75 protein-coding genes are annotated in these 95,306 nt (G+C 56.8%); 35 read left to right on the plus strand and 40 right to left on the minus strand.

Annotated elements, in window-relative coordinates:
• Window positions 1–90: 90 nt before the first annotated feature.
• The 4 genes from IEW12_RS24760 to IEW12_RS24775 all read right to left on the minus strand — a co-directional run bounded on the left by IEW12_RS24760 (window position 91) and on the right by IEW12_RS24775 (window position 4,323).
• Window positions 91–1,344 carry a hypothetical protein gene (locus tag IEW12_RS24760; RefSeq protein ID WP_188568799.1) on the minus strand — a complete coding sequence of 418 codons (1,254 nt, stop codon included), beginning with the start codon at window positions 1,342–1,344 and terminating at the stop codon, window positions 91–93.
• Window positions 1,345–1,580: 236 nt separating this feature from the next.
• The gene (locus IEW12_RS24765) at window positions 1,581–2,411 is read right to left on the minus strand and encodes a substrate-binding periplasmic protein (RefSeq protein WP_229751331.1); all 831 of its coding nucleotides are present in this window, start codon (window positions 2,409–2,411) and stop codon (window positions 1,581–1,583) included.
• A gap of 185 nt (window positions 2,412–2,596) precedes the next feature.
• Entirely contained in the window at window positions 2,597–2,962 is a 366-nt protein-coding gene (locus tag IEW12_RS24770; RefSeq protein ID WP_188568800.1) for a hypothetical protein, read from the minus strand.
• Between the two features lie 95 nt (window positions 2,963–3,057).
• Window positions 3,058–4,323: a beta/gamma crystallin-related protein gene (locus IEW12_RS24775; RefSeq protein ID WP_188568801.1), complete on the minus strand. Its 1,266-nt coding sequence runs from the start codon at window positions 4,321–4,323 to the stop codon at window positions 3,058–3,060.
• Window positions 4,324–4,656: 333 nt separating this feature from the next.
• On the opposite strand from IEW12_RS24775, the gene IEW12_RS24780 reads away from it, so the two are divergent.
• The 4 genes from IEW12_RS24780 (at window position 4,657) to IEW12_RS24795 (ending at window position 8,752) form a co-directional block, all read left to right on the plus strand.
• A complete protein-coding gene (locus IEW12_RS24780) occupies window positions 4,657–6,105 on the plus strand; it encodes a sensor histidine kinase (protein WP_188568802.1) in 1,449 nt (482 codons plus the stop codon).
• Window positions 6,086–6,730 (plus strand): hypothetical protein, encoded by a 645-nt coding sequence (locus IEW12_RS24785; protein ID WP_188568803.1) that lies wholly within the window; start codon window positions 6,086–6,088, stop codon window positions 6,728–6,730. Before IEW12_RS24780 ends, IEW12_RS24785 begins: the two co-directional genes overlap by 20 nt.
• Before the next feature lie 16 nt (window positions 6,731–6,746).
• A complete protein-coding gene (locus IEW12_RS24790) occupies window positions 6,747–8,168 on the plus strand; it encodes a sigma 54-interacting transcriptional regulator (protein WP_308789157.1) in 1,422 nt (473 codons plus the stop codon).
• A 233-nt stretch (window positions 8,169–8,401) separates the two neighbouring features.
• Window positions 8,402–8,752, plus strand: a complete 351-nt coding sequence (locus tag IEW12_RS24795) for a BON domain-containing protein (RefSeq protein WP_188568804.1) — start codon at window positions 8,402–8,404, stop codon at window positions 8,750–8,752.
• Window positions 8,753–8,856: 104 nt separating this feature from the next.
• Here the strand turns inward: IEW12_RS24795 and mrdA are convergent, their stop codons facing one another.
• The 3 genes from mrdA to IEW12_RS24810 all read right to left on the minus strand — a co-directional run bounded on the left by mrdA (window position 8,857) and on the right by IEW12_RS24810 (window position 12,926).
• Window positions 8,857–10,776: a penicillin-binding protein 2 gene (gene mrdA / locus IEW12_RS24800; RefSeq protein WP_188568805.1), complete on the minus strand. Its 1,920-nt coding sequence runs from the start codon at window positions 10,774–10,776 to the stop codon at window positions 8,857–8,859.
• Between the two features lie 549 nt (window positions 10,777–11,325).
• A complete protein-coding gene (locus IEW12_RS24805; RefSeq protein ID WP_188568806.1) occupies window positions 11,326–12,291 on the minus strand; it encodes a pyridoxamine 5'-phosphate oxidase family protein in 966 nt (321 codons plus the stop codon).
• Window positions 12,288–12,926, minus strand: coding sequence for a glutathione S-transferase family protein (locus IEW12_RS24810; protein ID WP_188568807.1), 639 nt, complete (start codon window positions 12,924–12,926; stop codon window positions 12,288–12,290). The genes IEW12_RS24805 and IEW12_RS24810 overlap by 4 nt, the downstream gene beginning before the upstream one ends.
• 116 nt (window positions 12,927–13,042) lie before the next feature.
• Between IEW12_RS24810 and IEW12_RS24815 the strand changes: the two genes are divergently transcribed.
• Both IEW12_RS24815 and IEW12_RS24820 read left to right on the plus strand, forming a co-directional pair.
• Window positions 13,043–13,948 (plus strand): LysR family transcriptional regulator, encoded by a 906-nt coding sequence (locus IEW12_RS24815; RefSeq protein ID WP_188568808.1) that lies wholly within the window; start codon window positions 13,043–13,045, stop codon window positions 13,946–13,948.
• Between the two features lie 185 nt (window positions 13,949–14,133).
• Entirely contained in the window at window positions 14,134–15,774 is a 1,641-nt protein-coding gene (locus IEW12_RS24820) for an inorganic phosphate transporter (protein WP_188568809.1), read from the plus strand.
• Between the two features lie 222 nt (window positions 15,775–15,996).
• Here IEW12_RS24820 and IEW12_RS24825 read toward each other — a convergent pair whose 3' ends face one another.
• The 5 genes from IEW12_RS24825 to IEW12_RS24845 form a co-directional block, all read right to left on the minus strand.
• Window positions 15,997–16,815 (minus strand): MipA/OmpV family protein, encoded by an 819-nt coding sequence (locus IEW12_RS24825; protein ID WP_188568810.1) that lies wholly within the window; start codon window positions 16,813–16,815, stop codon window positions 15,997–15,999.
• A 419-nt stretch (window positions 16,816–17,234) separates the two neighbouring features.
• A complete protein-coding gene (locus IEW12_RS24830) occupies window positions 17,235–17,966 on the minus strand; it encodes a LytR/AlgR family response regulator transcription factor (protein ID WP_229751332.1) in 732 nt (243 codons plus the stop codon).
• A gap of 13 nt (window positions 17,967–17,979) precedes the next feature.
• Window positions 17,980–19,044: a sensor histidine kinase gene (locus IEW12_RS24835; protein ID WP_188568811.1), complete on the minus strand. Its 1,065-nt coding sequence runs from the start codon at window positions 19,042–19,044 to the stop codon at window positions 17,980–17,982.
• A gap of 36 nt (window positions 19,045–19,080) precedes the next feature.
• Entirely contained in the window at window positions 19,081–19,779 is a 699-nt protein-coding gene (locus IEW12_RS24840; RefSeq protein WP_188568812.1) for a LiaI-LiaF-like domain-containing protein, read from the minus strand.
• On the minus strand, window positions 19,776–20,222 hold the full coding sequence (locus IEW12_RS24845) for a LiaI-LiaF-like domain-containing protein (protein ID WP_188568813.1): 447 nt from the start codon (window positions 20,220–20,222) through the stop codon (window positions 19,776–19,778). Before IEW12_RS24845 ends, IEW12_RS24840 begins: the two co-directional genes overlap by 4 nt.
• Before the next feature lie 286 nt (window positions 20,223–20,508).
• On the opposite strand from IEW12_RS24845, the gene IEW12_RS24850 reads away from it, so the two are divergent.
• Both IEW12_RS24850 and IEW12_RS24855 read left to right on the plus strand, forming a co-directional pair.
• Entirely contained in the window at window positions 20,509–20,739 is a 231-nt protein-coding gene (locus IEW12_RS24850) for a helix-turn-helix domain-containing protein (protein WP_188568814.1), read from the plus strand.
• On the plus strand, window positions 20,732–22,693 hold the full coding sequence (locus tag IEW12_RS24855; protein ID WP_188568815.1) for a DUF2075 domain-containing protein: 1,962 nt from the start codon (window positions 20,732–20,734) through the stop codon (window positions 22,691–22,693). Before IEW12_RS24850 ends, IEW12_RS24855 begins: the two co-directional genes overlap by 8 nt.
• Window positions 22,694–22,782: 89 nt before the next feature.
• Here IEW12_RS24855 and IEW12_RS24860 read toward each other — a convergent pair whose 3' ends face one another.
• From IEW12_RS24860 to dnaA, 5 genes are all read right to left on the minus strand, one after another.
• On the minus strand, window positions 22,783–23,709 hold the full coding sequence (locus IEW12_RS24860; protein WP_188568816.1) for a peptidylprolyl isomerase: 927 nt from the start codon (window positions 23,707–23,709) through the stop codon (window positions 22,783–22,785).
• A 264-nt stretch (window positions 23,710–23,973) separates the two neighbouring features.
• Window positions 23,974–26,211, minus strand: coding sequence for a TonB C-terminal domain-containing protein (locus IEW12_RS24865; RefSeq protein ID WP_188568817.1), 2,238 nt, complete (start codon window positions 26,209–26,211; stop codon window positions 23,974–23,976).
• A gap of 371 nt (window positions 26,212–26,582) precedes the next feature.
• Entirely contained in the window at window positions 26,583–29,078 is a 2,496-nt protein-coding gene (gene gyrB / locus IEW12_RS24870; protein ID WP_188568818.1) for a DNA topoisomerase (ATP-hydrolyzing) subunit B, read from the minus strand.
• A 243-nt stretch (window positions 29,079–29,321) separates the two neighbouring features.
• Window positions 29,322–30,428: a DNA polymerase III subunit beta gene (gene dnaN / locus IEW12_RS24875; RefSeq protein ID WP_188568819.1), complete on the minus strand. Its 1,107-nt coding sequence runs from the start codon at window positions 30,426–30,428 to the stop codon at window positions 29,322–29,324.
• Window positions 30,429–30,650: 222 nt separating this feature from the next.
• Window positions 30,651–32,066: a chromosomal replication initiator protein DnaA gene (gene dnaA, locus IEW12_RS24880; RefSeq protein ID WP_188568820.1), complete on the minus strand. Its 1,416-nt coding sequence runs from the start codon at window positions 32,064–32,066 to the stop codon at window positions 30,651–30,653.
• A 616-nt stretch (window positions 32,067–32,682) separates the two neighbouring features.
• Between dnaA and rpmH the strand changes: the two genes are divergently transcribed.
• The 5 genes from rpmH (at window position 32,683) to mnmE (ending at window position 37,043) form a co-directional block, all read left to right on the plus strand.
• Window positions 32,683–32,817, plus strand: coding sequence for a 50S ribosomal protein L34 (gene rpmH, locus IEW12_RS24885; RefSeq protein ID WP_061535510.1), 135 nt, complete (start codon window positions 32,683–32,685; stop codon window positions 32,815–32,817).
• 49 nt (window positions 32,818–32,866) lie between these two features.
• Window positions 32,867–33,316, plus strand: coding sequence for a ribonuclease P protein component (gene rnpA / locus IEW12_RS24890; protein WP_188568821.1), 450 nt, complete (start codon window positions 32,867–32,869; stop codon window positions 33,314–33,316).
• Window positions 33,313–33,699 carry a membrane protein insertion efficiency factor YidD gene (gene yidD / locus IEW12_RS29165; RefSeq protein WP_188568822.1) on the plus strand — a complete coding sequence of 129 codons (387 nt, stop codon included), beginning with the start codon at window positions 33,313–33,315 and terminating at the stop codon, window positions 33,697–33,699. Before rnpA ends, yidD begins: the two co-directional genes overlap by 4 nt.
• 8 nt (window positions 33,700–33,707) lie before the next feature.
• On the plus strand, window positions 33,708–35,381 hold the full coding sequence (gene yidC, locus IEW12_RS24900; protein ID WP_188568823.1) for a membrane protein insertase YidC: 1,674 nt from the start codon (window positions 33,708–33,710) through the stop codon (window positions 35,379–35,381).
• Between the two features lie 261 nt (window positions 35,382–35,642).
• Complete coding sequence (gene mnmE, locus IEW12_RS24905) at window positions 35,643–37,043, plus strand: tRNA uridine-5-carboxymethylaminomethyl(34) synthesis GTPase MnmE (protein WP_188568824.1); 1,401 nt, start codon at window positions 35,643–35,645, stop codon at window positions 37,041–37,043.
• A gap of 68 nt (window positions 37,044–37,111) precedes the next feature.
• On the opposite strand, the gene IEW12_RS24910 is transcribed toward mnmE, so the two are convergent.
• Both IEW12_RS24910 and IEW12_RS24915 read right to left on the minus strand, forming a co-directional pair.
• On the minus strand, window positions 37,112–39,031 hold the full coding sequence (locus IEW12_RS24910; protein ID WP_188568825.1) for a M64 family metallopeptidase: 1,920 nt from the start codon (window positions 39,029–39,031) through the stop codon (window positions 37,112–37,114).
• Window positions 39,024–39,284, minus strand: coding sequence for a hypothetical protein (locus IEW12_RS24915; protein WP_188568826.1), 261 nt, complete (start codon window positions 39,282–39,284; stop codon window positions 39,024–39,026). Before IEW12_RS24915 ends, IEW12_RS24910 begins: the two co-directional genes overlap by 8 nt.
• 433 nt (window positions 39,285–39,717) lie before the next feature.
• Here IEW12_RS24915 and IEW12_RS24920 point away from each other — a divergent pair, with 433 nt between their 5' ends.
• Window positions 39,718–40,344 carry a DNA adenine methylase gene (locus IEW12_RS24920; RefSeq protein ID WP_188568827.1) on the plus strand — a complete coding sequence of 209 codons (627 nt, stop codon included), beginning with the start codon at window positions 39,718–39,720 and terminating at the stop codon, window positions 40,342–40,344.
• A gap of 272 nt (window positions 40,345–40,616) precedes the next feature.
• On the opposite strand, the gene IEW12_RS24925 is transcribed toward IEW12_RS24920, so the two are convergent.
• Window positions 40,617–41,132, minus strand: coding sequence for a GNAT family N-acetyltransferase (locus IEW12_RS24925; protein WP_188568828.1), 516 nt, complete (start codon window positions 41,130–41,132; stop codon window positions 40,617–40,619).
• 37 nt (window positions 41,133–41,169) lie between these two features.
• Window positions 41,170–42,084: a DUF2785 domain-containing protein gene (locus IEW12_RS24930; RefSeq protein WP_188568829.1), complete on the minus strand. Its 915-nt coding sequence runs from the start codon at window positions 42,082–42,084 to the stop codon at window positions 41,170–41,172.
• A 183-nt stretch (window positions 42,085–42,267) separates the two neighbouring features.
• Between IEW12_RS24930 and IEW12_RS24935 the strand changes: the two genes are divergently transcribed.
• Complete coding sequence (locus tag IEW12_RS24935) at window positions 42,268–43,098, plus strand: isocitrate lyase/PEP mutase family protein (protein ID WP_188568830.1); 831 nt, start codon at window positions 42,268–42,270, stop codon at window positions 43,096–43,098.
• 32 nt (window positions 43,099–43,130) lie between these two features.
• Here the strand turns inward: IEW12_RS24935 and IEW12_RS24940 are convergent, their stop codons facing one another.
• From IEW12_RS24940 to IEW12_RS29035, 5 genes are all read right to left on the minus strand, one after another.
• On the minus strand, window positions 43,131–44,114 hold the full coding sequence (locus IEW12_RS24940; protein WP_308789158.1) for an FHA domain-containing protein: 984 nt from the start codon (window positions 44,112–44,114) through the stop codon (window positions 43,131–43,133).
• Window positions 44,111–45,439: a S1 family peptidase gene (locus IEW12_RS24945; protein ID WP_188568831.1), complete on the minus strand. Its 1,329-nt coding sequence runs from the start codon at window positions 45,437–45,439 to the stop codon at window positions 44,111–44,113. The genes IEW12_RS24940 and IEW12_RS24945 overlap by 4 nt, the downstream gene beginning before the upstream one ends.
• Before the next feature lie 209 nt (window positions 45,440–45,648).
• Window positions 45,649–47,835 (minus strand): M3 family metallopeptidase, encoded by a 2,187-nt coding sequence (locus IEW12_RS24950; RefSeq protein ID WP_371874579.1) that lies wholly within the window; start codon window positions 47,833–47,835, stop codon window positions 45,649–45,651.
• Between the two features lie 327 nt (window positions 47,836–48,162).
• Entirely contained in the window at window positions 48,163–49,323 is a 1,161-nt protein-coding gene (locus IEW12_RS24955) for a pyridoxal phosphate-dependent aminotransferase (RefSeq protein ID WP_188568832.1), read from the minus strand.
• Window positions 49,324–49,341: 18 nt separating this feature from the next.
• Window positions 49,342–49,470 (minus strand): hypothetical protein, encoded by a 129-nt coding sequence (locus tag IEW12_RS29035; RefSeq protein WP_268237271.1) that lies wholly within the window; start codon window positions 49,468–49,470, stop codon window positions 49,342–49,344.
• Between the two features lie 228 nt (window positions 49,471–49,698).
• On the opposite strand from IEW12_RS29035, the gene IEW12_RS24960 reads away from it, so the two are divergent.
• The 13 genes from IEW12_RS24960 to IEW12_RS25020 all read left to right on the plus strand — a co-directional run bounded on the left by IEW12_RS24960 (window position 49,699) and on the right by IEW12_RS25020 (window position 64,915).
• Entirely contained in the window at window positions 49,699–50,019 is a 321-nt protein-coding gene (locus tag IEW12_RS24960; protein WP_188568833.1) for a hypothetical protein, read from the plus strand.
• A 32-nt stretch (window positions 50,020–50,051) separates the two neighbouring features.
• Complete coding sequence (locus IEW12_RS24965; protein ID WP_188568834.1) at window positions 50,052–51,566, plus strand: DNA-3-methyladenine glycosylase 2; 1,515 nt, start codon at window positions 50,052–50,054, stop codon at window positions 51,564–51,566.
• A gap of 4 nt (window positions 51,567–51,570) precedes the next feature.
• Window positions 51,571–52,056 carry a methylated-DNA--[protein]-cysteine S-methyltransferase gene (locus IEW12_RS24970; RefSeq protein ID WP_188568835.1) on the plus strand — a complete coding sequence of 162 codons (486 nt, stop codon included), beginning with the start codon at window positions 51,571–51,573 and terminating at the stop codon, window positions 52,054–52,056.
• A 192-nt stretch (window positions 52,057–52,248) separates the two neighbouring features.
• Window positions 52,249–52,812, plus strand: a complete 564-nt coding sequence (locus tag IEW12_RS24975) for a phasin family protein (protein ID WP_188568836.1) — start codon at window positions 52,249–52,251, stop codon at window positions 52,810–52,812.
• Window positions 52,813–53,060: 248 nt separating this feature from the next.
• The gene (locus IEW12_RS24980) at window positions 53,061–54,236 is read left to right on the plus strand and encodes an acetyl-CoA C-acetyltransferase (RefSeq protein ID WP_188568837.1); all 1,176 of its coding nucleotides are present in this window, start codon (window positions 53,061–53,063) and stop codon (window positions 54,234–54,236) included.
• Window positions 54,237–54,444: 208 nt separating this feature from the next.
• The gene (locus IEW12_RS24985; RefSeq protein WP_188568838.1) at window positions 54,445–55,764 is read left to right on the plus strand and encodes a M16 family metallopeptidase; all 1,320 of its coding nucleotides are present in this window, start codon (window positions 54,445–54,447) and stop codon (window positions 55,762–55,764) included.
• The gene (locus IEW12_RS24990) at window positions 55,764–57,167 is read left to right on the plus strand and encodes a M16 family metallopeptidase (RefSeq protein WP_188568839.1); all 1,404 of its coding nucleotides are present in this window, start codon (window positions 55,764–55,766) and stop codon (window positions 57,165–57,167) included. The genes IEW12_RS24985 and IEW12_RS24990 overlap by 1 nt, the downstream gene beginning before the upstream one ends.
• An 80-nt stretch (window positions 57,168–57,247) precedes the next feature.
• Window positions 57,248–59,737 (plus strand): alpha/beta hydrolase family protein, encoded by a 2,490-nt coding sequence (locus IEW12_RS24995; RefSeq protein WP_188568840.1) that lies wholly within the window; start codon window positions 57,248–57,250, stop codon window positions 59,735–59,737.
• A gap of 112 nt (window positions 59,738–59,849) precedes the next feature.
• Window positions 59,850–60,425 carry a TMEM175 family protein gene (locus IEW12_RS25000; protein ID WP_188568841.1) on the plus strand — a complete coding sequence of 192 codons (576 nt, stop codon included), beginning with the start codon at window positions 59,850–59,852 and terminating at the stop codon, window positions 60,423–60,425.
• A 251-nt stretch (window positions 60,426–60,676) separates the two neighbouring features.
• A complete protein-coding gene (locus IEW12_RS25005) occupies window positions 60,677–61,093 on the plus strand; it encodes an ANTAR domain-containing response regulator (RefSeq protein WP_188568842.1) in 417 nt (138 codons plus the stop codon).
• Window positions 61,094–61,106: 13 nt separating this feature from the next.
• Complete coding sequence (locus IEW12_RS25010; RefSeq protein WP_188568843.1) at window positions 61,107–62,426, plus strand: M1 family aminopeptidase; 1,320 nt, start codon at window positions 61,107–61,109, stop codon at window positions 62,424–62,426.
• Between the two features lie 191 nt (window positions 62,427–62,617).
• Window positions 62,618–64,111, plus strand: coding sequence for a sensor histidine kinase (locus IEW12_RS25015; protein ID WP_229751333.1), 1,494 nt, complete (start codon window positions 62,618–62,620; stop codon window positions 64,109–64,111).
• 45 nt (window positions 64,112–64,156) lie between these two features.
• Window positions 64,157–64,915, plus strand: coding sequence for a LytR/AlgR family response regulator transcription factor (locus IEW12_RS25020; protein ID WP_188568844.1), 759 nt, complete (start codon window positions 64,157–64,159; stop codon window positions 64,913–64,915).
• Window positions 64,916–64,940: 25 nt separating this feature from the next.
• Here IEW12_RS25020 and IEW12_RS25025 read toward each other — a convergent pair whose 3' ends face one another.
• The 5 genes from IEW12_RS25025 to IEW12_RS25045 form a co-directional block, all read right to left on the minus strand.
• A complete protein-coding gene (locus tag IEW12_RS25025) occupies window positions 64,941–67,364 on the minus strand; it encodes a sensor domain-containing protein (protein WP_188568845.1) in 2,424 nt (807 codons plus the stop codon).
• On the minus strand, window positions 67,361–68,662 hold the full coding sequence (locus IEW12_RS25030) for a cyclic di-GMP phosphodiesterase (protein ID WP_188568846.1): 1,302 nt from the start codon (window positions 68,660–68,662) through the stop codon (window positions 67,361–67,363). Before IEW12_RS25030 ends, IEW12_RS25025 begins: the two co-directional genes overlap by 4 nt.
• A 391-nt stretch (window positions 68,663–69,053) precedes the next feature.
• The gene (gene metH, locus IEW12_RS25035) at window positions 69,054–72,800 is read right to left on the minus strand and encodes a methionine synthase (protein ID WP_371874580.1); all 3,747 of its coding nucleotides are present in this window, start codon (window positions 72,798–72,800) and stop codon (window positions 69,054–69,056) included.
• 405 nt (window positions 72,801–73,205) lie between these two features.
• Window positions 73,206–74,168 carry a TerC family protein gene (locus IEW12_RS25040; protein WP_229751334.1) on the minus strand — a complete coding sequence of 321 codons (963 nt, stop codon included), beginning with the start codon at window positions 74,166–74,168 and terminating at the stop codon, window positions 73,206–73,208.
• 106 nt (window positions 74,169–74,274) lie between these two features.
• Window positions 74,275–74,967, minus strand: a complete 693-nt coding sequence (locus IEW12_RS25045) for a Bax inhibitor-1/YccA family protein (RefSeq protein ID WP_229751335.1) — start codon at window positions 74,965–74,967, stop codon at window positions 74,275–74,277.
• A gap of 169 nt (window positions 74,968–75,136) precedes the next feature.
• Between IEW12_RS25045 and nhaR the strand changes: the two genes are divergently transcribed.
• Entirely contained in the window at window positions 75,137–76,069 is a 933-nt protein-coding gene (gene nhaR / locus IEW12_RS25050) for a transcriptional activator NhaR (RefSeq protein WP_188568847.1), read from the plus strand.
• Here nhaR and IEW12_RS25055 read toward each other — a convergent pair.
• The 8 genes from IEW12_RS25055 to def all read right to left on the minus strand — a co-directional run bounded on the left by IEW12_RS25055 (window position 76,041) and on the right by def (window position 83,913).
• On the minus strand, window positions 76,041–76,874 hold the full coding sequence (locus IEW12_RS25055; RefSeq protein ID WP_188568848.1) for an alpha/beta fold hydrolase: 834 nt from the start codon (window positions 76,872–76,874) through the stop codon (window positions 76,041–76,043). The genes nhaR and IEW12_RS25055 overlap by 29 nt on opposite strands.
• 325 nt (window positions 76,875–77,199) lie before the next feature.
• Window positions 77,200–78,261: a branched-chain amino acid ABC transporter permease gene (locus tag IEW12_RS25060; RefSeq protein ID WP_188568849.1), complete on the minus strand. Its 1,062-nt coding sequence runs from the start codon at window positions 78,259–78,261 to the stop codon at window positions 77,200–77,202.
• Window positions 78,258–79,250, minus strand: coding sequence for a branched-chain amino acid ABC transporter permease (locus IEW12_RS25065; RefSeq protein WP_188568850.1), 993 nt, complete (start codon window positions 79,248–79,250; stop codon window positions 78,258–78,260). Before IEW12_RS25065 ends, IEW12_RS25060 begins: the two co-directional genes overlap by 4 nt.
• A complete protein-coding gene (locus tag IEW12_RS25070) occupies window positions 79,250–79,984 on the minus strand; it encodes an ABC transporter ATP-binding protein (protein WP_188568851.1) in 735 nt (244 codons plus the stop codon). The genes IEW12_RS25065 and IEW12_RS25070 overlap by 1 nt, the downstream gene beginning before the upstream one ends.
• A complete protein-coding gene (locus IEW12_RS25075) occupies window positions 79,981–80,751 on the minus strand; it encodes an ABC transporter ATP-binding protein (protein ID WP_229751336.1) in 771 nt (256 codons plus the stop codon). Before IEW12_RS25075 ends, IEW12_RS25070 begins: the two co-directional genes overlap by 4 nt.
• Window positions 80,752–80,821: 70 nt before the next feature.
• Window positions 80,822–82,006, minus strand: a complete 1,185-nt coding sequence (locus IEW12_RS25080; protein ID WP_188568853.1) for a substrate-binding domain-containing protein — start codon at window positions 82,004–82,006, stop codon at window positions 80,822–80,824.
• Window positions 82,007–82,408: 402 nt separating this feature from the next.
• Window positions 82,409–83,371 (minus strand): methionyl-tRNA formyltransferase, encoded by a 963-nt coding sequence (gene fmt, locus IEW12_RS25085; protein ID WP_188568903.1) that lies wholly within the window; start codon window positions 83,369–83,371, stop codon window positions 82,409–82,411.
• Window positions 83,372–83,385: 14 nt separating this feature from the next.
• The gene (gene def, locus IEW12_RS25090) at window positions 83,386–83,913 is read right to left on the minus strand and encodes a peptide deformylase (RefSeq protein WP_188568854.1); all 528 of its coding nucleotides are present in this window, start codon (window positions 83,911–83,913) and stop codon (window positions 83,386–83,388) included.
• 295 nt (window positions 83,914–84,208) lie between these two features.
• On the opposite strand from def, the gene IEW12_RS25095 reads away from it, so the two are divergent.
• From IEW12_RS25095 to IEW12_RS25120, 6 genes are all read left to right on the plus strand, one after another.
• Window positions 84,209–85,309, plus strand: coding sequence for a LysM peptidoglycan-binding domain-containing protein (locus IEW12_RS25095; protein WP_188568855.1), 1,101 nt, complete (start codon window positions 84,209–84,211; stop codon window positions 85,307–85,309).
• Window positions 85,310–85,335: 26 nt separating this feature from the next.
• Entirely contained in the window at window positions 85,336–86,424 is a 1,089-nt protein-coding gene (gene dprA / locus IEW12_RS25100; RefSeq protein WP_229751337.1) for a DNA-processing protein DprA, read from the plus strand.
• A 90-nt stretch (window positions 86,425–86,514) separates the two neighbouring features.
• The gene (locus IEW12_RS25105) at window positions 86,515–86,991 is read left to right on the plus strand and encodes a Smg family protein (RefSeq protein WP_188568856.1); all 477 of its coding nucleotides are present in this window, start codon (window positions 86,515–86,517) and stop codon (window positions 86,989–86,991) included.
• A 428-nt stretch (window positions 86,992–87,419) separates the two neighbouring features.
• Window positions 87,420–90,053, plus strand: a complete 2,634-nt coding sequence (locus tag IEW12_RS25110) for a DNA topoisomerase III (RefSeq protein WP_188568857.1) — start codon at window positions 87,420–87,422, stop codon at window positions 90,051–90,053.
• A 225-nt stretch (window positions 90,054–90,278) separates the two neighbouring features.
• Window positions 90,279–93,056: a DUF1631 family protein gene (locus tag IEW12_RS25115; protein WP_188568858.1), complete on the plus strand. Its 2,778-nt coding sequence runs from the start codon at window positions 90,279–90,281 to the stop codon at window positions 93,054–93,056.
• Window positions 93,057–93,181: 125 nt separating this feature from the next.
• Window positions 93,182–93,790 (plus strand): DUF7482 domain-containing protein, encoded by a 609-nt coding sequence (locus IEW12_RS25120; RefSeq protein WP_188568859.1) that lies wholly within the window; start codon window positions 93,182–93,184, stop codon window positions 93,788–93,790.
• A gap of 71 nt (window positions 93,791–93,861) precedes the next feature.
• Here the strand turns inward: IEW12_RS25120 and IEW12_RS25125 are convergent, their stop codons facing one another.
• The gene (locus IEW12_RS25125) at window positions 93,862–94,782 is read right to left on the minus strand and encodes a cation diffusion facilitator family transporter (protein WP_188568860.1); all 921 of its coding nucleotides are present in this window, start codon (window positions 94,780–94,782) and stop codon (window positions 93,862–93,864) included.
• Window positions 94,783–95,306 lie beyond the last annotated feature (524 nt).

The following is a 95,306-nucleotide window of genomic DNA, read 5'->3' on the forward strand; positions in this document are numbered from 1 at the left end:
TGCACTTTTGCTCAAAAAGACACAGCACCGCAGTACCGGAAAAAAGGCACAGGCGATACCATGCCGGGCCAGGCCGATCAGGGCCAGCCCTCAGGGTTTGTCGCTGGAGTGCTTGATATACTTGGCAGTGATGGAATTGCGCAGCACGAATTTTCTGAGCGCCATGCCGGCACGCCACAAGCCGGGCAGTTGCATCAGCCATTCGCTGGTCTTCAGTGCCGGCGACGCTGTGCGGGAGCGTATGCCTGCGCTTTCCAGTTCGCTCACCAGGTCTGCGCGCTTGGCTGCGCGCGCCGCATCCAGGATCTCGCCGTAAAAGACCTTGTCGCCCTTGCTGCCTATCTTGATTTTCCGCACCGCCTCGACATGGTATTTGGACCAGTCGAATACTTTGGACATCCTCTCCTTATGGCCGAGTATGTCCAGCGTGATCATGGTGCGGTAGCATTTTTCGCATTCCGAGCAGTTATCATCCCCTATCGCATGGCAGACATGCAGCGCCGATTGCGCCGGTGGAAATTGCGCGGCGAGGTCGGTCTTTTGTACTCGCGTGACGCTGGGGCCGTCATGCACGATCTGGGTTGCGGAGGTTGAAAACAGATGGTCCACCAGCGGATGCGAACCCCAGTCCACATAGGTGTAGTTGGGGAAGGAAGAGCCCAGCACCACCTGACGATAGCGCTTTTCCAGCACCAGCGAGATGAAGGCCAAGCCGGCGCCGTTGGTCAATGGGCCCCAGCGGGTAAACCACGGCGTGCGGTTGTCGCGCAAGTTGGTGCGGATGATGGCGTGCTTGCGCCTGATCTGTTTTGCTGCGGAGATCAGCCCCTTGGCCATGGGGCTGAAGCTGGCCTCGTCATTGGCTGACACATCGAAGCCCCATACGCTGAGCAGATCGTCGATATGGCCGACCACGGGAAGTCCGGTGCCGCTGTCCGGCAGGCGCCGGGCAATGGTGTAATAGGAGTCTATGCCGCCGGAAAAAAACGCAGCGCATTTTTCCGGTTTTAGGGTTTCTATGCTGGAGAAAGTACTGCAATCTATCGCCACTTCCGATAGTTCGGGATACCAGCCTGACCAGATTTTCGATATGCCGCGCAGGTTTTCCAGCAGCAGCGCATCTACCGGTAGCGAAAGCTGGATATTTTCATGTCTGGCGGCGGCAATAGGCAGCATGGCGATGACCCAGGGGTTGCCGGAATCGGAGATGCCGTCTTTTAATTCATCGGGCACGTCGACCCACAGCGACATTTCTTCCTCGATGTCCATCACGATACGCGCAGTAATGCGCGTGAAGCCGTCGGTGAGTGCCGATGGGCCTACAACTGTGTTCAGCAAACGCATTGCCATTCCCCCAGAGATAAGCTCTCAGGCCGCGCCGGCTGCTTCAACCATCGATGAATTGCGCACGCGGACCTGTTGTTTTAATTGTTCTAATAAATTCAGATACCCGTGCCAATAAGTAAAGTAGGAGAAAAGCTGCATGCAGGCATGCCTTTCCTTGGCCCAATTTTGCACCTCAAAGGCAATTTGGTACAGCGGAATTTCACTAAAATGAGACAGGCAAGGAGGTTTACCGGCTAGCGTGGTCGTATGCTACCGCTCAGCACCCCTGCAGGGTAATAGCGCTGGAAGGCATTCCAGATCGCGCCGGATTTTGCGCTGCGTTCCAGCAACTCGCGTAGCGCATTGCGGTCGGTTTCATTGAGTGAAGTACGGGAGATATAGGCGCCGCTGTCGCTCCACGGCAATTCATCGATAGGCTCATAGCGCAGTTTTTCCAGCAGCCCGGGCGTGCGCGGTTCTGCCTGTATTGCGCCAGCAAGGATGGATGGTGCCATGATGGTCACATCGGCATTGCCGGATTGCATCAACCTGGCTACGGAGACAACGTCGGTGTCTAAAAATACACGGCCCTGGCTGCTGAGTTCCTTGACCAGTTTCTGGTAAGCATCGCCAAAATCAAAGCCGCGTACCAGCGCTACTTTCAAATCTCGCCTGTCCAGCAAATCCTGCGCGCTGCGTATAGGTGCCCGGTCGGAGGCAAGCGAGATTACCATCGCGCGGCCAAAGATCAGCGGTACGAAGATACCGTGCTCGTCGCGGCGGGCGGATTTGGAGGCAGGTATCAGCAGATCTGCCTTACCGGCATCAAACATCGCGCTCAAGCGTGCGCGTGGCACGACTGAAAATTCAAAATTGCAGCCTTCCCTTGTGCCGGCGGTGCGCAGTACATCAGGATAGACACCGCTGACCGTATCCCCATTCGCGATGACACTGAGGCCTATAGGCGATAGCGGCACATTCATGGGGCGGGTGCAGGATGCGTGAGCGCTCAGAGCCGCGCCCGCCAGCAGGCTTGCTAGCATGCTGCGGCGGATGGCACGGAAATAAGATGTCACTTTCTGCATGAGGAATTCAGGGGAGCTGGCACGGCTTGAGTATGCCATAAGCGGGGAGCGCTAATACCACTTAATGCATTAAAACAAGCTTAGAAGCCGCTGTGAAATTGCGCTGGCGTTGTTGCTCCTCCTCGCCGTACTACTCGTACTGTCTTCGTCGTCGCGCCTAGCCAGCCCAATTTCACAACAGCTTCTCAATAGCGGTGTTCGTCGACTAAATGCTTGTTAAAACTGTACTTTGTGCCGCCTTGCAGGATGTCTACCAGCTTTTTGGGATTGGCAGCGGAGATGAAAATATCTGCGACACCGTCCTTGACCCGGAACTTGGTCGCCGGACTGAGGATGTTGTTCGCTTTAATCGTCAGATGGCGGATGATCTTGGCTTTTTCGCTACAGATCAGGAAATGGTTTTCTTTCCTGAAGTTGGCCAAAGGAATATTCAGCCACCAGCCCTCGTCGTTCACATAGCGAACCACATTGGAAAATTGCGTGTTGCCGTCATTGAGCAGATTGGCGCGCAGGGATTCATTGGCGATCTGTATGGCTTCGGATTTGTTCATTATTGCCTTTTGATAAATTCAGGCCGGCGTTCATGGTGAACGCCGGCAGGCAGTATTGTAAACCGTCGCAGCGATAGTCCTCCGAAAACCGGGTATTAACGTACCCTGCGCATCGAAGACAACTGGTTTTCCAGCCCGCCCAGGCCAGGATAACGTCCCGGACCGAACACGGTGCAGCGGCCGCGGAAATCGGCGTCGGTGCAGAATTCCCACTGGCCTTCATGGATCACCAGCGACTGTATCCTGTCATTGAAGCCGCCGTTACGGAAGGTGGACAGATTCTGCGCCACTTCATAACGGTCGCCGCCGAAGTTGTTGGCGCTGAACAGTTCAACCGCGGCACGGCTCGCTGGCGGCGGATTATTCGCCTGCGGCGCAGCGGCACGCACCGACGAAATCCTGCGATAAAACACAGGCTCCAGACGTGGATACTGGCCTGGGCCCAAGACCCGGCATTCGCCGCGGAAGTAGGCATCGGAACAGAATTCCCAATAACCGCTCTCGATCACCATCGATGCAGCCCTGTCATTGAAGTCTGCACTGCTGAAGTCGACTACATTGCCGGAGACCGCCATGCTGCGGCCGCGCAGGCCGTCTTCGGAGAACAGCACCAGGCGCGCATTATTATTGCTGTAGTCGGGGCGGCCGTCATGGTCGTCATCCCGGCGCGGCCTGTCCCAGCCGCCGCCATGCACGGGACGGTTGTCATAACGATCTTCCAGCACGCGGGCAGAAGAGACCGCCCTCGCCATGCCATAGCCCAGGTCAGGATAGCGTCCAGGGCCATAGGTGCGGCAGTCGCCGCCATAGTTGGCATCGCTGCACAATACCCAGTTTCCTTCCTGCACATTGATGCTGATGGCGGTATCGTTGAAGCCCTGCTGCCTCAGGTTGGGTGCATCTTCGCTGAGACTGATCGATTGCCCGCCGAAGTTGGGGGCGGAGAACATGTCGATGACAGCGCGCCTGCGAGGCCGGTCCGGGCCATTGCCGGGATTGCCGCCGCCGGAATAGCCCACTTCGCGCACCGAGGAGATGTGGTCGTTCAGGCGCGGATCCAGGGCGCGGTATTCGCCACGGTCCAGCACTGCGCAGCTACCACGGAAGTCGTCGTCGCTACAGACTTCCCAGCGTCCGGAGCGCACCACCATGCTGGAGGCGCGGTCATTAAAGCCGATATTGCGCAGGCTGGGCGTGGCATCGCGCAGCTCAACCTGGCGGCCGTTAAAACCGGGATGTTCATACAAAGTGATTTCTCCGGCCTGCGCGGCCGAGCCGCACAAAGAGGCGAGTGCGGCGATTGCCAGCAAGCCGGCCTTGGCCGGGGTATTAAATGTCAGAGCCTGTATCCAGCGCTTCATGATTGTTCCTTCATAGATTATCGTTTTTGTTTTCCGCGAGGGTAGGCAAGTTTGCCGTGTTTCAACAACGCTCGCTTGCAATGTGCCGTTGACCGCTTTTGTATTACAAGACGTAACACGGATTTTCATCTGTGCGCAAACACACGGAGCGGTTGGCCGCCGACTGCTACAGTCATTACTGGACAATGCTGGTTGGCGGCCTATTTGCGCCCAGCAGAAGAGTAACAAATTTGCTTACAAAATAAAGATAAATTTCCTTACCGACCGGCAATCGAGCATGTAGGCTGGCTGCCGATCTCATTTAAGCCTCAGTAAGGCCCTGCTCGGGATACCATGCTTGCAAAACTCTCCTTCCGTCAACTGCTGTTTGCGGGTTTCCTGTTCATCGCATTATTGCTGAGCGGGACTTCGGTGCACGCGCTGCTGACGCTGGAACGGCTGACCAAGCAAAGCCGAGCGGTAGCGCATCAGGCGGTACAACTGACCGAGGATGCGCAAAAGCTGGCCGAGCGCACGGTGGCGATGGAGCGCAGCGCGCGCCAATACCTGGTGCTGGACGATACAGCCTTTCGCGATATCTTCTTTGATGCCTGGCAGGAAGCGCGCAACGCATTGCAGGCATTGACGCAGGCGATTCCCGATCTGCCGCAGCAGCAAGTAACAGACTGGAACACGCAAAGCGAGCTGGCGTGGCAGGTGCTGCAGGAGGGACGGCAAGGCGGTAAAAACAAGCTGCACCATAATCAACAGGAATTGTCGCAGGCATTTGTGCGGCTGCCGGAGATCAATGACCAATTGGCTCTGGCCGGCAAGCGCGAGATAGAACGCCGCAACGATCAATCGCTGAGCGAGCTGGAACGCCAGCGGCGCTTATTGAGCGGGCTAGTCGCTGGTGCCATGATCATCGCCATTTTGCTGGCTCTGTCTTTCGGCCTGTGGCTGTCGCGCCCGCTGGCGCAGGTAGAAGTCGCGATTGAAAGGTTGGGTGAAAACCGCTTTGACCAGGCGATAGCTGTCAGCGGCCCGGCCGACATCCGCAAGCTGGGCCGGCAACTGGATTGGCTGCGGCAAAGGCTGGCAGACCTTGAGGCTGACAAGGCGCGCTTCCTGCGGCATATCTCGCATGAGCTGAAAACACCGCTGGCCGCACTGCGCGAAGGCGTGGCCTTGCTGGAAGATGAGGTGGCGGGAAGCTTGTCCGACAACCAGCGAGAAATTGCCCGCATCCTGCGGCAAAACACCGCATCGCTGCAGACGCAGATAGAAGACCTGCTGCGTTATAACGCGGCCGAGTTTGATGCACAGCATCTGCAGCGCACACCGGTCAACCTGGTGCAGTTGCTGCACACGGTGATCGATGACCAGCGGCTGCAATGGCAGGCGCGCAGCCTGCAAGTGGATGTTGATGAAAAAGGTGAGGCAAGAAACATCGTTGCCGACGCTGAAAAACTGGGGGTAGTGCTGGCCAACCTGTTGTCGAATGCGGTGCGCTTCAGCCCTAGCGGTGGGGCCATACACTTTGCACTGTTGTATGCAGATACCGGCGTACGCATTGACTGCATGGACCAGGGACCGGGTGTCGCCGCTGCCGATGCTGCGCGCATCTTTGAACCTTTTTACCAGGGCGCCCGCCAGCCTTCTGGCGCCCGTAGCGGTAATGGCATAGGTTTGTCCATCGTCCAAGAATACATCGCCGCCCACGGCGGCCAAGTGCAACTGCTGCCTGCGAACGCGGGTGCCCATTTCCGGATAGATCTGCCTTATGAATTCCACTTGCGCTAAATATTACTCTTCCCTGTTCTCGCGTGGCATGCGCTCGCTGGCGCTGCGCGTGCTACCTGTATTACTTGTGCTGCTGGCGACAACGCTAACAGCCTGCAAGACGCCGCCGCAGGTGTCCGAGCCGGCACCCGTCGTAGCTGCAAGCTTACCGGCACCGGCGCCGCTTGCCGTCAACGAAACCGAAGACCTGCTGGCCTACTACCAGCGTACCCGGCTGCTACCGCAGACCGATCTGCCCCGGATGCTGGCTGACCTGAATGTGTTGGCGCGTAATCCTCACCGCGATGTGCAGCGCGCCATCATTCTAGGTTTCATGCGCGGCAATGGCGACTTGGCGCGCGCGCAGGCGGTGCTGGACGGCGTCGTCAAATCCAGCGATGCCGATGCCGAGCATATCAAGCCGCTGGCTTACTTTTTATATACCAACTATGCCGAGTGGCGGCGGCTGGACGAAGCGGCCGACAAGCAGGGCCAGCAATTGAAGGACGCGCAACGCCGCGCGGACCAGCTCAGCCAGAAACTGGAAGACCTGAAGGCGATAGAACGGCAATTGCCGGCCCGCAGCAAGGGCGCCCCGACCAGCCCCCCGTCTTCCCCTGCGCCCGCCGGCGAAAACAAACAGTGACAGGCATGCAAGCATCATGATGAATAAATTCGACAAACTCGACAAACCCGGCAAGCCGAAAAATGAACAGGCCAAGCTCCTGCTGGTGGACGATGACCCGGACCTGCTGACCCTGATCTCCATGCGCCTCAGTGCCGCCGGTTACCGGGTGACCGCGGTAGAAAGTGCCGAGGCCGCGGTTGCCAGGCTGGCGATAGACTTGCCGGCGCTGGTGATCACCGATGTGCGCCTGCCGGGGCGGGACGGCATGGCCTTGTTTGACGATATACGCAGCCAGTATCCGGCGCTGCCGGTGATACTGTTGACCGCGCACGGCACGATACCGGATGCCGTGGAAGCTACTGCGCGCGGTGCCTATGCCTACCTGACCAAACCCTTTGACGGCAATGTGCTGCTGGAAAAGGTCGCGCATGCGCTCAGCCTGAGCGGCCCCGCTTCCGGCCCGGCCAGCAAGGATGAAGCCTGGCGTGCCGAACTGATCAGCCGCAGCCAGCGCATGGCCGAGCTGCTGGCAGAAGCGAAGCTGGTTGCAGGCACCGACGCCAGCGTGCTGATACAGGGAGAGAGCGGAAGCGGCAAGGAATTGCTGGCGCGCGCGATCCACCGCGCCAGCCACAGGAGCAAGGCGCCCTTCATCGCCGTCAATTGCGGTGCCATCCCCGAGCAATTGCTGGAGTCGGAACTGTTCGGCCATGTCAAAGGTTCTTTCACCGGCGCGGTGGCGCACCGCAACGGCCTGTTCCAGGCGGCGCACGGCGGCACGCTGTTCCTGGATGAGATAGGCGACATGCCCCTGCCCTTGCAAGTCAAGCTGCTGCGTGTATTGCAGGAACGCACGGTGCGGCAAGTGGGCTCGGATGCCGCGATTGCAGTGGATGTGCGCGTGCTGTCCGCTACCCACCGCGATCTGGACGTGGCAATGAAAGAGGGTCAGTTCCGCGAGGATTTGTATTACCGCCTGAATGTGGTCACGCTGGCGCTGCCCTCGCTGGCGGAACGGCGTGAAGACATCGCATTGCTGGCCAATCATTTCCGCCAGGCGCTGGCGGAAAAATACGGCAAGCATATCAATGGCTTTGCACCCGACGCGCTGGCCGCATTGATGGCGGCACCGTGGCCCGGCAATGTACGCCAGTTGCATAATGTGGTGGAGCAGGTCTGTGCATTGGCGACAGCGCCGCTGATACCGCTGTCGCTGGTGCAGCGCGCGCTGCGTGTGCCGTCGCTGGAAGTGCTCAGCTATACCGAGGCCAGGCAGAAATTTGAACGCGACTACCTGATACAACTGCTGAAGCTGACCGACGGCAATGTTTCCGATGCCGCCAGGCTGGCCGATCGCAACCGTACCGAGTTCTACCGTCTGCTGCAAAAACATGAGCTGACACCTAGCCTGTTCAGGGCAGACGGAGAGGCTGTCGCTGATGAGCGACAGGATTAAATCCTTTTAAATCAAAGACTTAGTTATTTGCTCTTTTTGCATGTCGCCATATCCCGACACAAATAGCGTTAAAACGACTGTTTGTTGCCTGGACTGCAGGTAATAAATGCTCTAAGTGGTTGAATGCATGGGGTTTTTTCAGGCTGGCACGGCCTGTGCTGTATGGCTAGGGAGTAGCGCTGCAATCCACACTTCCGCAGCGTTGCCTTAAACCCGATTTGAAAGGATTTACCATGCAAAACCGTAAACTGATCGCTCCCCTGTTCGCCGCTGCCCTGTTGTCTGTTACTGCAGCATCTTCCTTCGCAGCCGATACCGTAACTGCCCAGGCTGATAAGCCAAGCATGACGCAAAAAGCCGCTGTCGCCGTGGATGATTCCGTGATCACTGCTAAAGTGAAGAGCGCTCTGGTATCCGATAAAGAAGTGTCCGCATTGAAAATCAATGTGACCACCAAGCAAGGCGTTGTAATACTGACCGGTGCCGTGCCGACTGCAGAAGCCGGTGACCGCGTGATCAAGATGGTCGCTGCGATTGAAGGTGTGAAAGACATCCAGAACCAGCTGCAAGTCAAAGCCAGCTAATTGTTGCTAGCGCTGTAAAAGGTTTGCCACCTTAAAGAGCCGGCCCTCCCCATTCAAGGCCATGGCTCGGACTGGGACTGTTGCAAAGCAGTCCCGGTTTTCTTTTAGTCTTCTTCACTTTCATCAACTACCGGCGCCGCCGGGATTTTCGGTACGTTTTTGTCCGTAGCTGCGGGCCGCTTGCCCAGCAGGTAGTAGTCCAGCGCCTTCTTCACAATAGGTGCAGCCGCTTCGGCCCCCTTGCCCGCATTCTCGACAATGATGGCAACAGCGATACGCGGATGGTCGGCAGGCGCAAAAGCGGTGTACCACGCATGGTCATGCAGGCGTTCCGCCAGGCGGCTGGCATTGTATTTCTCGTTGCGCTTCAGCGTGAACACCTGCGCCGTTCCGGTTTTACCGCCAGACACGTATTCTGCGTTGGCAAATACGCCGCGCGAGGTGCCTTCCCTGGTGACGCCCACCATCGCCTGCTTGATCGCTTCCACATTTTCCGGCTTGAGCGGGATGTGGCCGCTTTCCTTGTTCACCGTCAGCGTTCTTGCATGGGTTTGCGGGTTTTCCAGTATCTTCACCAGATGCGGCTGCATGACCTTGCCGCCATTGACCAGGGTTGCCACCGCATGCGCCATCTGCAAGGGCGTGAAGGTGTTGTAGCCCTGGCCGTTGCCCAATGAGATGGTGTCGCCGGCATTCCATTTTTGCTGTGCCACGTTCTTGGACGATTTGCGCTTCCACGCGGTGGACGGCAGCAGGCCGGCTTTTTCATTATCCAGGTCTATGCCGGTCTTCTGGCCGAAGCCGAAAGGCTGCATGAAATCATGGATCGCATCCACGCCCAGGTCGTTGGCCAGCATGAAGTAATACGTGTTGCAGGAAACCACGATGGATTTATACAGGTCCACCGTGCCGTGCCCGCCTACCTTGTCGTCATTGAAGCGATGATTGCCCAGGTTGAAGAAACCCGCATCGAAGATCGCTGACGACGGCATGCGTTTGCCCAGCTCCAGCCCGGCCAGGCCCATGAAGGGCTTATAGGTCGAGCCGGGTGGGTAGGCGCCGGTCAGCGGGCGGTTCAGCAGCGGCCGGTCTGGCGAAGTATTCAATTCATTCCAGCTCTGCTGGTCTATGCCTTCCACAAACAGGTTGGGGTCATAGGTCGGCTTGGACACAAAGGCCAGCACATCGCCGGATTCCGGTTCTATCGCCACCAGCGCGCCGCGCCTGTCGCCAAAGGCTTCTTCAACGATCTTTTGCAGCTCTATATCCACCGACAGGATCAGGTTGGTGCCGGATGCCGGCGCAGTACGCGACAGCGTGCGCACTGCGCGGCCGGCAGCCGTGGTTTCCACTTTCTCAAAGCCGGTAGTGCCGTGCAAGACCTTCTCATAACTCTTTTCCAGACCTTCCTTGCCGATATAGCTGGCGCCCTTGTAGTTGGCCTCGTCTTCCGAGTCGGCGATATTCTGTGCATCCTTGGTGCTGATGCGGCCTATATAGCCGAGCACGTGCGACGCCGTTTCGCCCAGCGGATAGCGGCGGAAGGCGCGCGCCTGTATCTCCACGCCGGGGAAGCGGAAACGCTGTGCGGTGAAACGGGCAATCTCTTCATCGGTCAGCCGGGTGCGGATAGGGATGCTCTCGAAATTTTTCGATTCCTCCAGCAGCTTGACGAATTGTTTGCGGTTCTTGGGCTGGATGTCTACCAGCCGCGCCAGTTTGTCCAGCAGCGTGTCCATGTCTTCGGTAATCTTGGACGGCGTAATCTCCAGCGTATAGGCGGAGTAGTTCTGCGCCAGCAGCACGCCGTTCCTGTCCATGATCAGGCCGCGGTTCGGCACCACCGGCACCGTCAGGATGCGGTTTTCATCGGACAGCAGCGCGTACTGGTCATGCTTGATGATTTGCAGCCAGGCGAAGCGCACTATCAGCGTACAGAAGCACAGGAAGATGGCGATGCCGACGAAGAGCAGGCGCATCCTGAACAGATGGAGCTCGCGCTCGGTGTTTCGGAGTTCGGTCATACCGGGGAGGAGGTGGTTTTGCTGCTTGCGGCGGCTGGGGTTGTTGGGTGGTGTTGGGGAAAAAATTGGTTTCGCAAGTATAGCGATGGGGGATGTGTTTGTGGCTGAATTATCAGCCGTGTGCGCTATTTATTTTGTATGGAATTGTTGATGGAAAAATTTTCTTCGTGTGAGTATAGGCGATTGCCTCTCTCTTCTATAGTTAGGGCTGGTTGAGATCGCTGGCCGGGGGTAGCCCGGCATGCTACTCACTTTTTTTGTTTCGCACCTCGGCGGCCCCCAAGAAAAAGTAAGCAAAAAAAGGCGACCGCAGACTTGCCCTACGGGTGATGGGGCTGTGCCCCATCACATTTTGCTGCATTACAAAAAATGGGAAATGAACGAAACTCGCCTTCGGCTCAAACAACGTTCATTTCTGATCCATTTTCTGTAACGCACAAAATGCCGCATCCCCAGCGGGGTGGGTCAAAAGCAAGGTCAAAAGCAACTTCAACTTCCACACCAGTTCGGCCTGGTTTTGGCGAATCTATTTTCGCAGGATTTCGGTTTCTACCAGACGCCAGTCGCCAGCGTAGTCGGTGCATATTCGCGCAAGGTCCAGCGTAGCGGCAAGGCGGCTGTCTTGCGCCAGATGCGTTTTACCTTCAGTTGCCACAGCCTTTGCGCACCGGCGAAGCCGGCGGTTTCTTCTGAGTTCCACAGTACTTCTACCGTGCCCTGTACATGCAGCAGGTCGCCGGTAGAAAAATCGACGAACAGCAGCGCCGCTCTCGGGTCCATCAGCATATTGCCCAGGGTATTGAAGAAGCGGTTGCCGGTGAAGTCAGGGATGGTGAGCGTGTCGCCGTCTTTGTCGGAAGCGATGCGGACAAAGCCGGGGCGGCCGCCGCGATGCGAGATGTCTGTACCCTCGCCCTCTCCACCGCTGGTGGCGACGAACAGCGTGTCGGCCTGGCGGATCAGCTCGCCGGCTTGCTGGTCCAGCCGAGTAAAGTGCGTGATTTCCGGTTCGGCACGGGGACCGGAGATGAACTCCACATCGCGTAGCTGTATGTATTTGGGGCAGTTGCCGAAGGATTCCTCAATTGCAACCAGCATGCCTTGTCCGTCGCTATTGGCGATGAAGCCGTTGGCGCGGTTGCGGCGGCGGGTGGACAGGTCCAGGCCCAGCAGGCCTATCGCTTTGCCGATGGCGAATTGTTCGGTGTACGGTGCAAAGGCTTCCGGCTGTACCGCCAGGTGCAGGCTGCGGGCGTCCGGGCTGCTGACGAATCCGGGCTGGCCTGCCAGCATGATGGCGCTGGGCCAGCCTTCTGCATCGGTGGTGCTGGCCAGCAGATAGGGAAGCAGCGGGAAGAAGCTGCGGTGCTGCTCCGGCATATAGTCGCGGATGGCGGCACCATTGGAGCCGCCGCCAGCCAACTGGTGCGCGCGTAATTCGCCGGCGTGGAAGGGCGTATGCTCAAAGTCGGCATGCTCTGCCGCTTCAGCCGCTATGACTGGTACGGGGCTCATGCTGCCGCCGGTACAGGCAATTTGGGCATGGCCTTGAAGTTCGGCAGTGCTTCTATCCTTGCCAGCCAGGCACGCAGATTCGGATAGGGTTCCAGCGGGATGCGGCCTTCAGGGGCGTGCGCGATATAGGAGTAGCAGGCGAGGTCGGCCAGAGTTGGGTATTCTGCTGCCAGATAGCTGCGCTCCGCCAGGTACTGCTCCATAAACTGGAACAGCCTGTTGGCGATTCCCGCGGCCACGACCGGATCTCCCGGCGCATTCCATTGCAGAGCCATGCGTGCAGTGCAAGGTCCGAATTTCACTTCGCCCGCTGCAATCGAAAACCAGCGCTGTATCTGTGCCGCGGTGACGGGATCATCCGACAACCATTGGCTGTTTGGCGCATAGCGTTTCACCAGATACACCAGGATCGCATTGCTGTCGGTCAGCGTTAGCTCACCATCCTGCAGCACTGGTATCTGGCCGAGCGGATTCAATTGCAAAAATTCCGGCGTCGCCCGCTTGCTCGCCGCTGCCTCCACAAAACGGTAAGGAATCTGCAGCATGGTGAGCAAAAGCTCCACGCGGTGGCAGTGGCCGGAATAGATGGTGCCGTGCAAGGTGATGTCGGCAGGCTGTCTGGATGTGCTGGTCATGGCGCTTACCTCGGTGTGTGGACTATGCCGATGATGATAACTCTTCCGGTATATGACGTAAATAATGCTATAGTGGAAATCAGCTTTCCACAAATAGGAAGAATAAAGGGGCTTCTATGGATAGATTGGATGAATTAGTCGTTTTTCTTGCCATCCTGGAAACTGCCAGCCTCAGCGGCGCCGGGCGCAAGCTGCGACGCTCTCCGCCTGCCGTCACGCGTACACTGGCGGCTCTGGAAGAGCGGGTAGGCACGCGGCTGGTAGAGCGCACTACCCGCAGGCTGGCCGCCACCGAAGCCGGCCTGCGGCTGGCCGAGCTGGCGCGGCGGGTATTGGCAGACTATGAAGATGCGGTGCGTGAAGACGCCGATGCACCCTTGCGCGGCAAGCTGAGAGTCACCGCGCCGCAGGTATTCGGCCGCCGCCATGTAGCGCCGGTCGTGCTCAGCTTCATGGACAAGTATCCGTCCATGCAGGTGGAGCTGATGCTGGGCGACCGCAATCTGGACCTGATAGAAGAAGGTCTGGACCTAGCCGTGCGCATAGGCCGGCTGGCGGATGCCGGCATCGTGGCGCGCAAAGTGGGCGAGGTAAAGCGCCTGCTGGTCGCCAGCCCCGACTATATTGCCAAGCGCGGCGCACCGCAGACACCGGATGACCTGGCCGCGCATGACACCATCCACAATACCGGTGTACCCGCACCGCCGGAATGGCGCTTCCGCCACGCGGGCAGCGATCACACAGTGCGCGTCACGCCGCGCCTGACCGTCAATGATGTAGACGCGATGCTGTTTGCGGTGCGCTCCGGCCGGGGCCTGGGGCGGCCGCTGTCTTACCAGGCGGCAGACGATATTGCCAAAGGCACGCTGGTACGGCTGATGCCCGACTGGGAAAACGATGCTGTTCCAGTGAGCCTGGTGGTGTCCAGCGCGCGCCATATGGCACCCAAGCTGCGCGCCTTCATGGATCATGCGGTGGAATGCCTCAGCAAGCTGGAAGTGCTGCAGCCTTTGCCCAAATAAAACTTATTGTCCATATTGACGCATCAATTTCCATTCAGAAAATGCCTGATAGCAAGAGCTGAACAGAACCAGGGAGCTTAGGCAAAACAAGACCGCAGGTCATATGCCAGTCACATTCAAAAGGTAGATTTGACAAGCAAATTCAGGCTCAAATCCCATCCCCCTTTTCTTGTGAAGGCATCGCCATGAGTTCCAGCGTAGACACCCTGCATGCAGCTGCATCCTCGCACACCCACCCACCTCGGCACCCGTCGCGCCCGCATATAGACCAGAAGAACGGCCCGCTGGCAGGCCTGATCTTTATCTGCCTGCTGGCAACGGGCCTGCTGTTCACCGGCTATAGCCTGACGACCGACGTGACCGAAGCCGGCGGTGGCGCCGGGAGCTGGGTGCCCTATCTGTTGCTGGGCGTGGCCTTGCTGATTGCTTTGGGCTTTGAATTCGTCAACGGCTTTCACGATACCGCCAATGCGGTAGCGACGGTGATCTACACGCACTCGTTGCCGCCCAATTTTGCGGTGATGTGGTCAGGCTTCTTTAATTTCCTCGGTGTGCTGCTGTCTAGCGGTGCAGTGGCCTTTGGCATTATTTCGCTGCTGCCGGTGGAGCTGATCTTGCAGGTAGGCTCCGGCTCAGGCTTTGCGATGGTGTTTGCCTTGCTGATCGCCGCCATCATGTGGAACCTGGGCACCTGGTGGCTGGGTTTGCCTGCCTCTTCCTCGCATACGATGATAGGCTCCATCCTCGGCGTCGGCGTTGCCAATGCACTCATGCATGGCCGCGACGGCACCAGCGGTGTCGATTGGGAACAGGCTGCCAAGGTCGGCTACTCATTGCTGCTGTCGCCGCTGGTAGGTTTTGTCTGCGCGGCACTGTTGCTGCTGGCAATGCGTGCGCTGGTGAAGAGCAAGGAATTGTATGAAGCCCCGGCCGGCAAGACGCCGCCGCCATGGTGGATACGCGGCCTGCTGATTCTGACCTGCACCGGCGTTTCCTTCGCGCATGGCTCCAATGACGGCCAAAAAGGCATGGGCCTGATCATGCTGATACTGGTGGGCACCGTGCCTATGGCCTATGCGCTGAACCGCGCGATGCCGGTAGACCATGTGACGCAGTTCGTCGCGGTATCGCAAGTGACGCAGCAATCGCTGCAAAAATACCTGGAACCTACAGTCGCCCTTCCTGCCGATTCGCGCAAAACTTTGTCTGAATATGTGCGCACCCGCGAGCTGAAGCCGGATGTAGTACCGGCTCTGGCCGTGATGGTAGGCTCCATCGGCCTGCAGGTGAAAGAACACGGCTCCCTGGCCAAGGTGCCGCAACAGTCGGTGGCCAACGTGCGTAATGACATGTATTTGGCCGCAGAAGCGATACGCTTCCTGGACAAGAACGGTGCCACCGGTTTTGATGACGACACCAAGGCCAACCTGAAAGCCTTCAAGAAACAGATAGATGACGCGACCAAGTTCATCCCGCTGTGGGTAAAGGTGGCAGTAGCGATTGCGCTGGGCCTGGGCACCATGGTCGGCTGGAAGCGCATCGTGGTGACCGTCGGCGAAAAAATAGGCAAGACCCACCTGACCTATGCGCAGGGCGCTTCCGCAGAGCTGGTAGCGATGCTGACGATAGGCGCAGCCGATATATACGGCTTGCCGGTATCCACCACACATGTCTTGTCATCCGGCGTGGCGGGTACGATGGCGGCTAACCGCTCGGGCCTGCAACTGTCCACCATCCGCAACCTGGCAGCGGCCTGGGTGCTGACCTTGCCGGTAGCGATCCTGCTGTCCGGCTCGCTGTACTGGTTGTTCTCTCACTTGTTCTGACGGTCTCTTAAAGACTGGCAGCAAAAAAGCAGAAAGCCCGGCTTTATTGGCCGGGCTTCTTACTTGATGAGACTGAATAGAAAAATAGGGTGGACGTCTGTTCCACACACCGGGAAGAGAGGGAGGGATGCCCTAACCGGTTAATGCTTATGTGGGCAGAGCAGTCCACCCTACAAGGGGACTGCGCTTCCCAAGCCTAAAAGCAAGCTCAGGAAAAAGACCTTAAAAACTGTAGCCTATCGATGCACCAACAGAAGCATTGGTGCGGCGGGCCACCAGCGGGCTGTCGCGTGCTTCATCACCCAGGCGTGTCACTTCTGCGCCGACTGTGCTTACCCAGTTCTGCGTCAATGCATGGCGCCACATCACACCCACGCTGCTGCCTGCCACGCCGGCTGTCGGCGTATATACCGCATTGCTGCTGGCCACAGATTGCGACGGCGTGACGCCGAAGTAAGTTTGCATCAGCGACTTGTTACCGTAAGCAAAACCGGCCGATGCCTGCACCAGATCCTGCTTGGTGGAATAGACATCGTAGCGGCCGATGACATCCAGCTCGGTGCCGCGACGTTCACCCAGTGTCTGGCGCAAGGCGGTGTTCACGTGGAAAGGGCCGTTGTCATAGTTACCGAACAAATTGACCTGGGCGCGGGTATCGATGTCACCCATGCCGCGCAGGCGGTTGCGGGCGCCGTTATCGTTGTCGCCGGCAGATTCCTTGCGGGAACCGCTAGCGCCCAGGCTGGCGGCAAACGAGAAGCCGTTGTAGTTATTGACGAAGCGGTAACCGATACCGTCCGACGTGCTGACAAATACGCCGTTGGAAAAATTGGCCTCGCCAAATAGGCCGGCACGCCATTGAGATTTGTCGCCGAATAAACGGTCGCCGTAAGTGATGCCGGCACCGATGGTTTGTTCTGCCTGCTCGTTGGAACGTGCGCTTGCCACAGGCGACGCCAGCGTGGAATTATCCGCGGCGAGAACAGGCAGGGCCGGCAGAGCGGCAGCGATGGTCAACAGAGCGAGTAGCTTGCGCTTCATGGTTATATCCTTTTCTAAAACGATGGAGTGAAGCGTGGATGCCGTTCAACTAGGCATGCCGCCGCTTCGGAACGAAGATTAGCAAAGGGAAAGGATGGGTACTACCAGGATGTGCGAAGAGCCGCTATTCAGGCTATTTGGTACTGCGAATTAGTACCTTTGAGGTAAATTGAACTTTATGGAACCGTAAAACTGGGGTAGGCACCAATGTTCTTGCGTTCGCAGTAGATGACACGGTAGGGTGTGTTAGCGAAGCGTAACGCACCGAATTCGTCGCAATCCTTTGCCGTCTTTATTAATCAACGAGGTCGCTGCCAACGATGAAGTTTGATTCAATAGCCGGTGAATCATTCGGTGCGTTACGCTTCGCTAACACACCCTACATTCTGTGTTCTACGTTCATCTGGAGAAGGTTCCGACTACATCATCGCCCTGATACGCTCATACCCCGCCTTGCTGATAGGGATCTGTTTACCGTCCCGCATCAGCGCCACATGGCTGTCCTTGGTCTGGCGTTCTATGCTCTGCAGTTTTTCTATATTGATGATGTAGGAGCGGTGTATGCGTACAAACTTCTTCGGGTCCAGCTGCGTCTCCAGCTCGGACAGCCTCTGCGTCTTCAGGTAGCACTTCCCTTCAGACTGTATGCTGATGTAGTCATCCTGCGCCTCGGCATAATCCATCTTCTCTACAGGTATCACATGCACCTGGTTGCGGTCGCGGATCAGGATGCGTTCCAGCTTTTCGCCGGTTTGCGTCAGCAGGTTTTCCAGTGCGGGCAGGGTCTGGCCGAGCGCCTTGCGTGCCTGTGCCAGAGCCTCGTCAAAGCGGGTTTGCGAGAAAGGTTTCAGCAAATAATCCACCGCATGCAGGTCGAAGGCCTTCAGCGCGTACTGGTCGTATGCAGTGGTAAAGATCACGCCGCTGTTGCGGCCTGTCAGCTCCAGCACTTCCAGCCCGGTCAGCTTGGGCATTTGTATGTCCAGGAAGACCAGGTCCGGGTTCAGGCCGGTGATGTCCTTCACCGCCTGCAGGCCGTTGTCGCATTCGCCGATGATTTCCATGTCTGCATGCTGGCCCAGATACTCGCGCACCAGGCGGCGGGCCAGGTCTTCATCATCCACGATTAGTACTTTGATGGTTTCGCTCATGTCTTTTTTATATTCAGGCTTCGTTATAGCTCAGCGGCAGCGCCATCTCCACCACAAACTGCCCTTCAGCCAAGGTCCAGTCTACCCGTGCCCTGTCACCGTAGATGCTGGCAAAGCGCTGGCGGATATTCTTCAGGCCGGTGCCATTACCGGCGGTTGTGGTGGGGTTGCTGTCCACCGGGTTGCTGACTGAAACGTGCAGCCACTGCTCGCGGGCAAAGGCTTGCAGCGTGACCGTGCCGCCGTCCACCAGATCGCGTATGCCGTGCTTGATGGCGTTTTCTATCAGGGGCTGCAATATCATCGGTGGTATCAGCGCGCGCTGCGCATTGTCTGCAACATCCATTTCTGATCCAAGTTTTTTGCCGAAGCGTATTTTCTCTATCGCCAGAAAGCTGCTGCACAGTGCAATCTCGTCTGCCAGCGGTATCACCTGCTTTTCCGACAGTGCCAGGGTTTGCCGGAAAAACTGCGCCAGTTCTATCGTCATGCTGCGTGCGGCGGGGCCGTCCATCGTCGTCAGCGCACTGATGGAATTGAGGCTGTTAAACAAGAAATGCGGATTGATCTGCGTGCGCAAAACCTGCAGCTCTGCATCCCGCGCCAGTACCTTGGATTCTGCCGCCCTGCGCTCTGCCAGCCGCATGGTGTCAAATGCGATCAGCACATCATGCGCGAGGATGGACAGCAGATAAAAGCCGCAACCGGCAGCAAACAGCACCACCGCCACATGCTGAGATATATTCACCGCCGCATAATCGCCGGCCAGCGTTTGCGCCAACTGATTCCACACCTGGCAAATGGCCAGCCATGCAAAACCCGCAATCAGCGAAGAGCCGCCGAACACTGCCACTGCAAAAATGAAATGCCGCTTCGACAAAGGCAGCGAGCGACATACGTAATAGGCGGAAGAAGCGACAAAGCTGTACAGCAGCGCTGCCGGCAGTGCAAACAGCAGCGCACTGCCCCAGCTGGCCAGCTCCGCGGTCACCATCAGCAGTGCGACAAACAGCCCGGTCAGCATCCATGCGGATAGGTACCACAGCAGCTTGCGGGCGTTAGTGAGGATGGGGTGCATGGGCAGGGGCTAGTGGGTGGCGGGAAATGATAAAAATCAGTTTTTCACTTCCACGCCGCCCATGATGGCCTCACCCTCTATCACCAGGCGCTTGAGCGAGTTCATCGGCGGTACGGTCTTGTCATCCATGCCGGCCAGGATGGGCGTGCCGTTCATCACCACAGACCAGTCGGTAGGCACCTTGATGACAATGCCGCCCCACATCGCAAACACACTGATCACCGCCTCATCCACGATGGAGGCCTGGCGCAGATCCAGCTCCACCCCGCCCATCACCGCCAGGATATCGCCACCCTTGAAGGCCTGCGAATCGCTTTTCAGGTTATGCCCGCTCATCACGGCCACCACGTCTACGCTGCTGGTGTCGCCCGGCTGCAGCGTGATGCCGTCGCGGTGCGCACGCCATTGCTTGCCATACAGCCCGCGGGACAAGACCATGGCGCCGGCAAAGATCAGGAAAGCCGGCCACCAGTCGCGCCAGCGGAAATACACCAGGCCCAGATGCTGCAATATCATGCCGGTGCCTACCGCCACCAGCACGCCGCCGAGGATGTAGGCGCTGGTATGCCGCGCCTGGTGCAGCTTCATCACGCCGAAACCGACGAACACCAGCGGCCAAAAAGGCAGAAAATCGCTGGTATCAAAGATATGCAGATTGTTCAACAGGGCCAGCGCGCCGATCACGATGATGAAAGCACCGAAGAAGACCCGGCTTTGGTTGCGGTCGCGGTTCATTTGGAAGACTCCTTATTCTTGTTATCGATATCGTGAGACAGGTTGAAGGCGCCGCGCAGCAAGATGCTGGCACCCCAGGCGATAAGGATCATCGGCCAAGTATTGCCAAATGTCCATCCCCACAGATGTTCCATGCAGGCATACAGCCACCCTGCCGCCAGGATATGGTAGATGCCGCTCACCACATGCGCAGGCTTCTTCGCAAACACGATATTGGCCAGGCCAGAGATCGCCACTATCAGCGGCCACAGGTGCCAGAAAGTGAGGATATCCACATCCATGAAACCCAGCTTGTAGCCCAACACGATAACGCCCACCGCAATCAGCGACAGCCCCCACACCAGATTGGAGCGCGCATCGCCGTCATCGCCGTAATACCACCGGCGCCGTTTTTTCTCATTGGGAGCACTATCCGCCCCGCCTTGCTGTAATTGATCAGACATTGCTTTCCTTTCCGAGGATAACCAGGCACTAGGGCCGTTTTGCCGCGTCCGGCACCGTTTTTAAAGGCCGGAAGGCGGTTTTGTTGTCAGCAAGGTCAAGATAAGGGATGGCGCGGCGCTTGTCGCGCGGTTTTCGGTGAATGGCGGAGGGAGGTCGGTGAGTGGCGAACCTCGTAGATTTTACTGAGTTGAATGGCGGCTCAGTGAAAAATTGTGACTTATAGTCCGTAGACCTATAAGTCACATGACTTCATGATTTGCACATATATCAACATGGGCGCAATCAATGGCAAATCCTTTGCTGGTCGGCTTTGGTCTTCATCTCAAAAAACTACGTTTAGAAAAAGGTTTGAGCCAAGAACAATTGGGGCTTATTGCAGAATTGGATCGCACCTATATCAGCGGTATAGAGCGTGGCGTTCGCAATGTCAGTCTCACCAATATTTTTCGTATTGCTAAAGCCTTAGATGTGCAAGCTTCTGAACTATTTCAGTCGGAAGCAATTAGCCATGACTGAGAGAGCCTACTATTCAGCGGAAATTTCTAATTTTCTAAATGAGTCTGTTGACTCGATTATTGGAAAGATTACGCAAAAACATCCACAAAGCCTAGAGCATTTACAAACCGGAGCATGGTCCAGGCAAATTGAGATATTGCAAAAACAATTGTCCGCTATTGCAGAAGGGCACATTCTTTTTGAGGTACAAATTCCCAGAATGGGAAAGCGTGCGGACGTAGTATTAATCCACAGAGACATTATTTTCGTCTTGGAGTTTAAGGTCGGCGCTGACAATTATCTTGCGCAAGATATTAGACAAGCGCATGGCTATGCTCTTGACTTGAGCTCTTTTCACGAAGGCAGTCACGCAAAGACTATAGTGCCCATCTTGATTGCCACGAAAGCACTGGCATCGGAAGTGCATTTAATATTTAGACCCGATCATGTGTATGAGCCGCTCACTATAAATGAGCTAAATATTTACCAGGCCATCCGACATTGCATAGAGAATATTCGGGCTAACGAGCCTATCAATTATGAGGAATGGATAAGCTCAGCCTACAAACCGACCCCTAATATTATTGAAGCCGCGCAGGCACTATATTCAAATCATGACGTGAAAAATATTGCGCGTCATGACGCAAGTGCACAGAACTTGAGAGTTACATCGAAAAGCATCCAAGATATTGTTCACTCGGCCCGACTTAACAACAATAAAACGATCTGTTTCGTCACGGGCGTGCCAGGTGCCGGGAAAACCTTGGTTGGTCTTAATATTGCGACAGCACAGGCAAGCAAAACAAATGATGAGCACGCGGTTTTCCTCTCCGGAAATGGGCCATTAGTTGAAGTTTTGCGCGAGGCGCTTGTACGTGATCAAGTAGATCGTTGCCCAGGCACCACGAAAGAAAAAGCTTCGAGAGAGGTGGAGTCAATGATCCAAAATATTCATCACTTTAGGGATGAGGCACTCAAGGACCTACGCAAAGCTCCACCTGAGCGAGTTGTGATATTTGACGAAGCGCAACGCGCTTGGAATCTTGCAAGCACATCGAAATTCATGACGCAAAAACGCGGCCAGGAAAATTTTAATCAATCCGAGCCAGAGTTTCTGATTAGCGTGATGGATAGGCATGAAGACTGGTGTGTCATCGTCGCACTCATTGGAGGTGGGCAAGAAATAAATACTGGTGAGGCTGGCCTGCAAGGTTGGTTTGATGCGCTCGCGACGAAATTCCCAAATTGGCACGTGCACTATTCGTCCAAGTTATCTCAAATTGAATACGCTGGAGGCGACCTTAATTTCTCAGATCTACCGAATGTTAAGGCAGAGCCAAGCCTACATCTAGCAACTTCAATGCGGTCGTTTCGTGCTGAAAAATTGTCGCACATGGTCCATTATGTAATCCACAATCAGGCCGAAGCCGCGGCTGATTGCTATAAAAAATTTAAGCATAAATTTCCTATTAAAATTACTAGAGACTTAAGTAAGGCGAAAGCCTGGATTAAAGCGCAAGCACGAGCAAATGAAACAAAGGGCGTTGTTGCTTCGTCAGGTGCTACTAGGCTTAAGCCAGAGGGCATTTTTGTTAAGAACCGTTTGTCTGCAGCAGATTGGTTTTTAAATGATGTGGATGATGTTCGGTCTTGCCACTTTTTGGAAGACGTTGCAACTGAATTCGATATCCAAGGGCTGGAATTGGATTGGTGCCTTGTGGGTTGGGATGCGGATTATCGGTATGGAGATAGGCAATTTGAGCATTGGAAATTTACCGGTACGACTTGGAAGCAACGCCATCAAGAGGCACAAAAGCGTTATTTGGAAAACGCATACAGGGTGCTGCTAACTCGCGCACGTCACGGTATGGTGATATTTGTACCTAGCGGAGATGATGCAGATCAAACGCGCTATTCGACATTCTACGACTGCACTTTTTCCTATTTGTTAAGCTGTGGACTAGATTCTTTGTGATCGTTCGAAGCAGGCTTGGTATGTAAAAAAGGCTCCAACCGGAGCCTTTTTAGTCTTTAACTTAATAGCCTATAGTGTTGGCTATATGCTTATTTCTTTGCAGCGTCGCCAGTAGCGGCTGGTGCGCTAGCGGCAGCCGATGCAGCTCCGGCAGCAGCAGCCGGTGCTCCGGTGATTTCAATCTTCGCTTTTGCCTTCATGTCATCCAGCAGCTTTTTCAAGTTTTGCTGTTGCAGTTGCTGAGCGATTTTCGGTTTTACTTCTTCCAGACTAGGTACTGGTTCTGGACGGGAATCTTCCAGCATGATTACGTGGTAGCCGAACTGTGATTTGACTGGCTCTTCAGTGAACTTGCCTTTTTCCAGCTTGGCTACCGCTGCGCCAAATTCAGGCACCATGCCGCGTGGGTCAAACCAGCCCAGATCGCCGCCTTTGTCTTTGGAGCCTGGGTCCATCGATTTGGCTTTTGCCAGCGCTTCAAACTGTTTTGGATCTTTCTTCAGCTTGGCGATGATGTCCTTGGCTTCTTCTTCTGTCTTCACCAGGATGTGGCGCGCTTCGTATTGCTTGCCGGATTGGGCTGCAACCTTGTCGTATTCAGCCTTGATTGCTTCATCGGTCGGCTTGCTGTTCTTGATGTAGTCCTGCACAAAAGCCTGTGCCAGGATGGACTGTTTAGTCATCTCTATCTGCTCAGCCACTTCAGGGGACTTGTCCAGGCCCTTGGTAGTTGCTTCCTGGGCTACCAGCAGCTGCATCGCCAGGTTATCAATCACCAGTTTGCGGGTTTCTGCATTGTCAGGCATGCCTTGTTGCAGCGCTTGCTGCTGCATGATCTGGTCCAGGCGCTTTTGGGTGATAGGTGTGCCGTTGACAGTAGCGGCGATTGCGCCTTTGTCAGCCGTGGCTGTAGTGGATGCAGCGGCTTTGTCGCCTTCTTTTGGAGTACAGGCGCTCAGGGCCAGCAAAGCAACGGCGGCGCTTACAGCGATGGCTACACGGGATTTGATCAACACAGGGTATTCCTTTATTCGGTAGTTAAATTGTGCATGCTTGCCCAGTTCCGGCACTTTGCCAGGGCTGTCTAGCCTTCAGGTAATAACATGCGATTTTTATGAAACGACGGAGCATTCTACTTGGGAAATGTGACAGCTTGCTAGCAAATTACCTTTGCTTGCTTTATTTTTACTTAGGGCAAGAAAAATTATCTTCTTTGCAATCAATTGAGGGGCCGCGCCCTGCCGTATCAAGCTTAGGTGGCGTTTTTTTGCCCCTTCTAATCACTGCAAACGAATAGCCGTATCAAACACCCAAGTACGGCGAATCTCAATCACGTCATACTGGCGCACCAGGCCGGGTGGGAACGGGCCATAGGGTGCCTGGCTGGCGATGACTTTGCGTATCGCATCATCAATGGCGGGTACGCCGCTGGAGACTACGAAAGTCACCTTCTCTACCGAGCCGTCGGCGCGGATTGCCACTGTGACCATCGGTTGGGTGTGGGGCTGCTTGACCACGTCGCGCACCATGTCGAAGGTCATGTTTCTTTCTATCTTGCGGCTTATGGCTTCTGCGTAGGCAACCAGATCGGCATTCGGGTCGGCGCGGCCGAGTAGCCAGCCGCGGCGCAGGCTGCTTACGCCGGGCAGCAGCGAGCGTGAAGGGCGGTTTTGCGCTGCATCACGCTGGGCCGCTTCTTCGTTGAGCTGTTTGCCGATGGCGCGCAGCCGCTCTTCATGTATTGCGTCCTGCTCGGCCCGTTCTTTTTGCGCCTGTTCTTTTTTTGCCTGCTCCTGTCGTGCTGCTTCTTGCTTGATGGCGTCTTGTCGCCCGGCTTCGCTCCTGGCGGCCTGCTCGGCGCGGGCAGCCTCCTGCTTTGAGGCGTCTTGCCGTGCCTGTTCCTGCCGCGCTGCCTCTTGCCTTGCTGCTTCTTGTCGGGCCTGTTCCTGTCTTGATGCTTCTTGCCTCGATGCTTCCTTGCGTTCGGCTTCCTGGCGTGCAGCTTCATTCCTGGCTGCTTCAGCGCGGGCGGCTTCCTGTTTTATGGCGTCTCGCTGTAGTTGCTCCTGCCTTGCCGCCTCTTGCCTGATGGCGTCCTGGCGTGCCTGTTCGCGGCGTGCTGCTTCTTGCTGCGATGCTTCCTTACGCGCAGCTTCCAGTCTTGCAGCCTCCGCCCTCTCCTGCTCCTTGCGGGCTGTATCTTGCCGTATCTTTTCCTCTTGTTTTGCGCGTTCTTGCCGCAGAGCGTTCTGGCGAAGTTCTTCCTGGCGGGCAAGCTCCCTGCGTTCTGCCTCTTTGCGCGCAACCTCGTTCTTGGCGGCCTGTTCGGCGCGGGCGGCTTCCTGCTTTATTGCTTCCTGTTTTGTGGCCAACAGCTGTGCCGCTTCCAACTGTGCCTGCCGTGCGGCCTCAAGCTGGGCTTGCTTCGCTTGTTCCCGGCGTGTTGCTTCCTGTTGCGAGGCTTCCCTGCGCTCGGCTTCCAGTTTTGCAGCCTCAGCCGCCTCGGCCCTCTGCTGTTCTTTGCGGGCGCTATCTTGCCGAGTTTTTTCTTCTTGTCTTGTGCGCTCTTGCTGCAGCGCGATACGGCGAAGATCTTCCTGGCGGGCCAGCTCCCTGCGTTCGGTTTCCACTCGCGCAGCTTCGCTCCTAGCTGCTTGCTCAGCGCGGGCGGCTTCTTGCTTGCTTGCTTCCTGTTTTGCGGCTAACAACTGTGAGGCTTCCAATTGCGCTTGCCGCGCCGTTTCAAGCTGTGCCTGTTTTTCCTGTTTGGCCTGCTCTTGCCGTATGGCCTCCCTGCGCTCGGCCTCCAGTTGCACCGTCGCGATCAGTTCCTGTTCCTGCCTGGCGGCCTCCCGCTGCGCCGCCTCTTTCTGCGCGGCCGCCTTCAACTCCGCCTGCCTCTGGCCTTCTGCGTTCTGTTTTTCACGTTCTACCCTAGCCAGTTCAAGTGCCGGGTCGGCCGGCTCTTGTTCGACCTGCTTCTGCGCTACGTCGGCCGCATTGGCCGTATTGCTGGGGGCTGGGGCCTCATTTTCCGAAACAGGAGTGGTTTGCGCTGCCGTATTCGTGGGTATTTCCGCCGCCGGCTTATCTGCCTCGGCTGGCCGCTTCATGCGTGGGCGCTTTCGCGCCGCCGGTGCGGGGGGAGTTACCGGCGTTGGCGGGGCCGCTTCGGCGCTCTCGCTGGGCTCGGCGGAGAGCGCTGAGCTGGGCAACAGGATCAGTCCGCTCGCCATTGCGGGTTTGTCTGTTGCAGCAGGCGCCGGATTGGCCATGTCTGCGGACGGGGCATCTGTCGGCGTTGTTGCCGGTGCTGATCCTGATTGCGCCGGTAAAAGGAGGATGTGCAGATCATCGGCAGCCAGGCGCTTTTCTTTCCACGGAAAATCCAGGCCGGGAAGTCCGAACACCTGGCCGCCCAGTGCAATGCTCAGCAGCAGCGCATGCACCAACAGGGAGATCAGCACCGCAGTGCTTAGACGCCAGGGTTCGCGCTCGATGAGGGCCGCTGTTCTCAAATCAGAAACCCTTTGCGCAGGCGCAGAGCCGGTTGTTCAAAACCGCTTTTCTTTTTGCCTGCGAAAATTGGATAGCTTTGGAAGCCATTAAAGTGCCTGATACAGAATATGAGAATTCAGTGCAGCCTATCACAAGTGCAGGGCCTATAGTTCAGTCGGTAAGCGGCAAGTGCGATATGCAAGGCCGCAAGCGTGGAGCGAATGCTACTGGGGAATTCAGCTTATCCACGGGATTCCATGGCTTCCTCCATTTCGCCATTGTGCCCGGTTCGACGGACATGCTCGCAGACTGATTTTTCTGGAGTCTTAAATGAAAAAAACCAACCCGAAGGCTGGTTTTTTTCATGTTTACGGGATTCGACAACACAAAATCAAACGTCGATATTGCCTGCCCTCAGCGCATTGCTTTCAATGAAGGCCCGGCGTGGTTCTACGTCATCGCCCATCAGCGTAGTAAAGATCTGGTCGGCGGCGATGGCGTCTTCTATCTGTACTTTCAGCAGGCGGCGTACGGTAGGGTCCATTGTGGTTTCCCACAGCTGGCTTGGGTTCATCTCGCCCAGACCTTTGTAGCGCTGCTTGGAGACGCCGCGTTCTGCTTCATCGCGCAGCCACAGCATGGCGTGGTGGAAGTCTGCTACGGCGGATTCCTTGGCTTTTTCGCCTTCGCCGCGGCGGATGAATGCGCCTTCCGTCAGCAGGCCCTTGAAGGTGAGTGCGGCGTTTTCCAGTACCTGGTAGTCGGCGCTTTCCACGAAGTCTGCATCGATGCTGCTGACCTTGATATTGCCGTGGTACATGCGTTCTATGCGCAGCGTGAACTTCTCGGACAGTTCATCGGTGGTGACAGTGGCTTTGACGGCCGGGTCGTTGATGGTGTCCGTCAGGGATTTGGCGGAGATAGCGGCGTTTTCTGCATTGTCCAGCTTCAGCGTTACGCCTGTCATGATGGCTGTCAGGGCCGCGCGGTCTATCACACGGGTCAGGCGCATCATGATGGCGTTGGCCAGGTTGTACTTGCGCACCAGTTCTTCCAGCACTTCGCCGGCGATAGGGTCTTTGCCTGTGCCGGGGATGAGTGCGGCGCCGGTCAGGGCGACGGTCATCATGTAGCTGGCTTCTTCGGCATCGTCTTTCAGATAGCGCTCATCGCGGCCGGCTTTTACTTTGTACAGCGGCGGCTGGGCGATGTAGATGTGGCCGCGCTCTACCAGTTGCGGCATCTGGCGGTAGAACAGGGTCAGCAGCAGCGTGCGGATGTGGGCGCCGTCAACGTCCGCATCGGTCATGATGATGATGCGGTGATAGCGGAGCTTTTCTACATTGAACTCGTCCGGGCCTATGCTGGTGCCCAGTGTGGCGATCAGTGTAGTGATCTGCTCTGAGGACAGCATTTTTTCAAAGCGGGCTTTTTCTACGTTCAGCACTTTACCGCGCAAAGGCAGGATAGCCTGGAACTTACGGTCGCGGCCTTGTTTGGCCGAGCCGCCCGCGGAGTCACCTTCGACGATGTACAGTTCGCACAGGGCAGGGTCTTTTTCCTGGCAATCTGCCAGCTTGGCAGACAGGCCCAGGCCGTCCATCACGCCTTTGCGGCGAGTCAGTTCGCGGGCTTTGCGGGCCGCTTCACGGGCGCGCGAGGCTTCCACGATCTTGCCGCAGATGATCTTGGCATCGTTCGGTTTTTCCATCAGGTAGTCGGTCAGCGTCTTGGCGACGATCTCTTCCACCGGGCCGCGCACTTCGCTGGAAACCAGCTTGTCCTTGGTCTGCGAGCTGAACTTCGGCTCAGGCACCTTCACGGACAAGACGCAGGTCAGGCCTTCGCGCATATCGTCGCCGGTGACTTCTACCTTGGCCTTCTTGGCGTAGTCGTGTTCTTCTATGTATTTGTTGATGACGCGGGTCATCGCGGCGCGCAGGCCGGTCAGATGGGTGCCGCCGTCGCGCTGCGGGATGTTATTGGTAAAGCACAATACCTGTTCATTGTAGGCATCGTTCCACTGCATGGACACGTCCACGGTGATATTGGTGCCCTGGTCCGAAAGGCGTTCGCCGGTGGCCTGGAAAATGGTCGGGTGCAGTACGCTCTTGCTCTTGTTGATGTATTCAACAAAGCCGCGGGTGCCGCCTTCAAACGCAAACAATTCTTCCTTGCCGGTGCGCTGGTCGGTCAGCTTGATGCGCACGCCGTTGTTCAGGAAAGACAGTTCGCGGATACGCTTGGCCAGGATTTCGTAGTGGAATTCTACGTGCGTGAAGATTTCTTCATCGGCCCAGAAATGCACTTCAGTGCCGCGCTTGTCGGTATCGCCTATCACCTTGATCGGGGAAGTGATGATGCCGTCCACGGTTTCCAGCTCGCGGTTTTGCGGTACGCCGCGCACGAATTCCATCGCGTGCACTTTGCCGTCGCGGCGAATGGTCAGACGCAGCAGCTTGGACAAGCCGTTCACGCAGGATACGCCCACGCCGTGCAAGCCGCCGGATACCTTATAGGAGTTCTGGTCAAACTTGCCGCCGGCGTGCAGCTCGGTCATGACGATTTCTGCCGCGCTGCGTTTAGGATCGTGCTTGTCATCCCATTTGATGCCGGTGGGGATGCCGCGGCCGTTATCGGTGATGGAGATGGAATTGTCGCTGTGTATAGTGACGTGGATCTCGGTACAGTGGCCGGCCAGCGATTCATCGATGGAGTTGTCCAGCACTTCGAATACGAGGTGATGCAAACCGGTGCCGTCCGATGTGTCGCCAATATACATGCCGGGGCGTTTACGCACGGCTTCCAGACCTTCCAGGATCTGGATAGAGGATGCGCCGTACTGATTTGGCTGTGATGGAGTGTTGTCTTGGGAAATCTCGGACATGGCTACCTTCTGAAAAATTTACTGCTTGTTCACATGAACCTGAGAGCGGAGCTCTCATTGCTACAAACTACCGATAAAAGTAAGTCACTTGTGACTCATCTTATTAAGTCTAAAACCAGGTTTTTCAGTCTGGTCGCGCTTCCAAATTCAAACCAGGCATCTCATGCATCCTTACTGCACGTTGTGCAGTAAGGACATGCTAGCTACGCTGAAGGAGGAACCACAGCAGACTGTTGTGCCCGATTAAATGCGCATAGGCATGACGACGTATTTGAAGTCGGTCTTCTCTGGGATCGTGATCAGTGCGGAAGAATTGGAATCGCCCAGTGCGACATTGATCTGGTCGCATTTCAGGTTGTTCAATACATCCAGCAGGTAGGTCACGTTGAAGCCGATGTCCACGCTGTCTCCGCCGTAGTCGATTTCGATTTCTTCGACGGCTTCTTCCTGGTCGGCATTGGTGGAGCTGATCTTCATGCTGCCTGGGCTGATCACGCAGCGCACGCCCTTGAACTTGTCACTGGTCATGATCGCGGCGCGTTGCAGCGAGCGCAGCAGTTGTTCACGGCCGATAGTGAAGTTGTTCTTGTAACCTTTAGGGATCACGCGGTTGAAGTCCGGGAACTTGCCTTCCACCAGCTTGGAGATCAGTTCTATATCGGCAAACGTCAGCTTGACCTGGTTGTTGGCGATATCCAGTTGTACCGGATCTTCCTTGTCTTCCAGCAGGCGTTGCAGTTCCAGGATGGTCTTGCGCGGGATGATCACTTCCTGGCGCGGGAACTCTTGTTCCACTTCCACCTGGCAGAAAGCCAGACGATGTCCGTCGGTAGCGACTGCGATCACGTTCTTGCCATCCACGACCAGCAGCAGGCCGTTCAGGTAGTAACGGATGTCCTGTTGCGCCATCGAGAAATGCACCATGTTGAACAGGTGCTTCAGGGTTTTTTGCGGCAGGCTGACGCTGGCATTGAAATGCTCGGCCTGGGCCACGGTAGGAAATTCTTCCGCCGCCAGGGTTTGCAGTGCAAAGCGCGATTTGCCGGATTGCACGGTCATGCGTTTGTTGGACAGTGTCAGCGACACGTCATTGTCATCCGGCAGTGCGCGCAGGATGTCCAGCAGTTTGCGCGCGGCGACGGTGGTGGCAGTAACTTCGCCGCCAGAGCCGATCTCTGCATGCGTGGTGATCTGCACTTCGATGTCGGTAGACAGGAAAGAGACTTTTTCACCATCCTTGCGTATGAGGATATTGGCCAGAATCGGCAATGTGTGCCGACGCTCGACAATACCACTCACAATTTGCAGAGGCCGGAGAAGGGTATCCCGGTGGGTTTTAACCAATTGCATGTGTATATCCCTCGCGTGTTGTAAATTGATAAAGGATGCTTTTATTCTGAACTGCATCGGGTGGATGCAGCCTGTATCTTGGCCTGCTGTTACTGGTATTTCTCTAATAATTCTTTATTGATTCTTTGTTGATACTTGCTGTCTGAAGCGGTGCTCAACTACGGATGAAACCGGTGTTCGACTGCTAATTTCTTGCCGTGCCAATCGATTGCGAAGCCGCGCTTAGCCTTTCAGCGTTTGTTCCAGCACGTGCAGCTCGTGATTGCATTCTGGGTTCTTGCTGCGGTCTGCCGCGATCTTGCGCACTGCGTGCAAGACCGTGGTGTGATCGCGGCCGCCGAACAGTTCGCCGATTTCCGGCAAGCTCTTCTGCGTCAGTTCCTTGGCCAGGTACATCGCAATCTGGCGTGGCCGGGCAATATTGGCCGGGCGTTTCTTGGAATACATGTCCGCGACTTTGATATTGAAAAAGTCGGCCACGGTCTTCTGGATGTTTTCTACAGAGATCTGGCGGTTCTGTACCGACAGCAAATCCTTCAGCGCTTCCTTGGTGACGTCGATCGTGATTTCTTTGCCGTGGAAACGGGAGTAGGCCAGGATCTTGCGCAAGGCGCCTTCCAGCTCGCGCACGTTGGAGCGCAGATGCTTGGCAACAAAGAAAGCCACGTCGTCGGAGAAATGCACGCCTTCGGAAGTTGCTTTTTTCAGCAGAATCGCCACGCGCATTTCCAGCTCCGGCGGTTCAATCGCGACGGTCAGGCCGGAATCGAAACGCGAGATCAGGCGGTCATCCATGCCGCTGATTTCTTTCGGGTAGGTATCGCTGGTGATGATGATCTGTTTCTTGGCTGCGATCAGTGCTTCAAACGCATAGAAAAATTCTTCCTGCGTACGGCTCTTGCCGCCGAAGAACTGGATATCATCGATCAGCAGCAAATCCAGCGAGTGGTAGTAGCGCTTGAATTCATCAAAGCCCTTGCGCTGGTAAGCGGTCACTACGTCGCGCACATACTGTTCTGCGTGGATGTAGCGTATCTTGGCGCCGGGATTGTCGACCAGGATCTGGTTGCCTATCGCATGGATCAAGTGAGTCTTACCCAGGCCTACGCCGCCATACAGGAACAGCGGATTGTAGGAGCCGCCAGGGTTGTTGGCGACCTGGATCGCAGCGGCGCGTGCCAATTGGTTGGCCTTACCGGTCACCAGGCTGTCAAAGGTCAGTGCGGAATTGATGCGGCTTTGCTCGCGGCGCGGCGATACTTCAGGTTGCGCGGCGGACAGTTCCAGCAGTTCGCTGCTGGCGTCATTGCCGCCGTCTTCACCACGTTGCTCGCGGGCTTCGCGGTTGGCGTTTTGCATGGAGCTGGCAGCCGCCGACGGCGCAGGCTTTTTATTCGTGCGCGGGTCGAGGATGAACTGAACGTCCACGGCCTCATCCCAGAACTGCACAGCGAGTTCTGTGATGCGGCTGGCGAACTGGGTCTTGACCCAGTCCAGCTTGAAACGATTAGGCGCGCCAATGCGCAGCTTACCGTCTTCAAAATCGATCGGAGCTAGCGGTTTAATCCACGCGCTGTACTGCTGCGGCGTTAGCTCCTGCTCTAATTGAGAAGAACAGGCCTGCCAGAAATTTTCCATGAATACTCTATCTATCAATACTTGCACATGGCTTGCAGTACCGTGTTCCGGGCGCATACGGTGCGACGGAAACGCGGGGCTGCATGGCTTTTTGTTGTTTACAACCTACACTATCGTCGGCACCGTATTTGTACTCGGACATATACTAGTGGGCACTTTGCAGGATTGTGAAATTGGCAAAATAAACCAGCCACATTAATCCTCTATTCTACCCTTGCTCGCACGAGTTATCCACAGGCGCGTGCGGAAATTTCTTTGCTGCAGAGCAGTGTTGCCCGCCATAGGGAGGGGCTTGACGAAAGCACCATAATGGTGCCACGGCGACATCTTGAGGCAGATTAAATCGCGCTAAGTGATTGACAGGTAAGCAGAAACTAGTGAATAATTCAGGGTTCCCTACCCTCTTTTATTGAGTGGTGCGCTAATTTGCTGGAAATTGCGGCGTTTGAATGTTCTTTTTGTGCATTTAAATTCATCAGTCTCCGGTGCTGAATACCTTAGTGCAGCACACCATGAGCAGCGGTTTTGGGGCAGTAGTGGTTAGTTAGTGGAAACAGTTTTACTCGACCGCTACCCGTAATTCCGATTTTTTATTTGCTCAAATAGCGAGACCAACATGAAACGTACTTACCAACCTTCCGTCGTTCGCCGCAAGCGCACTCACGGTTTCCGCGCACGTATGGCAACCCGCGGTGGCCGCGCTGTTCTGAACGCACGTCGCGCCAAAGGCCGTAAACGCCTGGCAGCCTGATACACGCAGGCCATGGTGAGCAGCATCAGCGGCAGCCCGGGCTAATTGCATGACCGACACTATGAGTGGCGATTTTGCACGCGTAAGGCGCATCGTTAAAACGGATGAATTTTCATCCGTTTTTCGTTTGCGCCCCGTGCAAAAAACACCACACTTCGTGCTGTATGCAAGGCCCAACGCCCTGACGCATGCGCGCCTTGGCGTCGTTGCAGCAAAGCGGTTTGCGCCGCGTGCTGTCACGCGCAACACGATCAAACGTGTCACGCGTGAAATCTTTAGACGGTCTGCACTAATCAACGTGGATTGCATTGTGCGCTTGTCCAAGCCAGTCAACAGCAAGGCAGGTCCTGCCACTACCGCGCAGCTCAAGCGCGAGTTGCGGGGCGAGATCGTGCGCCTGTTTGCTTCGCAGGTTTTGCCCGCCGGCATGAACGCTGCGCCGGCGGATATTGCCGGGCCTCCGGCAACTCCGGCGATCCTCAGCGGCAATGCGACATGAAATCCCCGGTGCAATCCCTGCTGACGATTTTATTGCGCGGATATCAACTGGGCATCAGCCCCATGCTGGGACAAAACTGCCGTTTTTATCCGACCTGCTCCAATTACGCGATAGAAGCCATCAGGGTGCACGGCGCTGCCAGGGGAAGCTTGCTGGCAGGCAAACGCTTGTGTAAATGCCATCCCTGGCATCCGGGCGGCATCGATATGGTGCCTGGCTCACCTGGAGCGGAAGCGGCCGGCGAGCAGAAAAAAGCTGAAAATCAGCAAGTAGTCCCCACATCCGACGATGGTTCTATACAATCCGCCGGTGCGCCTGCAGAAGCAGGCAGGCAGCGCCCGGTCTTTTTAGAGCCTTCCGGTCATTCTTCACCATTCTCCTGACAATACAAATGGATATCAAACGTACCGTCCTGTGGGTTGTTCTTACGGTGTCAATGTTGCTCCTCTGGGACAACTGGCAGCGTTTTAACGGCAAACCATCGATGTTTACCCCGACGCACGCGACGCAGAGCAAGGATCTGGCTTCGGCCAAGGCTGCCGTTGCGCCAACCAGCACTACCGTGACCAGTACGCCAGGCACGGCCAGCGGCGATACGCCGGCGGTCAAGAGCGAGCGCATCACCATCACTACCGATGTGCTGAAGGCTGACATCGATACGATAGGCGGCGAGCTGAAGCGCCTGGAACTGTTGCAGCATAAAGATGCGCATGACAGCGCGCACAACATCGTGCTGTTCGACGATAGCGCAAAGCGCGTCTATCTGGCGCAGACCGGCCTGCTGGGCGGTGCCTTCCCCAACCATAAATCCGGTTTCGTCGCCAAGCCTGGTCCGCGTACGCTGGACGGCAGCAACGAAGTGCAACTGGTGCTGGAATCCGAACAGAACGGCGTCAAGCTGACCAAGACCTTCACTTTCAGGAAGGGCGATTATGTGATCGACGTGAAGCATAGCGTCACCAACAACACCGGCGCACCGATCACGCCTTCGCTGTACCTGCAACTGGCGCATGACGGTACCAAGCCGGAAGGCGGCTCCATCTTCAGCGGCCCTAGCGAATTCTATGCGCCGGCTGTGTATACCGATGCAGACAAGTTCCAGAAGCTGGATTTTGAAAAGATCCACAAGGCAGAAGCCGAGAAGAACGGCAAGAGCAATGATTCCCACGCCACCAAGGCCGACAACGGCTGGGTAGCGGTGATCCAGCATTTCTTCGTTTCTGCTTTCATTCCGCAAGAAAAAGTACAGCGCGAGATCTACACCAAGCAAGTGGATACCAATCTGTACGCAGTCGGCAGCATTTTACCGCTGGGCACGATTGCTCCAGGCGCAACGGCAACGATGGATGCCAAGCTGTACTCCGGTCCGCAAAACACCTCTTCGCTGGAAAAAATTGCTCCCGGCCTGGAACTGGTCAAGGACTACGGTTTCCTGGCGATCATCGCCAAGCCTTTGTTCTGGCTGATGGAACATATCCACGCCTTGCTGGGCAACTGGGGCTGGACTATCGTGCTGTTCACCATCGTGATCAAACTGGCGCTGTTCCCATTGTCCGCTGCCGGCTATCGCAGCATGGCAAAAATGAAAGTGGTAACGCCGAAGATGACGGCCATCCGCGAGCGCTTCAAAGGCGATCCGCAAAAGATGAACCAGGCGATGATGGAATTGTATAAAACCGAGAAGATCAATCCTCTCGGCGGCTGCTTCCCTATCTTGATCCAGATGCCGGTGTTCCTGGCGCTGTACTGGGTATTGCAAGCCAGCGTGGAAATGCGCGGCGCGCCGTGGATGGGCTGGATTCATGATCTGACCGCACCTGATCCGCTGTACATCTTGCCCGTGGTGTATGCAGTATCGATGTTCATCCAGACCAAGCTGAACCCGGCTCCTGCCGATCCAGTGCAAGCGAAGATGATGATGTTCATGCCGCTGGCTTTCTCGGTGATGTTCTTCTTCTTCCCATCCGGCCTGGTACTGTACTGGGTAGTGAATAACGTGTTGTCGATTGCACAGCAATGGGTGATCAACAACAAGCTGATCCCGCAGGCACCTGCGGCAGCATAAAACGCTGCGCTCCAAACGCTCCACACTAAAAAAGCCCGTGCCTAGCGCGGGCTTTTTTGTTGCTGGGTTACACTAGCGGCTATGCGTAGAAATGATGTTGTTCAGGTATTGCTGATCCTTGGATCTCTAGTCGCGCCGGTCCGGCATTTCCTGCCGTCTATCGCATCCATGGGTTTCATAGCGCCTTTACTGTGTCATTTGCGTCACACCTGCAAAGATAATTACTCACAGCCTGCGTGCAAGCGCAGCTAGAATTTCAACATGACTTACGATTCATCCCCGATTACCGCAATTGCCACGGCGCCCGGCCGCGGCGGCATAGGCGTGGTCCGCATCTCCGGCAAGGACCTTCACGCAGTAGTACAGGCGCTGTTTGGCGAACAGGTTTTCAAACCGCGCCATGCGACTTACATCCCTTTTACGCAGGCAGACGGCAGCGTGATTGACCAGGGCATCGCGATCTACTTCAAGGCCCCGCATTCCTACACCGGTGAAGACGTGCTGGAACTGCAAGGCCATGGCGGCCCTGTCGTCATGCAGATGCTGTTGAACCGTTGCCTGGAAGCAGGCAGGGACCTGGGCCTGCGCCTGGCCGAACCCGGCGAATTCACTCAGCGCGCCTTCATGAACGACAAGCTGGACCTGGCCCAGGCCGAGGCCGTGTCCGATCTGATCGAGGCGTCCACCGAGGCTGCTGCCAAATCGGCTTCGCAGTCCCTGTCCGGCGTGTTTTCCAACGTGATTCACAATCTGGTGGAAAAGGTGGTACACCTGCGCATGCTGGTAGAGGCCACGCTGGATTTTCCTGAAGAAGAAATCGATTTCCTGGAAAAATCCGACGCCCGCGGACAGTTGGCGACCATCCAGGCTGCGCTGAAGCAGGTCTTCGAACAGGCAGCGCAAGGCGCGCTATTGCGCGAAGGCCTGAACGTGGTGCTGGCAGGCCAGCCGAATGTGGGCAAGTCTTCGCTGCTGAATGCGCTGGCCGGTGACGACATCGCGATTGTGACGCCTATCGCCGGCACCACGCGCGACAAGGTTACCGAGACCATCCATATCGAAGGCATACCGCTGAACATCATCGACACGGCCGGCATACGCCATCACGCCGATGAGCATTTTGAGGCAGGCGGCGAGATTGACCTGGTGGAAGCGATAGGCATAGAGCGCACCTGGGCCGAGGTCGACAAGGCCGACGTCATCCTGCACTTGCTAGATGCCAGCCGTGGCCCTACCCGCGCCGATGAAACCATCATAGAACGCTTCCCGGACAGTGTGCCGGTGATACGCATCTGGAACAAGATAGACCTGTCCGGCCACCACGCCAGCGTGGACGTGATGGATGATGCGACGCATGTGTATGTGTCGGCGCAAGACCATATAGGCATAGACCTGCTGCGCAAGGAATTGCTGCGCATCGCCGGCTGGCAGCAGACCGGTGAATCGCTCTACCTGGCGCGCGAACGCCACCTGATCGCTTTGAAGCATGCGCATGAACATCTGGAAAACGCAGCAGAGTATGCCGCGCAGAATGATCAATCGCTGGATTTATTTGCTGAAGAACTGCGATTGACGCAAGACCGTTTGAACAGCATCACCGGGGAATTTACTTCCGATGATTTGCTGGGTGTGATTTTTTCACGCTTCTGCATAGGCAAGTAGCACGGGTCTGCATAAGAAAAAGGCTGGCGCAATGCCAGCCTTTTTTATGAAGCGGAAGAAAACAGCTGCTAGGCCAAATGAATCTGGCCGTCGGCGATTCCTATCAGTTTGATGGCGGCCTGGATATCGGTCGCGGTCACTGCGCCGGCGATCGCCATGCCGTTGACGATGGAAGCTTCCGGCGTCAGGTAGCCCAGGCCCCATTCCACCGCAAACTTGTCGGCCACCGTGACCTTGTTGTCCAGCAGGTTTGCCACCCAGCCCCAGGTCGCGTCACCCTTATAGGTATGCGCGCCGGACAGGATCGCGGCTACCAGCGAGCCGTGCGTATACGCGCCGCTCACCAGATTGCCTACCCAGTAGTCCAGCCCGGTCTGGTCCGCGCCTTGCGGGCGGCCCAGGGTATTCTTGTAGATCAGGTTGACGAAGTCGGCATTGCTCAGGCTGTCGGTGAAACCGGTCTGGGCCGGGAATTGCGTCGCCGCAGAATAAAAAGCATCGCCTATCTGCTTGATAGACATGCCGCCCTTGAGCTGGGTGATCCAGTAGTCAAGGCCGTCCGCATCCGGCATGCGGTTGAAATAGGCCACATACAATTCTTCCAGCGAATGCAGTTGTGCGGTGCTGATGCTGTGCGCATCGGCCTGCACGCCCAGGTTCACCGTGTAATCGCTGAATTGCAATTTCTCTACATTGGTCGCGGCCCAGTGCGGCGTATCTTTTCCGCCTATCAGCACGGTGCCGCTGGCCAGCTTGCCGAGATAGGCAGTAGCAGAGGCCAGGTCGCCCAGCTTGGCATTGAATTGCAGGGTGTCGCTGCCGGCACCGCCGTCTACATAGATACCCATCGCGCTTTGCGGTGCGTCTATGCTGATCAGGTTATTGCTGCCGTCCATGCGCAGCATGCTGTTGCTCGCGGCGACACTGTAGTTGGCGCCGGCCGGTGTCAGGGTCTGGGCGCTGAGGCTGGATTGCTCGGATTGCTGGGTATCGGCCAGATGCTGCCGTATGTAACCGGTAATGTCGCTGGTGGTCAGGCTGACCGTTGCGCCGCTGGTGCCGCCGGCAGCATAGGCATCAAAATAATCGCCGTTGGTATTCTTGACCGAGTTGCCGTTGATTTTCCAGTCGAAGGAAAACAGGCTGTCATCCGGCGTGCTGATCTTGTACAGGCCGGGTATGTCGCTGCTCATGGTCAGGTAATCGCCGATCGCGTGGTAATAGGCCAGCGCAAAGGCTTCCTTCTCTGGCGCGCTGAAGGCCACTCCCAGATGGTTCATCTTGGAATCCAGCGTGGCGCGCCAGACCCCGGTGGCACGGTAATAGCCGCCTTCATAGGCGCCCACCGTGCCCAGTCCATCCTTGTAGCCGAGCCAGGCCGACCATGGAACATTGGTCGGTGAAGCCGACACGTGCGGGCTATGGGTGAAGCCGTAATCGCTCATGCTGAACTGGCTGGCGACGCTGGCGTCCACGTATTCATCCTGCAGGCCGGCAAAGCTGTGACCTATCTCGTGCAATACTATTTCCGATGCCTGGCTATTGCCGGCTGCGGCCCAGGCCACCGAACCGCCGGCGCCGCCATACAGCTTGGTATTCACCAGCACAATGGTCAGCTCATGTGCATTGGCAGAGGTCGATTGCGCGACATAATCCTGCACCTTGCGCTCATCGCCATACAGCAGACGGCCGTCGCTACCGTGCTGGGTGGCATTGAAATAGGTATTCACCGCCACGTTGTTGTTAGGCTGGTCGGTGCCCGATTGTTCGGACGCGACGAACAGCGCACTGGCATTGAAAAAATTCTTGTAGTTGGAAAACGGTGCATTCAGCACGCCATTGGCCGAACCGAGAATGGAGTTCAGGTAGCTGTTGGCGTCGGCCAGGAATTTGGCCTTTTCCGCCGCGGTATACCCTTCAGCGACAAAAACAATGTCTACTCTCTGTGCGCTGGAGCCGGTGTTTAACAGCGTGGTCAGGTCAGCCATAAATTCTGGAATCTTTCTTTTGTTGCACAAAAAAAGTGCCCTCGGCGAGAGTGCACAATAAGACGGGCACGCCGACTCTTGGAGCAAGAATTATATTGCCATTTTGCAAGTATTTGTAGAAAATCCAGCATTTCTGAAACGCTAGGCCTTTGCCCAAGAACTCGGGCGGCAGGCGATAACCAAGCTCCACTTCGGCAAACGGCGGCTTATACTTCAGGCCGCCGAAACAATCAGTGCTGGAATCCTCTGACATGCGTTCTCGCCGCTGCGCCCAAGAGCCTCGATATTCAGCAAGTCTCTATACGAAGTGATTAAAGGTGACTGGTGAGTGATAGATCATTGACCTGGAAATTTCAGAATACTCTAGCTCAAAAAAAGTTCGCGGGTATTCGGAAAGCGGGACTACTCCACGCGTTCGAATGAGCCTCATCTTCGTACCGAGAGCGAAAACGTTTGTAAGGTTTAGGGCACTTGGCCACGGTGGCTCTTTATGGAAGTTTCGAGCGACGACGATAATTTTTCGTTGGGCCATCTTTCGAGAAGCCACACGCTACGCGACAGCGACAGATTATTGAGAGGGGTATCTCGAGTTCACCACGTTCATTGGGGCCAATGAGCTGCGTTTATGTGGTTCAACATTGATTGGCATGGCGTATCATGTAGTCTTTGAAAATCGGATACCTAAAGTGCAAAAAAATAGCATTCTTCGCTGGTCGGGTAGCAAAGCGAAGCTGATACCTGCCTTGATGAATCTCGCACCTCCCAAGTATGAGCGGTATATTGAGCCATTTGCTGGCTCGGCGTCGCTATATTTCGAACTGATGCCAATCCAGGCAATTGTGGCCGATGTCAATCCTTGCGTTATCGACGTCTATCAGGCTATCAAGTCCGATGCTGATGCCGTTTCAGATATGCTTGATAGTATTCCGAGGACGCGGGAGGCATACTATTCTTTGCGGGCGTTATCACCTATTTCTCTGACAATCGAACAACGTGCGGCCCGACTTATTTTCCTGATGAAAGCATGCTTCAATGGTGTCTATCGCACTAATCGACGTGGGCAATTTAATGTCCCGATGGGAGATAAAATCTACGCATTGCCAAGTCGTGATGAACTGTTATTCGGTCGACGAACCGGTTCGGACAATTGCATTATTAGATGCTACCCTGCGGGGACTTTCCTTAGACTACAATGTCGTGATGCTGCCAAGTGGGCCAAAAATATTCGTCCTTTGCTCGCTGTTGACCCAGACTATGTACCCGTCTTCTGCGGTCTGGAGAATAAGTTCAGGAGGGTCAATTACAGCGCGTGAAGTGAAGCCAAGTCGTCACTTCGTCGGGTTGCGATGGATGCCTGAAGTAGGGTAATAGAGTTGCTATTAGTTTTTGGTTTTACTTTCAGTCGGCATTTCGGCCTTAGTTTGCACCAACAATTATAAGGACTACGTTTGCCAAAGATTGAGTAGTTATTGGACTACTCCCGACGTGCGCATCTGTGAGATGTAGTCCAATTGTTTGCCTCAAAACTTCTGCTAAAAACCAGTCGCTGCGATCTACCAACAGGAGTCGGTAGGGTTGGTGAGTGTTACAAATCCCGTGCAAACATATTCATATCCACGCCCGGAACTAGCTCCATCCTGACTTGCTTCTCCACTTCAAATCCCAGCTTGCGCGCGACATTCGCCGAACCCTCATTCTCCGGGTGCACCAGTGCGATCAGCTTGGTCAGGTTCAAGGATTCCTTGCCAAATTTGATGGAGGCTTTTCCGGCTTCCTGCGCCAGGCCTTTGCCCCAGAACTCCGGCAGCAGGCGGTAACCCAGCTCCACTTCGGCAAATGGCGGCATATACTTCAGGCCGCTGAAACCTATCAGTTGCCCGCTTTCTTTCCACACCACGGCAAAGCGGCCGAAGCCGTATTTTTTGTAATCGGTGACTGGCCCTTCCAGCAGGCTGGCGCGCACTTCTTCCACCGATGCCATCGGTTTGTTGCCGACATAGCGTATTACCTCGGGGATCACGCACAGCGGGAAGTAGGCCTCCGCATCGTCAGTCGTAAAGGGGCGCAGCAGCAGGCGTTCGGTTTCTATGATGGTTTTCATCGGCTTCTGATTTTCCTTGGTATTCTATGAATGTTGTTTATAGCAAAGTGTCCAGTGCTGTTTTTATCTTCGGCGCCAGCTTCGCCAGTTGATCATACTTGCTGCCGCTGGTTTCCACGTACAGCGCAGACAGGAAGGCACGGGTATTGTGGCGTTTTGCCAGGCCGGCCTGGCTCTGGAAAACTTCGTTCCATGAAGTGAAGGGCGCCGGTGAGGATACTTGCTGCAGCCACGCATCCCATTCTGCTTCAGTATGCAGCTTGCGGCCCATGATATACAGCGCGGGCCGCGCCAAGCGTTCCGCTTCGCCGTACAGGTAGAAATGCCCGCTGGACGGTGCGACCTGGCTCGCTATCGCTGCCAGTATCTGATCCAGTTGCGGCTTGCCCAGCGCCGGATTCAGGCCCAGTTGCATCAGCAGGTCGGCATCATGCGCGATACCGTGCCGCCAGCCTTGCTGCTGGTCAAAGCCGCGGTAATCCCGCTGGGTTTGCAGATAGGCGGTGGCGTGATCCAGCAGGTCTTGCCGCTGAACGATGCTCAGGTAGGGCTCGATGCGATCCACCCTTGCCAGTTCGGATAGCACCAGTGCGGAGAACGGCGCGCGAAAGCCGTCGCTGTCCGCGTGTGCGGGTTCCAGCGCCGGCAACAGGCTGGCGTACAGCGTCTCGCGCGTGGCTTTATCCAGCTTGCTGCCGCGCAGCCAGGTGCTATAGGCCTCAAAAGCGACGTCGTCGCGCAATACCGGATTGGGCGACGCCAGGCAGGGAACCAAGGCCAGTGCCAGTTGCTGGCGCTGCGCATCATCGCTCACTTCAAATTGCTTTGCCTTCAGCGCAGTCAGTTGCTCTACGCTCCAGCCTGGCGGCGGGCAAGGGGCTGCAAACGCCATTGTCTGTGCAGTGGCCGCCAGCGCGAGGGCCAGTAATGCCGCAGTACGGTAATTTTTCATCACTCCTCCGGCGGCCAAAAAAGTTGAGTTTTAGCTTGTTCACCCATGATGCAGACAATTCCAACGCGAGGCAAGTTCCCGCAATATGAGGGCTATAGTAAAGATGGATGTCCGAAACCAGCCAGTCCGATGCAAAAGATGATGCGATGATGTACGCTATATTCTTCAATGAAAGGAAAATTCATGGAAACTCACGCCGAAGCCGCCAGCCAGGCCAACCTCGCCCATCAGTTTCACGCCTTGCATGCGCATGAAGGTAGTGCGTTGGTATTACCGAACGTATGGGATGCAGTCAGCGCCAGGCTGATGCAGCAATGCGGCGCGAAGGCGATCGCTACGACTAGCGGCGGGGTCTCCTGGGCGCATGGCTATGCGGATGGTGGCGCGCTGCCTATGGCCGCTCATCTGGCGACAGTGCGCGAGATCGTGCGCGTGGTGCAACTACCGCTGACGGTGGATCTGGAGAACGGCTATTCCGACGATCCGGCAATAGTCGCTGCCAACGTCGGTGAATTTATCGCTGCAGGCGTGGTCGGCATCAATATCGAAGATGGTGCCGCAGCGCCGGAATTGCTGATGGCGAAAATAGTTGCCATCCGCGAAAAAGCCGCCGCGATGGGCCTGGACCTGTTCGTCAATATCCGCACCGATGTGTATTTGCGCAAGCTGGTGGAAAACGACAAGCTGGCAGCCGAGACGATACGCCGTGCGGAGTTTTACAAACGTGCCGGTGCTGACGGCTTGTTCGTGCCGGGACTCGCGGATTTGAATGCTTTGCGCAGTATTGCCGAGGTGGTCGGCATGCCGGTGAATGTGATGGCAGTGCCAGGGCTTGCCAATGTGCAGCAACTGGCCGCACATGGCGCACGCCGTGTCAGCGCCGGCACTGCACTGATGCAGGCCGCGCTGGGCACGACTGTCAAGCTGGCCAAGGATATGCTGGACGGCGGCAGTGTAGAGGGCATGTTCGCCGGCAGCCTGGGCTACGGCGAAGTGAACGCCTTATTCCCCTAAAAGCTGTCGCGAAATTAGCCGGGCTGGTGCCTTTACTCTGAACTATCCGTATCCAGGTCGTCATGGCTGACGGCCTTGCTGCGGTCCGCATCCACCTTCTCTTTCAGGTTCTTTGCTTCATTGATGAACTGATCGACCGGCTTGTCCTGACTGAGGCGCAAGGACGGCGGCAGGATTTGCGCCATGTACAGTTCATCGGCTGCCTGCCCATAGCGCTGGAAATTCATCATCAGCATCAGGCCGGAGCCGATCAGGCCGAGTATCAGGGCGGTGGTCGCAATGCGGCGCGGATGGCGTGGGTTGATGGTAATCAGATGGAAGTACACCATCGCCGCTGTAATCGCGATGACGACGTGGCTGCCGTAGCGGCTCAGTATTTCCAGTGACAATGCATACGCCGTAGTCGCGCTGAACAGGCTCCAGACTTCCATCGCCGCCATGCCGCAGCCGGCGATAAACAGATGCCGGCCAAAGCGCGCGTGGCCGCCGAACAGGCGATTGGCAAAGGCCCAGACGCCGCTCCAGATCAGGCCGCCGCTGAGCACATAGGCAATCGCCATCAGATAGCGTATCGCCTCAAACTTGCTGACATCGCCCAGCCAGGTACCCAGCGCGCTGAGCATGGCCATGATGGCCAGGCCGCTCAGGGCCGGTGGCCAGCCTTCCCAGCCGTGTATCGTGGTATCGGCCAGCTCATCGTCCACCTGAAAATCGGCGGCGCGCACGCGCAGGTTGGTATGACCCAGCCTGACCACGGTATTGCCGTTGATACTGATCAGCGGCAGGCGCTTGCCCTTGTGGACGATGCCGTTATGGCTGCCCAGGTCGCGTATATGCAGGCTGCCGTCTTCGCCCTGCTCCACCACTGCGTGATGGGCGGCGGTGTGCGGATCATCCAGGATGAAATCGTTGTCATAGCCGCGCCCTATGCGTATCGGCAGCGCGTTGACCTGGTGCCTGTGCCTGACTTCATCGTTGGAGGCCAGCACTTCGACAAAATAGGAGCCGCTCATCATTTGCCTCCCTTGCTCAGGGATTCAAGGAAGATGCGCGACACCCGCAGGCCGTTATCGTAAGACACGCCCTTGGTTTCTATGCGGCTTTGCAGGCTCATCATCGCCTGGTCGGTGCTTGCAGTCAGTAGAATGAAGTCATACAGGCCGGTGAACTTGCGGTAGGCGCGCACGCAAAGCACGGCACGCACCGGTAGTTTCTTATTGCTGACAAACTGCTCATTGCAGGCCGGCGCAGTCACTTGCGTACTCTTGTAACTGCCGCTAACCTGGTTCTTGAAGGCATTGGAGACCAGCTCGGAAAAGCGCAGCGCATTCAGTTCTATGCTGCGGGTGTAGGCATGCTGTATCGATACCTGCCCGGTTTGCAACTGGCCGGATACATAGATTGCGGATTCGGTCTGGCAGCGCATTTCATCCACGGTATAGGGAATGTCCGGCTTGGCATTGGACTGGCCCCAGCAGCGCACCTGGTCCGATTCCCTGACGGGCACGCGGTAAGGGCCCAGGGTCTTCAGCGTCAGCGGGCTTTCCAGCAGCTTGTCCACGATCACGCCCTGATGGGCCATCAGTTGCTGGCCGACGATCAGGCTGAAGTCCTTGGCCGGCTTGGCCTGCAATTTCACTTTGGCCAGCAGTTCCTGCACATAGCGCACCGGCACCAGAAAGCTGACCAGCTCGCCGTCCAGCCGTTTGGACACGTTCACACCGGCGACTTTGCCGTCCACCGTCACATTCGGACCGCCGCTCATGCCGGCATTGATAGGGCCGGTAAACATCAATTGGTCGTAAAAGCCGCGCCGTATGATGCCGTTGTAGGAACCTTCAGAAATCGCAAAGCCCAGATCCAGCGGGTTACCCAGCGAATACAGGTACTGGCCTTGGGTCAGCTCCGGCAACTGCTGTATTTGTTCCGGCACCTTGAAGTAGCCGGTGCCGGTGCGCCCTACCCTGACGACTGCCAGATCGTGCAAGGCATCTACCGCCAGCAACTCCACCGCGCCGCGCTGGTTGGCGGTATCGACGTATTCGCCGACATAGGTTTCAGGCTCCAGCGCAATTTGCGATACGACGTGGTAATTGGTGACGACCAGATTGCTATTGTCGATCAGAAAGCCCGAGCCTACCGAGGCTTGCGTACGCCCGTTTTTCAACAGCACGCGTATCTGCAGCAGATCGTTTTGCGCGGAAGAGTACAGTTTTTGGGCGGAGGAGGAAGGCGCGGGCAAGGGCACTTGCTCCTGCGGCGATGCGGCGGCAAAAACGGTATTTGCTATCAGCGCGCCCATAAACAGGACGGGCAGGGCGGCCAGACTCAATTTTCTCATCGTGTTTATCTAGGAAAGCGTTTCCCGCTGTGGACAGGTTTGTTCAAGAAAATTGTCAAAGTATAAATATGCTGCTTGGAGCTGTCTATCACAATTTAAGCATAGTCCCATACATTACGGCCCACCATCGCTGTTGATGGCCGGCAGTAAATGAAAAAGCCACGAAATCATCGTGGCTTTTGTGGTTTTGCAGTGTGCTTGCGTGCCGTTTATTTGCTGCCGCTGGCCGCTGTTGAGGTCAAACCGCGGCGTTCCAGCAAAGGCTGCAGCTTGGCGTCGCGCCCGCGGAAGTTACGGAAGGCTTCCATCGCATCCATGCTGCCGCCCTTGGACAATAGCTGCTGGCGGAACCAGTCACCGTTCTTGCGGGACAGGCCGCCGTTTTCCTTGAACCATTCTACGGTGTCCGCATCCAGCACTTCTGCCCAGATATAAGAGTAGTAGCCTGCCGAGTAGCCGCCGGAGAATACGTGCGAGAAGTAAGTGCTGCGGTAGCGCGGCGGCACCGGCGCATAGTCCACGCCGGCTTGCTTCAGTGCGTTGGCTTCAAATTCCAGTGCATCTTCCGGGATCTGGCTGGTGCTCAGTTGATGCCAGCGTTGGTCCAGCAAGGTCGCGGCCAAATATTCGGTAGTGGTAAAGCCCTGGTTGAACTTGCCTGTAGCGGTCAGCTTGTCGGCCAGCGCCTGCGGCATCGGTTCGCCGGTTTGATAATGCTTCGCATAGTTTTGCAGCACTTCAGGCCAGACCGACCACATTTCATTGACCTGTGAAGGGTATTCGACAAAGTCGCGCGGCACGCTGGTGCCGGAGAAGCGTGGATAGCGCACATTGGAGAACATGCCGTGCAGCGCGTGGCCAAATTCGTGGAAGGCGGTACGCACTTCGTCATAGGTCAGCAGGGTAGGCTGCCCTTCAGGCGGCTTTGGAATATTCAGATGGTTGGCCACCACGGGACGGGTGCCGAACAGGAAAGACTGATCCACATACTCATTCATCCAGGCGCCGCCGCGCTTGTTGTCGCGCGCATACATGTCGGCCAGGAACAGTGCCAGCGGCTTGCCGTCCGCATCGAATACCTCAAACACGCGCACCGTAGGGTTGTATACCGGCAGGTCCTTGCGTTCCTTGAAGGTGATGCCGTACAGCTTGGTCGCCGCATAGAACACACCGTTTTGCAGCACATTGTTCAGTTCAAAGTAAGGGCGCAGCTGCGATTCGTCAAAGCTGTACTTGGCTTTGCGCACCTGTTCTGCGTAGAAGGCCCAGTCCCAGGCTGCCAGCTTGAAGCCGCCCTTCTTCGCATCAATCAGCTTTTGCATTTCTGCAGCTTCTTTTTTTGCATTGGCGACGGCGGCCGGTGCCAGCTCAGCCAGCATCTTGTTGACTGCAGTCGTGGTTTTGGCAGTGCCGTCTTCCAGTGAATAGGCCGCATAGGTTGGGTAGCCGAGCAACTGGGCTTTTTCCGCGCGCAGCTTGGCCAGGCCGATGGCGATTTCGCGGTTGTCGAACTCGCCGCCATGGTTGCCGCGCTCTACCGACGCGTCATACAGGCGCTTGCGCAGTGCGCGGTTGGTCAGCGTGGTTTCATACGGCTGGCCGGTGGTGTTCATCAGCGCGATCACGTATTTACCCTGCAGGCCGCGCGCCTTGGCGGCATCGGCTGCTGCTGCAATTTCACTGTCGCTGAGGCCCTTCAGCTCGGCCTTGGTATCGACAATGACTGCAGAGACATTGGTTTCTTTCAATACGTTCTGGCTGAAATTGGTGCCCAGGCTGGCCAATTGCCCATTGATGGCTTTCAGCTTGGTCTTGTCGGCGTCGGACAATTTGGCGCCGGCGCGTACGAAGTCGGTGTAGTAGCGGTTCAGCAACTGGCGCGATTCAGCGTCCAGCGCCAGGTTGGCACGCTGCTCGTACACGCTGCTGATGCGTTTGAACAGCTTGGCATTAAGCTTGATTGCGTCATTGTGCGCGGCCAGCTTGGGCGCGAGGTCGCGAGATATCGCTTCCAGCGTGGGATTGGTATTGGCGCCTGTCAGGTTGAAGAACACGGCAGAAACGCGGTTCAGCATCTGGCCGCCCTTTTCCATTGCGACGATGGTGTTGTCGAAGGTAGGCGCGGCTGGGTTGTCCGCAATGGCATTGATCTCGGAGGCTTGCTGGCGCATCGCTTCGGTGAAGGCAGGCGCATAGTGCTCGTCCTTGATCCTGTCGAAGGCGGGCATGCCGTAAGGCAGAGTACTCGGTGTCATGAATGGGTTGCCGGCCGGCACAGGTGCCGGAGTGGCCGCACTGGCGCCGCTACCATTGGTGTTTGCTTGCGGAGCATCTGCTGCGATGCTGGAATTCAGTGCAAGGCTGGAGCAAAGCATCATGAACAGGAGACGTGACATAGTGGTTCCCAAAAAAATGGATAGAAAAGAGATGGATAATTCCTGATTACTTTTGCTTGCCTGCAGCAGGGGCGTTTTTATATTTCTGGCCGGTAATATGCAAAACAGGCATTCAATACAGGATTTCAATGCAGGATGTAAATAGTGTTACCTGACTATGACAGGATATTCTGCCATTTGATTCCTGGAAACTGGCAAATAGCGAAAATTCGATACAGAATTGTTGAATTTTCTTAAAAACCGCAACTTTGTATAGCAAAAATGAAGAAAGCCGGGATTTGATTCCGTGGCGGAATCATGCCGGCTTTCAAGGGTCTTTCTAACGTTCTATCGCTGCAGGAATTTCTCCAGCCGGCTGGCGCCCAGTTCCAGCTTGTCCAGTGAACTGGCGAAGCACCAGCGCACATAGCCCTCGCCCTCGGGGCCGAAGGCGCTGCCGGGTGCCAGTCCCAGTCCGGCTTCCCGCACCAGGCGCTTGCAGAGATCCAGCGTATCGGTCTGGCCGTCCACCCGGAAAAACAGGTACATCGCTCCCTTGGGGTTCGGGGTGGTGATGCCCGGCATCGCGTTCAGGCGCTGGTACAGGAAATCCCGTGCGGCCTGATAGCGTTCCAGCGTATGGCGCACGATCTCATCGCCGCGCTCTATCGCCGCGATACCGGCGCGCTGGATGAAGCCCGGCGCGCACGAAGTATTGTATTCAATTAATTTGCCCAGATCGGCCATGATTGCTTCCGGCGCGACAATCCAGCCCAGGCGCCAGCCTGTCATCAGCCAGGCCTTGGAAAAGCTGTTGGCCGAGATCAGCCGGTCTTCCGGCACGCTGATGTCCAGAAAGGACGGCGCGCACTGCTGGCCATACACCAGGCGCTCATACACGTCGTCGGCGAGGATCCAGATGCCGTGCCGGCGGCAATGCTCCAGCACGATTTGCTGTTGCTCGCGCGGCATGACCCAGCCGGTTGGATTATTCGGTGAATTGATGAACACCGCCTTGGTGCCCGGCGTCAGCGCATCCAGCAATTGCTGCAAGTCCAGCTCCCAGGTCAGGCCGAACTGCAGCGGCACCTTGACGATTTCCGCGCCGAGTATCTTGGGAATCTCCACCAGATTTGGCCAGATCGGGGTAACCGCCACCACGCGGTCGCCCGGGTTCAGGATGGTTTGGGCGATCAGCATCAGTGCCGATACACCGGCAGACGTAACCGCCACCCTCTCCGGTCCTATGGACTGGTGCAGGCCGGACAGGTAGTTGGCGATCGCTGCGCGCAGCGGCGGAATGCCGTAGTTATGGGTATAAAAGGTATCCCCGGCATCCAGCCCCTGCTTGGCCGCATCGCGGATGAACTGCGGCGTGACTTCGTCCGGCTCGCCGAACCAGAAAGGCAGTACGCCTTCCAGGCCTATGCCGGCATTGGCGACTTCGCGGATTTGGGATGCGCCCAGTTGCTGGACGATGGATCTTGCGTGAGGGAGGTGCTGGGTCATTGTCGGGTTTTGTGTGGCTTAGCAGAGGGACAGGTTTTGGGCGAGGCTCAGCAGCAGCGAGGGTTGCAGCCAGGCAGCGGCGCTGGCTGCTGCGATGAGCGCCATTGCCAGGGCCAGTAGCAGTTTTTGGAGTTTGCTTGCTTGCATGATGAGCGGTAGGGAGTGTTGTGGGATTTAGTTTAACGCAAAGTGGGTGGGGTGGTGGGCTGGTGGGTTGACCGGGCCAGTTTTGGGTTTGTGGTTTTATAAGTCGATTGCACTTTGTGGATATAAGCCGGGGGTGGCCCGGCGGCCACTCACTTTTCTTTGCTTCGCCAAAGAAAAGTAAGCAAAAGAAAGGCGACCGCAAGCCTCGCCCCTTCGGGGTTCCCGATTGTGCAGTACAAAAAATGGGAAACGGGCGAAACTCGCTGCGCTCAGACACCCCCGTTTCTGATCCATTTTCTGTACCGCACAATCGGCGAGGCTCCGAGCGGTTTAACATCAAAAGCAACTGCAACTGCAACTGCAACTGCAACTGCAACTGCAACTGCAACTGCAACTGCAACTGCAACTGCAACTGCAACTGCAACTGCAACTGCAACTGCAACTGCAACTGCAACTGCAACTGCAACTGCAAAAGCAGGGCAACGGGAGAATCAGCTTGCCCCTGGTGTGTGCGCAGCGGTTCTAATTGCAATGTCCGAAAACGGCTAGACGCTGGATTTGGGTGCGCGTATAACGTCGTCATGGCTACTTTACTTTCTGAATCTCCTGCTTCCGCATCTCCGGTATCGCTGCTGGACCCGGAGCATTGCTATCGGGCGCTGGTGGCGCGGGATAGCCGGTTTGACGGGGTGTTTTTTATCGGCGTGAAGACGACTGGTGTGTACTGCCGGCCGGTTTGTGCGGTGAAGACGGCGCGGGCTTCTTCATGTACTTATTATTCCAGCGCCGCGGCGGCGGAGGCGGCGGGGTTTCGGCCTTGCTTGCGCTGCCGGCCTGAGCTTGCGCCTTATGCCTTGCAGCAGAACCTGGCGTATGCGGTGTGGCAAAGGATTGCTGCCGGGGCCTTGAATGATGGCGATGTGGAGCGGCTGGCGGAAGAGATAGGCTTGTCTTCGCGGCAACTGCGGCGGGTCTTGCTGCAGCATTTTGGGGTGACGCCGGTGGAGCTGGCGCAGACGCAGCGGTTGCTGTTTGCCAAAAAGCTGCTGCAGGAAACCGGCCTGCCGATGACCGATGTGGCCTATGCGGCGGGATTTGGCAGTGTGCGGCGTTTCAATGCGCTGTTCGCGGAACGCTACAAGATGGCGCCGGGGTCGATACGCCGCGCTTCGGCCACCGATAGCGAGGGCATTATCCTGCGCCTCGCTTACCGGCCGCCGTATGCGTGGGATGAGGCTTTGCAATATCTGGCGGCGCGGGCCATGCCCGGGTTGGAGGCAGTGCTGGAGGATAAATCCGGCAAGTCCTATGTACGCAGTGTCAGCATAGGCGACAGGCAGGGCTGGTTGCAGGTCAGGCATGTGGCGGACAAACAGCAACTGAGCTTGCAGGTGGCCCCTGCACTGGCGCCGGTGCTGATGCCGCTGCTGGCCAAGGTACGTAACCTGTTCGATCTGGATGCAAATCCTTTGGTGATGGAGTCTTATCTGCAGACCGATACGTTGCTGGCGGCGCAGATACAGCGCACGCCGGGTTTGCGGGTGCCGGGGGCATTTGATGCGTTTGAGTTGGCGATACGCGCGATACTCGGCCAGCAGATCAGCGTGGCCGGGGCTTCGACGGTGGCCGGGCGGCTGGTGCGCCGCTTCGGTATGCCTATAGAAACGCCGTTCGCTGAAGTTAGCCATCACTTTCCAGCAGCAGATTTGCTGGCGGGGATGCCGGTGGAAGAGATCGCGCAGATAGGGCTGACCAAAAGCCGCGCGGCGACTATCCGCAATCTGGCGGTGTTTGCGGTGGAGGGCGGTTTGCAGATGCCGGCCGGTATCTCGCTGGAAGATGCGGTGGCGAGGCTGAAGACTGTCGGCGGAGTCGGTGAATGGACTGCGCAATACATTGCGCTACGCGCCTTGCGCTTTGCCGATGCCTTCCCGGCCGGCGACCTGGCGCTGCAGAAGGCGGCCGCCGTAGCACCGGAAACCCGTATCACTGAAAAGCAATTGCTGGCGCGCGCGCATCCATGGTCGCCGTGGCGCTCCTATGCCGCATTGCTGCTATGGCAATCTTTGTCTTACCCTAAACAGAGCAAGGACTAGTACCATGTATTACACCAATTACGACAGCCCGGTGGGCAAGCTGTTACTGGCGGCAAGCGACAAGGGGCTGGCAGGCATCTATTTTGAGCAGCACAGACATTTCAAGGGCAGTGCAGGCTGGCAACAGGATGACGGCCACGCAGTACTATTGCAGGTCAGGCAGCAATTGCAGGAGTACTTTGCAGGGCAGCGCCGGCAGTTTGATTTGCCGCTGGATTTATCTGCCGGTACCCCCTTCCAGCAATCGGTGTGGCAGGCCTTGCTGGATATCCCGTTTGGTGCAACCGCCAGCTATGGCGAGCTGGCAAAACGCATAGGCAAGCCGAGTGCGGTACGCGCGGTGGGGGCAGCCAACGGTCGTAATCCGGTTTCCATTATCGTGCCCTGCCACCGCGTCATTGCAGGCTCCGGCGCGCTCACCGGCTACGCCGGCGGCTTGGCGAATAAGCAAGCCTTACTGGAGATGGAGGCGCCTAAGGGCTTGATTTAGCAAGGAAAATTGTACCTGGAGTAATTTTAATTTCTTGGTGGAATGTAAAATAACTATTTTATGTTGCGATGCACAAAAAACGCTTGACGCAGATTTCGAAGCGGGTAGAATAGTAAATGTTGCAGTGCACCATAAGCAGTTTCCAGATGGACGTCGCTGCCATATTTATCTTTTCACTCTAAAGGAAATACCATGTACACGACTCCAGAACAATTCATCGCCGCGACTAAAACCAACCTGGAAAACCAGTTTGCTTCCCTGACAGCAATGAACAAGAAAGCCTTTGAAGGCCTGGAACAAATCTTCGCATTGAACGTTAGCGCTGCCAAAGCGACTATCGAAGAATCCACAGCAACGGCAAAACAACTGATGGGCGCTAAAGACCCACAGGAATTCCTGTCCCTGACAGCAGCTCAAGCCAAACCTAGCGCAGAAAAAGCACTGGCCTACGGCCGTCACCTGGCAAGCATCACTACTGCAACCCAGGCAGAATTCACCAAGGCTGTTGAAGCGCACATCGCTGAAACCAACACCAAGGTTGTCGCACTGATCGACGAAGTGACTAAAAATGCACCTGCTGGTTCCGAACAAGCTGTTGCCGCTCTGAAAACAGTTATCGGCAACATCAATGCCGGTTACGAACAACTGAGCAAAACCAGCAAGCAAGCTGTACAGACTCTGGAAGAAAACCTGGCTGCTGCAACTCAACAGTTCACACAAGCTGCTGAAAAAGCAACTCCACGCAGCAAGAAGTAATTTGCCTGCCTGAGCTGAGTGCCGGTGCCTGAGGTAATACCTGGGTTGGCACGCAGAGCTGGAAATAGAATGGACCGCAATCGCGGTCCATTTTTTTTGCGCGGCGTTTTGGCACGCCGCTGCACAAGTTACGGCGGCGAGTATAATCAGTATGCGACTTACTAAAATGACAGCGGCTCTGCTAAAGATAGCCGCGCTCATTCGCCACACCGGCTTGGCTCAGACTAAGCCCTAACCAGGAGAATCCTATGCAAGACGTAGTTATCGTGGCCGCTGGCCGTACAGCGGTAGGTAAATTTGGCGGTTCCTTGTCTAAAATCGCCGCATCCGACCTGGGCGCGCATGTGATCAAGGCTTTGCTGGCCAAATCCGGCCTGAGCGGTGACCAGATCAATGAAGTGATACTCGGCCAGGTGCTGACCGCCGGCGTAGGCCAGAATGCAGCGCGCCAGGCGTCGATACGCGCCGGCTTGCCGAACATGGTGCCGGCCTTCACGATCAATAAGGTATGCGGCAGCGGTTTGAAAGCCACGCACCTGGCGACTCAATCCATCCGTTGCGGCGACGCCGACATCATCATCGCTGGCGGCCAGGAAAACATGAGCGCATCGCCGCATGTGCTGAACGGTTCGCGCGAAGGTTTCCGCATGGGCGACACCAAGCTGGTGGACACAATGATCGTGGATGGCCTGTGGGATGCGTTCAACCAGTACCACATGGGCACTACCGCTGAAAACGTCGCGAAGAAATATGATGTGTCGCGCCAGGAGCAGGATGAGTTTGCAATGGCTTCGCAAAACAAGGCAGAGGCAGCGCAAAAAGCCGGCAAGTTCAAGGATGAAATCATTCCTCTGGAAATCCCGCAGAAAAAAGGCACGATCGTTTTTGACAGCGATGAATTCATCAAGCACGGCACCACGCTGGAATCCCTGTCCGGCTTGCGCCCTGCTTTTGCCAAGGACGGCACGGTTACAGCCGGTAATGCATCCGGTCTGAATGACGGCGCAGCGGCAGTAATCATGATGTCGGCCCGTAAGGCGGAAGAACTGGGCCTGAAACCATTGGTCAGGATCAAGGCATATTCGTCAGCCGGCGTGGACCCCAGCATCATGGGCATGGGACCGGTACCTGCCGCCCAGTTGTGCCTGAAAAAAGCCGGCTGGACACACCAGGACCTGGACCTGATGGAAATCAATGAAGCCTTTGCTGCGCAGGCGATAGGCGTCAACAAGGAGATGGGCTGGGATACCAGCAAGATCAACGTCAATGGCGGCGCGATCGCGATCGGCCATCCTATCGGCGCATCAGGTGCCCGTATCCTGGTGACATTGATCCATGAAATGATACGCCGCGATGCCAAGCGCGGCCTGGCCAGCCTGTGCATAGGCGGCGGCATGGGCGTAGCGCTGGCGATAGAGCGCTAAGCAAGAGCCTCCGCATCAATCTGAAAATCCCGGTGGAACTACCGGGATTTTTTTTACTCCAATGGCGGCAAGAATGTTGTAGACAGGGAAAATTAGTAAAAATATACTCCTTGTCACTGTTGATCGCCTGTCAAAGCCATGAGCTGCCCCACAGAGGGTAAAGGCGACACTCCGTCGATCCCGAATCTGTCCAATAAAAGGAAATGCCATGAAGTGGAAAACCCTCCTTGCATCCGGTTGCCTGCTGTATGGCATGGCGGCTGCGGCCCAGGCTGTCACTGCAGACCAGGTGAAAAGCTTCACGCTGCCCAATGGCATGAAGTTCCTGGTGCTGGAAAACACCGCGATACCGAATGCGAACATGTATACCTTCTGGAAAGTCGGTTCGCGCAACGAGGTACCCGGCATCACGGGTTTGTCCCATTTCTTTGAACACATGATGTTCAACGGCTCCAAAAAATACGGTCCCAAGCAGTTCGACCGCACGATGGAAGCCAGCGGCGGTTCGAACAACGCGTATACCAGCAATGACGTGACCGTGTACCAGGACTGGTTTCCTGCGACTTCGCTGCCGGTGATTTTCGATCTGGAGAGCGATCGCATCGCCAACCTGGCGATTGATCCCAAGATGGTGGAAAGCGAACGCGGCGTGGTGCTGTCCGAGCGCAGCACCGGGCTGGAGAATTCCAATTTCCGCGCCTTGTCGGAACAGGTGGAAGCCGCCGCATTCAGCGCGCATCCCTATTCATGGCCGGTGATAGGCCATGAATCCGATATCAAGGCCTGGACCCAAGATGATCTGCGCCGCTATTTTGATGTCTACTATGCGCCGAACAATGCAGTGGCCGTCATCGTCGGCGATGTCAAAGCGGACGAAGTGAAGCGTCTGGCGGAGCAGTATTTTTCTGCCATCCCCAAGCGCCCGCTGCCGCCGGTAGTGCGTACCGTGGAGCCGGAACAAAAAGGCGAGCGCCGCGTTTTCGTGCGCAAGGAATCCGCTACCAGCGTGAACCTGATGGTGGCCTTCAAGACGCCTGCCACCAATAGCGACGATTATTACGCGCTGGATGTCTTGCAAAGCATACTGGGCACCGGCAAGACTTCGCGCTTGTACAAGGCGCTGGTGGATACGCGGCTGGCGACCGATGCCGGCGCCTTCCGCAGCAAGAATTTTGATCCCGGCGTGCTGAGTATCTACGCGGTGGCCGCCCGCGACGTGCCTGCAGCCAAGCTGGAACAGGCATTGCTGGCGGAACTGGACAGGGTCGCACAGGAAGGTGTCAGCGCGGATGAGCTGCAAAAGGTCAAGAATCAAAAGCTGCTGAATTTCTATCGCGCACAGGAAACGATCAACGGCAAGGCTTCCCAGCTGGGTGAGTACGAAGTGTTCTTCGGCGACTATAAAAAACTGTTCGACGCGCCGGAGGCATACCGCAAATTAAGCGTCGCGGATATCCAGGCCGTTGCCGCAAAATATTTCAAGAAGTCGCAGCGCACCGTCGGTGTACTCGCGTCCAAGGAGGATTGATGATGAAGCGTTTCTTTATATTGGCATTTGCCGGGCTGAGCAGTTTCGCCACGCTGGCTGCGGCGGGCGACTTCCGTCTGCCCGCGTTTGAAACCGCAAAATTGTCGAACGGGCTGACCGTTTATTTGATGGAGCGTCATGACGTTCCTTTGATCGCGGTACGCGCTGTATTGAAGGCAGGCGCGGTCAGTGATGGACAGCAGGCGGGCCTCGCCAACCTGACCGGCGACGGCCTGCTGCTGGGTAGCGAGAAGTACGATAAAAAAACCGTAGACCAGACTTTCGATTTCCTCGGCGCGCGCATCAGCAGCGTCACGGGAGCTGAGCAAAGTGGACTGGTGGCCGATTTTGCGCGCGATGATGCAGCCAAACTGCTGCCCATCTTTGCCGACATGCTGCAGCACCCGGTGTTTGAAGAAAATGAATTCGGCAAACTGCGCGCGCGCACCGTGGATGAATTAAGGCAAGCCAAGGAAAGCCCGCGTAATGTGGTGCAGACTTATTACCGCAGCATGCTGTTCGGTGATGGCGCCTATGCCAACCCGGTCTCCGGTTCGCTGACCAGCGTTGCTGCCCTGCAGCGTAGTGACTTGCAGGCTTTTCACCGTGCCTACTACCGGCCTGACAATGCAGCGCTGGTCGTGGTGGGTGACTTTAAGCCGACAGCGATGCGCCAGCAACTGGAAGGCCTGTTCGGGAAATGGCGTGCCAACGGCGAGTTGCCCAAGCCGCGGGCCAATGGCACGGTAACAGCGCCGAAGTCTCGCGTGTGGCTGGTGAATAAATCCGATGCGGTGGAAACTACCTTCCTGTTCGGCGGCGCCGGCATTGCCCGCAACGACCCCGACTATGTGCAACTGCAAGTGCTGAATACGATACTGGGCGGGCGCTTTACTTCCTGGCTCAACGATGAGCTGCGGGTCAATTCCGGCCTGACCTATGGTGCCCGCAGCGAATTCTCGCCACTGTCACAGACCGGCACGTTTGCCGTTTCCAGCTTTACTGCAACGCCGAAGACCGAAGCCGCGCTGGCGCTGGCCGCTTCCACCTACCAGCGCTTGTGGGACAAGGGCATCGACGCGGCAACGCTGGAATCCGCCAAAGCCTATGTCAAAGGCCAATACCCGCCGCGCTTTGAGACCAGCCAGCAACTGGCCGGCTTGCTGGCCGATATGTATATCAACAAGGTGGGACGCGATCAAATTGACCACTTCACCCGCGATGTCGACAGCCTGACGCCGGAACGCGCCAAGCTGCTGGTGGACAAGCATTTTCCACGCGACAAGCTGCAGATGGTGCTGATCGGCAAGGCCGAGGCCATCCGCGGCATCGCCGCCAAATATGGCGAGATTACCGAGCTGGATATCACCGCCAGCGGTTTCGCGCCTACGACAGTTAAATAAACAGGATGGCGGCGCCCAGGGATGGTATTGATCCCTGGCCGCTTCCGGTATTTTCGATTTTCCTTCGCTCCCACAAGACCATGTCACGTTCACGTAAACTCATTGCCCCGCTAGTGCTGGGCAGCACGCTTGCTGCAGGTAGTGCAGCGGTATTCGCGGCCTCCAGCACGGAAGCCAACGCCAGCGGCCCTGCCATCTCCGGTTACCAGTTGCCGGTGCCGGAACTGCAGGCGATTGTCGACGCGCCGCGCGCGCCGCAATTCCGCCTCGGGCCGCAGCGCAAGCAAGCCTTGCTGATCAGCTTGCCGGGTTTGCCCGGTATTGCCGAGGTGGCGCAGCCGGAACTGAAACTGGCGGGTTTGCGCATCAATCCCCGGGTACGTGCCTCCAGCCATTTCGACTTCGGCAATGGATTGACATTGCTGGATATTGCCAGCGGCAAGACCCGCTCGGTCAGCGGCCTGCCGGCCAATCCACGGATAGAGAACGTGGCCTGGTCTAACGATGAACGCTGGGTAGCTTTCAGCCGCTGGGCCGACGACGGCGTGGAGCTGTGGCTGCTGGATGTGGAAAAAGCGAGCGCAAAGAAACTGATCAAGGACAAGCTGAACGCAACCACCAGTGCCGGTTTTAGCTGGCTGAACGGTTCGCGCAGCTTGCTGCTGAAACTGACGCCGGCCAAACAGGCGGCGGCACCGGTGGCCTCCATCGTGCCGGCCGGCCCCAATATGCAGGAAACAAGGGGCGGCAAGCTGACCCAGACCCGCACCTATCCGGACATGCTGAAAACCGCGGCCGATGCCGATCTGCTGGACTGGCAGTTGCAAAGCCAGCTTGCGGTGGCCAATGTGCAGGGTGAAGTCAAACGCATAGGACCGGTGGCGACCTTGATCGGCGCGCAGGCTTCGCCGGATGGCAAGCTGATCCTGACCACGCAGATGCATCGCCCCTATTCCACGATCTTGCCGGTGTACCGTTTCCCGCAATTGGTCGAGGTCTGGGATATCCAGGGGCACAAGCTGAAAACCATCGCCGAGCGCCCTATGCAGGAGCGCCTGCCCAGCGGCAACGATGCAGTGCAGACCGGCCCGCGTGAATTCGGCTGGCGCAGCGACCAGCCGGCGACACTGTACTGGGCGGAAGCGCAGGCCGGCGGCGATCCTGAAGTCATCGCCGATGTCCATGACATCCTGTTCCAGCAAGCCGCCCCGTTTGATGCGGCTCCGCAAAAACTGCTGGCGATGGCCTGGCGTTTTTCCGGTGTACAGTGGGGTAACGATGGCCTGGCGCTAGTGACTGAGAGCTGGTGGAAGACCCGCGACACCCGCACCTGGCGCATACAGCCCGGCCATGCCGATGCTAGGCCGGATCTGCTGTTCGCCCGCAAATCGGAAGACCAGTATGCCAATCCGGGCACGCCATCCACTAGCCCGAATGCCTACGGCAGGGCGGTGCTGCGTACCGCTGCTGATGGCAAGTCGCTATTCCTGGCCGGTGTAGGGGCCAGCCCGGAAGGCGACCGTCCTTTCCTGGACAGGTTTGATCTGGACAGCAAGCAGGCCACCCGCCTGTGGCGTTCGCAGGCGCCCTATTATGAGCAAGTGGCTGCACTGCTAGACGATAGCGGCAACAACTTCGTCACCAGCCGCGAATCGACGCAAGAGCCGGCCAATTTCTATGTGCGTACAGTAGGCAAGGATGAGCCGCGTGCGCTGACGCATTTCACCGACCCCACGCCGCAGTTCAAGGGCGTGCAAAAGCAGCAGATCCGCTACAAGCGCGCCGATGGCGTGGACCTGACCGCCACCCTGTACCTGCCGCCGGACTACGATCCCAAGCGCGACGGCCCGCGCCCGATGCTGATGTGGGCTTACCCGAGGGAGTTCAAGACTGCCGAGGCCGCCAGCCAGGTCAAGGATTCGCCGTATAAATTCAACCGCATCAGTTACTGGGGGCCGCATGTAATGCTGGCGCGCGGCTACACGGTGCTGGACGGCCCTTCCATGCCCATCATAGGCGAAGGCAAGCAGGAGCCGAATGATACTTATCTGGACCAGTTGAAGATGGATGCGCAGGCAGCCGTCGACGAAGTAGTGCGCCTCGGCGTGGCGGACCGCAGCCGTATCGCCATCGGCGGCCACAGCTATGGCGCCTTCATGACGGCCAACCTGCTGGCCCATACCCGCCTGTTCCGCGCAGGTATTGCAAGGTCCGGCGCTTACAACCGCACGCTGACACCGTTCGGCTTCCAGTCCGAAGACCGTAATTATTGGGAAGCCATCGATGTTTACCAAGCAATGTCGCCGTTCAATTTTGCGCACCAGATCAAGGACCCCATCCTGCTGATCCACGGTGAGCAGGATAATAATTCGGGTACTTTCCCTATCCAGAGCGAGCGCATGTACCAGGCGCTGCAAGGCCTTGGCGCAGTCACTCGACTATCGACACTGCCTAACGAAAGCCATGCCTACCGCGCGCGTGAATCCATCATGCACATGCTGTGGGAAGAAGACCGCTGGCTGGATAAATACGTGAAAAACGCTAAGCCGGAGGCACCTGCGGCGAAGTAGTCTGAAGCCGCATGGAGCAGTTGCAAAGAGGGGGCCGGAATTTTCCGGCCTTTTTCTTTTGGGCCGATTGCCAGATAATGATTGCCAATATCCGTATCACACAGGAGAAGGCATGGACAAAGGCAGGTTGGAAGCATTCAGCGATGGCGTCATCGCGATCATTATCACCATCATGGTGCTGGAACTGAAGGTGCCGCATGGGACAGACCTGAATGCGCTGCTGCCCTTGCTGCCGGTATTTTGCAGCTACGTGCTGAGCTTCATCTATGTCGGCATCTACTGGAACAACCATCACCACATGCTGCATGCTGCGAAGCAGGTCAGCGGTGCGGCCTTGTGGGCCAATCTGCATCTGCTGTTCTGGCTTTCGCTGATTCCTTTCGTTACCGGCTGGGTGGGAGAAAACCAGTTCACGTCATTGCCGCTGGCGCTGTATGGTTTTGTCTTGCTGATGAGCGGTTTCGGCTACTACCTGCTGGCGCGCGCGCTGGTTGCCAGCCATGGTGGGGATTCCGCTCTGGCGAAGGCGATAGGCAAGGACGTCAAGGGGATTACTTCCGTGATCTGCTATGCGGTGGCGATTCCCGCTGCATTCTGGAACCCATGGGCAGCGTTCGTGATTTACGTCGGCGTTGCGGGGATGTGGTTTATCCCTGACCGCAGGATAGAACAGGTGATGGAGCGCTAGCTGAATTCCCGATGGTTGCTCAGCCTGCGAGCCGCAAACAGGATTTTTCAATAAATAATGTCAATTTCTGTGGTTAGGGCCGCCACGATGTGAGCACAAAAACATTATTTGGGTATGATTGCGTGAAAATAGTGCGGTATTCGGCCTGTTTCCAGCGAGATACTGCAAATCAAGGGCTCGCTGTTGCTTTATGGAAATGACCCCGGTGGTATTTTCATTTATCATGACAGAGCTTACCTAAAGGTGTGAATATGTTAAGAGTAGTGATCATGGACAGTAGCGCGGTTGCCCGCAACCTGCTGGGGTCCGTACTGACAAGCGGCGGCCATGAAGTGGTCGGCGACAGCAATACCGGTGCGGCCAACCTGGCGCGCATGGTCAAACTGCGGCCGCAAATAGTTTGTGTCGATATCGGTGAGCTGAGCGAAGAAGGCTTGGCACTGCTGGATGCGATACGCAGTGCGCTGCCCAAGGCGCTGGTATTCCTGGTATCCAGCAAGATCGATGCAGAGACCATACAGGCTACGCAGCAAAAAGGCGTGCAGGGTTTTATCGTCAAGCCTTTCAATACGGTTGCCGTACTGGCGACCATACGCAATACCATCCTGAAAATAGCCAAGCAGCAGCAAGCCAAGCCCGCTGACGGCGACGCCCAGGCCAGCGCCTGACACCGCCTGCATCTTGGCATTGCCCGTTTCTTTCTTATCCCGCATCCGTCGTTTCATCTTGCCGCTATCGGCCGCCTGGCTGGGCTGGCAGGGCGGCGCCGATGCGGCCGAGATTCTTTCTTACCATGCGCGCCTGCAGCCGGATATGGCGATGCACAGCATCCAGGGACAGACACGCATAGCATTGCGCGGTACAGCGCAAGCTGCTTCGCAGCTTTCTTTTCCCGTGCATGCATTGAATGTCACGGCGCTTGAGCTGGATGGCTCCAGCATTCCGGTCAATATCGCGCAGGGCAAGCTGCTGGTAGCACTGCCTGCAAGTCCCCCGGGGCAAACACACAGCCTGCAGATATCCTATCAGGGCAAGCCTGACAAGGGCCTGGTGTTCGGCACTGACTATGTGTACACCGCCTTCCATACCTGCCACTGGATGATTTGCGACGAAGCGCCGGGGATAAGGGCGAGCATCAATATGGAGATACAACTGCCGGCCGATTACAAGCTGGTGGCGAGCGGCGTGCCGGTGGCAATCAAGCCGGGGCCGGATGGGCTGGTGAGCCACCTGTGGCATCAGCAGCGCGCCGACGCCAGCTATTTGTATGGATTTGCAGCGGGCAAATTCCAGCAAACCACAGAGCGAGTGGGCGAGGTGACGCTGGACTATTACGGCGCGGTAGACGACGCAGCCGCTTTACGCAAAAAATTCCAGCCTACTTCACAGATGCTGGAATTCCTGCAGCAAAAAGCCGGCGTGCCCTTCCCTCACCCTACGTATTCGCAGGTATTACTGCCCGGCTCAGAAGCGCAGGAGCTCAGTTCGTTTTCCGTCATCGGTAAGCAGATGCTGGATCCGATACTGGATGAGCCGAGGGAAGACTGGGTCATCGTGCATGAACTGGCGCACCAGTGGTGGGGCAATTCGCTGACCTGCCGTGACTGGAAGGATTTCTGGCTGAATGAAGGCATCACGGTATTCATGGTGGCTGCCTACAAGGAACAGCGCTGGGGCCATGCCGCCTATGTGCATGAACTGGAACTGGCGAGTAAGCGCTGGCAGGCAGCGATAGATGCAGGTTTCGACAAGCCGCTGGCCTATGTCGGCGACTACCCTTCCCTGCGCATACAGCGGGCAATCACCTACAGCAAGGGTGCGATTTTCATGGATGTGCTGCGCAAGGAGTTAGGGGATGAGCTGTTCTGGCAAGGCTTCAGGCACTATACGCAGCAATATGCCGGCAAGTCGGTGGACAGCAGGGATTTCCAGCTTGCCATGGAACAAACGGCAGGCCGTCCGCTGGGAACCTTGTTCGATGCCTGGGTGAACGGCAAGTAAGTCATTGCTGTCTTGGGTCTGATGAGGTGTTGCGGCGGCATTGCTGAGCTCCCCCGGCTTATCCAGCTTACCCAGCTTTATCCCGGTTTTGGCGGATTTCATCGCCAGCATCTGGATTTCGTCGCATCTTTCCCCTACTCTTGCGTTACAAGCCACAATGGCAACACTAAAAGAGGATTTGGGGATGAGAGATGACTGCCGTAAATAAAACCAGCTTGCCGGCGAGGCAAGACCAGTTGCTTCCCACCGAAGTATCGATGCGCAGCAGCACCTGGTTTGACCGCTCTTCCAGCTATCCCATCTTCAGCGGCACCTGGTACCGCTACCGGGTGATCTCTGCGCTGGTATCAATGGTGCTGATGCTGGTGATCTTCCTGCTGATTGCCTTCGCCTCCAGGGATCAGTGGAAAAGTGTCGTGGTGCCGGGGGCGTCGCTGGGCCTGGGCATGCTTTGCCTGCTGACTTCCGGCATCGGCATGGCCGTACTGGTGCGCCGCCAGGGCTGGCCGGTGCGCAAGGAGGCGATAGGTCTGGTCACTGCCTTGCTGCTGGGCCTGTTGCTGTCATGGGGCGTGGTCAGCGGTAGCGGCACACTGGCGCGCATGCTGGTTTATGGATCTGCGTCTTCAGAGGTATCCATTGCGCTGACGGGCAATATCCGCGAAGTAAAGAAGGATGAGGCGGAAAAAGCGGAGAAGGTGGATGGCGAGGGTAAGACTGCAAAAGCGGCGGCGCCGGCCGATTCTTCTCCGGCGGTAGAAGTTGGTCCCGGTGTTGGAGAGCCTTCGCCTGCTGAAGTATCTGCGGCATCGTCCAGTTCAACTGCTGCCTCCGCTCGCTCCTCCTCCTCCGGCGACGCTGGGTCCGAAGGCCGGAATAAGGAAAACACGGACAACACGGAAAACAAGGACAAGGAACGCAAGAATATGTGGGGCACCGTTGCCGGTGTGCTGGGGGTCAGTGCATTCGTGCTGCACTTCGGTGGCTGGATGGATTTGTTTTTGTTCTTCCGCCAGCGCCGCCGGCTTGAAGAAGTGCTGCGGCAGCAGGAAATGGACAGGCTGAAAGCGGCGCGCAATGAAGCGGAGCTGCGCCTGTCGGTACTGGTGGCGCAGGTGGAACCGCACTTCCTGTTCAATACGCTGGCGGGCGTACGCTCGGCGATTGTCACTGAACCGCAAAGGGCGACTGCCATCGTTGATCATCTGGTGGATTATCTGCGCGCCACGATACCGCAAATGCGTAGCGACGGCAGCAGTGCACAAGCGAGGCTGGGCCCGCAACTGGAAGCGGCGCGTGCCTATCTGGCGCTGATGCAGGCGCGCATTCCGCGGCTCAGTTATTCGGTGGAATCAGACGTGGACATGCAGGATGCCGCAATACCGCCGCTGATCCTGATTTCACTGGTGGAAAATGCGGTCAAGCATGGCATAGAGCCGAAGATAGGGGCTGCACGCATAGCCATCCGGGCCAGGGAAATAGAGGTCGGCGGTGTGCAAAGCCTGGAGCTGAGCGTCAGCGACGACGGCGTCGGCTTCGGCGGCACCACCTCCGGCAGCGGCCTGGGTTTATCGAATATCCGGGAAAGGCTGGAAACCCTGTATGGTGAGCAAGCCAGCCTTACATTGAAAGCATTGCCGGAAGGCGGAGTGGCGGCGATCATCCTGTTGCCGCTGTCGGCGTGATCCGAACTGAATTAATCTGCGTACATAGAATTGAAGGAAAGATAGATGCCTACTGCCATTATTGCTGATGACGAAGACCTTCCGCGTTCAGAACTGCGCCGCATGCTGGCCGATGTCTGGCCGGAACTGCAGATACTGGCCGAGTGCGAGCATGGAGCGGACGCGCTGGAGGCGATACAGCACTACGCGCCGGATATAGCCTTTCTCGACATACGCATGCCCGGCCTCAGTGGCCTGGATGTGGCAAACGCCGTGAAAGGCCAGTGCCACGCGGTGTTTACGACAGCCTATGACAATCACGCGCTGGAAGCTTTTGCCGCAGGAGCGCTGGATTATCTGCTGAAACCCTTGTCGCGTGAGCGCCTGCAGGAGGCGGTGAACCGGCTGCGCGAGCGCCTGTCCAGCAGCCAGTCCGCACCGGATATCAGCAAGCTGATGAGTGAACTGGACAAGCGCCTGCGCGGCAGCGTGGCAACGGAGCGCATACGCTGGATCAGTGCCAGTGTCGGCGATACGATCAAGATGTTCCCTGTGGAGAAAATCCTGTTCTTTGCATCGGATGAAAAATATACCAGAGTCGTCAGCAGCGATGATGAGGCACACGTACGCAAGCCGCTGCGTGAGCTGATAGACGGGCTGGATCCGGAAGTGTTCTGGCAAATCCATCGCAGCGTGGTTGTGCGCGCGGACGCGATCGCCAAGGCGCATCGCGATGAGCTGGGTAAGGTGACAGTGGAACTGCGCGGCTGCAAGGAAAAACTGAAGGTCAGCCAGGCCTATTCATGGCGCTTCCGGCCTATGTAGGGCCAGGTTCAGCGGCAGGAAGCAGTCAGGAAGATTGCAGTTTTTCCTGCGGCGGGAACAGATAGGTGCTCTCGAATTCTGCCGGAGTCAGGGCCGGCGAATACAGGAAACCCTGCAACTCGTCACAGCCCAGGGTTTGCAGGAAGGCGCGCTGCTCTTCGGTTTCAACTCCTTCTGCAATGACCTTCAATTTCAATGCATGCCCCAGGCTGGCGATTGCGGTGACGATGGCGACATCGCTTTCATCATCCGGCAAGTGCTGGACAAAGGAGCGGTCTATCTTCAGCTTGCTGATGGGGAAGCGCTTCAGGTAGCTGAGGCTGGAATAGCCGGTGCCGAAATCGTCAATTGCCATCTTGACGCCCAGCTTGGCCAGGGATTCCAGTACCCTCAGCGCCTCATTGGCATCCCGTACCAGGATGGATTCGGTCAGTTCCAGTTCTATGCGGTCCGGCGCCAGACCGGCTTCCTGCAAGGCCATGGCCAGGTTTTCGACAAAGTCGGACTGCTGGAACTGCAGCGCTGACACATTGATCGATACCCTGAGTACCTGGTTGCCCTGATTCCATTTTGCCGCCTGCTTGATGGCGCTGGCCATTACCCAGTTGCCGATGGCGACGATGACGCCGGTTTCCTCCGCAATGGGGATGAACTGCGCCGGGCTGATCTCGCCCATGTCTTTGTCGTTCCAGCGCAGCAGCGCTTCGGCGCCTATCACCTGGCCGCTGGCCAGGTCTATCAGCGGCTGGTAATGCAGGCGGAAGCTGTCATGCTCCAGCGCCTGCCGCATCGCATGGTCCAGCTTCATGCGTGACAACAGGCCGATATTCATCTGGCGCTGATAGAAGCGGAAATCGGAACGGCCGCGCTCCTTGACGTGGTACATCGCGCTGTCGGCATTTTTGATCAGGTCATCCATCGTCATGCCGTCGGCCGGATACAGGGCCACGCCTATGCTGCAGGTGACAGTGAAGCTCATGCCGTCCAGCGTGAACGGCACGTTCAATTCTTCCAATACCCGGCGCGCGCAAATTTCCGCGCCGCTGGCGTCAGCCTGATGCAGCAGCAAGACAAATTCATCGCCGCCGAGGCGGGATGCGGTATCCACCTGGCGTATGCATTTCTTCAGCCGTTCAGTTACCTCGATCAGAACGCGGTCGCCAAAAGGATGGCCCAGCGAATCATTGATCTGCTTGAAGTGATCGAGATCGATGAACAGCAAGGCAAACGTGCTGTTGCTGCGGCTGGCGACGCCTATGGACTGCTTGATCCTCTCGGCCAGCAACAGGCGGTTCGGCAAGCCGGTCAGGATGTCGGAAAAAGCCAGTTCCTCGATCTTTTGCTTGGCCGTATGGGTTTCCGTCCTGTCCTTGAAAAAACCTATGTAGTGTATGGTCTTCCCGTCTTCATCCTGCACCCGCACCAGCGAGATCATGCACAGGTAGGCATGGCCGTTCTTGCGGCGATTCCACAATTCGCCTTCCCAGAAACCCTTGATTTCCAGCTCTTCCAGCAACTTCTCTACCTGGTCGTTATTGCTTTGCTCGGAAAAGAAATCACGCGGCGTCTGCCCTATCATTTCTTCTTCGTGATAGCTGGTCAGCCGTTCAAAGCTGGGGTTGGTGGTGATGATCTTTTGTTCGCCGTCGGTGATGAAGATGGCATCGGTGCTGGATTCAAATACCTTGGCGGCCAGTTGCAGGCGGGCTTCGTCAGCCAGGCGCTGCGTGATGTCGCGGTAGGAATAGACCCGGCCTATGGGGCGGCCGCGCGCATATTGCGGCAGCGTGACGCGCTCCAGGATTTTCCCCGAGCGCAGCACCAGCACATCGGTTGCCTCCATCAACGGGGAGCGCGCAATCGTGCCCAGCCGCTCCATGTAATGGCCCGCATCCACCATGCATTTGTCCATCCAGGAATAGATGGCGGCGTCGTCGCGCTGCGTCAGCAAGTCTTCCGGCAAGCCCCATAGCTTGGCGAACAAATGGTTATAACTGCGGATTGCGCCGTCCAGGTCAGTCACCAGGATGCCATCGGCGGTTGATTCCAGCGTTGCCCTCAGTTCGGCGATCAGTTTTTCCAGCTCGTTTTCTACCTGGCGCTGGCTGGTATGATCGCGGATCGCGACCACGTAGACGGAATTATCCAGCCCCACCTTGACCAGCGATACGCGGCGTTCCACCTGTATCGTGCTGCCATCCTGGCGCTGCAGCAGCGTTTCGGAAAAAATATTGTCGGACAGGCCGGCGGCCACGTCTTCCCAGAAGAACAGGTCTTCCGGCGCGGCTGCCAGTTCCACCACGGCGGTGCCCATTAGCGTATCCGGCGGCAGGCGCAGCAGCGTGTGCGCGGAGCGGTTGGCTCCGAGTATGCGCAATTGTATAGGGTCGACCAGTAATACAGCCTCCAGCATTCCTTCTATCAGCGGCTGCCACTGGTGCGGTTTCATGGCATATCCCCTGCAGGAACCAGTTCACGGCTACGCTCGAAGAAATAGCACAGGCGCTTGCGCGGGGACAGATAGTCGTAGGCTGCCTTGGGCAGCTGTATCGGCTTCAGGCTGCGGTGTATGCCCAGGTTGGCCTCGGCTTCCAGGTTGATGATCAGCGCATCGTCGCGCGGCACTTCCGGGTTGTGTATCAATATCCTCGGCTTGATAGGACGGGAAGAATTGACCGAAACAACCATCGCATATCTTTCATCGGTCAGTTGCACTACCGAGCCGGGTGGGTAGATGCCCATCATCCGTATGAACGCAGTCAGCGTAGGGATGTGGAACTGGGTTTTAAACTGGGTGAAGATTTGCGACAGTGCCTCGTGCGGCGTAATCGCCAGCGCCGGATTGCCGGGATTGCACAGATTGTCATAGCGGTTGACCAGCGCAACGATACGGCTCAGCGGCGACATCTTGTCGGTCCTGATCTGGCTCGGGTAGCCGCTGCCGTCTGCATGCTCGTGGTGCTGGCCTATCAGCAACATCGCGTGGGCGGACAGACCCATCTTGCGGCCCATCGTGACGCCATGGGCGACGTGGCCCTGATACAGCTGGCGCTCTGCATAACTGAAATGCTCATCCAGCCAGCGCAAGCGGTCCGGCAATTCCATCTTGCCTATGTCGTGCAGCAGCGCGCCTATGCCGAGCTCCAGCATTTCTGCCTTGCTCAGCTCCATTGCCTTGCCCAGCAACAGCGAAATGACGGTGACATTGATGGAATGCAGCGAAGTCTTTTCGCCGGCTTTTTCGGACAGCAGGCGTATCGCGGCTTCATCTTCGGTCAGGATTTCCTGCAAGAAGGAGTGAATCAGGTTTTCTGCATGCTCGCGCGCGACTTGCGGCTGTGCGTGCACCGAATCAATCACCATCTTGAAAGTCTGCGTGGCGTGATTGAACTGCTTTTCGCAGGCCATAAGGCTGGCTTGCTGGCCTGCCAGCAATTCGCGCCGCTTGCGGGTTTCCGCCGCTTTCGGGGATTCTACTTCTACCAGCAGCGGTTTCACCGGCGGCTCTATGCCTGCGGCCTGGGCAGCATCGGCAATGGCTTCGGCCTGGGATTCGGGTGTGCTTTTTTCCGGGGAATAGCGTATGCGTTCCAGGCCCAGCGAACGTATGGCAGCGATCTGTTCCTGGCTGGTGATGGAAAAACTATTGACGGGAAACGGGTGGTCCATCCAGCCTATGTCAAGATACACAAACATCCCAATGCGCAATTGGGAGAGATCTATAAATTGTGGGTAGGTATCAGTCATGGAGCCAGTGCTGTTTGCTTGCCTTCGTGAACCCGCATATTCCGTGCTTCATTACTTGCATTATTAACATGTAAAATGAGAAAAATCCATTACTTTTGGAGTTTGCGCTTTTTTAAACGGCAAATCCCGGGCTTTTAATATAAAAAGCGCCATTCTCATTTTGGATAAGTCTAAGAGTTTTCTTGGAGGGTATTCTAATGGATATTAGGCCGCTTCTTGCTGCCGTGTGGAAATGATTGTGCTGAGACTGTTGCGAAATGTGTCCGGGCAAGCTTTTTCCCGTGATGAATTAGGCAATTAATAAGCAACTAAGTACTGATCTTAGAGTCCCGCTTCTAAGCCCGGCGAGGCTATTGTCAAAAACAATAGCCTCTTTTTCACAGAAACAGGATCAGAGATTTGGCGCCAGCCAGCGCTCCACATCTTCCTTGTTCACGTTACGGCGTTTTGCCATATCGCTCACCTGGTCGTCGCCTATCTTACCGACGCTGAAATACTTGGATTCGGGGTGGGCAAAATAGAAACCGGATACTGCCGCGCCGGGTATCATCGCGAACGACTCGGTGATGTGCATGTCGATTTCTTCGCACTGCATCAGCTTGAAGGCATCCGCCTTGACCGTATGCTCGGGGCAGGCCGGATAGCCTGGGGCCGGACGTATGCCTTGATACGCTTCCTTGATCAGCGCCTCGTTGCTGAGGTTTTCATCGCTGATATAGCCCCACAAATCCTTGCGTACCCTTTCATGCAGATGTTCGGCAAAGGCTTCGGCCAGACGGTCTGCCAGCGACTTCAGCATGATGCTGCTGTAATCGTCATGCGCATCTTCGAAGCGCTTCTCATGTTTTTCTATGCCCAGGCCCGCGGTTACCGCAAACAGGCCTATGTAGTCGGCGACACCTGAGGATTTCGGTGCAATGAAATCAGCCAGGCACTGATTGGGCCGGGCAACGCCGTCTATCACAGGTTTTTCAGTTTGCTGGCGTACGCCGTAATAGGTAAACGCCACCTGACTACGGGTTTCGTCGGTATAGATCTCGATGTCGTCGTCATTCACGCTATTGGCAGGCAGCAGCGAGATGATGCCGTTGGCTGTCAGCCAGCGGCCTTCTATGATTTTCTTCAGCATGGCCTGGCCCTCGGCAAAAACCTTGCTGGCAGCATCGCCGACCACTTCATCGGTCAGGATGGCCGGATACGGCCCCGCCAGATCCCAGGTCTGGAAGAAGGGACCCCAGTCTATATACTGGGCGATGGTGGCCAGGTCGTAGTTCTTGAAGATGCGGCGGCCGATGAACTTCGGTTTGACCGGCGCAAACTCGCCGGAAAATTCCAGCTTGGCCTTGTTGGCGCGCGCTGCCGCCAGGCTCAGCATGGGGATGGCCTTCTTGTTTGCATGCTGCACGCGGATGCGCTCGTAATCGATCGCCAGTTCTTCCACATACTGCTCGCGCTGATCTACGGTCAGCAGCGACTGCGCCACCGATACCGAGCGCGATGCATCCGGCACATACACTACCGGACCTTCATAGTTCGGTGCAATCTTTACTGCAGTATGCGCGCGGCTGGTCGTTGCGCCGCCTATCAGCAGCGGTATCTTCAGCATGCGGAAATGCGGATCGCGCTGCATCTCCTTGGCGACATAGGCCATTTCTTCCAGCGAAGGGGTGATCAGGCCTGACAGGCCGATGATGTCGGCATTTTCCGCCTTGGCCTTGGCCAGGATTTCGGAGCAGGGCACCATCACGCCCATATTCACGACTTCAAAGTTATTGCATTGCAGGACTACGGTGACAATGTTCTTGCCGATGTCATGCACATCGCCCTTCACGGTCGCGATGACGATCTTGCCCTTGGGCTTGGTGTCGCCGCTGCGTTTCTTTTCTTCTTCAATATACGGCACCAGGTGGGCCACCGCCTGCTTCATCACGCGCGCGGACTTCACTACCTGCGGCAGGAACATCTTTCCCTGGCCGAACAGGTCGCCGACGATATTCATGCCTGCCATCAGCGGCCCTTCGATCACCTGGATAGGGCGGCCGCCGTTGTCCATGATGGCGGCGCGTGCCTCTTCGGTGTCTTCGACTATCCATTGCGTGATGCCATGCACCATCGCATGCGACAGGCGTTTTTCCACAGGCTCGCTACGCCATTCCAGTGTCGCTTCTTCCTTCTTGCCTCCGGCTTTCAGGGTGGCGGCGAATTCGATCATGCGTTCGGTCGCGTCTTCGCGGCGGTTCAGCACGACGTCTTCCACCCGCTCACGCAGTTCCGGATCCAGTTCGCTATACACGCCGACCATGCCGGCGTTGACGATGCCCATGGTCATGCCGGCCTGGATGGCGTGGTACAGGAAGACCGTATGGATGGCTTCGCGCGCAGGGTCATTGCCGCGGAAGCTGAAGCTGACATTGGAAACGCCGCCGCTGATCTTCGCACCGGGCAGGTTTTCATGTATCCAGCGGGTCGCGTTGATGAAATCGACCGCGTAGTTATTGTGTTCTTCTATGCCGGTGGCAATCGCAAAGATGTTCGGATCGAAGATGATGTCTTCCGGATCGAAATCCAGTTCCTTGATCAGCAGATCGTAGGCGCGCTTGCAGATTTCCACCTTGCGTTCATACGTATCGGCCTGGCCTTTTTCATCGAAGGCCATCACGATCACGGCGGCGCCGTAGCGTTTGCACAGCGTGGCCTGGCGCAGGAATTCAGCCTCGCCCTCTTTCATCGAGATGGAATTGACGATGGCCTTGCCCTGCACGCATTTCAAGCCTGCCTCGATGACGCTCCATTTGGACGAGTCGATCATGATGGGCACGCGGGCGATGTCCGGTTCGGAGGCGATCAGGTTCAGGAAGCGTGTCATCGCTGCCAGTGAATCCAGCATCGCCTCATCCATATTGATATCGATGACCTGCGCGCCGTTTTCCACCTGCTGGCGGGCCACGGCCAGTGCCTCGTCATATTGCTCGTTCAGGATCAGGCGGGCGAAGGCTTTGGAGCCGGTCACGTTGGTGCGCTCGCCGACGTTGACGAACAGCGAATTGTGATCGACGACAAAGGGTTCCAGCCCGGACAGCTTCATGCTGGACGGTACTTCAGGCACCAAGCGCGGAGCGACCGGTTGCAGCAGATCGGCGATCGCCCTGATATGCGCTGGCGTCGTACCGCAGCAGCCGCCGGCGATATTCACGAAACCGCTTTCTGCAAACTCTTTCAGCAGTGACGAGGTATCGGCAGGCAATTCGTCAAAGCCGGTATCGCTCATGGGATTGGGCAGGCCGGCATTCGGATAGATGCAGACGAAGGTGTCGGCAATCTTGGACAGTTCTTCCGCATACGGGCGCATCAGGGTTGCGCCCAGTGCGCAGTTCAGGCCTATCGTCAGCGGCCTTGCGTGGCGCACGGAATTCCAGAAGGCGGGCACGGTCTGGCCCGACAGGATACGGCCGGACGCATCGGTGACGGTGCCGGAGATCATGATCGGCAATTTCTTGCCGGTTTCTTCAAAATAGGTATCGATCGCAAACAGCGCGGCCTTACAGTTCAGCGTATCGAAGATGGTTTCCACCAGCAGCACGTCGGCGCCGCCGTCAACCAGGCCACGCGTCTGTTCAAGATAGGCGGCTACCAGTTGATCAAAGCTGACATTGCGCGCTGCCGGGTCGTTCACGTCCGGCGAGATCGATGCGGTCTTAGGCGTAGGGCCGAGCGCGCCGGCAACGAAGCGCGGCTTGTCGGCGCTGCTGTATTTGTCGCAGGCAGCCCGCGCCAGTTTTGCCGATTGCACGTTCATCTCATAGGCCAGGTGTGCCATATGGTAGTCGTCCTGCGCCACCGTGGTCGCGCCAAAGGTATTGGTCTCGATCAGGTCGGCGCCCGCGGCCAGGTATTGCTCGTGGATTTCCTGGATGATGTGCGGCTGCGTCAGCGACAGCAATTCATTATTGCCCTTGACAAACAGCTCCCGGCCGGGACCGGTGAAGTCCTTGAAGCGCTCGCCGCGATAGTCTTCTTCGGTCAGCTTGTATTGCTGGATCATGGTACCCATCGCGCCATCCAGGATCAGGATGCGGCGCGACAGCAGGTCGCGCAAATGGGTTTCAGTAGCGGATACGGTGGCAGGGCTATTCATCATCTTGATTTCATAAAGCAAAAAACCCGATCGACTTATGCAGGCGGATCGGGCTATGTCCTTTTAGCTGCACTTATTACGCGCCCGCAATCTGAGTCTCAAATCGGCGCAATCAGCGGTCTGTAACAGGCGCCTTTTGAGTGGCTGCTACAGTTCACCAAGTCAAATTATACGTCAAATCAAGGGCTTGGGTGAAGCGGGGCAGCAGGTCTGGTTGATTTTGCAACGTCTTCTGCGCCTTCCGATGGAATAAAACAAGGCAGGCAAGAACGGTGGATGCGCATGGCAGACGAGGCATGGACAAAAAAAGGGCACATCACCGTTAGATTGGCGATGTGCCCCAAAGGGAACCGTTAATTAATTTACAAAGCTGCTACCTGTTTACTGCCGTCTGCTATAGGCGCCGACCTAGTGTTTTTTGTGCTCCGGCCGGGTGGCAACCAGGCTAGCGATGATGGAACTGACCAGGATGCCGCCTATGACCAGCAGCGAGATTGCGGTAGGAATATGCATCCATTGCACAATCAACATCTTGACGCCGACAAACATCAGCACGAAGGCGAGACCGAACTTCAGCAGATGGAAGCGTTCCGCCATGTCCGCCAGCAGGAAGTACAGTGCGCGCAAGCCCATGATCGCAAAGATGTTCGACGTGAAGACAATGAAAGGATCGGTCGTAATCGCGAAGATCGCCGGTATCGAATCCACAGCAAAGATCACGTCGGAAATCTCGATCAGGATCAGTACCAGCAGCAGCGGTGTGAACAGGCGCTTGCCGCCTTCAACCACGCTGAATTTCTCGGCGCGGAAATTGTCGGTGAAGGGCAGCAGTTTCCTGGACCAGCGCAATACCGGATTGGCATTCAGGTCCGGCTCTTTTTCCGCCGATACCAGCATGCGGAAGCCGGTCACCAGCAGGAACACGCCGAACAGGTACAGCACCCAGGCAAACTGGGTCACGACCCAGACGCCGGCCAGTATCATCACGATACGCATGACGATCGCGCCGAGCACGCCGTACAGCAATACCTTGCGCTGATATTGCAGCGGTACCGAGAAATGGCTAAAAATCAGCAGGAACACGAAGACATTGTCGACAGACAGCGATTTTTCTATCACATAGCCAGCCAGGAATTCCATCGCCTTGGCATCCGCCACGGCTGTGCCTACGGTGTCTTTCAGGTAGAGCCACAGGCCAAGGTCAAACAGCAGCGCCAAGCTGACCCAGACGCCGGACCAGATGGCTGCTTCTTTCACGCCTACCTTGTGCGAGCGCGAACCGCCCAGCGCAAAGACGTCGAGCAGCAGCATTCCCAGCACAAAGGCGATAAAGACGGCCCACATCCAGGGCTGGGCGATGGTTTGTATCATGATGGTTCTTTCTTTTGCGTTGGGAGGGCTGCTTCAGCCACATCAAAATCTGTATTGGCAAGAGCGTGGGCATGGCATGCCCACCCTACGCAATCTCTACTCGATATCAGTCGTCACGGCTAACAAAGCCCAGCAACTGCAACAGGCTGATGAACAGATTGAAGATCGTGATGTACAGGCTGACAGTGGCCATGATGTAGTTGGTCTGGCCGCCGCGGATAATGTCGCCGGTTTCATACAGGATCATGCCGGACATCAGCAATACCATGACTGCGGAAATCGTCAGCGACAGGGCCGGGATCTGGAAGAAGATCGCGCCCAGGCTGGCAACGAAGGTAACCAGGATGCCGATAGCCAGGAAGCTGCCGAGGAAGCTGAAGTCACGCTTGCTGATCAGCGCATATGCAGACAGGCCAAGGAAGATCGCGCCGGTCATACCCATCGCACCCATCACAATCGCGCTGCCGCCAGGCATGCCGAGGTAGCGGCTGATGATGGGGCCGAGCGTGAAGCCCATGAAACCGGTCAGCGCAAACACGAAGGCAATGCCCAGGCCGCTGTTACGGAATTTGGTGGTCAGGAACAGCAGGCCGAAATAACCGACCAGCGTGAGCAATATGCCGGGACCGGGCAGCGCGAGGGCGACGCTGGCAGCAGCAGTCAGCGCACTGAACAACAGGGTCAGGGACAGCAGCGCATAGGTATTGCGCAAGACCTTGTGGGTTTCGCTGGCGCTGGCATCGATGTAGTCCACCGTCTGCACATTACGCAGCGTGGCGCGGTTCATATTCAATTTCATGCTTTTCTCCTGAAATGTCGAAAAGCTGCGGATAAGTGCTCAGTCCTGATTGCAGCCCTTCACCTTCCCAAAGAAGGTAGCAACAGTGTAGTGCGGGCTAATAAACAAAAAAAGTCGAATATAATTGATAAATACATCGTATAAATCGATGAGTTGAGGGGTATTGGCCATGAGTAACCTGAACTACAAGCACCTGCACTATTTCTGGGTGGTCGCCAAGGCAGGCAGTATCGCGCGCGCCAGCGAACAACTGCATTTGACGCCGCAGACCATCAGCGGCCAGCTCAGCCTGTTTGAAGAAATCCAGGGAGAGCAGTTGTTTGAAAAGAGCGGCCGCAACCTGGTGCTGACCGAGGCTGGGCGGTTGGTGCTTAGTTATGCGGAAGAAATTTTTACCCTGGGACAAGAACTGGAAGAAGTGCTGCATCACCGGCCTACTGAGCGCACCGTGCAATTGCGGGTTGGGGTCTCGGATGCGGTGGCGAAACCGGTGGCCTACCGCTTGCTGGAGCCGGCACTGAGCCTGCCGCAGACCTTGCGCATCAATTGCCGCGAAGGCAAGCTGGAATATCTGCTGGCGGAATTGGCGGTGCACAAGCTGGACATCGTGATCACCGACAGCCCCATGCCGCCCACCGTCAATGTGCGCGGCTTTAACCATTTGCTGGGCGAGTGCGGCACCAGTTTCTTTGCCACTGCTGCACTAGCGCAGCAATATGCGACCGATTTTCCGGCTTGCCTGGATGCCGCGCCGCTCTTATTGCCGGGGGAAGACTCGGCCTTGCGTTCCAAGCTGATGCACTGGATTAACGCGCAACAATTGCACCCACGTATTACCGGCGAGTTTGACGATAGTGCGCTGATGAGCGCCTTCGGCCAGGCCGGCGCCGGCTTTTTTGCCGCGCCTTCCGCGATTGCAGACATGGTAGTCAAGCAATACGGTGTGGTGCAGGTAGGCAGTACCGAAGAAATCCGCGAGCAGTTCTATGCGATCTCGGTACAGCGCAAGCTGACCCATCCTGCGGTGCTGGCAATCAGCCGCGCAGCGCAGCAGGATCTGTTTGGTCTTGGCGCTAGCGCAAAAAGTCGCGCACTATCGTGATCTGATCCAGCACATTCAGTGCCGGCGCGTGGCCGCAGCCTGCCACCGTCACCAGTGTGGCTTTGGGGCCGCGCTGCGTCATGGCCTGGGCGGTGTCTGCCAGCAGCAGGTCCGAGCTTTCTCCGCGCAGCACCAGTGTCTTGCAGCTCAGGCTATCGTACTCGTCCCAGCGCAGGTAATCATTTTCATGTTCTATGAATTGCATCACCATATTAGGATCGTAGTGCGGCGTGACCTTGCCGTCCGGCAGGCGGCGCACCGAGCTTTCCGTCAGGCGACGCCATTGCTCGTCGCTGAGCCAGCCGTACGGGGTATAGATTTGCCTGAAATAGGCTTCCAGTTCGGTCACCGTGTTAAAGCTGGCCGGTGATCCGGCGTAGCTGCGGATGCGATTGATCGCTGTCTCCGCCAGTTGCGGGCCATTGTCGTTCAGCACCAGATGGGTGATGCGGTCGCGTAGCGTGGTGGCAGCGGCAAGCATGCCTATCGCGCCGCCCATCGAGGTGCCTACCCAGCGCATGCTGGTGATGGCTAGCTGGTCTGCCAGGCCGGTCAGCAGTTTTACATAAAATTCCAGGCAGTATTCGGTTTGAGGTTCCGGGCTCCACTGCGACAGGCCGCGGCCCAGCATGTCGGGGACGATCACGTGGTAGTCGCCGGCCAGTGCTGCGGCCAGGTCGTCGAAGTCGCGGCTGGTTCTGGCCAGGCCGTGGCTTAGGAGGACGGTGGGTTTGTGGGGGGAACCCCATTGCAGGTAGTGGAGTTCTCTTTGGTGGATGGTGAGGTAGTGGGAGGATGGTCGCATTTTGATTGCTCTATGGACTGATTCGGGAATACTTCGTGGATACAAGTCGGGGGTGGCCCGACAGCCACTCACTTTATTTTGCTTCGCCAAAATAAAGTAAGCAAACAAAAGGCGACCGCAGACTTGCCCTTCGGGTGATGGCGCTAGCGCCATCACATTTTGCGCATCACAAAAAATGGGAAATGAACGAAACTCGCCTTCGGCTCAGACAACGTTCATTTCTGATTCATTTTCTGTGAAGCACAAAATGCTTCGTCCCCAGCGGATGAAGTTCAAAAACAACCGCAACGGCAACTGCAACACCAGTGCGGAGTTAAATTTTGAATCACGCTTTCTTCTGGCGCAGCTTTCCTACTATGCCCGTCGGTAAAAAGTATACCGACAATACAAACAGTACGCCCAGCCACAGCAGCCAGCGGTCGGGGTGGAAGAAGTTGGCGATGAGCGGGATGCCTTCCAGGCCGCTGTGCAGTAGTTTCATGCCGTCTTGCAAATAATTTTGTGCGATGACGAAGATCGCTGCGCCTATCGCTGCGCCGTACATCGAGCCCATGCCGCCTATGACGACGATCAGTAGTACGTCTATCATGATGTCGAAGCTGAGCACGGTGTCGGGGCCTACATAGCGTAGCCAGATGGCGTATAGTGCGCCGGCCAGGCAGGCTAGTAGTGCTGCCAGGCAGTTGCCTACGGTGCGGTAGGTGACGGGGTTGAAGCCTATTGCGGCGACGCGGAAGTCGTTTTCGCGTATGGCTTGCAGTACGCGGCCGAAGGGAGAGTTGACTATGCGCAGGCAGAGCAGGAAGAGCGCGGTGCTGCCGAAGAAGACGGCGTAGTAGGCCAGCGTCTTGCCGTTCCAGTCCACCCCTAGCCAGGGTTCTTCCAGAAACTGGGTGCCGGGAGAAAGCAGTGCGGGCAGGCTGAAGGTGAGGCCGTCCTCGCCGCCGGTATAGTCGGAAAATTGCGATGCGAGGATGACGAAAAATGAGGCCAGTGCCAGCGACATCATCGCAAAGAAAATGGTCCTGACCCTGAGCGACAGCAGGCCCAGCAGCAGCGCCAGTAAAACGGCAAGCAGCATTGCCGCCAGCACGCCCAAGAACAGCGGCAGCCAGCCGGCATCGAACCTGGACATGGCGATGCCGACGCCATACGCGCCTATGCCGAAGAACATCGTGTGCGCGAACGATACGATGCCGGTATAACCCAGCAGCAGGTCATAGCTGGCGGCCAGCACGATGAAAACGCAGATCTTGGCGGCGACGTTCATCGCACGCGTGCCGGGGAAAATGAAGGGCGTCAACAACAGGCCGAGCAACACCAGCAGCAACAGCGCTGCCAGGATTTTGCTGTTCGGCAGGTCGCCGGAAAAGAGTTTTCTGATCATCGCGATGCCACCGGGAACAGGCCTTGCGGCCGCCATAAGAGGATCAGCACCATCAGCAGGATATTCGCGCCCAGTGCAATCTTGGGCGCCAGGAAACCGACGTAATTGGCCATCAGGCCGACCAGCAGCGCCCCGGCGAAACAGCCGCCCACCGACCCCAGCCCGCCTATGATGATGACGATGAAGATCAGCACCATCAGTTGCGCGCCCATCGTGGCGCTGACGGTTTCCTGGTACAGGCCCCACAATACGCCGCCGAGACCGGCCAGCGCAGAACCTGCCACAAAGACCCCGATGAACAGCCTGCGTATCTTGTAGCCCAGGGTTTCCACCATTTCCGGATTTTCCACGCCGGCACGCACCAGCAGGCCTATCTTGCTGCGGTTCAGGATCAGCCACATCGCGATGAAAATCAGCAGGCCCAGCACGACCGCGATCACGCGGAACTTTTCTACCGCGACATCGCCGAAAATCCAGGCGCCGCGCAGGCTGGCCGGGCGGGCCAGCGATATCTGTTCCGGTCCCCAGATTGCGTGTATCAGTTGTTCGGCAATGATCAGGCCGCCGGTGGTGATCAATATCTGTTTCAGATGCTGTCCATACACCGGGCGGATAATGAGGCGCTCAAAGGCCCAGCCGAGCAGGCCCGAGACCAGGGCCGCCGCCGCCATCGCAATGCCGATGGCGATCAGGTTGAGTGCGGCATTTTCCGCCTGCATCCAGCCTGCCATCGGCAGCAGCACGCTGGTAGCGACGAAGGCGCCGATGGCGATGAAGACGCCATGGCCGAAATTCATCACGTCCATCAGGCCAAAGACCAGTGTCAGGCCGCTGGCCATGATGAAGATCATCATGCCCATAGCCAGCCCGGCGATGGTCAGCGTGATCCAGGTCGGCAGGTTGGGCACCAGGATCAGACCCGTCAGCATTACCAGCGGGATGATCATTTGCGGCAGCTTGCGGCCCAGCTTGTCAGATAAGTGTTGCATCAATGCGCTCCCACGCTAAGGCCCAGCAGTCTTTGCTGCAACTCTGTATCCCTACTCAGCTCCGCCATACTGCCGTTATGGATAATGCGGCCGGAGTCCATCACCGCCACCGCATCTCCCAGGGCCTGGGCGACGGCCAGGTTTTGTTCCACCAGCAGTATCGTCGCGCCCTCTTTTTTCAGTTCCCGCAGTGCCGCTATCATGCTGTTGATCATCACCGGCGCCAGTCCCTTGGACGGTTCATCGAACATATACAGTCTGCGTTTTTCCAGGATCGCGCGTCCTATAGCCACCATCTGTTTCTGGCCGCCCGACAGTTTGCCGGCCGGTTTTTCCCAGAATTGCTTCAGCGCCGGGAACAGGCCGAAAATCCACTCCAGCCGCTGCGGGTCCATAGGGCCGGAGCGGGCCGCCAGCAGCATGTTTTCACGCACGCTGAGATCGCTGAAGATACCCATGTTTTCGGGCACATAGCCTATGCCGCGCAAGGCGATGTCGGCGGTATTCATGCCCTTGATGGAGGCGCCGTCCAGGCTGAGCTCGCCGGCGCTGGCCTGCCACAGGCCCATGATGGTGCGCAGCGTTGTGCTCTTGCCCGCGCCATTGCGCCCCAGCAGCATGGTCAACTGCCCGTGGGCGACATTCAGATCCACGCCCTGCAGGATGTGGTAGGGACCGATATGCGTGTGGACTGCCTGCAGTGTCAGCAGATTGCTGCTTTTACTGTTAATCATGCTGCCGCTCCTTCAGTGGCGGCAATTCCCAGATAGGCTTCCTGCACCATCTTCGATTGCATGACGGCGGCAGGTTCTCCATCGGCCACCAGTTGGCCCTGGTTCAGCACAATGATGCGGTCGGCCAGTCTTTCGACCACGTCCATCTTGTGTTCTACCAGCAGGATGGTCTTGTCTTTCTGTTGCTTGATGGTGGCGATCAGGTCCAGTATCACCGGAGCCTCGTCATGGCTCATGCCTGCGGTTGGTTCGTCAAACATGAATACATCCGGCTTCATAGCCAGCAGCAGGCCCACTTCCAGCTTACGCTGGTCGCCGTGTGGCAATTCGGCGGCTGGGGTATCCCGCCTGCCGCCCAGTGATATCTGCTCCAGTATCTGTTCGGCTTCTTCGATCAGCACCCGGTGTGAAAACCAGGTGGAGAATATCTGCACCCCCAGCTTATGCCTGGCCTGTATCGCCAGCCGCACGTTTTCCAGCACCGACAGGCGGGGAAACAGATTGGTCAACTGGAAAGCTCGCCCCAGGCCGCGCTGCGCGCGGGTTGCCGCATTTTCCTGTGTCAGGTCTTGCCCATGCAGCAGCACCTGGCCGCTGGTGATCGGCAACTGGCCCGAGATCAGGTTGAAATAGGTGGTCTTGCCGGCGCCATTGGGGCCGACGATGGCGGTCAGCGTGCCCGGCGCAAAGGCGCAGGATACCTGGTTGACAGCAACGTGGCCGCCAAAATTGACGGTCAGTGCGCGGGTTTCTAATGATGTGCTCAAGCGGATACCGATGAGTGAAGACAGCAGGCACATCCTGCCTTCGTGTGGCGAAGGCAGGATACAGGAAGGATCAGCGCTTGTTCTTGATAGGGATGTTCATATCCTCTATCTTCAGCTCGCGTACCAGTTCCGGCACGCCCCAGGCAAAAGCGGGATCGACCTTGATCTTGAAGTGGTACATCGATTGCAGCGCCTGGTGGTCTTCCTTGCGGAAGATCATTTTCCCTTTCGGCGTCTGGAATTCCATGCCTTCCATCGTTTTGATCAGGTTCTCGCTGCTGAGATTATTGCCGGCCTTGGTCAGCGCCTCGACCGCCGCTATGCCCGCTGCCATGCCGCCTGCGGTAAAGAAATCAGGCGGTGTCTTGTAGGTTTTATAGTGATTGGCGACCAGCCATTCATTGACGGGATTTTTCGGTATGCCGAAGTAGTAATAGGTCGCGCCTTCCATGCCGGGGAAATTCTTGTAGGCGGTCATCGCCGGCAGGATATTGCCGCCGGTGGCTATTTCTATGCCGTAGCGCTTCAGGTCCAGGTCGGCAATCTTGAACGGGTTGCCGGCGCCGGCCCAGATCACGAAAATGACTTTACGGCCCGGCTTGTCTTTCAGCGCATCAATCAGGTGCTGTGCGCCGGCGGTGAAATCGGTGGTCGTGGTCGGCAGGTATTCTTCATGCACCAGCTTGGCTCCCTTGCCGGACAAGGCCTGCTTGAAAGCTTTTACGCCATCCTTGCCGAACGCATAGTCCTGCGCCAGCGTGGCTATCGTCACGCCCGGCTTGTCCAGCGCCACCGCATTGGAGATCGCGTCCTGCGAAGAATTGCGGCCGGTGCGGAAGATATAGCGGTTCCATTTTTCACCGGTGATCGAATCGGCAACAGCGGGTTCCACTATCAGTATCTTTTTATATTCTTCGGCGACCGGCAGCATGGCCAGTGCCACGCCGGAAGAAGTAGGGCCGATTGCCAGGTCTACCTTGTCATCGCCGTAGGCCTGTGCCAGCAGCGATTTGCCGACGTCGGGCTTGCCCTGGCTGTCTTTTTCTATCAGCACGATCTTGTTACCGTTGACCATCATCGTGCCCTTGGTCGCATAGTCCAGACCCATCATCAGGCCGATCTGGGTTTGCTTGGCGTAGGCTTCCAGGGCCCCGGTCTTGTCATACACGTGGGCGATCTTGATGTCTTTGGCGCCAGCGGCCAGAGTGACAACGGCAATAGCGGCAGCAACAGCGGTAAGGGCAAAGCGTTTCATTATGTCTCCTGATAATGAGTACTTCGATGGTGAAACCAGGATCGGATGTGCACGAAAGACGCCGCCACTTTGTTATAGGTGTCAGGCATTGAGGGAAAATGGCCACGGCCCGGCCGGGGCCAGACTGCGATATTTTCTTCGGGCGGATGCGCTGCCCTGTCTCCGATTATTCGTTATAGTAAGTTTTCTGGTGCAATTTTCGATACTATATTTGGCAACTTGCGAAGACAATACAGTAGAACTACTGGGGTAGGCGAGCTATTTTGTTGGGGAGTGCAGTGGTCTGCATCGCATGCGGAGTGATCCAGGCAGCGGATTTTAACTGAAGCAGGGGAGCGCGCGGCCGGGGCTGGCGGGAGCATACTAAGCCCGGCAACTGGTATGCAGGTTCCGGGGGCTGCTTTATTTGGTGAAGTGTAGTCCGGCTTCCACAGCGAAGCCTTTCAGAAATTCTGCAACCGGCAGGCGTTTGCCGCCCGGCTTTTGCAGTTCGGTCAGTTTCAGCATGCCGTTGCCACAAGCGACCAGCACGCCATCTTGCGGATTGGCGGCCAGCACCTGGCCGGCGGAATAGCTGCCGGCGCGAATCTCTGCCGCTTCCGCATTCCAGATCTTGATCGTCGTGCCTGCGTAGCCGGCATTGGCTGCCGGGAAGGGATTGAAGGCGCGTATCTTCCTGGCGAGCTCGTCTGCAGGCCGGCTGAAATCCAGTGCCGCTTCTTCCTTGCTGATCTTTGCCGCGTAAGTGACACCGTCTGCTGGTTGCGGAGTAGCCGGCAGTTCGCCTTGCTGTAATTTTTCCAGTGCGGCGACTATCATGCGGCCGCCCATGTCCGCCAATTTATCGTGCAGGCTGGCGGTGGTATCGGTTGCCGCAATAGTGAGCGCTTCCATGCTCAGCATGGGGCCGGTGTCCAGTCCTTCTTCCATCTGCATGATGGTAATGCCGGTCTCGGTATCCCCGGCTTCTATCGCCCTGTGTATAGGCGCTGCGCCGCGCCAGCGCGGCAGCAGCGAGCCGTGGATATTGATGCAGCCCAGGCGCGGAATGTCCAATACAGAGCGCGGCAGTATCAGGCCATAGGCGGCAACCACCATCACGTCATGCGGCGTGCTCTGCAAAAGCTGGTGCGCTTCTTTGGCGATGTCGGGATATTTGCCGTCCAGCCGCAAGGATACCGGCTGGGCCACGGGGATCTGATGCTGCAGCGCGAATTGCTTGACGGCTGAAGCCTGCAATTGCATGCCGCGTCCTGCCGGACGGTCCGGCTGGGTCAATACCAGCGGGATTTCAAAGCCGGCCTGATGAAGGGCCTGCAGCGCGACTGCGGCGAATTCCGGCGTGCCGGCAAAAATGACTCGCAAGCGGTTTTCACGCATCAGCGGACTTTCTGCTTGCTGCGGATTTCTTCACGCTCTTCCTTCAGCATCTTGGTCTTGATGCGGTTGCGCTTCAGCGGCGACAGGTATTCCACGAACACCTTGCCCTTCAGGTGATCCATTTCGTGCTGTATACATACAGCCAGCAGGCCATCGGCCTTGACTTCGAAGGATTTGCCGTCCAGGTCCAGCGCCTTGACCTTGACCTCAGCCGGGCGTTCTACGCCATCGTAAATGCCGGGTACGGACAGGCAGCCTTCGTCGTAAACCTTGGTTTCTGCACTGGCCCAGACAATCTCGGGATTGATGAAAACGCGCAGCTCGCTATTGGTGTCGGAGATGTCAATCACGATCAGTTGTTCATGTACATCGACCTGGGATGCAGCCAGGCCTACGCCAGGGGCGTCATACATGGTTTCGGCCATATCGGCGGCCAATTTTTTCAGGCGTTCATCAAAAACAGTGACCGGCTTGGCAACTTTGTGTAAGCGGGGATCGGGATAACGCAGGATATTTAATATAGACATAAGACATTTCGCAACAGCGGATCAGTACAACTAAGCGGTTTTTCTTGCTAGTTCAAGGATTTATGGGCAGAATTTGATTCAATTTGGCAAGTTTTGCAGATGCAGGTCTTATCATTGCTGCACTATTTTACGCGTGGAAGCGGAGCTTCATGAATAAAATTGCGGATTATGCGGGTACTGGGGACCAGTCAGCACAATCCAGCGCAAAACACCTTCATGCTCAGGCAATTGGTATAAGCTGCAACGGAATACCTTTACGACAGCACTATGACGTACCACGCATCGGACAATATACATGAAAAAGTTTAGCACAATCGCTCTGGTTCTCGCTTTTGCCTTCCCCGCCATCGCTGCGACGCAGGCCTATGCGCAGGACGCACAGGCTTCTCCAGCAAGACTGGCTGGCAAATGCAGCTTCTTGCCCGACGCACCGGACAAGCACGTCGTCGTCCGCGGAGATACCCTGTGGGGCATTTCGGGTAAATTCCTGGCTAACCCATGGTGCTGGCCGCAAGTCTGGGGCATGAACCGCGATGAGATCCGCAATCCGCACTGGATTTATCCGGGCCAGATCGTCTACTTCGACCGTGTCAACGGACGCTTGCGTCTGGGCCAGGTTGTTGGCGGAAACGGCGAGGCATCCGGTGTCACCAAGCTGTCGCCGCAATTGCGTACGCAGGGACTGGGCGTGGATGCGATTCCCGCTATTCCTTCCAACCTGATCGAGCCTTTCCTGTCGCAGCCGCTGATCGTTGAAGAAAATGAGCTGCTGAATGCGCCACGCATCGTGGCAACGCAGGAAGGCCGCGTGGTACTGGCCAAGAACGACAAGGCCTATGTGCGCGGCGACTTGAAGGGCGGTACCTCGTTCCAGGTATTCCGTCCGGGTGCGGCATTGAAGGATCCAGAAACCAAGAAAATCATCGGCTACGAGGCGGTGTTCCTGGGTACTGTGAAACTGGACCGTGCCGCCAAGGGCAGCGACAGTGTCGATAGCTTCATCGTGGTCAATGCCAAGGAAGAAATGACTGTCGGCGACCGTCTGGTTCCTATTCCGCCTACACCTATCCTGAACTATATGCCGCATCCGCCAGACCAGACCGTGGCGGGCAGGGTCGTAGCTGTCTACGGCGGCGTGGGCCAGGGCGGGCAAAACAATATCATCAGCATCAACCGTGGTGCGAACAGCGGCCTGAACCTAGGTACTGTGCTGGAACTGTCGCGTTTCGGTGAAACAGTGCCGGATCCTACTGACGGCAAGAAACCGATCAAATTGCCGGATGAAAAATACGGCAATCTGTTCATCTTCCGCGTATTCAATAATATTGCTTACGGCCTGGTCATGCAGGTGACCAATACCGTGCAGGTCGGCGATATTGTGGCCTCACCTGAATAGTCAGTGCCGTAGTGGCAGCAGGAAGCTTGTCCGACACTGAGCTGGCAGACTGGATACGCCTGGAGCAAACGCCGGGCGTAGGCCAGGAGACCGCGCGTAAGTTACTGGCGGCATTTGGCCTGCCGCAGCAAATTCTTGCTGCCGGCTTTCCTGCCTTGCGCTCGATAGTGCCGGATCGTATTGCACTGCCGTTGAGCCAGCCTCCAAGCGAACAGATACTGTCCCAGATTGCCCGCACGCTGGAGTGGTGCGACCAGCCAGGCAATGCCGCGCTGACCCTGGCCGATGCCGGCTATCCTCCCTCACTGCTGAATATACCGGATCCGCCGGTCATCCTGTACGTTAAAGGCAGACTGGACTTGCTGCAGGCACCGTCCATTGCGGTGGTCGGCAGCCGTAACGCCACGGCGCAGGGCATAGACAATGCCGAAAAATTTTCTGAATCCTTAAGCCGCGCAGGCTGGACGATAGTGTCCGGCATGGCGGCGGGAATCGATGCCGCTGCACACCAGGGCGGTTTGCGTGGGCCGGGATCGACTGTTGCGGTGATAGGTACCGGTGCGGATATTGTTTATCCTGCACGCAACCGCGCACTGGCGCATCTGATAGCGGATGGCGGCTGTATCGTCAGTGAGTACCCGCTAGGCATGCCGGCTATCGCCGCCAACTTCCCGCGCCGCAATCGTATTATCTCCGGCTTGGCGAAGGGCGTGCTGGTGGTGGAAGCGGCTGCGCAATCCGGTTCGCTGATCACTGCGCGCATGGCAGCGGAGCAGGGGCGTGATGTATTTGCCATCCCGGGATCCATCCATTCGCCGCTGGCCAAGGGCTGCCACCTGCTGATCAAGCAGGGTGCCAAGCTGGTGGAGTCGGCACAGGATATTCTGGATGAGCTGATGATGGGCCCGGCTCAGCCGTCCTTGCAGGCGAGCTTGGCAGAGGCCGGGGCCGACCATCCGTTATTGTCGGCAATGGGCTACGATCCTGTGCATATTGATACTCTGGCCTTGCGTACCGGGCATGATGTGGCAGAATTACATGGACAGCTATTAACTCTGGAGCTGGATGGCAGCATAGAGCAGTTGCCGGGAGCGAACTACCGGCGCGTTGCCTGAGCTTTCTTCTGTTGCGATTTCCTTATAAATTTCGCATCGGCAAGTAGCGTAGGGCTTGTTTCAAAACGTCCTTGGGGATACAGTGACAGTATGTTTGATATTCTTGTATACCTTTACGAAACGTACTATCGCCCGGATGCCTGTCCGGATGCAGAAGCCTTAGCCAAAAAATTGTCGGCAGTCGGATTCGAGGAAGATGAAATTTCCGAAGCGCTGGACTGGCTGACCGTGCTGGCCGACAACACCAATGGCCTGGCCCAGAAACTTCCCGAAGCTGCTCCCTTTTCTACCGGCTTTCGCGTCTATGCGCAGCAGGAGATTGCGATACTTGGTGCGCCGGCAATGGGTTTCATACAGTTCCTTGAGTCTGCAGCCTTGTTGAATCCTCAACAACGTGAAATCGTCATTGAGCGCGCGCTGGCAATCAATGAATCACCGGTGCCTCTGGATAAGATCAAGGTCATCGTGCTGATGATGCTGTGGAGCCAGGGTAAAGAGCCGGATATGCTGATGTTCGACGAATTGCTGCTGTCGGACGACGAGAGCGAACCCCGCTTATTGCACTGATATTGCATTGATGCGTCTATTCTGCCTTGCGCCGGCTATTATTAGTGAGCGCCAGCAGAATAAGCTGAATGCAAGATAATTATTTCCATTTTGTAACATTTCTCCGGTATTGACGCTTAAATTGGCATTTAAGTCGGCAATAAGGTGGCAAAAGTCACATGCCGATTGCGGTTTTATAGCTAACGCGTTTATCATCCCCGCTAAATTCCCCTAATTAGGGTAGTCTTACGCTTAATTTGGACTGTCGGTCCGGTTTTGTTGCTTAAATAATTATAGAAATTGTTATTGCCGGGATACGTGATGCAATAGGCGATACTAATTTAGTAAATTAGCAATAAAATAGAAATCAAGCTGTAACAGCATTAATTCAGCAACAATCAAAGCACAGCCGGCAGTTTTGCTAAAGAACCAATCCGAGATATCACACTATGACCAAAACCCTCATCATCGCCGAGAAGCCCTCTGTCGCCAATGATATTGCGAAGACCTTGGGCGGCTTTACCAAGCACGATGAGTATTTCGAATCCGACGAGTATGTGTTGTCTTCTGCGGTCGGCCACTTGCTGGAAATAGCGGTTCCCGAGGAATATGACGTCAAGCGCGGCAAGTGGACTTTCACGCATTTGCCGATGATTCCGCCGCATTTTGCGCTGAACCCTATCGCCAAGACCGAGTCGCGGCTGAAGGTGCTGAACAAGCTGATCAAGCGCAAAGATGTGTCCGCACTGATCAATGCATGTGACGCGGGCCGCGAGGGTGAGCTGATTTTCCGCCTGATTGCGCAGCATGCGAAGGCCAAGCAGCCGGTCAGCCGCCTGTGGCTGCAGTCGATGACGCCGGGTGCGATACGCGACGGCTTCAAGCATTTGCGCACGGATGACGAGATGCTGCCGCTGGCTGATGCGGCCCGCTGCCGTTCCGAGGCGGATTGGCTGATCGGTATCAACGGTACCCGCGCGATGACCGCGTTCAATTCAAAAGAGGGCGGTTTCTACCTGACGACGGTAGGCCGGGTGCAGACTCCGACGCTGTCCATCGTGGTTGAACGTGAAGAAAAGATCAAGAACTTCGTGTCGCGCGACTATTGGGAAGTGCGGGCCGAATTCGTTTGCGCTGCCGGTATTTATGAAGGCCGCTGGCTGGATCATCAGTTCAAGAAGGATGAGTTCGATCCCGAAAAACGTGCCGAACGCCTGTGGAGCAAAGCTGCCGCCGAGTCCATCGTATCCGCCTGCCGCGGCAAGATGGGCAATGTCACCGAAGAATCCAAGCCGGCGACACAGATGGCCCCCGCACTGTTTGATTTGACCAGCCTGCAGCGTGAGGCCAACTCGCGTTTCGGTTTCTCAGCCAAGAACACGCTGGGCCTGGCGCAGGCACTGTACGAAAAACACAAGGTCCTGACCTATCCGCGTACTGATTCCCGCCACCTGCCGGAAGACTACCTGAGCACGGTGAATGACACGCTGGAAGCGGTGTCTGAAAATAATAACTACCACCAGTTCGCCAAACAGATTCTGAAAAGCAACTGGGTCAAGCCGAACAAGCGTATTTTCGACAATACCAAGATCAGTGATCACTTTGCGATCATCCCGACGACGCAAGTGCCGAAGAATTTGTCCGAGCCTGAGCAAAAGCTGTACGACCTGGTGACCCGCCGCTTCATGGCAGTCTTTTTCCCGGCTGCGGAATTCCAGGTAACGACCCGTATTACAGAAGTATCCGGCCATCAGTTCAAGACTGAAGGCAAGGTCATGACCAATCCGGGCTGGCTGGCCATTTACGGCAAGGAAGCCCAGGACGAAAAAGACCCTGAAAACAAGGGCAACCTGGTTGCGGTCGCCAAAGGCGAAAAAGTCAAAACCGAAACGATCACCGCCAATGGCCTGGTGACCAAACCTCCTGCACGCTATTCGGAAGCAACGCTGTTGTCCGCCATGGAAGGCGCCGGCAAGCTGGTGGATGATGAAGACCTGCGCGAAGCGATGGCGGGCAAGGGGCTGGGAACGCCGGCAACCCGTGCTGCAATCATCGAGGGTTTGCTGAACGAGAAATACCTGCTGCGCGAAGGCCGCGAACTGATGCCTACGGCCAAGGCCTTCCAGTTGATGACGCTGCTGCGCGGCTTGGGCGTGGATGAGCTGACTTCTCCCGAGCTGACCGGAGAATGGGAATATAAACTGTCGCAGATGGAACGCGGCAAGATCAGCCGTGAAGAATTCATGCGCGAAATCGCGCAGATGACGCAGATCATAGTCAAGCGCGCCAAGGAATACGATAACGATACTATCCCCGGCGACTATGCCACGCTGAAGACGCCTTGTCCGAATTGCGGCGGCGTGGTCAAGGAAAACTATCGCCGCTTCGCTTGCACCAAGTGCGAATTCTCGATGAGCAAGACGCCGGGCAGCCGCCAGTTTGAAGTGGCTGAAGTGGAAGAATTGCTGAACAAGCGCGAGATAGGACCGTTGCAGGGCTTCCGTTCCAAGATGGGCCGTCCGTTTGCGGCGATACTGAAGATCGTGCCGGATGCCGATAATAGCAACCTGAAGCTGGAATTTGATTTCGGCCAAAACCAGGGCGACGACGAAAACGGCGAAGGCGTCGATTTCACCGGCCAGACACCGCTGGGGCCTTGCCCTAAATGCGGCAGCGGCGTGTACGAGATGGGCCTCGCCTATGTCTGTGAAAAATCGGTCGCCAAGCCCAAGGCTTGTGACTTCCGCAGCGGCCGCATCATCCTGCAGCAGGAAATTTTGCCGGAACAAATGGCCAAGCTGCTGAATGAAGGCAAGACTGATTTGCTGCCGGGCTTCATTTCGCAACGTACCCGCCGGCCATTCAAAGCTTTCCTGGTGCGCGGCAAGGACGGCAAGGTGAGCTTCGAATTTGAAGAACGCAAGGCCAAGGCGCCGGCCAAAGGCAAAGCTGCGGCCACCGAAGCGGATGCGGCTGAAGAAAAACCGACCAAGAAAGCAGCAGTGAAGAAGGCTCCCGCGAAAGCACCGGCCAAGGCTGCAGCAGCTAAAAAGACGGCTGTGAAAAAGAAAGCGGCGGCCTGATCCTGTTTTGTGCCGTCCGCGCTACAAGCGGACTGGTAAGGAGCCGGGTATTTCGTTTATAGTTTGAACATATTTCAGACCGGCGTGTCGCTATCCGGGCTTGGGTTTGGCAGAGCTTCTGCTACCCAGGCCGACTGGCGATAGCGCTACAGGGCATTACATTGCAGCCGGCGCCGGGGTTCCCTCGGCAGACTCTCATGTCGCTTGAAAGCGATAAGGATCAATATGGATTCGAATACGTTATTGGCGACCACTCGTACCGAGTTTCTTCGAACGTTTGTGGATGCGGTCAATACCTCTATTCCATACTCGGTTGAGGCACTCTACAAGAAAGCCGATCAAAGTCATTCCTCCATCGAGCAAGGCTGGATGCTGACTGCACGTAGCGTGCTGCGGGTCAGGCAAGAGCACCTGGTGCAGCAAATGCGCAAGGAGATGGAAAATCTGCTGAACCGCAGTTTCCAGACGACCTACAATAATTTCCGGCCTACCGTGGCTTTCCAGAGCGATACCCTGTCGCTGGTAGAGTCTTCTGCGATGGAAGACGAGTTGCGCATCAACCAGATTACGCAGAATTTCCGTAATGAAGCCGAAGAGCAATTGCGCGATCTGAATATCCGCGTTGCGCTGCTGTTTGACCAGGACACGATCAAGGAGAGGGAAAACCCTTTCCGCCCTTATCTGTTCTCGCGCTGCATTACGACTTCGGTGGAAACGCTGGAGCAAAGCGAGGCTTTGAACACGATACTGGTAACGCAACTGGCGGAGAGCCTGGCTCCGCATGTCGCCGAAATCTACAATAGCGTGAACTCGCAACTGGCGAAACACGGTATCGCCGCGCAGTTGCAACTGAAAATAAAGAAATCGCCTACCCAGTCCGGCCTTCCTCCCGGCTATATGCCTGAGGATATTCTGGCCGATGATGCGGGGGACGGCGCTGCTGCGGCGATGCCCGGTGGCCGTGGCATGGCCGGCGGGTTTGCCGGCGGCGGTTCCGGTGGATCTGGTGGAGGCGGAAATGGCCAAGGCGGCAGCGGCGGTGCATATCCCGCCGACATGGGCAGCGGCCAGTATGAGATAGGCGGCAGACAGTACGATATAGAGTCGCGCGTATTGTCCTCGGACACCCCCAAGGGCAGGGTGGAACAACTGCTGGATTCGGTGCGCATGATGGCGGGCGGTATTGCCAATGCAATGCCTGGGCGCAGTAACCAGCAGCAGTTCGCAGATACTATGCCGGGACAAGCGATGCCAGGGGCGCCGAATATCTATGGTGGGTCGGCAGGGATGCCGGGCGCACCGGGGATGCAGGCTGGCGGCGGAATGCCGGGTGGCGCGCAGGACGCATCGGCAGGTGCGGAGGCAGGCGCGGCCAGGCCGGGCTGGCTGGGCAGCGGCCAGGTAATTGGCGATGTGCTGAGGAATTTTTTCTCCGGCGGCGGCTCAAGCTGGCAGTCCAAGGTTGCCAGCCAGATGGCCGCAGGCAGTAGTGGCGCTGCAGACGGCGGCGCGCCGTTCCCCAATTCACAGATGCGCTATGACGGTGGTTTGAATGTGCCGACGATACAGCGTGTCGATTCTCCGCTGACTGCTTCGGTACGTAGCCTGCAGAGCAGCCAGACTCCGGCGACTGAGCAGATGCTGGACCAGCACGGCGAGGTCCGTAACCTGATCCTGGAAAGACGCTCGCAGCTCAATAATGAAGCCAAGGGCGTGGACGAGCAGATGACGATAGATATCGTCGCGATGCTGTTCGAGTTTATCTTGCGCGACGGCCAGGTGCCGGCAGAGGTCAGGGCCCAGCTCGGCCGCCTGCAATTCCTGGTGCTGAAGATGGCGTTGCGGGACCCCAGCCTGCTGAAGCAGAAAGGTCATCCGGTCCGCCTGCTGATCAATCGCATTGGTTCGATCTCGCTGGGGTTGAAGCAACTGGATCCGGACGGCACCCATGTCACTGCCGAAATTGTCAGGATAGTCGCCACGCTGCTGGATGACGAGACCGAGGATTCGCTGGCCTTTGCGCAGGCACTGGATGAGCTGGATGCTTTCATTGCGCAGGAACTGCGTGCACGCAATAACAATGTCGAACGTACCGTGCAGGCGGTAGAGCAGGCGCAGAACCGCACTCTGCGCTTTGCGCACACGACGGCGCAGATGGCGCAAGCCTTGGCCGACCTGACGATCGATCCTTATCTGAAGCATTTCCTGCAAGATGACTGGGTGCATGCAATCGAGCATGCGGACCGTAGCGATGCCAAGCGTGCGCGCCGCTATCGCCTGCTGGTTGCCGATTTGCTATGGAGCATAGTGCCCAAGCTGAAGGATGAAGACCGCAGTCAGTTGTTTGCACTGCTACCCATCATCCTGAATACCCTGCGTGAAGGCTTGAGCCTGATAGGCTGGGATAGTGCCAGGCAACAGACCTTGCTGAACTGGCTGGTGGATGCGCATACCAGTGCATTGAGGGCTGGGCACGGTGCGCAATCTTCGCCACCCTTGCCGGTGATTCACGAGCACTTCAGCAAATTTATCGATAATCCCGAAACCGTGTCAGCTGCGGATGTCAAAGGCGACGTAGCGGAAAACAGGCAATTCCTGGATGATGCCTTCAAGGAAATGAATGTCGAGGTCCATCTGATAGACAGGATGCTGGAAGGAGACCAGGAGCTGGCGGCAGCTGTGCCCGGCACCAGCGAACCGGCTACTGAAGAGGCCGAAACGGCGCAGGCGACGGTGATGGAAAGATTGCAGAGCGGCGTCTCGCTGGAGATCAATCTGGGTGGCAAGCCTAGCCAGGGCCGCCTCAGCTGGATAGACCCTAAATTGTCCAGCCTTGTATTGACGCTGGACGGGCAGACCGCTCCGTCTATGGTCAGCGTAAATATGTTCCGCCGGCTGATCGACCATGGCCGGGTACGCTTCCTGGAAACCGAGCCGCTATTCGAGCGCGCGGTGCAATCCCTGCTGCTGTCGGCAGACCACGTTACGCATGCTGCGCACTGACAAGCCGCCATTCTGCTTGCTGTAAGGAAAACAATTTTCTGGCGACTAATCGGTCTGGGGCACAAGGCATGGTCCTGTTGCGGAGTGCGAGCCCGATTGATTGAAGATTGCTGCCAAGGGAATTCATGCGAAAAGAAACCGGACTAAAGTCACTAGGGGCCGTGCTTATTATCTGCGGCACCGCCTTGCTGGCCCCGGAACTGGCTTCGGCACAGAGCAAAGTGCAAGACCTTGCTGCTGAGGCGGGGTCATTAAACGAAAACAGTATCGCGACAATAGAGCTGCCCCTGCTGGCCGGCTGGTATCAGGGGCGCCTGGTGCACTACATTTCCACCGATATGTCCGACCAGGGCATGGCGCGGCAGACCGCGACTAATTATGTGCCGCGCCTGCGGCATGCGTTGCGTCCGCCGGTTCCCGGTCAGCCTTCCGCGGTGGACCGCGTATATAAATTCCCCAACTTCAACCAGGGCAGCGTGTTTCCGTCGGCGCCGCAACCGGCCGGGTACGCCAATGCCAGTACCGAATACACGCCATTGTGGGTGGTCTATATGGTGAACTGGCTGCCTGGGGCGACGCCGCGGGTACTGCGCTCGGAGGAAGAGGTGCTGGATGCCGAGGAAAAGAAGCTGGTCAGCATACAGGCGACCGATATCGTCGTAAATTGCCCCATCCTGTTTGCGCTGAAGGACGGCAAGCTGCAGGATTTGCGCATCCATATACAGCGTCCTTGAGTATGCCTGAGCCTGAAAAGCGCAGGGCCGCTGGATGGCGGCCCTGATAAAAGCTTGCGCTTGCCCGTCGTCTAGTCCTTGCCGGCCTCGATATCCGGTTCAAAGAAACACCATTTCGCCTGCGGCCAGGTCTGCTGTATGCTTTCTTCCACCTCATTGATCGCATGAACCAGTGCCAGGTCGGATTCCTGGCGGCGCATCTTGGCCTGTACCGCGATCATCAGTTGCTCGCCCCATTGCAGGGTAATCAGGTTGATCACGGATTCCACATGCGGGTGTGCCTCTATATGTGCCTTGATCGCGTCATTCACTTCCGGTGCGGCAGATTCGCCGGTAATCATGGCCTTTACTTCGCGCGTAACAAAGAAAGCAACAATCATCAGCAGTACGCCAACCACGATGGAGCCGACCGCATCCCAGACCGGGTTGCCAGTCGCAACCGCCAGTACCACTGCAACAAAGGCGACGGCCAGGCCGGCCAGTGCTGCGATATCTTCGCCTGCAACTACCATCAGTTCAGACTGGCGGGTTTCGCGGAACCAGGTAAAAAAGGATTTGCCGCCGGAAATCTTGTTGATCTCCTTCATCGCGCCATACAGGGAAAAGGCTTCCAGCACGACAGAGATGCCCAGCACTGCGAGGGCGACCACAGGATTTTTCAAGGGCTCTGCATGCTTCAGGCGCTCTATGCCCTCCATGACTGAGAAAGCTCCGCCCAGGAAGAACAGCAATAAGGCGACCATCATTGCCCAGAAGTACACTACCCTGCCGTAACCCATAGGATGGGAAGCGGTGGGAGGGCGCTTGGCCTCTTTCAATCCCAGTAGCAGGAAGACCTGGTTGGTACAGTCTGCCAGAGAGTGGATAGCCTCGGCCAGCATGGCGCCGGAGCCGGTGAAAATTGCGGCGGCGAATTTCGCGACAGCAATCCCGCCATTGGCGCCTAATGCATAGAAGATGGCCTTGGTGGAGCCTTCGGTATGGGATGACATATTTGTCTATATATAGAAAGATGGGGAAAGGATAAACATACCGGCTTCCATCCAATCTTGCAATAAACCTAATCAGTGAAAATAATTTACAAAAAAGCTTGCCAGTGTGTGGGTGGCTTGCTATAGTTCGGCTCCCGTCGCGACACGCAGTAAAAGGCGCGAAACAAGCAGTGCAGTTAAGGCGAGTTTTGAAGCTGGATTTGCGAGCGAAACGAGACGGGAAAGAAGTAAAAGCGAGAGGTACGGCAAGTTGGTACGGTAGTAAAAAATAAGTGCGCTGAGTTAAAAAAGAAGTTGACGAAGCGAATTAAATACTACATAATCTCGTTTCTCTGCTGCTGACAAACAAAACGATTTGCAGCGAAGCGGAGAAGAGCAAAAGTAGCAAAAGCTACCGAGCGAAACGCACTACAGAATACCGATCTTTAACAATTAACAGTCAATAAATGTGGGCACTTGATAGAAAGCGCGGCTGATTTACTTAGGTAGATTAGTTAAACTTAAAAAATATCAAATGTTCGCAA

Origin of the sequence: Parundibacterium terreum, assembly GCF_014636315.1 — a bacterium.
GTDB classification, from domain to species: Bacteria; Pseudomonadota; Gammaproteobacteria; order Burkholderiales; family Burkholderiaceae_D; genus Undibacterium; species Undibacterium terreum.

What these genes read in the sequence shown, in the direction of transcription:
- IEW12_RS24955 (WP_188568832.1), bottom strand. Translation starts at nt 49,323, where the DNA reads ATGACCCAGCACCTCCCTCACGCAAGATCCATCGTCCAGCAACTGGGC.
- metH (WP_371874580.1), bottom strand. Translation starts at nt 72,800, where the DNA reads ATGATGAATAGCCCTGCCACCGTATCCGCTACTGAAACCCATTTGCGC.
- IEW12_RS25045 (WP_229751335.1), bottom strand. Translation starts at nt 74,967, where the DNA reads ATGAAATTGAATATGAACCGCGCCACGCTGCGTAATGTGCAGACGGTG.
- IEW12_RS24945 (WP_188568831.1), bottom strand. Translation starts at nt 45,439, where the DNA reads ATGAGAAAATTGAGTCTGGCCGCCCTGCCCGTCCTGTTTATGGGCGCG.
- IEW12_RS25000 (WP_188568841.1), top strand. Translation starts at nt 59,850, where the DNA reads ATGGACAAAGGCAGGTTGGAAGCATTCAGCGATGGCGTCATCGCGATC.
- IEW12_RS24815 (WP_188568808.1), top strand. Translation starts at nt 13,043, where the DNA reads ATGGATAGATTGGATGAATTAGTCGTTTTTCTTGCCATCCTGGAAACT.
- IEW12_RS24770 (WP_188568800.1), bottom strand. Translation starts at nt 2,962, where the DNA reads ATGAACAAATCCGAAGCCATACAGATCGCCAATGAATCCCTGCGCGCC.
- mrdA (WP_188568805.1), bottom strand. Translation starts at nt 10,776, where the DNA reads ATGACCGAACTCCGAAACACCGAGCGCGAGCTCCATCTGTTCAGGATG.
- IEW12_RS24825 (WP_188568810.1), bottom strand. Translation starts at nt 16,815, where the DNA reads ATGAAGCGCAAGCTACTCGCTCTGTTGACCATCGCTGCCGCTCTGCCG.
- IEW12_RS24985 (WP_188568838.1), top strand. Translation starts at nt 54,445, where the DNA reads ATGAAGTGGAAAACCCTCCTTGCATCCGGTTGCCTGCTGTATGGCATG.
- IEW12_RS24995 (WP_188568840.1), top strand. Translation starts at nt 57,248, where the DNA reads ATGTCACGTTCACGTAAACTCATTGCCCCGCTAGTGCTGGGCAGCACG.
- IEW12_RS24855 (WP_188568815.1), top strand. Translation starts at nt 20,732, where the DNA reads ATGACTGAGAGAGCCTACTATTCAGCGGAAATTTCTAATTTTCTAAAT.
- yidC (WP_188568823.1), top strand. Translation starts at nt 33,708, where the DNA reads ATGGATATCAAACGTACCGTCCTGTGGGTTGTTCTTACGGTGTCAATG.
- IEW12_RS24930 (WP_188568829.1), bottom strand. Translation starts at nt 42,084, where the DNA reads ATGAAAAATTACCGTACTGCGGCATTACTGGCCCTCGCGCTGGCGGCC.
- IEW12_RS25080 (WP_188568853.1), bottom strand. Translation starts at nt 82,006, where the DNA reads ATGAAACGCTTTGCCCTTACCGCTGTTGCTGCCGCTATTGCCGTTGTC.
- IEW12_RS29035 (WP_268237271.1), bottom strand. Translation starts at nt 49,470, where the DNA reads ATGCAAGCAAGCAAACTCCAAAAACTGCTACTGGCCCTGGCAATGGCG.
- IEW12_RS24775 (WP_188568801.1), bottom strand. Translation starts at nt 4,323, where the DNA reads ATGAAGCGCTGGATACAGGCTCTGACATTTAATACCCCGGCCAAGGCC.
- IEW12_RS25115 (WP_188568858.1), top strand. Translation starts at nt 90,279, where the DNA reads ATGGATTCGAATACGTTATTGGCGACCACTCGTACCGAGTTTCTTCGA.
- IEW12_RS24940 (WP_308789158.1), bottom strand. Translation starts at nt 44,114, where the DNA reads ATGATGAGCGGCTCCTATTTTGTCGAAGTGCTGGCCTCCAACGATGAA.
- IEW12_RS24925 (WP_188568828.1), bottom strand. Translation starts at nt 41,132, where the DNA reads ATGAAAACCATCATAGAAACCGAACGCCTGCTGCTGCGCCCCTTTACG.
- IEW12_RS25120 (WP_188568859.1), top strand. Translation starts at nt 93,182, where the DNA reads ATGCGAAAAGAAACCGGACTAAAGTCACTAGGGGCCGTGCTTATTATC.
- def (WP_188568854.1), bottom strand. Translation starts at nt 83,913, where the DNA reads ATGTCTATATTAAATATCCTGCGTTATCCCGATCCCCGCTTACACAAA.
- IEW12_RS25020 (WP_188568844.1), top strand. Translation starts at nt 64,157, where the DNA reads ATGCCTACTGCCATTATTGCTGATGACGAAGACCTTCCGCGTTCAGAA.
- IEW12_RS25025 (WP_188568845.1), bottom strand. Translation starts at nt 67,364, where the DNA reads ATGAAACCGCACCAGTGGCAGCCGCTGATAGAAGGAATGCTGGAGGCT.
- dnaA (WP_188568820.1), bottom strand. Translation starts at nt 32,066, where the DNA reads ATGGAAAATTTCTGGCAGGCCTGTTCTTCTCAATTAGAGCAGGAGCTA.
- IEW12_RS24810 (WP_188568807.1), bottom strand. Translation starts at nt 12,926, where the DNA reads ATGACCAGCACATCCAGACAGCCTGCCGACATCACCTTGCACGGCACC.
- IEW12_RS24965 (WP_188568834.1), top strand. Translation starts at nt 50,052, where the DNA reads ATGGCTACTTTACTTTCTGAATCTCCTGCTTCCGCATCTCCGGTATCG.
- IEW12_RS25030 (WP_188568846.1), bottom strand. Translation starts at nt 68,662, where the DNA reads ATGACTGATACCTACCCACAATTTATAGATCTCTCCCAATTGCGCATT.
- IEW12_RS24840 (WP_188568812.1), bottom strand. Translation starts at nt 19,779, where the DNA reads ATGAACCGCGACCGCAACCAAAGCCGGGTCTTCTTCGGTGCTTTCATC.
- rnpA (WP_188568821.1), top strand. Translation starts at nt 32,867, where the DNA reads ATGACCGACACTATGAGTGGCGATTTTGCACGCGTAAGGCGCATCGTT.
- IEW12_RS25005 (WP_188568842.1), top strand. Translation starts at nt 60,677, where the DNA reads ATGTTAAGAGTAGTGATCATGGACAGTAGCGCGGTTGCCCGCAACCTG.
- IEW12_RS25110 (WP_188568857.1), top strand. Translation starts at nt 87,420, where the DNA reads ATGACCAAAACCCTCATCATCGCCGAGAAGCCCTCTGTCGCCAATGAT.
- IEW12_RS24975 (WP_188568836.1), top strand. Translation starts at nt 52,249, where the DNA reads ATGTACACGACTCCAGAACAATTCATCGCCGCGACTAAAACCAACCTG.
- IEW12_RS24980 (WP_188568837.1), top strand. Translation starts at nt 53,061, where the DNA reads ATGCAAGACGTAGTTATCGTGGCCGCTGGCCGTACAGCGGTAGGTAAA.
- nhaR (WP_188568847.1), top strand. Translation starts at nt 75,137, where the DNA reads ATGAGTAACCTGAACTACAAGCACCTGCACTATTTCTGGGTGGTCGCC.
- IEW12_RS25105 (WP_188568856.1), top strand. Translation starts at nt 86,515, where the DNA reads ATGTTTGATATTCTTGTATACCTTTACGAAACGTACTATCGCCCGGAT.
- IEW12_RS24785 (WP_188568803.1), top strand. Translation starts at nt 6,086, where the DNA reads ATGAATTCCACTTGCGCTAAATATTACTCTTCCCTGTTCTCGCGTGGC.
- IEW12_RS24970 (WP_188568835.1), top strand. Translation starts at nt 51,571, where the DNA reads ATGTATTACACCAATTACGACAGCCCGGTGGGCAAGCTGTTACTGGCG.
- IEW12_RS24845 (WP_188568813.1), bottom strand. Translation starts at nt 20,222, where the DNA reads ATGTCTGATCAATTACAGCAAGGCGGGGCGGATAGTGCTCCCAATGAG.
- mnmE (WP_188568824.1), top strand. Translation starts at nt 35,643, where the DNA reads ATGACTTACGATTCATCCCCGATTACCGCAATTGCCACGGCGCCCGGC.
- IEW12_RS24910 (WP_188568825.1), bottom strand. Translation starts at nt 39,031, where the DNA reads ATGGCTGACCTGACCACGCTGTTAAACACCGGCTCCAGCGCACAGAGA.
- IEW12_RS24950 (WP_371874579.1), bottom strand. Translation starts at nt 47,835, where the DNA reads ATGTCACGTCTCCTGTTCATGATGCTTTGCTCCAGCCTTGCACTGAAT.
- IEW12_RS25070 (WP_188568851.1), bottom strand. Translation starts at nt 79,984, where the DNA reads ATGATTAACAGTAAAAGCAGCAATCTGCTGACACTGCAGGCAGTCCAC.
- IEW12_RS24780 (WP_188568802.1), top strand. Translation starts at nt 4,657, where the DNA reads ATGCTTGCAAAACTCTCCTTCCGTCAACTGCTGTTTGCGGGTTTCCTG.
- IEW12_RS24805 (WP_188568806.1), bottom strand. Translation starts at nt 12,291, where the DNA reads ATGAGCCCCGTACCAGTCATAGCGGCTGAAGCGGCAGAGCATGCCGAC.
- IEW12_RS24795 (WP_188568804.1), top strand. Translation starts at nt 8,402, where the DNA reads ATGCAAAACCGTAAACTGATCGCTCCCCTGTTCGCCGCTGCCCTGTTG.
- IEW12_RS25055 (WP_188568848.1), bottom strand. Translation starts at nt 76,874, where the DNA reads ATGCGACCATCCTCCCACTACCTCACCATCCACCAAAGAGAACTCCAC.
- IEW12_RS24830 (WP_229751332.1), bottom strand. Translation starts at nt 17,966, where the DNA reads ATGAGCGAAACCATCAAAGTACTAATCGTGGATGATGAAGACCTGGCC.
- IEW12_RS24935 (WP_188568830.1), top strand. Translation starts at nt 42,268, where the DNA reads ATGGAAACTCACGCCGAAGCCGCCAGCCAGGCCAACCTCGCCCATCAG.
- IEW12_RS24790 (WP_308789157.1), top strand. Translation starts at nt 6,747, where the DNA reads ATGATGAATAAATTCGACAAACTCGACAAACCCGGCAAGCCGAAAAAT.
- IEW12_RS24820 (WP_188568809.1), top strand. Translation starts at nt 14,134, where the DNA reads ATGAGTTCCAGCGTAGACACCCTGCATGCAGCTGCATCCTCGCACACC.
- IEW12_RS24915 (WP_188568826.1), bottom strand. Translation starts at nt 39,284, where the DNA reads ATGTCAGAGGATTCCAGCACTGATTGTTTCGGCGGCCTGAAGTATAAG.
- IEW12_RS24850 (WP_188568814.1), top strand. Translation starts at nt 20,509, where the DNA reads ATGGCAAATCCTTTGCTGGTCGGCTTTGGTCTTCATCTCAAAAAACTA.
- yidD (WP_188568822.1), top strand. Translation starts at nt 33,313, where the DNA reads ATGAAATCCCCGGTGCAATCCCTGCTGACGATTTTATTGCGCGGATAT.
- IEW12_RS25125 (WP_188568860.1), bottom strand. Translation starts at nt 94,782, where the DNA reads ATGTCATCCCATACCGAAGGCTCCACCAAGGCCATCTTCTATGCATTA.
- IEW12_RS25095 (WP_188568855.1), top strand. Translation starts at nt 84,209, where the DNA reads ATGAAAAAGTTTAGCACAATCGCTCTGGTTCTCGCTTTTGCCTTCCCC.
- IEW12_RS24765 (WP_229751331.1), bottom strand. Translation starts at nt 2,411, where the DNA reads ATGCAGAAAGTGACATCTTATTTCCGTGCCATCCGCCGCAGCATGCTA.
- IEW12_RS24760 (WP_188568799.1), bottom strand. Translation starts at nt 1,344, where the DNA reads ATGCGTTTGCTGAACACAGTTGTAGGCCCATCGGCACTCACCGACGGC.
- IEW12_RS25065 (WP_188568850.1), bottom strand. Translation starts at nt 79,250, where the DNA reads ATGCAACACTTATCTGACAAGCTGGGCCGCAAGCTGCCGCAAATGATC.
- IEW12_RS25015 (WP_229751333.1), top strand. Translation starts at nt 62,618, where the DNA reads ATGACTGCCGTAAATAAAACCAGCTTGCCGGCGAGGCAAGACCAGTTG.
- rpmH (WP_061535510.1), top strand. Translation starts at nt 32,683, where the DNA reads ATGAAACGTACTTACCAACCTTCCGTCGTTCGCCGCAAGCGCACTCAC.
- IEW12_RS25040 (WP_229751334.1), bottom strand. Translation starts at nt 74,168, where the DNA reads ATGATACAAACCATCGCCCAGCCCTGGATGTGGGCCGTCTTTATCGCC.
- IEW12_RS24835 (WP_188568811.1), bottom strand. Translation starts at nt 19,044, where the DNA reads ATGCACCCCATCCTCACTAACGCCCGCAAGCTGCTGTGGTACCTATCC.
- IEW12_RS25060 (WP_188568849.1), bottom strand. Translation starts at nt 78,261, where the DNA reads ATGATCAGAAAACTCTTTTCCGGCGACCTGCCGAACAGCAAAATCCTG.
- IEW12_RS24990 (WP_188568839.1), top strand. Translation starts at nt 55,764, where the DNA reads ATGATGAAGCGTTTCTTTATATTGGCATTTGCCGGGCTGAGCAGTTTC.
- dnaN (WP_188568819.1), bottom strand. Translation starts at nt 30,428, where the DNA reads ATGCAATTGGTTAAAACCCACCGGGATACCCTTCTCCGGCCTCTGCAA.
- gyrB (WP_188568818.1), bottom strand. Translation starts at nt 29,078, where the DNA reads ATGTCCGAGATTTCCCAAGACAACACTCCATCACAGCCAAATCAGTAC.